Genomic DNA, 113142 nt, shown 5'->3' on the forward strand with positions numbered 1-113142 from the left:
AGCCGAGCGCACCGAGTTCGCCAAGATCTGGAACGCCTCGGTCGCGTCCATCCGCGCCGCCGTCGAACGCACCATCTCCCACCTGAAGAACTGGAAGATCCTCGCCACCGGATACCGCGGCCGCCTGGCCGAACTACCCCGCGTGATCCGCATCGTCACGAACCTCGAGCTCTACCGCCTGGGATGGTGACCGTGAATAGCCCTCTAACATCACCAACTCGGGCACCGTGCGGTTCGCGCGAAGCTGGTTTCGTCGCGCACCTAGCGTTTACGATCGATTTACCACGAAGATGCGGCACGAGAAGAACGGAACACAAATGGATGAGACGTTACCGAGTCCTGGTCGTGACCCATCGATCTTTCGTCAGCTCGAGGCGACCGAGGCCGCGCAAATTCTATTCGGCTCCGACCCAGCAACTGGATTGCGCTCCATCATCGTGATTCACGACGCCACGCTCGGCCCGGCGTTGGGTGGCGTCCGCATGTGGCCGTACTCCGATGAAGCCGAAGCAATCGCCGACGGGCTGAAACTCGCACGAGCAATGACGCTGAAAGCAGCCGCGGCCGGGCTCAATCTCGGCGGGGGCGCGAGCCTTATAATCGGCGATCCGGCAACCGATAAATCTGAGGCTTTGCTTCAGGCGCACGCCCGGTATGTTGCCACTCTCGGCGGTCGTTTCATCCCCGTCAATGACGTAGGAACTGACCAGGCCGACATGGCAATCATCTCGCAAATTGCCTCGCCTGTGTGTGACTCAGGGGACCCGTCTCCATTCACCGCACTCGGTGTCGTTGAGTCGATTCGTGCGTGTCTCCGAATCCAGGGCGAATCGGGAGACCTTGCCGGAAAGCGAGTGGCGGTCCAGGGCGCTGGGAACGTCGGATCGAATCTCACGAGGATGCTTCGAGCAGACAACGCCCAGGTGGTGATTTCGGACGTCGTGCACAGCAGGGCCGTGCGCGTCGCGAGCTTGTACGGGGCTGAGGTGGTTGCGCCGACCGCTTTGATGCGAGAGCACTGTGATGTGTTCGCCCCATGCGCATTGGGAGGCGTCCTCACTGACGCGACGATCCAGGAACTTCGGTGCCGCATAATCGCAGGCGGTGCGAATAACGTCCTCGCTGATCCGTCGCTGGCAAGCACGCTCTCCGAGGCCGGAGTTCTGTACGCCCCCGACTTCTTAGCCAGCGCCGGTGGCCTGATCTTCCTCGAGGAGAAGTTGCTCCAACACGACGACCAGCACGCATTCGCGCGCGTGCGCTCGGTAGGAAAGCTGGTCGAAGACGCTTTAACGCGAGCGTCGCGTGAAGACGTCCCAGTATTGCAGGCGGCGATAGATGCAGCTCAGGCGAGAATCACCGCCAGGCGTGCGTAGCCGCGTTGTGTCGCGATGCTCGCGGCGGGCGACGGCGAGGGGGCGAGCACCGGCGAGCAGATCGACGCCGGGCGGCACCCGGGCCACCTGAGCACCGCGACGATGATGGGTGCCACCGCCGACCACCTGGTCACCGCCAGCGCGACGGCGGGGATCGACGTCGGGCTGCCGCGGGCCGTCCAGGCGCACTACCGCCGTGCGATCGACGACGGTCACGGTGGCGACAGCTGGACGCGCGTCATCGACGGCATCCGGGACCCGCGATGACCGGCCCGACCTCGACGGAGCCGGGGTCGGTCGCGCTGCTCGGGCTCGGCGTCATGGGGCGGGCGCTCGCCGCGACCCTGCTGGACGCCGGCCTCGACGTCACGGTCTGGAACCGGTCACCTGGCCGCGACGCGGAGCTGCTGGAGCGCGGCGCCCGCCGCGCGCCCGGCGCCCGGGAGGCCGTCATCGCGGCGCCGACCGTCGTCGTCTGCCTCGACGACCATGCGTCGGTGCACGAGACGCTCGATCCGCTCGTCGAGCAGCTGCGGGGCCGCGCCGTCGTCAACCTGACCACGACCACCCCGAACGAGGCCCGCGAGCTCGCGCGCTGGGCGTCCGGGCACGACGTGCGGTACCTCGACGGGACCCCGCCGATGATCGGCGGCCCCGGTGCGGAGATCCTGTACAGCGGCGACGAGGGCGTGTTCCTCGAGGCCCGCGGCCTGCTGGACCGGTGGGCCACGAGCGCGTACGAGGGCAACGACCCCGGCCGGGCGTCGCTGCTGGACCTCGCGATGCTGTCCGGCATGTACACGATGTTCGCGGGATTCCTGCACGGTGCCGCGATGGTGGGCGCCGACGGCGTCGATGCCCGGAGCTTCGCGCGCCGGGCGGCGCCGTTCCTCGCCGCGATGACGGGAGCCTTCGCCGTCGACGCCCAGGTGGTGGACGGCGGCGACTACTCCGTGCCCACGCAGACCCTGGACTGGTCGGACCTGGGGCACCTCGTGCGCGCGAGCGAGGAACAGGGCGTCGACCCCGCGCCCATCGCCATGGTGGAGGAGCTGCGCCGCCGCCAGGTCGACGCGGGGCACGGCGCGGAGGACTTCGTACGGATCTACGAGAGCCTCCGCCGCCGCTGACCCGCCGGCTCGGTGGAGGCCGGGGCGCGCGCCGCACGGGGATCGCCCGCCCGTGCGGCGTGCGCGTTTGGCACGGCCGGTCCCAACGGCAAGGATGTGCCCGTGACCCCTTCCCTGGAAACCCGCGCCTCGCGCCGCGCCGCGAGCAGGAGAGCGGCGGGGGCGAGCGAGGAGATCGGCGTCACCGTCCACGACGTCGCCCGCGACCTGCGCCGCGACGTCGCCGCCGTGAAGCTCCCGCTGCCGATCGAGGGCGCCGAGGACGCGGCGGCCTCCCGGGACCGGCTGCTCGCCCAGCTGGACGAGCACCTGCTGCCGCGGCTCAAGGAGCTGTCCTCGCCGGCCGTCGTCGTCGTGGCCGGGTCGACCGGGGCCGGGAAGTCCACCCTGTACAACTCGCTGCTCGGCGAGAGCGTCTCCGAGGCCGGGGTGCTGCGCCCCACGACGCGCGAGCCCGTACTCGCCCACCACCCCCTGGACGCCGACGTGATGTCGACGGGGCCGGTGACGGAGCTGTCGCGCGTGGTGCAGCACGAGGGCGTGCCCCGGGGTACGGCGCTGCTCGACGCCCCCGACCTGGACTCGTTCGTGCAGCGGAACCGATCCACGGCGCACCAGCTCCTGGAGGCCGCCGACCTGTGGCTCTTCGTCACCACCGCCGCGCGCTACGGCGACGCCCTGCCGTGGCAGGCGCTGTCCCAGGCGACCGAGCGTGGCGCGTCCGTGGCCATGGTGCTCAACCGGGTCCCGAAGGACACGCTCACCACGGTGCGCGGCGACCTGCTGCAGCGCCTGCGCGAGCACGGCATGACGGACGTCCCGCTGTTCGTGATCCCCGACGTCGGGCCGCACGAAGGGCTGCTGGACCCGTCGGTCGTGCAGCCGGTGCGGCGCTGGCTGACCATGCTCGCCGGCCCCGACCGGTCGCGGGCCGTCGTCGTGCGGACCCTCAAGGGCGCGCTCGGCGCGCTGCCCGGCTGGGTCACGTCGCTGGCGGACGCGGTCGACGCGCAGCAGGAGGCGGCCGACGTGCTGCGGCGCCGGGCCGAGGAGGAGATCCCGGCGGCCGAGCGGCTGGGCCGCGACGCGGTGGACGCCGGCGTGGTCGCGGGCGCGTCCGTCGAGGCGCGCTGGCGCGAGCTGTCCGGCTCCGCGGGCGTGGATCGCGTGAAGGTCCGCGGTGACCGTGCACGCAGCACCCGGCGGGCCGGCCGGGCCCGCGAGGCGGCCCTGGAAGGGCTGCGGTCGGACGTCCTCGACGCGGCGACGCGCACGCTCGTCGCGTCGGGTGCGCGGGTCGAGGAGCGCCTGCGCGCCGTGCTCGCCGGGCCCGGGGCCCCGGCGGGGGGCGAGGCGGTCGTGCCGGACGGCGCCGCTCGGGCCGCCGCGCGTGAGTCCGGGGTCCCGGGGCGCGTGGCGGACTGGGCGGCGCGGGCCGATGCGCTCGTCGAGGAGCTCACCAGCGGGTCCGGCACCAGCGTCGGCGCGCCGCGCCTGGCGGCCGCGGTCAAGGCCTTCGGCCCTCGCGGGCTCGCGACGCTGCTCCTTGCCTCCGCCGCGGGCAGCGACGATGCCGACCGGCTGCTGGCCCGCGTGCTCGGCGACCAGGCCGACGGGCCCGTCGCCACCCTGCGCGACGACCTCGGCGACCGCGCGGCCGCCGTCGTGGACGCCGAGGTGCAGGCCGTGCTGGACGCCCTGGGGCCGCCCGATTCCGTCGACGACGCGGCCGCGGGGCTGCACGTTCGACTCGCCGAGCTGAGGAGGCTGACATGACGTCCGCAGGGAACGCCGACACCGCGGAGGCAGCGGGGACTGCGGGCGCCACGAACGGCCCGTCCCACGACGCCACCCTTCGCGCGCGCACCGAGGACCTCGCCCAGGCGCTCGAGATCGCCGGCCCCCGGCTCGACGACGCGACGTCGAGCCGCGTCGCGGCCGCCGTCGACGGTGTGCGGCAGCGGCTCGCGCTCGGCGTCGACCACACGGTGGTGGCGTTCGCCGGCGGCACCGGCTCGGGCAAGTCGAGCCTCTTCAACAAGGTCTCCCGGCTGAGCTTCGCGGACGTCGGGGTCAAGCGGCCCACGACGGCACGCGTGACGGCCTGCTCGTGGTCCGACGGCGCCGAGGCGCTGCTGGACTGGGTGGGCGTGGACCGCGAGCGCCGCATCACGCAGGGCGGCGAGCTGGACGGCGACGACGACGAGAAGCTCGCCGGCCTGGTGCTGCTCGACCTGCCGGACCATGACTCCGTCGAGCCGGCGCACCGCGAGGTCGTCGACCGGGTGCTGCCGCTGGTGGACCTCCTCGTGTGGGTGGTGGACCCGCAGAAGTACGCGGACGACGCGCTGCACTCGGGCTACCTGCGGGACTCCGTCGGCTCGGAGTCGTCGATGGTGGTGCTGCTCAACCAGGTGGACACCGTCCCCGACTCGCAACGGGAGAACTTGCTCGCCGACCTGGCCCGGCTGCTGGAGGACGACGGCCTCACCGGCGTGTACGTGCAGGGCGTCTCGGCGCGTACGGGCGAGGGGATCGACCGCGTGCGGGGCCTGCTGGAAGAGGCGTGCGCGCGGCGGTCGGTGGCGGCGGGCCGGGCGGCGGCCGAGCTCGACGCGGCGGCGCGCCTGCTCCTGGCGCAGACCCCGGCGGAGGTGCCGTGGCAGATGGCACCGGCCGTGCAGCGCGAGCTCGACGCGCTCGTCGCCGCGACGGGCCTGGAGGCCGTCGCGAGCCAGGTGGGCAACGCCGTGCGCGACGGTTATGGCCGCCCCGAGGTGCCGCCGCCGGACCGTGACGCGGTCGCGCTGTCGCGGGCCCGCTGGCTCACCCGCGCCGGGGCGTCGCTGCGGCCGGGGTGGCAGCGGTCGCTGGCCGCCTCCGTCGCGGGGGCCGACCAGCTGCGCACCTCCGTGGCCGGGGCGCTGCGCGGCCTCGCGCTCGACACCCGCGGCCCGGCCTCGGCCCGGGTGCTGCGCCGGACGGCGTGGAGCCTGGCCGCCGTGGCCCTGGTGGCGGCGGTGGCGGGGGTGCTCGCGGTCACGGGCGTTCTCGACCTCGCCTCCCCGTGGCCGGCGGTGCTCCTCGGGCTCGCCGGCGCCGCCGCGGTCGCGGCGGTGGTGGTGTGGTTCGTGGGTACGACGGCCCGACGGCGGCTGGCGCGGCGTCGTGAGCAGGCCGTCGCCACCGCGGGCCGGGCGGCCCTCGAGCGGGTGCTCGCCGAGGGGCTCGGCGAGCCGACGCAGAAGCTGCTGCTGGAGCACCGCCGGGTGCGCGAGCTGGCGCAGGCGGCCACCGAGCTCCCGTCGTCGCACCCGCTCACCGGGGTCCTGACGCTGCCCACAGGGCGCAATCTGGCGTCGTCGTCCACAGATTCCTCGAAGGCCTCGCCGGAGAGGGCGTCGCGCGACTGATCCTGGGCCTGTCGCCGGCGCCCCGCCGGCGCGAGCCGAGGAGAAGCGCATGAACGAGGTCAGCATCACCGTGAACGGTTTCGTCGGGACCAAGCCGACGCTGAACCGGTCGCCGAACGACGTCGAGTGGACCACCTTCCGAGTGGCGAGCACGCGGCGCCTGCGCGACCAGCGCAGCGGCGAGTGGTCCGACGGGCAGACCCTGTGGTTCACCGTGAAGTCGTTCCGGTCGGGGGCACGCAACGTCGCGGGGTCCCTCGCGCAGGGCGACCCGGTGGTCGTGACGGGCCGGCTGTCCACCGAAGAGTGGCAGGACCGGGAGGGCAAGGACCGCTGGCAGCTCGTCATCGACGCGAACGCCGTCGGCCCGGACGTCACGCGGGGGCTGGCACGGTTCACGCGCGTCGTGGACCGCGGCGACGGGGCCGGGGCCGACGGCGGGGCGGCCGGCGACGCGACGGGGGGCTCCGACGTCGGGCCCGCGGAGGACCCGTGGGCCGGGACGCCGGCGGGTGCCGACGCCCTCGAGGACGAGCCCGTGCCGGACGAGGAGCCGGTACCGGTCGGTGGCTGAGGCCCGCGTGTCGCGTAGGCTGGTGGACCGGCCGAGATGCCGGTCCTCCAGCCTTCCCGCCGGAGCCGTCAGTCTCGACACATCTCGAACCGAATCTCCGGATTCTCCGTGCGATCGAACGGTGGAAGCAGGGCCAGTGGCTGAGTTCATCTACTCCATGTACAAGGCGCGCAAGGCGCACGGTGACAAGGTCATCCTCGACGACGTGTCGCTGAACTTCTATCCCGGCGCCAAGATCGGCGTCGTCGGCCCCAACGGCGCCGGGAAGTCCACGATCCTCAAGATCATGGCCGGCCTTGAGCAGCCGTCCAACGGCGAGGCCCGGCTGTCTCCGGGCTACACGGTGGGCATCCTCCTGCAGGAGCCGCCGCTGAACGAGGACAAGACCGTGCTCGGGAACGTCGAGGAGGCGGTCGGCCCGATCAAGGCCAAGATCGACCGCTTCAACGAGATCTCCGCCCTCATGGCCGAGCCGGACGCGGACTTCGACACGCTGCTCGCCGAGATGGGCACGCTGCAGGAGGAGATCGACGCCGCGGACGCGTGGGACCTCGATTCCCAGCTCGAGCAGGCGATGGACGCGCTGCGCTGCCCGCCGCCGGACGCCGACGTGACGGTGCTCTCCGGCGGTGAGCGACGGCGTGTCGCGCTGTGCAAGCTGCTGCTGGAGAAGCCCGACCTGCTGCTGCTCGACGAGCCCACCAACCACCTGGACGCGGAGTCGGTGCTGTGGCTCGAGCAGCACCTGTCGGCGTACCCCGGCGCCGTCCTCGCCGTGACGCACGACCGGTACTTCCTCGACCACGTCGCGGAGTGGATCTGCGAGGTCGATCGCGGCCGCCTCTACCCGTACGAGGGCAACTACTCCACCTACCTGGAGAAGAAGCAGGAGCGCCTGCAGGTCCAGGGCAAGAAGGACGCCAAGCGCGCGAGGCGTCTCAAGGAAGAGCTCGAGTGGGTGCGCTCGAACGCCAAGGGCCGCCAGACCAAGTCCAAGGCCCGCCTGGCCCGCTACGAGGAGATGGCGGCCGAGGCGGAGCGGACGCGCAAGCTCGACTTCGAGGAGATCCAGATCCCCGCGGGCCCGCGCCTGGGCAGCCTGGTCCTCGAGGCCACCGGCCTGCAGAAGGGCTTCGACGGCCGCCAGCTGATCGACGGCCTGAGCTTCACGCTGCCGCGCAACGGGATCGTCGGCGTCATCGGCCCCAACGGCGTCGGCAAGACGACCCTGTTCAAGACGATCGTGGGCCTGGAGCCGCTGGACGGCGGCGAGCTCAAGATCGGCGACACGGTGAAGATCTCCTACGTCGACCAGTCGCGCGGCGGCATCGACCCCAAGAAGACGCTGTGGGAGGTCGTCTCCGACGGGCTCGACTTCATCAAGGTCGGCAACGTCGAGATCCCGTCCCGCGCGTACGTCGCGTCGTTCGGCTTCAAGGGTCCGGACCAGCAGAAGCCCGCGGGCGTGCTGTCCGGCGGTGAGCGCAACCGGCTCAACCTGGCGCTCACGCTCAAGCAGGGCGGCAACCTGCTCCTGCTCGACGAGCCGACGAACGACCTCGACGTCGAGACCCTCGGCTCGCTGGAGAACGCACTGCTCGAGTTCCCCGGCTGCGCCGTCGTGGTCTCCCACGACCGGTGGTTCCTCGACCGCGTGGTGACGCACATCCTCGCCTACGAGGGCACGGAGGAGGACCCGGCGAACTGGTACTGGTTCGAGGGCAACTTCGCCTCCTACGAGGAGAACAAGGTCGAGCGACTGGGCGCGGACGCGGCGCGCCCGCACCGCGTGACCTACCGCAAGCTCACGCGCGACTGAGCGCGACTGCGAGCACGCCACCGCGCGCGACGCCCCCGACACCCCCGAGGTGCCGGGGGCGTCGGTCGTCGTGGCGCCTGAGTCGGGGTCTCCGTAGCGCGCGGCGGGGGCGGCCGCACGCTCGCGCAGGGCGGCGCGCGCAACGACGGCGGGGTCAGCGCCTCCGCGTCCGTGCCGAGCTGCCACAGCGCCCACTCGGCGTGACGTGAGTCCTGGAACGTCGCTTCCAGCCGCAGCCAGCCATGGTCGTCAGGTTCCTCGGAGTGGACGGCCAGCGCGGTGCCCACCAGCTCCTCGCGCCGCGCCGGGCTCATCCGAAGCCGCACGCTGACCTGCTCGCCGCCGCCCTGAATCGGGTGCTACGTTCCCGCCAGGCCTGGCCCAGGTCGACCTTGTCGGAACGCTGGGCCGGCTCGGGCAGCAGTTCGGCGGCCAGGATCCGGGACATCCGGTAGGTACGGTCCGCGCCGGACGTCGTGGCCAGCAGGTAGCCCTTGGCGCGCACGGTGACCAGGCCGATCGGGTCCACCGTGCACCTTCTCGGTGACGTGCCGGCGTGAGAGCAGGTCGGTCTCCGGGTCGACGAGGAAGCGCTGGGCGACGTCGAACGCGGTGGTGCGGTGGTTCTGGGGCAGCGCGTCGACCCCCTTGCGCGGGGCCGAGGCAAGCGCCGAGCCGAGGCCGAACACCTGGCCGCCTCCCTTCGACCCGGCGGTCAGCAGGGCCAGTGCCTCGTCGTGGTTCAGCCCGGTCAGCCCGGTCAGGTCGGTCCGGAACCCGGGCGGCCATCGAGCCGGCGGGCGGGCGTGCCCCACGAGTCGAATGGAGCTGATGTGGCGACGGAACGAACGGCGGTCAACCTGGCGACGTGGTCGGTGGAGGGGGGGCAATCAGGGCGAGGCCGTCTCCGGGCACAGCCGGACCCTGTGCATCTCGGGCCAGACGGCCATGGGTGCCGGCGGTGAATCCCGGCACGACGGCGACATGGCGGCGCGGCTGGCGCTGAGCCTCGACAACCTGGAGGCGGTGCTCGACGCGGCCGACATGACCCTCGCGGACCTGGTCCGGCTCAACGTCTACTCCACCGACGTCGACCTGCTCTTCCGGCACTACGGGCACCCATGCCCTGCCCCACCCGTCCGCGGGCCACAAAATGATTGGGGTGAACCGCCCTGGCCGGTGATACTCCCGGGATGAGCGCCACGAGCCCCACCCGGACCCGCCCCGTCTGGCCCGGGCTGCCCGCGCCCGTGCGGGCCGCGATCGAGTCCCGCCTCGGCGCGACCGTCAGGAGCTGGACCAGCCACGACGGCGGCTACTCGCAAGGGCTCGCCTCCACGCTGCGCACCGACGACGGCGCGGTGTTCGTCAAGGCGATCGGGCCCGAGCACCCGTTCACGGTCGGGATGTACCGCGAGGAGGCGCGGCGCGCGGCGCTGCTGCCCGACGGCGTCCCGACGCCGCGGATCCTGTGGTCCACCGAGATCCCGGCGCCCGGCGCTGCGGGTCGGGAGGCGTGGGTCGCACTCGCCTTCGAGACGTTCGACGGCCGCGGACCGACGATGCCCTGGGACGACGGCGACCTCCGGGCCGTCCTCGACCTCGCGGTCGCGGTGAGCGAGCACACCGTCGCCGCGGGCGCGCTCCCCGACCTCGCGTCGGAGCTCCCGACCGAGCAGATGCGACTGCTCGCGGCCGAGACCCCGGCCGGGCTCGCGACCTACGACCCGTGGCTGGCCGACCACCTCGACCGGCTCGCCGACGTCGAGCGGGGAGCCCCGGCCGCGGTCGCCGGAAGCGCGCTGGTGCACGGCGACCTGCGGGGCGACAACGCCCTGCTCGTGGCCGACGGGCCGGGCGGCGGCACGCGGGCGCTCGCCGTCGACTGGCCCAACGCGGCGCGCGGGGCGGCGTTCTGCGACCTCGTGGGGATGCTGCCGGCCGTGCAGGTCGAGGGCGGCCCGGAGCCGGAGGAGGTGCTGCGCCGCCGGCCGCTGCCCGCGGGAACGGACCAGGCCGCCGTCACGGCGTACCTCGTGGCCCTCACCGGGTATTTCGTGCGCTCGTCCCTGCAGCCGCCGCCCCCGGGCATCCCGCACGTCCGCGCCTTCCAGCGTGCCCAGGGCGGGGCCTGCGTGGCCTGGCTGCGCCGCCGCCTCGGACCCTGACCGGACCGGCGCCTTGCCCCGGAACGGCCCCGGACCTGCGGCGATCGTCGGTCGTGGGCACACTGGGCTCATGACGGACCCGGACGCCGCGCCTGCCCCGACCCCTGGGAGCCAGGCGGACGACCGGCCGCAGGACGCGCCGGACCCGCCGGGTCCGTCGACCGACGCGCTCGTGGAGTCCCTCGACGCGCTGCGCGCACGTCTCGCGGCGCTGCGCCTGTCGCTGGAGACGCCGGGAGTGGCCGCCGCGCGGGCCGACCTGCGCCAGGCGGTCGACCAGCTCGACGACTACCTGCTGCCGCGGCTGCGGTCGGAGCGGGCGCCGCTGCTGGTCGTGGTCGGCGGCTCCACCGGGGCGGGCAAGTCGACGCTCGTGAACTCGCTGCTGGGCGAGCCGGTCTCGGCGCCGGGCGTGCTGCGGCCCACGACCCGGGCGCCCGTGCTGGTGCACCACCCGCTCGACGCGCGTTGGTTCACGACCGACCGGGTGCTACCCGGGCTGGCGCGGGTCACCACCTCCGGGACCCTGCCTGGCACGGGGACCGCCCGGACGGACGTGGTGTCCGACAGGTCGTCGGGCACCGCGTCGGGGGAGGGCCCCGCGGCCTTGCGGCTGGTGGCGAGCGACGCGCTGCCGCAGGGGCTCGCCCTGCTGGACGCGCCCGACATCGACTCGGTGGAGACGGCGAACCGCGAGCTGGCCACGCAGCTGCTGGGCGCGGCCGACCTGTGGCTCTTCGTCACCACGGCGGCGCGCTACGCCGACGCCGTGCCGTGGGACCTGCTGGGCCAGGCCGCGCGCCGTCGCGCGCAGGTCGCGATCGTGCTGGACCGGGTGGACCCGGGCGCCGAGGTGGTGGCCGAGGACCTGCGCCGCATGACGGCCGAGCACGGGCTGGGCGACGCGCGCGTCTTCGTGCTCGCCGAGGCGGCGGAGTCGGGACCCGGTGCCCTGGTGGACGGACTGCTGCCCGAGGCCGCGGTGGCCGAGGTCGCGACCTGGCTGTCCGGCCTCGGTGGCGACCCCGAGGCGCGGGCCCGCGTCATCGCGGCCACGCGGGACGGCGTGGTGGACGACCTGGTGCGCCGCGCCGTCGCGCTCGCGGAGACCGCGGACGGGCAGGAGGTGGCCGACGCCCGGCTGCGCGACGCCGTCCGCCGCTACCACGCCGAGGCGCTGGAGCAGGTGGAGGCGGCGACCTCCGACGGGGCGCTGCTGCGCGGCGAGGTGCTCGCGCGCTGGCAGGACTTCGTCGGCACGGGTGAGTTCTTCCGCTCCGTCGAAGCGGGCGTGGGCCGGGCGCGCGACGCCGTGGTGCGCTTCTTCCGGGGCCGGCCCAAGGAGGCCCCGCAGGTGGAGCAGGCCATCGCGCACGGCCTGGAGTCCGTCATCCTCGACGCGGCCGAGCAGGCGGCGGAGCGCACCTACGTGGCCTGGCGCGGCGACTCGGCGGGCGCGGCGCTCCTGGAGGGTCTGGACCTGGCGCGCGTGCCGGCCGCGCTGCGCGGGGAGGTGGCCGAGCAGATCCGCGGCTGGCAGGAGGACGTGCTGGCGCTCGTGCGCGAACAAGGCGCGTCCAAGCGCGGCACCGCCCGCGCCGTCTCGTTCGGGGTCAACGCGCTGGGCGTCAGCCTCATGGTGATCGTCTTCGCCTCGACGGCAGGGCTCACCGGCGCCGAGATCGGCATCGCGGGCGGCACGGCGGTGGTGGCGCAGAAGCTGCTCGAGGCCGTCTTCGGCGACGAGGCCGTGCGGCAGCTCGCCGCCCAGGCGAAGGAGCGGCTGCAGCGGCGCGTCGACGCCGTGCTGCGCGGGCAGGCGGCCCGGTACACCGCCCAGCTCGACGCGCTCGGGACGCAGACCACGGGGGCCGACGGCGTGCGCGCCGCCGCCCACCGCGTCGCCGCGGCCGCCCGCGCCGAGCGCGCCGCCCGGTCCGTCCCCGACGAGGGCGCGACGCGGCCCTGGAGCGGCGGCCTGCTGCGCGGGGCGGGGACACCTCGGGCGCCGCTCGGGCCCGACGGCCGCGAGGTGGGGGATGCCGCCGAGGGTGAGCCCGTCGCGGACGCCCCCGTGCGCCGGGGCGGATGGTGGTCGCGGTGGCGCGGCCGCGACCGGCGCGAGGAGGAGGACGAGTGAGCCGCATCGATCTCGCGGACCGTACCGGGGCGCTGGAGTCGGCGGTGGTGGCGGCGAGCGGCCGGCTGGACCGCGCGCTCCTCGACGAGGCGCGCGGCGTCGTGACGCGGTCGCGGGAGCGCGGCGGGCTGTCGGCGGAGCACACGGTGGTGGCGCTCGCGGGAGCCACCGGGTCGGGCAAGTCCAGCGTGCTCAACGCCGTCACGGGTACTGAGGTCGCGACCGTCGGCGTGCGGCGGCCCACGACGTCGCACGCCGTCGCGGCGGTGTGGGGCGAGGGCGCGGGCCCGCTGCTCGACTGGCTCGAGGTCCGGCGGCGCGTGGAGATGCCGGTGCCGACGACGGACGACGAGCCCGCCGGCCGGAACGGACGGCGCGGCCTGGCCCGCCTGCGCGGGCGGCGTGGCCCGGCGGGCATCTCGACGGGGCTGGTGCTGCTGGACCTGCCGGACCACGACTCGGTGGTCGTGGAGCACCGTGTGCGGGCCGAGCGCCTGGTCGAGCGGGCGGACCTGCTGGTGTGGGTGGTGGACCCGCAGAAGTACGCCGACGCCGCGCTGCACGAGCGGTACCTGCGCCCGCTGGCCGGGCGGGCCGAGGTGGTCGTGGTGGTGCTCAACCAGGTGGACCGGCTCTCCGACGCGGAGACGGACGCCATGCTGGCCGACCTGCGCCGGCTGGTCGCCGCCGACGGGCTCGACGGCTCGCGGGTGCTGGCGGCGTCGGCGGCCACGGGGCAGGGCATGGACCAGCTCAGGGGGCTGCTCGCCGACGCCGCGGCGCGCCGCGAGGCGGCCACCGCGCGCCTCACGGCGGACCTGCGGGCCGCGGCGCAGCGGATCTCCGACGCCTGCGGTGCGAGCCCGTCGCTCCGCCCGGGGGACCGCGCCGCCGCCGCTCTGGTGGCCGCCCTCGAGGACGCGGCGGGGGTTCCCACGGTCGCCCGGGCGGTGGCCGCCGCGCATCGTCGCGACGCGCACCTCGCCACCGGATGGCCGGTGACGCGCTGGATGTCCCGGCTGCGGCGCGACCCGTTGCGCCGCCTCGGCCTGCGCCGCGACGACGAGGGCGAGCCGCAGGACCGGCCGGATCTGGTGCGGAGCTCGCTGCCCACCACCCGGCCCGCCGTGCGCGCCGCCGCGGCCTCGGCCGTGCGGCGCTACGTCGACGAGGTGACCGATGGCGCGCCCGATCCATGGGTGCTGGTGGCGCGCGCCCGCGCCCAGGACGCGATCGACCGGCTGCCGGGCGACCTGGACCAGGCCGTGGTGGGCACGCAGCTCGAGGCGGCCCGCCGCCCGCGGTGGTGGGCGGTGGCCGGCGCCGTGCAGTGGCTGCTGCTCGCCGCCGTGGTCGTGGGGCTGCTGTGGCTCGCGGCCGCCGCCGTGCTGGAGTACTTCCGGCTGCCCGCGCTGATCCTGCCCGTGGTTTCGGTGGACCTCACCGGCGCCGGCGGCGGAGTCCTCGAGGTCCCGTGGCCGACCCTCCTGGCGCTCGGCGGCCTGCTGGCCGGCCTGCTGCTCGCGCTGGTCGCCCGGGCGGCCGCGGCCTGGGGCGCGCGGCGGCGCTCCACGCGGGCCCGCCGCCGCCTGCGGGCGTCCGTGACGGGTGTCGCGGACACGCTGGTCCGCGGCCCGGTCACCGACGAGCTGGGCGCCCTCGCGCGCTGCCGCGCGGCCGCGGCGATAGCGGCCGGCTGACGGGGTGCGGCTCGCGTCGATTCCCGGCCGATTCCTGGCCGATTCCCGTCCGATCCCCGCCGATTCCTGAGCCGCCCGAGCGGCGTGCGACCATGCGACCCATGACCCGTCTGCACGTCCCCGTCCCCCTGCGCTGGTCCGATCTCGACGCGTACCAGCACGTCAACAACGTCGCGATGTTCCGCCTCCTGGAGGACGCGCGCATCACCGCGTTCTGGAGGCACGAGGGTGCCGTGGCCGGCGAGGAGTGGCCCACCGCGATCCTCGACACGGGCCCGCACGCGACGTCGCACACGCTGGTGGCCGGGCAGCAGATCGAGTACCTGCGCCCGCTGGCGTTCTCGCGCACCCCGGTGCGCGTGGAGATGTGGATCGGCTCGCTCGGGGGCGCGAGCCTGGAGGTCTGCTACGAGGTGCACGACGGGGTGCCGGGCGGTTTCCCGCGCTCAGGTCCGGCGTCCGGGGGCAAGGCGTACGTGCGGGCGGTGACGACGATCGTCGTCGTCGACGCCGCGACGGGAGCGCCGCGGCGCCTCACCGGCGACGAGCGCGCGACCTGGGAGCAGTTCGCCGAGGAGCCGGTCGAGTTCCGCCGCCGCCGCTGACGCCAGCGCCCGTCAGGCGGGCAGCCGGAGCATGCCCTCCTGCGCGATGCTCGCGACCAGCTGACCCTCGCGGTCGTACACGCGGGCCAGGCCGAGGCCCCGCCCGCCCTGCGCGCCGGGCGACTCCTGCACGTAGAGCAGCCAGTCGTCCGCGCGCGCGTCGCGGTGGAACCACATCGCATGGTCGAGGCTCGCCATCGGCACCGTGGCGCCCACGTCGGTCCACGACTTGCCGGCCTGGCGCAGCACGGGCTCCAGCATCACCTGGTCGCAGGCGAACGCCAGCAGCGCGCGGTGCAGCAGCCGGTCGTCCGAGTCGATCGCGTGCCGCGCGCGGACCCACACCTGCTGCGTGGGCTTCGGTTCCGGGTCGGGGCCGAGGTAGAGCGACCTGCCCACGTGCCGCAGGTCGAACGCGGACTCGTGGGACCAGAAGCGCGCCGCGGGGTGGTCGAGACCCTGGAGCACCTCGATCGCGGACGGCACGTCCTCCGGCGCGGGGACGCCGTCGGGCCCTGGGGCAAAGGTCTCGTAGCCCGGCTGATCCACCTGGAACGACGCCGTCAGCGACAGGATGGGCCCCCCGGCCTGCAGGGCGTGGGTGCGGCGGGCGCTGAACGACCGCCCGTCGCGCAGCCGCTCCACGGCGAAGTCGATCGGCGCCTCGAGCTTCCCTTCCCGCAGGAAGTATGAGTGCAGGGAGTGCGGCAGCCGGTCGTCGGTGACGGTGCGGCCGCACGCGAGCAGCGCCTGGGCGAGCACCTGCCCGCCGTAGACGCGCCGGCCCGGGCCGGGCACGCTGTCCCCGCGCCACAGGTCGTCCTCGCCGCGCGGGCCCCAGCCTTCGACCTCGCGCAGGTCGAGCGCGGCCAGGAGGCGGTCCAGGGCGTCCGGGATGGCCCCCGGGGCGGGCGTGGTGGTGGTCGTCTCGCTCACGCTCACTCCTCGGTTCACTCGGCGGGTCACTCGTCGAAGGTGTTGATCATGGAGAACGCGGCGCGCTCCAGGTAGTCCCACAGCTGCGACTCGTGCATCGGGGCGAGGTCCAGCGTGTCGATGGCGGCGCGCATGTGGTGCAGCCAGCGGTCGCGGGCGTCGCGGTTCACCCGGAACGGCGCGTGGCGCATGCGCAGGCGCGGGTGCCCCCGCTGCTGGCTGTACGTCGTCGGGCCGCCCCAGTACTGCTCGAGGAACAGGGTGAACCGCACCTTTGCGGGGCCGAGGTCCTCCTCGGGGTACATGGGGCGCAGCACCTCGTCCGTCGCGACGCCCTCGTAGAAGACGTCGACCAGGCGCTCGAACGTCGCGTGCCCCCCGACGGCGTCGTAGAAGGACTCGGGGGAGGGCACGGGTGAAGTCTGGTCCGTCACCGGGCCATCCTCCCAGACACCCGCGGTGCTGCTGCCCCCGACCGCACGCCCGGGGGGTTACGCTGGTCACGGACCTGCAACGACGCACTCCACGGGAGGCCCCTATGACCAACTCGGCGCACAAGGCGGACGACATCCTCGCGGCGCTCGGCGGCAGCCGGAACGTTGTCGAACTCGAGCCCTGCATCACCCGGCTACGGGTCGAGGTGAGCGACCCAGCCCTGGTCGACGAGCCGGGCCTCAAGGCATCGGGCGCGTTCGGCGTGGTCCGGTCGGGTCGCGTCGTGCAGGTCATCGTGGGCCCCGAGGCGGACGACCTTGCCGCGCAGATGGACCCGCTGCTCGTCTACTGACCGCAGGCGCGCTCCCGTCAGTCCTCGGAGTCGACGCCCTGCTCCAGCGCACGTGTCTCGGCGTCCGCACCGGAGCGCAGCACGCCCGCCCCGCGGAGCTCGGCCTGCGCGAGCCGGCGCATCTCGCGCGAGACCGTCCACTGGTCGCCGGGGCGCGTCTGCGCGTGCAGCGTGAAGGTCATCGTGATGTCGTTCACGGCGTCGACCCCGCGCACGGACGGGGCCTCGAGCAGCAGCGGGGACAGCGCGGGGTCCGCCTGGACGGTGCCGGCCGCGCGACCGAGGGCGGCCCGTACCACCTCGACATCGGCGTGCACGGGCACGCGCACCTCCGCGACCGCGCGCGACCACTGCTGGGTGAGGTTGCCCGCCCGCAGGATCTCCCCGTTGCGCACGTACCAGAGGGTGCCGTCGAAGGCCCGCACCTGTGTCACGCGCAGCTGCACCTCCTCGACGGTGCCGACGGCGCCCGAGCCCAGGTCGACCGTGTCGCCCACGCCGAACTGGTCCTCCACCAGCAGCAGGATGCCGGAGATGAAGTCCTTCACCAGGCTCTGCGCGCCGAAGCCCAGCGCGACGCCGGTGATCCCAGCCGCGCCGACCAGCGGACCGACCGGCTGACCGAGCTGCTGCAGGATCATCAACGCCACGATCGTGCCGACCACGATGTTGGCGGTGGACCGCAGCACCGAGCCCACGGTGCGGGCGCGCTGGGCACGCCGCTGGCTGGCCTGGGCGCCCGCCAGCGGGTTGGCGAGCGCGAGCGCGTCCTCGACGAACGTCGTGCGGCGCAGGTAGCCGCGCCAGGTGCCGGGCGACTCGCTCGACGCGGCCACGTCGGTCGTCTTCGTGCCGGCCCCCGTGGCGATGCGCTCGGTCACGTGCCCGATCACGCGGCGCAGCAGCGCAAGCACCAGGCCGCCGATCGCGAGGATGATCAGGATGTGCAGGGGCCAGCTGGTGAACCAGTCCCAGAAGGCGTTGCCCGCCTCGGCGGCCGCCTTGGCGCCCTCCTCGACCATGCCGCCGGTGTCGGAAGGGCTCGGCGTGGGGGTCGGCGCCAGGCTCGTCGACGTCGGGGCATCGGAGTGGATGGTGAGTACGAGGGGGGTCACCCGACCACGGTAACGATCGCGGGCAGCACGATGAAACGGGCGCCCGGCCCGGTCCGGCGCCGCGTGGGCGGACTGCCGGGTACCGCACGGGATGGCAGGATCGTCCCGTGAGCGAGGACCTGCCGACCCCGGACGAGACGCCCGACGACGCGCGCGCGGATGCGCCCGAGGGGCGGCGGACGTGACGCCCGACGATCAGCACGACCAGGCCGGTGACCAGCACGACGACCAGCACGACGACCAGCACGACGACCAGGCCGCGGATCTGGCCGGCGACGAGCTGCGCGAGCTCGCCGCGGCGCACGGCGTGCTCACCGAGCACGACGGGTTCGGCGGCGAGGAGGTGCCGTCGCCCGCGTCGACGCTCGTCGCCGTCCTCGCCGCGCTGGGCGTGCCCGCCGGTTCCCCGCAACAGGTGACCCACAGCCTGCATCGCGCGCACGACGACGAGTGGCGGGCCGTGCTGCCCCCCACGGTCGTGGTGCGCGAGGGCTCGGACACGCAGATCCCGGTGCACGTCACCGACGGCGCGGCCGTGCACGTCTGGCTCGAGGTGGACGGCGCCGAGCCCGCGGCGCGGGAGCACGCCGTGCGGCCCCGCCGCGACCTCGAGCAGCTGGACGTCACCGTCGAGCCCCGGACCGTGGACGGGCGGCGTGTCGGGCGCGCCGCGTTCGCCCTGCCCGGCGACCTGCCGCTGGGTTGGCACGCCCTGCACGCCCTCACGGAGGGGCACGAGACCCGGGCCACCGTCGTCGTCACGCCGCGCCGGCTGGAGCTGCCCTCGGGGCTCGAGGACGACCAGTGGTGGGGCTTTCTGGTGCAGCTCTACTCCGTGCGCTCGCGCACGTCCTGGGGCGTGGGCGACCTCGCCGACCTGACCGACCTCGCCTGGCTCACCGCGCACCGCGCCGGGGCCGACTTCGTCGGGGTGAACCCGCTGTCCGCCACGGAGCCCGTGACGCCGCTGACGGCGTCGCCGTACCTGCCGACGAGCCGGCGCTTCCTCAGCCCCCTGTACGTGCGGGTGGAGGACATCCCGGAGACCGCGTACCTCTCGGCGGCCGACCGCTCCCTCGTGGAGTGGGCCGCGGACCCGGTGCGCGACCTCGAGGCCGACCCGGGTGCGATCGATCGCGACGGCGTCTGGGAGGCGAAGAAGGCGGCCCTCGAGGTGGTGTTCACGGCGCCGCGGCGCGCCGCCCGCGAGGCCGCCTACGAGGAGTTCGTCGCCGAGGAGGGCACCGGCCTGCGCGACTTCGCCACCTGGTGCGCGATCGCCGAGCACCTCGGCAGCCGCCCCCGCCCCGACGAGCTCGGTGACCCGGCGTCGCCCGCCGTCGCCGCCCTGCGCGAGCAGCTCGCCGAGCGGGTCGAGTTCTACACCTGGCTGCAGTGGGTGGCCGACGAGCAGAAGCAGACGGCCCAGCGGGTGGCGCGCGAGGCCGGGATGCGGATCGGCATCATGCACGACCTGGCCGTGGGCGCCCACCCCGAGGGCGCCGACGCGTGGGCCCATCGGGACGTGCTGGCCAGGGGGGTTTCCGTCGGCGCGCCGCCGGACATGTACAACCAGCAGGGCCAGGCCTGGTCGCAGCCGCCGTGGAACCCTCGCGCGCTCGCGCGTGCCGGGTACGCGCCGTACCGCGACATGCTGCGCACGGTGCTGCGGCACGCGGGCGCGCTGCGGGTGGACCACGTGCTGGGCCTCTTCCGGCAGTGGTGGGTGCCCGACGGCATCGAACCGGCCTCTGGGGCATACGTGCGGTACGACCACGAGGCGCTCGTCGGCATCCTCTGCCTGGAAGCCCGGCGCGCCGGGGCGCTCGTGGTGGGGGAGGACCTCGGCGTCTTCGAACCCTGGGTGCGCGACGAGCTCGCCGACCGGGGCGTCCTCGGCACGTCCGTGCTCTGGTTCGAGAAGGAGGACGGCCGCCCGCTCGAGCCCGAGAAGTACCGCCGGTCGTCGCTCGCGACCGTCGGCACGCACGACATGCCGCCGACCGCGGGTTATCTCGCGGGCGAGCACGTGGACCTGCGCGAACGCCTCGGCCTCCTCGCCGACAACGCGCAGGAGCTGCGCAGCGCCGCCCGCGCCGAGCGGGACGCCGCAGTGCTGGCCCTGGCCATGCGGGGCCTGGTGTCCGACCACCCGTCCGAGCGAGAGATCGTCGAGGGGCTGCACCGGTACCTGCGCAAGAGCCCGGCAGCCCTCGTGGGCGTGCAGCTCGTGGACGCCGTCGGGGAACGGCGGGCGCAGAACCAGCCGGGCACCGACCGGGAGTACCCGAACTGGAAGGTGCCGCTCGCCGACGGCTTGGGCAACGTCGTCCTGCTGGACGACCTCTTCGACAACGCCCGGCTGCGCTCCCTCGTCGACGCCGTGCGCACCGCGAGATAGAGACCCCCTCCCGCCGAGATAGAGAACCCCCGGCGACGAGATAGAGAAGCAGTCAGCGCGAGATAGAGAAGCCTGCCCCCAGGAGGGCCTCGGTCAGAGTTGTCCACAGATCGTCGGTCCGACGTCGACGGCACGGCTCGGGATTCAGCATCCTGTCGACCGTGACCTGGACACGTCCCGCGCCGCCGCCGCTGATCCCGCCCGCCTTCCCTCCGCTCCTGACGGCGCGAGGGCTGCCCGAGGTCGAACGACTCGCGGAGGTCGATGCCGAGCTGACGCGTCTGCGCCCCGGCATCTATGCTCCGCCGTCCCCCGACGCGCCGGCTGCGGTCGCGCGGCGAGACCTTGTGCTCGCCCGGGTGTCTGCTGCATGGAGCCAGCTCGACAGCGAGGTCTGGTTCAGTCACGAGACGGCGGCTCTCCTGCACGGGATGTGGACCTATCGACTCTCCGACCGGGTGCACCTCACGCAGCTGTACCCGCCCCAGATCCGCCGCGAGGACGACTCGTGGGACCACCGCTTCCTCGTGACCCGGCACTGGACGAGGCTGCCGTCGCGTGATCGTGACGAGGTCGCGGGGGTGCCGGTGACGAGCCTGGAACGCACGGCGGTCGATTGTGCGCGGGGCCTCCCGTTCGGCTCCGCTCTCGTCGTGATGGACTGCGCCCTGCGACACGGCGCCGACCGCGCGCTCGTACGCCGGATCGTCGAGGAGTCGCGCGGGAAGCGCGGCGTGGTCCAAGCCCGCCAGGTGCTGGCGGTCGCCGACGGCGGGTCGGGGTCTCCGGGGGAGACGCTGACCAGGTGGGGCCTCGTCGAGTCGGGGCTGCCGCAGCCGACCACGCAGATCCCGGTCCTGACGTCCCTCGGCCCGAGGTGGGTGGACCTGGGCTGGCCCGCGGCTCGGGTGGGCATCGAGTTCGACGGCGAGGTGAAGTACACCGTGCTGGCGGACGGGGATCCCGACGAGGTGCGCCGTCGGGAGCGCGCCAGGCAGCGAGCCATCGAGGAGCAGGACTGGCGCATCGTCCGCTCCGACTGGCCGGACATCGATCAGCCGCACGCGTTCCATGTCAGGGTGCGGCGCGCGCTGGCCGGGCGGGCGCACCGCATCCTGTCGGGGGCGAGAGGTGCCGCACAGCGGCAGCCCTGACCGGCGGTACGACGAACGCCCCCGGAGGTCAGGACCTCCGGGGGCGTTCGCTTGCCGGGACCACCTTCTCTATCTCGGCCGGTCGCCTTCTCTATCTCGGCCGGTCGCCTTCTCTATCTCGGCGGGCTCGGTTCTCTATCTCGGCGTCCAGGGTTCTCTATCTCGAGGTGGTGGGTTCTCTATCTCGCGGTCAGGCGTCGGCGGCCTGGGCACCGAGGGCGCGCTCGGTGCCGGCGAGCTGCTCCACGACCAAGCGGCGCAGGGCTGCGGGGGCGTCGGCGTGGGCGTCGAGCCAGCTCCGGACGGCGTCGCGGAGTGCGACGGAGGCGAGCGGCGCCGGGTACAGACCCTCGATGAGCTCCTCCGCGATGTGGTAGCTGCGCGTGGTCCAGATCGGCAGCAGCGCGTCGACGTAGCGGGTGGCGAACGGCTCCAGGACGGCGGCGTCCGTGACGTGCACGAAGCCTGCGGCCGTGGCGCGGATGATCGCGTTGGGCACGTCGGTCCGGTCGACGACGGAGGCGAACGCGGCCTCCTTGCCCTCGACGGTCGGCGCCGCGGCACGCGCGCGGGCGGCCGCCTGCCGGCCGGTGGCCGTGTCGTCCTGCGCGAGGCCGGCGTCGATCTCGGCGGCGCCGGCGGCGCCGAGGAGCACGAGGCTCTCGAGCAGCTCCCAGCTCAGGTCGGTGTCCACGCTGAGGCCGCCCAGGGCGGCCGACCCGTCGAGCAGCCCGCGCAGCGGCACCACGTGCGCGGGCGTCGACGCGAGCGCCGCGAAGAACTTCACGAGCTGCAGCTGCAGGTCGGAGCCGGGCGCCGCGTCCTGCGCGAGGGCCCACAGCGTGTCGCCGATGCGCGCGAGGGTCTCCGCACGCCGCGCGGGCGCCACGTAGGACCGCGCCGCCAGCCCGAGCTGGTTCAGCGTGGTGCGCACCGTCGTCGACTCCGTCTCGGCGGCGATGTTGCCGAGCACCAGGTCCACGTACGCCGAGGCCGGGGTCTCGCCGTCACGCACCGCGTCCCAGACCGAGCCCCACACGAGAGAGCGGGCCAGCGGGTCCGCGATCTGCCCGAGGTGCTCCACGGCGAACGCGAGGGAGGCGTCGTCGAGCCGGATCTTGGCGTAGGCGAGGTCCTCGTCGTTGAGCAGGACGAGCGCGGGGCGCTCCCTGCCCAGGAGCTCCGGCACGTCGGTGCGCTCGCCGTCGACGTCGATCACGACCTGGTGGGTGCGGGTGAGGCTGCCGTCCACGAGGTCGTAGAAGCCGATGCCGAGGCGGTGCGGCCGGATCGTGGGGTAGTCCGCGGGGGCGGACTGGAGCACCGCGAAGCCGGTGATGCGGCCGTCGGCGTCGGCGAGCTCCGGGCGCAGCGTGTTCACGCCCGCGGTCTCGAGCCAGGCCGCCGACCACGCGGTGAGGTCGCGGCCACTGGTGGCCTCGAGCTCGACGAGCAGGTCGCGCAGCTCGGTGTTGGACCACGCGTGCTTCTTGAAGTACGCCGACACGCCCCCGAGGAACTCGTCCCGGCCGACCCACGCCGCGAGCTGCTTGAGCACTGAGGCGCCCTTGGCGTAGGTGATGCCGTCGAAGTTGACCTGAACGTCGTCCAGGTCGCGGATCTCCGCGACGATCGGGTGGGTGGAGGGCAGCTGGTCCTGGCGGTAGGCCCACGTCTTCTCCATGGCGGAGAAGGTGGTCCACGCCGCCTCCCACTCGGTGGCCTCGGCGGTGGCGAGCGTCGACACGTACTCCGCGAACGACTCGTTCAGCCACAGGTCGTTCCACCACTTCATGGTGACCAGGTCGCCGAACCACATGTGCGCCAGCTCGTGCAGGATCGTCACGACGCGGCGCTCGCGGACGGCGTCGGTCACCTGGGAGCGGAAGACGTATGCCTCGGTGAACGTCACGCAGCCGGGGTTCTCCATCGCGCCCATGTTGTACTCAGGCACGAACAGCTGGTCGTACTTGTCGAACGGGTACGGCACGTCGAACGTCGACTCGTAGAAGGTGAAGCCCTTGCGGGTGGTCTCCATGATGTAGTCCGCGTCGAGGTGCTCGGCCAGCGACGAGCGGCAGAAGACGCCGAGGGGGATGGTCCGCCCGTCCGACGACGTCAGCTCGCCGCGCTGCACGGCGTACGGGCCGGCGACGAGGGCCACGAGGTAGGACGAGATGCGCGGGGTCGGCTCGAAGGTCCATGTCGCGGTGTCGGGCTCGGTCGCGTGCGTGGTCGGCGTCGGCGTCGGCTGGTTCGACACGACCTGCCACGCGGCGGGGGCGGTCACCGTCACCTGGAACGGGGCCTTGAGGTCGGGCTGCTCGAAGGTGGCGAAGACACGGCGGGCGTCCGGCACCTCGAACTGGGAGTAGAGGTAGACCTCGCCGTCGACGGGGTCCACGAAGCGGTGCAGGCCCTCGCCGGTGTTGGTGTAGGCGCAGTCGGCGACGACGCGCAGCTCGTTCTCGGCGGCGAGGTCGGCCAGCGCGATGCGCGAGTCGGCGAACACCTCGGCGGGGTCCAGCGAGCGGCCGTTGAGCACGATCTCGCGGACGGACGGGGCGACGAGATCGACGAACGTGTTCCCGCCGGGCGACGCGGAGAACCGGATCACGGTGGTGGACGCGAAGGTCGTGGGTCCGGTGGTGAGGTCGAGATCGATGGCGTACGACTCGACGTCGGTGACGACGCCGGCGCGCTCGATCGCCTCGGCGCGGGTCAGGTTCTCTGCGGGCACGGGTTCTCCCTCGGGGTCGGTGGTCCCGCGCGTGATGGGGCGCGCAGGCTCGCGCACGATGATGCCACCTCGGGCTCCGGTGGACGCACGGCTTTCCCGGGGTCCCCGGGGGCGGACGGCCGCGTCGTCGCGGGTGACCGGGAAGGGCGGGTTCGACCGGTGAGACCCGATCGTGACATCCTGCCCGGTGCGCCGTCGCGGCGAGGTGCCCGGCGCACCGCCCAGCGGCGCAGATCGTGACTGGAGGGAGTCCAGATGTCCGGCACCGTTCCGCCGCCCCCACCGGGCCAGGACGGCAGGCCGCCGTCCGTGGCGCCGTCGACCCCGGCGACCGGGGTGCGCCGTGTCGTGTCCGCGTACCGGCGGCCGATGTCCGTCGACCCGAGCGCGGAGGTCCCGCTGCAGCAGGTGACCGCGCCGTCGGCAGCGGCCCGCCCCGAGCAGCCGTCCCCACAGGTCGCCGCCCCGGGACCCGCTGCGACCGCCGTCCACGCCCCCGTACCGCCTGCCCCCGCGCCATCCGCGCCCGCGCCGACGGCGCACGCGCCGGTGCCGCCGCCGCCCGTCGCCCCGCAGGCGTACTCGCCCGGGTACGCGGCGCAGCCGACGCAGGCGCAGCAGGCCTACGCCGCCGCCACCCAGGTGCAGCAGCCCGTGTACGCGCAGCCGGCCCCGCAGGGCCCCGGCGACGCCTACCCGGTGGCATCGGCCTCGCCCCCGTCGGAGCCGCCCCGCCGCAAGCGCCGGCTCTCCGCCGGCTGGATCGCGTTCATCGTGGTGGACGTGGTGCTCATCGCCGTGGCGGTGTTCTTCGCCGTGCAGATCCTCACGTCGTCGTCGCCGGAGTCTCCGGGTGCGAGCGCGAGCGCGGGCGTGGGCGCGGGCGTGGAGGAGTCGGCCACGCCGACGCCGTCGGCGTCCGAGTCCGCGCCGACGCAGGGCGAGGAGGTGGCCAGCTTCGCGGCCCCGTCGAAGAACATCACCTGCACGATCTACACCGACGGCGCGAGCTGCGGCATCGCCGAGCTGAACCAGCAGCCCGCCCCCACGGAGGGCTGCGACGGCACCACGGGCTACCTCGTGACCGTCGACGGCGAGGGTCAGGTCGCGCAGCCGTGCGTCCCCGCCGACGAGCAGCCGAAGGCCGCCGGCGGCGACACCGACGTCCTCGACTACGGCGACTCGATCACCGAGGGCGACTTCACCTGCACCAGCGACGAGACGGGTATGGCGTGCACCCACGACCCCTCGGGCAAGGGCTTCTCCCTGGCCCGAGCGGGCATCGGGACCAGCTGATCACACTGGTTGAGCCTGTCGAAATCGGGTTTCGACAGGCTCAACCAGCGGTGGCGCTGCTCAACCAGCGGTGGCGCTGCTCAACCAGCGGTAGGACGGTGCGTCACCAGATGCGCACCCGCTCCTCGGGAGCGAGCCACAGCGCGTCGAGCGGCTCCACGCCGTAGGTGGCGTGGAACTCGTCGAGGTTGCGGACCACGCCGTTGCAGCGGAACTCGTTGGGGGAGTGCGGGTCGGTGGCGATGCGCCGCACGATCTCCTCGTCGCGACCCTTGGACTGCCACACCTGCGCCCAGCCGAGGAAGATGCGCTGGAGGCCGGTGAGCCCGTCCACGACCGGCGCCTCGTCGAGCGGCTTGCCGAGCGCGATCCCGTAGGCCTTGATGGCGATCGACAGGCCGCCGAGGTCGCCGATGTTCTCGCCGATGGTCAGGGCGCCGTTGACGTGCGGGCCGTCGGCCGGGAGCTGCGCCGGCCGGAAGCCGTCGTACTGGGCGATGAGCGCCTTCGTCCGCTTCTCGAACTCGGTGCGGTCCGTCTCGGTCCACCAGTCCTCGAGGCGCCCGTCGCCGTCGTACTTCGAGCCCTGGTCGTCGAACCCGTGGCCGATCTCGTGGCCGATGACGCCGCCGATGCCGCCGTAGTTCACGGCGTCGTCGGCGTCCGGGTCGAAGAACGGCGGCTGGAGGATGGCCGCGGGGAAGACGATCTCGTTCATGCCCGGGTTGTAGTAGGCGTTGACCGTCTGCGGCGTCATGAACCACTCGTCGCGGTCGATCGGCCGGCCGATCTTGCCGAGCTCGTAGTCCTGCTCGAAGGCGTGGGCGCGGCGCACGTTGCCGACCAGGTCGGTGGCGTCGACCTCGAGCGCGGCGTAGTCGCGCCACTTCACGGGGTACCCGACCTTGGGCGTGAAGCGCTCGAGCTTCGCGAGGGCCTTGACCTTGGTCTCGGGCGTCATCCAGTCGAGCTGCTCGATCGACTCGCGGTACGCGGCCACGAGGTGCGCCACGAGGGCGTCCATCCGCTCCTTGTGCTCGGGCGGGAAGTGCCGGGCCACGTACTGCTCGCCGACGGCCTCGCCGAGCGCCCTCTCCACGAGCGCGACGCCGCGCTTCCACCGGTCGCGGACCTCCTGGGCGCCCGAGAGGGTGCGGCCGTAGAAGTCGAAGTTGGCCTCGACGGTCGCGGTGTCCAGGTAGGCGGCGCGGGCGGTGATCAGGTGATAGGCCGCCCACAGCTTCCAGTCGGCCAGGGGCTCGGAGGTCCACAGCTCGGCGAAACCCGTGGCGAACGACGGCTCGCGCACCACGAGGGCGTCCAGCGTCCCGGCCGGGGCGCCGAGGGACTCGGCCCATGTGCGCCAGTCGAAGCCAGGGGCCCGCTCGACCAGGTCGGCGAGCGTCATCGGGTTGTAGGTGAGGTCGGCGTCGCGGTCGCGCACCACGTCCCAGTGGTGGGCGGCCAGATTCGTCTCGAGGGCGACGACGCGGGCGGCCGCGTCCTCGGCGCCGACCCCCCAGGAAGAGTCGGCGGCGACGCCGGCGATACCGAGCATGCGGGCCACGTGCGGCGCGTACTTCTCGCGGACCGGCGCGTACTGGTCCTCCCGGTAGTACGCCTCGTCGGGGAGGCCGATCCCGCCCTGGACGAGGTAGGTCACGTAGGTCTCGGGGTCCTTGGCGTCGTTGTCCACGTAGAAGGCGACGGCGCCGCCGCCGCCGGTGCGCTGCAGGGCGCCGAGCACCCTGACGAGGTCGGCGGGCGTCGCTGCGTCGGCGATCTGCGCGAGCTCGCCGGCCAGAGGCCCGGTGCCGAGCTGCTCCACGCGGTCCGTGTCCAGGAAGCCGGCGTACAGGGCTCCGATCTTGGCGGGCGTCGACGCAGGGTCGAGCCCCTCGGTGGCCGCAAGGTCCGTGATGATGGCGCGCACCCGCTCCTCGGAGAGGTCGTGCAGGGCGCGGAACGCGCCGTCCATCGCGCGGTCGGCGGGGATCTCGTGCTGGTCGAGCCAGCGGCCGTTGACGTGGCGGTACAGGTCGTCCTGCGGGCGGACGGCATCGTCGAGTGCGGACAGGTCGATGCCGGACCTCAGCCCGGTGGCGTCGGCAGTCATGGCGACACCCTACGGCTCGCCGCCGACGCGCCGTAGGGGAGAATGTGGGCATGCGTCTGCACATCGCCGCCGATCACGCCGGATACGAGCTCAAGTCCCATCTCGTCGACCACCTCCGGGCCGCTGGCCACGACGTCGTCGACCACGGGGCGTACGCCTACGACCCGCAGGACGACTACCCGGCCTTCTGCATCGCCGCGGGCGAGGCCGTCGTCGCCGAGCCCGGGTCGCTGGGCGTCGTCATCGGTGGGTCGGGGAACGGGGAGCAGATCGCGGCCAACAAGGTCGTCGGCGTGCGCGCCGTGCTGGCCTGGTCGCTGGAGACCGCGACGCTCGGCCGCCAGCACAACGACGCGAACGTCATCGCGGTCGGCGGCCGCATGCACCCGGTCGAGGAGGCGACGGCGTTTGTCGAGGCCTTCGTCGTCGAGCCCTTCAGCGGCGACGCGCGCCACCAGCGCCGCATCGACAAGCTGGCCGCGTACGAGGCGTCGCACGACGTCTCGGCCATTTCCTGACGTGATCGCCTGACGTGCCAGAAGGTCACACCGTCCACCGCCTCGCGCGGGCGGTGGAGGGACTGTTCGGCGGCCGGCCGCTGCGGGTCTCGAGCCCGCAGGGTCGGTTCGAGGCGGGCGCTGCGCTGCTCGACGGCCGCACCCTCGTGGCGGCGGAGGCGTGGGGCAAGCAGCTCTTCTGCGGGTTCGGCCCGGGGGAGGACCTGCGCTGGCTGCGGGTGCACCTGGGCCTGTACGGGGCGTGGACGTTCGACGGCGACTTTTCGGCAGGCTCAGGGGAGTCCGGCGGCAGGATCGTGCACGCGATCGGCGCGCCCCGCCGGCGCATCGGCGAGCGGGAGACGACCCCGACGGGCACCGAGAGCGGCGTCGACGGTCCCGGCGAGTGGGCACCACCCCCGCCGCGCGGCGCCGTGCGGGTGCGGCTGCTGGGCGAGCACGCCGTCGCCGACCTCACGGGGCCGACCGCGTGCGAGGTGCTGACGCCTGCCGAGAAGGCGGGGGTCGAGGCCCGCCTGGGCCCGGACCCGATTCGCGCTGACGGCGGCCGGGGGACGCTGGACGCGGCGCGCGCCGCCTTCGTCGCGCGCGTCCGCCGGTCGCGAGTGACCGTCGGCCAGCAGGTCATGGACCAGGCGGTCGTCGCCGGGGTGGGCAACATCTACCGCGCCGAGGCGCTGTTCCGCGCGGGCCTCGACCCGCTGCGCCCCGGCCGCGACGTCTCTGCCGGGACGCTCGCGTCGATCTGGGACGACCTCGTCGTGCTCATGCGCGACGGCGCCGCGACCGGCGCGATCGTCACGACCCGCCCGGAGCACCGGGTGCCCGACGGTGTGCACGACGCCGGCCGCCGCACCCGGCAGAACACCGACGGCGCGCCCGGCGCCGTGCCCGCCGACGAGGCGTTCTACGTCTACCACCGCGACGGGCTGCCGTGCCGGGTGTGCGGCGCGCCCGTGCTCACCAAGGAGCTCGCGGGCCGCAACCTGTTCTGGTGCGGCGTCTGTCAGGTCTGAGCAGCCAGGTCTGAGCAGCCAGGTCTGAGCAGGTCAGAACACCCAGCCGCACGCGGGGGCCACGGGCCAGCCGAACGCGGCGGCGACGCCGGCGAGCGCGCCGGGCGTCTGCTCGACGACGAGCCCGGCACCCGCGAGGGCCGCGAGCGACGTCCCGCCCAGGTAGGCGGAGCCCAGCTCCCGCACGTCGAGCTCGAGATCGGGCGCGGCGTCCGTGCGCTCGCAGGTCGACTCCCCGAACGCGCCGGCCCGCAGGCGCCACGAGCCGGCGTTGTCGGCCAGGCGGGCGTCGGTGACGCCGAGCACCACGTCGACGTCGGCCTGGTAGCGCCGCCCGGCGAGCGCCGTGGGCACGTCGACGAGGCGCACCCACACGTTGTCCGCCACGCGGGGCGCCGCGGCGCGCGGGTTGACGAGCAGGCTCGCGATCGGGTCGTCGACGGGCAGCAGGAACGGCTCGGTGGCGCTCATGAGGTCCAGGTCGAGGAGCACGCCCCACAGGGCGCGGGCCGCCGGGGCATCGAGGGCCACGACCTCGCCCGCGTGCACGGTGCCGCGGGGGCCGGTCGGCTCCCACCCGAGGGTGCGCCGGAACATCGCGTAACCGCGCGGCTCGCCGTCACGCTCGACGACGACGATGCGCAGGGACTCGCGGCCGCCGGAGCGGAAGGACTTCGGGTCGGACCAGTAGCTCGCCCACAGCTCCTCGGTCTCGCGGGTGGCCCAGCCGGGCCGGTTGAGGCCGGCAGCCCCGGCCCCGGTCGTGAGGCCGGGCGCCCGGTGCAGCCGCGCCACGAGCTCGCCGTGACGCTCCCGGTCGGCGTGCTCGATGCGCACGGTGTGCTCGTCGGCGCCCGGCACGTCGCGCAGGGCGGCGCCGCGGGGGATGCTCAGCCGCAGGTCGTCGGCGGCCTTGCCGTAGCCGAACCGGCCGTAGATGGCGGTCTCAGCGGCGAAGAGCGCGGACAGCGGCTCGCCGCGCTCGCGGCAGCGGGTCAGGTGGTCGTCGATCATGGCGGTGAGCAGGCCGCGACGGCGGTGCTGCGGGTGCACGCCCACCCAGGTCAGCCCCGCCGTGGGCAGCTCGCCGCCGGGCACGGGGAACCGTGGGAAGGGGTACGACGCACGCAGTGCGGCGAGGGGACCGCCGGTCGGGCTCTCGACGCCGACCGTCCGCTCCCAGGTCACGGGCAGGACCATGTCGTCGAAGTCGTCGACCGACTGCGACGCGGGGAACGCCCACGTGTCGAGGTCGAGGAGGGCGCGGCGGTCGGCGGCGGTGAGCTGGCGGGAGCGGTAGCCGGCGGGCAGGGCGGCGGAGGCGGAGGTCACCCCCCGATCGTGGCGCGGCGGGCGGCGACGGGCCAGCCCATTTCGACCACTAGGGTCGGCGTGTGGACGCCGTCGAGGAGTACGCCGCCGCGGTGCTCGACCTGGCCCGCCGTATCCCGTCGGGGCGGGCGATGACGTACGGGTTGATCGCGGAGATCGTCGGCGAGGCGCTGGGCCGCGGCGGGCCGCGGCAGGTCGGGAACGTCATGGCCGGGTCCGGCGACCGGTACGCCCACCTCGTTCCTGAGGACGCCGTCGTGGTGGGCCCGGCGCAGGACAACCATCCCGTGCCCTGGTGGCGCGTGGTCAACGCCGCCGGGTCCCCGCCGGTCCGCCATCTCACGGCCGCGCTGGACGCGCTGCGGGCCGAGGGCTGCCCGCTCACCCGGGACGGCCGTCGCGTGGACCTGCGGCGAGCGGTCTGGTTCCCCGAGGCGGCCCCGGAGGCACCGTGATCGCCCGCCGGGAGCGCGCGGCGAACGGGCCAGCGGGTGCGCTCGTAGTGGGGGCGTGCCTTGCCCCGGTTGCCGCAGCCGGCCCGGTAGCTGCTCTTCGGTGGCCGCCCAGGCGAGGACCATGTCGGCGGCCGGCCGGCCGGGCGTGCGGGGAGTCTCGACCGTCCACCGGAGACCGCGTACCTGCACGGCGTGCCCGACCCGAGCCTGGTCAGCCCCGACACCTGGGAGCACGACGTCGCCCTCGTCTCCCGCGAGGGCAACGACGAGGTCCAGCCGGCACTGTTCCGCGACTACCCGAACAACGCCCGAATTGCCGCTCGCGGGTTACGTGCGCGGCTTCCTGGGTTGGTGCGGGGGTCGGGACAGCTAGGCCTTCTTCGGCGCCACCCGCGCCGCCAGCGAGCCGGCGCCCGCGCGCAGGCGGGCGGCCAGCGGGGTGCCGCCGTCGGCGTCCCGGCGCGCGGCCTGGGCGGCGGCGAGGACGGTGAGCATCGACGACGGGTCGCCCTGCAGCAGCATGGTGGTCAATGCGGTGCCGTCCCAGCGGGCGAGATCGCGGGCCACCTTGGCGGCCGGCCCGACCAGCGCGATCTCCTCGACCAGCTCGGTCGGCACGGCCCGCGCGGCGTCGTCCCGGCGGCCCGCGAGGAAGAGCTCCTGCACCTCGTCCATCGCGGACGCGTACCCGAGGCGGTCGAGCGAGGCCTTGTGGAAGTTCGCCTCCTTGGACCCCATCCCGCCCGCGTACAGGGCGATGTGCGGCCGGATGACGTCCGCGGCGGCCTCGACGTCGTCGCGCACGACGACGGGCACGGTCGCGAGTACCTCGAACTCCGACGACGCCGTGCGCTCGGCGGCACGCTGCGCGAAGCCGGTGGCCAGCAGCTCGCGGTGCTCGGCGTCGGCGCGCGGGGCGTAGAAGCCGGCCATCCACCCGTCGGCGATCTCCGCGGCGAGCGCGACGTTCCGGGGGCCCTGCGCAGCCAGCACGATCGGGATGTCGGTCCGGAGCGGGTGCACGGTGGGCTTGAGCGCCTTGCCGAGTCCGGTGGCGCCGGGCGCGTCCGCCGGCAGCGGGAGGCGGTAGAAGTCTCCGCTCGCGGTGACGGGGCGCTCGCGGGCGAACACCTGCCGCACGACGTCCACGTACTCGCGGGTGCGGGCCAGCGGGCGCCGGTAGGGCTGGCCGTACCAGCCCTCGACGACCTGTGGCCCGGACGCCCCGAGGCCCAGCACGAACCGCCCGCCGGAGAGGTGGTCGAGCGTGATCGCCTGCATCGCCGTGGCCGTGGGGGTGCGGGCGGCCATCTGCGCGATGCCGGTGCCGAGACGGATCCGGCGGGTGCGCGAGCCCCACCAGGCGAGCGGGGTGAAGGCGTCCGACCCGTACGCCTCCGCGGTCCAGACCGAGTCCAGCCCCAGCGCTTCGGCCGCGACCAGCGCGGGCACGATGCCCTTCGGGGGCCGGCGGGACCAGTAGCCGGTCTGGATGCCGATGCGCAGCGTGCTCATGGGGCGGGTGCTCCTCGTGGAGATGAGACCGTCGAGATTTCCGGTACCGGGAGTATGGGGTAACGCAGGTCACACCCTAGCCGACGGCCGGAGGTGCGGTGCGGCGTCGCCGGGCTACGTTCGGACCATGGCCACGATCGACGACGTCGCCCGCGACGCCGAAGCGCTGCCCGACGTCACCGAGACCACGACGTTCCGCCACCGCGCCTGGGCGGTGCGGGGTGCGGTGTTCGCGTGGGAGCGGCCGTTCAGCAAGGCCGACGTGCGTCGCTTCGGCGATGCGCCCGTCCCGGACGGGCCGATCCTCGCCGTCATGGTCGACGACCTCGGTGAGAAGGAGGCGGTGCTCGCCGCGCGGCCCGGGGAGGCCTTCACGATCCCGCACCTGGATGGCGTCCCGGCCGTGCTCGTGCGGCTCGATGCGACGGCGGAGGGCGCCCTGCGCGAGCTTCTCGTGGACGCCTGGCTCGCCAAGGCGCCCCGGGTGCTCGCCGAGGCCCACCGCGAGCTTCTCACCTGACGCCGGTACGTGAGGTGCGCCGGCTCAGCGGGCGCGTTCGGCCATCGTGTTCAGCAGCGCCGCGGCCTCGGCGGCGTCGTCGACGGTGACGGTGAACGACCTGCCGCCCGTGCGCTCGACGACCAGCGCCTCGCCGGAGCGCAGCACCACGCCGACCCGCCCGTCGCGGGCGATTCGCCAGCCCCAGCCTCCGAACTCGCGCAGCGGGCGGACCTGGGCCACCGACGCCCGCAGCACCTCGTCCGCCGGGACGTGCGTGCCCGGCCAGCGGGCCGTGGAGCGCACGGTCAGGCCGGTGGCGTCGATGCGCACCATGAACGCGAACATCGCCACGAAGAGCCCGGTGAGCAGCAGGGGGACGGCCAGCATCGTCCACTCGCCGGTCATGACCGCGACGAGGGTGGTCAGGAGGATGGCGATCATCCCGACGGCGAGGCCCGGCCCGCCGGTCGCGCGGCGCAGCCAGACGGCGCGCTCGCCGGGGAGTAGCGCCGTGCGTGGCGCGTCGTCGGCGACTTGCGCGGCGGCGGGGAGCGCGGGGTCGCCGGGCACGAGGGCGGCCGCGACGGCGGCGGGCACGAGCGGGACCAGGACCGCAACGGCGATCACCCAGCCCGGGATCGTCACCTGCGAGACGTCGGTGAGCCCGCGCTGCGCAGCCAGGGTGGTGAGCAGGACGACCGCGACGAAACCGCCCGACCACACGCTGCCCCCGGCCGCGACGCGTCGCGTCGACGCGTCGGCGCCGGCGACGGTCCCGATGGCGTAGAACAGCGCGAGCAGCCCGACGGCGAGCGCCACGAAGACGCCCACGAGGCCGGCCGTCGTCGAGAACCCGTCGGGCGCGCCGCCTCCGCTCCAGTGCGAGGCGACCTCGCGGGGCAGCTCGCCCCGCCACGACCAGGCCACACCGGCCGCGCCGAGCGCCAGGAGGCCGCCGGCGAGCGAGGCCCAGGCCATGGCCCGGCGGGCTCGGGGGCGCCAGGCCTCGGGTGCGGTGTCGGCCTGCTGGTCGACGGGCGGGGGAGTGGTGGTCATCGGCACATCGCCTCCTTGACGAGGGTGGTGGTGGTCTCCGGGGACAGTCGCGCCGCCCGCGCCGCGGCCACCAGCTCGGTCAGCGCGAGCTCGACGACCGACAGGTCAGCCGCGGACGACGCGACGACGGCGCCGCGGCCACGCCGCAGCTCGACGACGCCGTCGTCGCGCAGCACCTGGTAGGCGCGCAGGACGGTGTGCATGTTGAGGTCGAGCGAGGCGGCCAGCTCGCGTGCGGCGGGCAGCCGTTCGCCGGGCACGAGCCTGCCGTGTGCGACGGCGAGGCGCACCTGTGCGACGAGCTGCGCATATAGCGGCTCGTCGCCGGCGGAGTCGATCGTCCAGAGCACGCGGCGAGCCTACTTGTTCTAGGGGAACTAGAACAAACCAGGCCGGCGCGCTCAGATCACGTACTCGAGCAGCTCCGACGCGTCCTCGACGTGCTGGCCGTGGTCCGGCCGGTGCCCGGGCGTGCGCGCGTGGGCCGGCACGCCGACGGCGACCATGCCCGTGGGCACGTCCCTGACGACCACGGCATTGGCGCCGATCTGCGCGTCGTCACCGATCCACAGCGGCCCGAGCACCTTGGCGCCCGCCCCCACCATGACGCGGTCGCCCAGCGTCGGGTGCCGCTTGCCGCGGGTCATGGAGCGGCCGCCCAGCGTGGAGCCGTGGAACAGGACGCAGTCGTCGCCGACCACCGCCGTCTGCCCGATGACCACGCCCATCCCGTGGTCGATGAAGAGCCGCCGCCCGATGCGCGCCCCGGGATGGATCTCGATCCCGGTGATCCAGCGTGCGACCTGCGACAGGAGCCGCGCGGGCAGCCGCAGGCCCGGCCGGTGCCACATGCGATGGGTGATCCGGTGCGCCCACACGGCGTGCACGCCCGGGTAGCCCAGCGCCACCTCGAACCGGGACCGGGCCGCCGGGTCGTGCGCGTGCGCGGCCTCGAGGTCCTCGGCGAGGATCTCGAGCAGGTGCCGCAGACCCGGGCGGTGCCCGGCCGGCATGGGGTGGTCGACGGCGCCGTCCGTGCCGCCTGGGTCGCGGGGGCCGGGAGGAGTGGTCACGTCAGTCCAGCAGGTCCGAGTACAGGATCGTGGACAGGTAGCGCTCGCCGAAGTCCGGGATGATCACGACGATCAGCTTGTGGGCGTTCTCCGGACGCTTGGCGACCTCCAGGGCCCCGGCGATCGCGGCGCCGGAGGAGATGCCGACCAGCAGGCCCTCCTCCTTCGCCGCACGGCGCGCGAGCTCCACCGACGTCTCGGCGTCGACGTCGATGACCTCGTCGTACACCGAGGTGTCGAGGATCTCGGGCACGAAGTTCGCGCCCAGGCCCTGGATCTTGTGCGGCCCGGGGTTGCCGCCGGTGAGGATCGGCGACTCGGCCGGCTCGACTGCGACGATCTGCACCTCGGGCTTGCGCTCCTTGAGGACCTGCCCGACGCCCGTGATCGTGCCGCCGGTGCCGATGCCCGCCACGACGATGTCGACCTCGCCGTCCGTGTCCACCCAGATCTCCTCGGCGGTGGTCTGGCGGTGGATCCGCGGGTTGGCCTCGTTGGCGAATTGCTGGGCGAGGACGGCGCCGGGGCGCTCGGCCGCGATCTTCTCGGCGGCCGCGAGCGCGCCCTTCATGCCGTCGGCACCCGGGGTGAGCACCAGCTCGGCCCCGTAGGCCCGCAGCAGGGCACGACGCTCCTTCGACATCGTCTCCGGCATGGTGAGGACGACCTTGTAGCCGCGGGCGGCGCCCACCCAGGCGAGCGCGATGCCGGTGTTGCCCGACGTGCCCTCGACGATCGTGCCGCCCGGCTTCAGGGCGCCGGACGACTTGGCCGCATCGACGATCGAGACGCCGATGCGGTCCTTCACAGAGTTGGCAGGGTTGTAGAACTCGAGCTTGGCGACGACGGTGGCGCGGAGCCCTGCGGTGAGGCGGTTGAGCCGGACGAGCGGGGTACGGCCGATGAGCTCGGTGGCGTCGTCGTAGATGCGGGCCATGGTGATCCTTCTCGAAGCGTGCGGGCGGAGGCAGGTCGGTGTGAGCGCCGCACGGTCGCCGGGACCCGTCGAGGGACGGGTCGGGCGTGGCGTGGACGCTCTACCGACAGCATCGCGGCGTCGTCGTCGCGGCGCACGCCGGGGTGCGGGGCATCGACGCCGACACCGTCCCGAACGGGAGCGAGGAGGCCACAAGAGAGGCGACGGGGGCAACGAGGTTCGTCATGCCCTGCCCCCTCACTGTGTCGCTGCCCCGTGGCTGTCTGCCGCGGGACGAGGTGGCGCGTCCGCACCGCCTGCGGCGCCGAGCCTAGCCACGCGTCGACCGATCGACAAGGCGCATCCCATCGATCGACATACTCGATGAATCGGCGCACACCTCGGGCCGCGGGGAACGTGTCGGCGGGGTGTCGAAGGGGGGAGCGGGCGACGGGAATCGAACCCGCGTAGCCAGTTTGGAAGACTGGGGCTCTACCATTGAGCTACGCCCGCACTGCTCGACGCCGGTCCACGGGCGCGGCCCGTCGGCGTCGGAACGCTGGCTCACCCTAGCAAAGGTGCTCGGCCCCGTGAGCCGCCGTTCGCGCACGTCGTGGCGCTTTGGGAGGGGCGGGCGGCGCATTACACTGGCCGGGGCCCCGCGCCGGCCGGCGCGGCGGGCCGCGGGGTGTGGCGCAGCTTGGTAGCGCATCTGCTTTGGGAGCAGAGGGTCGCAGGTTCGAATCCTGTCACCCCGACGCGGCGTGGACGGAGCGGTCCCATGGCGGCCGCCGCCCACGGGCGGGGCCGATCTGGAAGGATCGCGCATCATGATCGCCGAGCGTCGGCGACCGACGCGCGAGGAGAACCAGATGACCACTCCGGACCCCACCACGCCTGGCACCCCCGAGGAGGGCGGCGCGCCGGCCCCCGCAGGTGGTGCCGACCCGCAGCAGGCGCCACCCGCCTACCCCGGCTACCAGCCGCCGGCGGGTCAGCCCGCGCCGGGGCAGCCGTACCCCGGCCAGCCCTACCCCGCCCAGCCTGGCCAGTACTCCCCGACGTACGGTCAGCCCCAGCCCGAGAACCCGGGCAAGACGCTCGGCATCGTCGGCCTGGTGCTCGCGTTCCTCGGCCCGCTCTCGCTGGTCGGCCTGATCCTCTCGATCGTCGGCCTGGCCAAGTCGCGCAAGGTCGGCCAGCCGAACGGCGTCGCGATCGCCGGCATCGTCGTCGGCGCGATCGTGCTGATCGGCACGATCATCCTGGGGGTGGCCATCGGCGTCGCCGCCAACCACTTCATCGAGGTCTGCAACGACCTCGGCCCCGGCGAGCACGTCCAGGGCAACGTCACCTACACCTGCCCCTGACGTCCCAGCCCGTGACGTAGGATGGACGGGTTGCCCGTACGTCCGTCGTACGGTCCCGCATCCCGCGCCGCAGCAACCAGGCCGGCTCGCGCCGGTGAGATGTGCGCGCACGCACCCAAACCGTTGGAGACCATCGAAGTGAAGAGCGCCGTCGAGACCCTGGATCCCACCAAGGTCAAGCTGACCGTCGAGGTGGAGTACGACGAGCTCAAGCCGAGCATCGACCACGCCTACAAGCACATCGCGGAGCAGGTGAACATCCCCGGCTTCCGCAAGGGCAAGGTCCCCCCGCGCATCATCGACCAGCGGGTCGGCTGGGGCGCCGTCGTCGAGCACGCCGTGAACGACGCTCTCTCGGGCTTCTACCGCGACGCCGTGACGGCCGAGTCGCTGCGCCCGCTCGGTCAGCCGGAGGTCGAGGTGACCGAGGTCCCCGCGAACGCCGGCGAGGGCCAGCTCGCGTTCACCGCCGAGGTCGAGGTCCGCCCGGAGATCACCCTGCCGGACCTGTCGACCATCGAGATCGCCGTGGACTCGACCGAGGTCAGCGACGAGGACGTCACGGAGCGCCTCGACGCGCTGCGCGAGCGCTTCGGCACCCTCGTGGGCGTCGACCGGCCCGCCGTCGAGGGCGACTACATCGTCATCGACCTCAAGGCGGTCGTCGGCGACGAGGAGGTCGACTCGGTCTCCGGCGTCTCCTACCAGATCGGCGCCGGCAACATGCTGGACGGTCTGGACGAGGCCCTCACCGGCCTGTCGACGGACGAGACCACGACCTTCGTCACGAAGCTCGCCGGCGGCGAGCACGAGGGCGAGGAGGCGCAGGTCACCGTCACGGCCACCGCCGTCAAGGAGCGGGACCTGCCGACGCCGGACGACGACTTCGCCCAGCTCGCCTCGGAGTTCGACACCCTCGAGGAGCTGACCGCGGACCTGCGCGAGCAGGTCGCGTCGATCAAGACGTCGAACCAGGCCGTCGCCGCGCGCGACCTGCTGCTCGAGAAGCTGCTCGAGACCGTCGAGGTGCCGGTCCCGTCAGGCGCCGTCGAGGCCGAGGTGCACCGCCACCTGGAGTCGGAGGACCGGCTCGAGGACGACGAGCACCGGGCCGAGGTCACCGTGGACGCCACCAAGGCCCTCAAGAACCAGATCCTGCTCGACACGCTCGCCGAGAAGCTCGAGGTGCAGGTGGGCCAGGGCGAGCTCGTCGAGTACCTGGTGCAGGCGTCGCAGCAGTACGGCATGGACCCGAACCAGTTCATCTCCACGCTCGACCAGGGCGGTCAGATCCCCGCCATGGTCGGTGAGGTCGCGCGCTCCAAGGCGCTCGCCGTCGCCCTGCGCGAGATCGAGGTCAAGGACGCCGACGGCAACGTCGTCGACCTGGCCGAGTTCATCGGCACCGACGAGGAGGACGCCGCGACCGCCGAGGTCGAGGCCGCCGCCGAGACGACCGAGGACGCTGCCGTCGAGTCGACCGAGGCCGGCGAGGAGCAGCCCGAGGAGGCCGCGAAGGCCTGATCCAGGCTCGCCCCGCCGGCTCGTCCGGCGCCGTGTCCGACGGCCCGCGCCCCCTCCGGGGTGCGGGCCGTCGGCGTCTGTGGCGCGTCAGCCCGCCCCGACCGCCTGGTCCGCAGCTTGGCCCGCAGCTTGGCCCGCAGCTTGGTCCGCAGCTTGGTTCGCGGAGCGTGGGGACGGGCGTCGTTCGCCGCGGATCACCGCGGCGACGCCGAGGCCGGCGAGCACCAGCCCGGCCGCCGTGGCGGCGGTGAGCGGCTCGCCGAACAGTGCGGCCCCCGCGAGCGTCGTCGTCGGGACCACCAGGAACAGCAGGGCGTTGAGGAGCGTGACGTCCACGCGCCGCAGCAGGTACCAGTAGAGCCCGTAGGCCGCCAACGAGGGCACCAGCGCGAGGAACGTCACGGAGGCCCAGAAGCTCGGGTCGGCGGGCGGGACGGCCGTGCCGGTGGCGAGCGTCAGCACGGCGAGCGCCCCGGCGGCGACCGTCGTGTGCAGCGCCAGCATCGGCGTCGCGGGCAGCATCGCGGGCCGGCGACGCTCGAGGAACGTGGCGGCGACGAGCGAGGCCACCGCGACCAGCGGAAGCGCGTACGCCCAGGCGGGTGCCGTCGTGACGCGCACGTCGGCGGCGACGAGGAGCGTGACGCCGCCCAAGGCCGTCCCCAGCCCGAGCCACTGCGCACCGCGCACGTGCAGCCCCAGGAGCGGGCCGACGAGGGTGGCCACCAGTACCGGCTGCACGGCGTCCACGAGCGACGTCGCGCCCGTGCTCACGCCCAGCCCGATCGCGCCGTAGACGGGCAGCACGTACCCGACTTGGGAGAGCAGCCCGACCGCGATGTGGTGGGCCGCCGCCCGAGGGCGGACGAGGTGGGCCGCCGGGCCCGCGCGCGCCGGGAACCGCGGGCCGGTGCGTCGGCCCCGTGCTCGGCCGGCGAGGGCGAGCGTCGCGCTCAGCACCACGGCGACGACGAGGAACCGCCAGAGCAGCACCGTCTGCGCGGGGGCGCCGGCGGTCCCCACCTTCGCGGCGAGGAAGCCCGAGCTCCAGGACAGCACGAAGGCAGCCGAGGCGCCGACGAGGACGAGGCCCGGAGGTATACCGATCTGTTTAGTCATGCGTGCGACTATACAGACCGGTATAGTCGAACGCATGGCGGAGCAGAGCACCCTCACCCCGGCCGCGCGCAGGATCCTCGAGGCGGCGTCGCGGCTGTTCTACGCCCGCGGGCTGCACGCGGTCGGGGTCGACACGATCGCCGCGGAGGCGGGGGTCACCAAGAAGACGCTCTACGACCGCTTCGGCTCGAAGGAGGCGCTGGAGGTCGCTTACCTGCACGGCCGTGACGCCCGGTGGGAGGAGTTCCTCCGGGCACGCCTGGCCGAGCGTCCCGAGCCCGGGGTCGAGCGCGCGCTCGTGCTGTTCGATGCGGTCGCGGACTGGATGGCCGCGGAGGGCGGGCGGGGGTGCGCGGCGATCAACGCACGCGCGGAGATCGACGACCCGCAGCACCCGGTCGCCCTCGAGGTGTCGCGGCAGAAGGGGTGGGTCCGCGACCTGATGCGGGCCGAGTGCCGCGCCGCCGGCTTCGTCCACCCCGCCGAGCTCGCGGATGCGCTCGTGCTGCTCTACGACGGGGCCCTCGCCGGGTCGGGCACGGGCGTCCCCGCGGACCCGTTCGCCACCGCGCGTCGGGCGGCCCGCGCCCTGTGCGGGGCGCACGGGGGCTGAGCGCGTCCGCCGGCGGCGCCCTGTGTGCGCCCGCAGCGAAAGGCCCGCCGCCGGGACGTTTTGCGTGGCTGCCGCACGTTAGGGTCGATCGACGGCGATGACGAAGGAGATGGACGTGAACGACTTGCTGCGGATGGACGGTGCGGCGCCGGTGGCGCGCGCCGATGGCCCGGGACTCGGCCTCAACGACTCCATCTACAACCGGCTCCTCAAGGAGCGCATCATCTGGCTGGGCTCGGAGGTGCGCGACGAGAACGCGAACGCCATCTGCGCCCAGATGATGCTGCTGGCCGCGGAGGACCCGGACAAGGACATCTGGCTGTACATCAACAGCCCCGGCGGCTCCATCACGGCCGGCATGGCGATCTACGACACGATGCAGTACATCCAGCCCGACGTGGCGACCATCGCGATGGGCATGGCCGCCTCCATGGGGCAGTTCCTGCTCTCCTCGGGCACCAAGGGCAAGCGCTACATCACCCCCCACGCCCGCGTGCTGATGCACCAGCCTTCCGGCGGCGTCGGCGGCACCGCGACCGACGTGCGGATCGGGGCCCAGCTCATCATGCACATGAAGAAGGTCCTCGCCGAGCTGACGGCGGAGCAGACGGGCCAGCCGCTCGAGAAGATCCTCAAGGACAACGACCGCGACAGCTGGTTCACCGCTCCCGAGGCGCTCGAGTACGGCTTCGTCGACAGCCTCGTCACGACGGCCTCCTCGGTCTCCGGCGGTGGTGGCACGGCGGCGTCCTGATGCCGCGCCCACCCCGACCCAGCGAGGAACCCCAGACTTCCACCGAGGAGAGAACACCGTGAGCTACTCCGACGAGTACCAGTTCGCCATGCGGGCGCAGAGCCTGGCCGGCGCCGCCGGCCGCCCCGGCGGCGTCGCGCTGCCGCACGGCGCGCCGTCGTCCCGCTACGTCCTGCCGCAGTTCGAGGAGCGCACCGCCTACGGCTTCAAGCGCCAGGACCCCTACACCAAGCTGTTCGAGGACCGCATCATCTTCCTGGGCGTCCAGGTCGACGACGCGTCCGCGGACGACGTCATGGCGCAGCTGCTGGTCCTGGAGTCTCAGGACCCGGACCGCGACGTCATGATCTACATCAACTCCCCCGGGGGTTCGTTCACCGCCATGACGGCGCTGTACGACACGATGCAGTTCGTCAAGCCGCAGATCCAGACCGTCTGCCTCGGTCAGGCGGCGTCCGCCGCGGCCGTGCTGCTGGCGGCCGGGCAGAAGGGCAAGCGCCTCGCGCTGCCGAACGCGCGGGTGCTCATCCACCAGCCCGCGATGGAGGGCGGCGGCTACGCCCAGGCCTCGGACATCGAGATCCACGCCAACGAGCTGATCCGCATGCGGGAGTGGCTCGAGGAGACCCTCGCCCTGCACACGGGCAAGACCCAGGACCAGGTCCGCGACGACATCGAGCGCGACAAGATCCTCACGGCCGCCCAGGCCAAGGACTACGGGCTCGTCGACGAGGTGCTCGAGAGCCGCAAGCCGGCCGTCCTCACAGCGAGCTGACGTGCGACGGCGCGGGGTCCGCCGCCCCGGATGGGCGAATGTGGCGGACCCCGCGTAGCGACGCACCGAGGGGCGCGGCTGACAAGGCGGCCCCCGTGGTGTGGAATGGACGCAGGACCTGACCAGGCCCCGCAATCAGGACCAGCACTCAGGACATGGAGGCTCCCGGTGGCTCGGATCGGTGACGGTGCAGACCTGCTCAAGTGCTCGTTCTGCGGAAAGTCGCAGAAGCAGGTCAAGAAGCTGATCGCCGGCCCAGGCGTGTACATCTGCGACGAGTGCATCGACCTGTGCAACGAGATCATCGAGGAGGAGCTCGGCGAGGCGGCGGAGCTGGGGCTCACGGAGCTGCCCAAGCCGCGCGAGATCTTCGACTTCCTCGAGCAGTACGTGATCGGCCAGGAGCCCGCCAAGCGGGCCCTCGCGGTGGCGGTGTACAACCACTACAAGCGGGTGCAGGCGGGGGAGACGGCGCGCGACGGCGACGACGCCATCGAGATCGCGAAGTCGAACATCCTGCTCATCGGCCCCACCGGCACCGGCAAGACCTACCTCGCCCAGACGCTGGCCAAGATGCTCAACGTCCCCTTCGCCATCGCGGACGCCACGGCGCTCACGGAGGCCGGGTACGTGGGCGAGGACGTCGAGAACATCCTCCTCAAGCTGATCCAGGCCTCCGACTACGACGTCAAGAAGGCCGAGACCGGCATCATCTACATCGACGAGGTCGACAAGGTGGCCCGCAAGGCCGAGAACCCGTCGATCACGCGAGACGTCTCCGGCGAAGGCGTGCAGCAGGCGCTGCTGAAGATCATCGAGGGCACCACCGCGTCGGTACCCCCGCAGGGCGGGCGCAAGCACCCGCACCAGGAGTTCATCCAGATCGACACCACGAACGTGCTGTTCATCGTGGCCGGCGCATTCGCGGGGCTGGACGACATCGTCGCCTCCCGGTCTCGCAAGCGGGGCATCGGCTTCGGCGCCCCCATGGAGAGCACCGCCGACGAGGACCTGTTCGCGGAGGTCAGGCCCGAGGACCTGCAGAAGTACGGGCTCATCCCGGAGTTCATCGGGCGCCTGCCCGTCATCGCCGCGGTCTCGCCGCTCGACCGGGAGGCCCTGGTGCGCATCCTCACCGAGCCGCGCAACGCCCTCGTGAAGCAGTTCCAGCGGATGTTCGAGATCGACGGTGTCGAGCTGGAGTTCGAGACCGACGCCGTCGAGGCGATCGCCGAGCAGGCGCTGCTGCGGGGGACGGGCGCGCGCGGGCTGCGCGCCATCATGGAGGAGGTCCTCCAGCAGGTGATGTTCGACGTGCCGAGCCGCGACGACGTGGAGCGGGTGGTCGTGACGCGCGACGTCGTGCTGGAGAACGTGAACCCGACGATCGTGCCGCGCACGTCCCCGGTGCGCCGCCGCGCCCCGCGCGAGAAGAGCGCCTGAGCACCATCGCTGGTTGAGCCTGTCGAAACCCGGTTTCGACAGGCTCAACCAGCGTTTCGACAGGCTCAACCAGCGTAGAGGGCGTTGACCTCGCGGGCGAAGTCGCGCAGCACGAGATCCCGCTTCACCTTGAGGGACGGCGTGAGGTACTCGTTCGCCTCCGTGAAGTCACCCTCCAGCACCCGCACCTTGCGGATCGACTCGGCGCGGGACACGGCCGCATTGGCATCCTCGACGGCGGTGTCGAGGGCCGCGAGCACCCGCGGGTCGGTGCGCGCCGCACCCACCGACATGGGCGGGACGCCCTGCGTCGCGAGCCACCCCGGCAGCATCTCGGTGTCCAGGGTCACCAGGGCACCGATGAAGGGTCGGGCGTCGCCGACCACGACCACCTGCGAGACCAGCGAGTGGGCGCGCACCCGGTCCTCCAGGACGGCGGGCGCGACGTTCTTGCCGCCCGCCGTCACGATGATCTCCTTGGTGCGGCCGGTGATCCGCAGCTGCCCGTGGTCGAGCGCCCCGAGGTCGCCGGTGCGGAACCACCCGTCCACCAGGGCCTCGGCCGTCAGGTCGGGCCGTCCCCGGAACCCCCGGAACACGTGCGGGCCGGCGACGTGGACGGCGCCGTCGTCGTCCACCCGCACGGACGTCCCGGGGAAGGGCGGTCCGACGGTGCCGATGCGCAGGTCGGACGGCAGGTTCACCGCGGTGGGTGCGGTCGTCTCGGTGAGCCCGTACCCCTCCAGCACGGTGATCCCAGCACCGCGGAAGAAGTGGCCGAGCCGCTCGCCGAGCGGCGCACCGCCGGAGATCGCGTACCGCAGGCGCCCGCCCATCGCCGCGCGCAGCGCCCGGAAGACGAGGCGGTCGGCGACGGCGTGCCGCGCCCGGAGGGCGGCCGGCACGGTTCCGGCGTCGAGCGCCCGCGAGTACTCGCCCCCCACACGCGCGGCCCAGCCGAACACGCGGCGCCGTGCCCCCGACCCGGAGCGTTGCTCGGCCGAGTTGTAGACCTTCTCGAAGACGCGCGGCACGGCGAGGAGGAACGTGGGCCGGAACGTGCCGAGGTCCATCGTGAGCGTCCGGACGTCCGACAGGTGGCCGAGCACGCTGTTGCTGGCGATCGCGGCGACCTGGATGAGCCGCGCGAAGACGTGCGCGAGGGGAAGGAACAGCACCGTGCGAGCCCCGTCGGCGTCCAGCACCTCGGGGAGCGCCAGGCGGGCGTTCATCGCGAGGTGGGCGAAGTTGCCGTGCGTGAGCTCGGCGCCCTTGGGGCGACCCGTCGACCCGGACGTGTAGACGATCGTCGCGAGGTCGTCGCGCCGCACGGCGTCGCGGCGGGCCACCACGTCGCGCGCCGCCACGGTCGCCGCGGCCTCGCGGAGGTCGGCGACCGCGCCCGTCGAGATCACGAGGACGTCCTCGAGGCCGGGCAGGTCGTCGTGCACGTGCTTGACGGCGTCGGCGTGGGCCGGCGTCTCGACGATCACGAGCCGGGCGCCGGAGTCCGAGAAGATCCAGCGCACCTGGTCCGGGGACGACGTCTCGTAGACCGGCACGACCACCGCGCCCACCGCCCAGAGGGCGAAGTCGAGGAGCGTCCACTCGTAGCGCGTGCGCGACATGATGCCGACCCGGTCGCCCGCCTGGACGCCGTGGGCGACGAGACCGCGCGCGACCGTGAGGACGTCGGCGGCGAACTCCGCCGCCGTGACGGCGACCCACGGGCCGCCGGCCTGCTCCCGCCGCTCGATCAGCGTGCGGTCACCGGCCCGGGCGACGCGCTCCGCCAGCAGCGTGCTGATGCTCGTGCCCGCGGGCACGTCCACCAGGCTCGGCGTCGTCGCGACCGTCATCTGCTCACTCTCCGTGCGGGATGGCCCTTCGGCCGTGCGGTATCGAGGCCTGTCGAGGCCGAAGAGGGACCTTACACGCTCGCCACGCCTCGTAGGATCGACCCATGCACGACACCCCTGACGAGATGCCGCAGGAGATCCTCGGGCTGCGCGCGAGCATCGACAACATCGACGCGGCCCTGGTGCACCTGCTCGCGGAGCGGTTCAAGATGACCCGGCGGGTGGGCGAGCTCAAGGCCGTGGGCGGGCTCCCGCCGGCGGACCCTTCTCGCGACCGGCAGCAGGTGGACCGGCTCAAGGGCCTGGCGGAGGCCGCGGGGTTGGACCCGGAGTTCACCGAGCAGTTCCGCAACTTCATCGTCTCCGAGGTGATCCGGCACCACGAGATCATCGCCGCCGAGCACGCCGCGGGGCAGCTCAAGGGCGAGCTCCCGCCGCTGGACACCTACGCTTGAAGAGGTGAGATCTGACCTCGACCCGCGGGCCGAGGTCACCGGCCGGACGCAGTGGCGCCCGGCGCGGATCCGTCGCACGCTGGATGCCACAGCCGACGACGGAACCCTGGGGGAACCACGGATGAAGATCGACTGGCTCAAGCCCCTCGTCGGCCGTCCGGGACCGTTCGCGACCGTCTACCTGGACGCGACGCGCTCGGCCGAGGCGGGCGACAAGGACGTCGCGAACCGCTGGCGAGCGGTGCGACGCTCCCTCGAGCGGCAGGCAGCACCCGCCGCGGTGCTCGACCAGCTCGAGGAGGTGGCGCTGCGGCCCACGTGGGCCGCCGGCACACACGGCAGAGTCCTGATCGCGGGGGACGACGGCGTGGTCGTCGATCGCGTGCTGCGCAATCCGCCCGCCGTCGCGACCGGGGTGTGGCTGCCCGTCCCCGCCCTGCTGCAGGCGGCCCTCGCCGCCGACGAGGCGGTCGACGCCCTGTGCGTCGCCGTCGACCGCAGCGGCGCCGACTTCTGGCCCTGCGACGCCGGCGGCCGGCCGAACGGCTCCCGCGAGACCTACACGGCCCCGCACGACGAGGTGAGCAAGACCTCGAGCCCGGGGACCAAGCGGGCGACGATCGAGGCGCGGGCGGAGGACTCGTGGGGGCGCAACGCCACGGCGATCGCCGCCGAGATCGACCGCCGCGTGGCCGAGCACCGGCCGGAGGTGCTGCTCCTGACCGGCGACGTGCGCACCGTCAAGCTCGTGCGCGCCGCGCTGGGCCAGGACGCCGACCGCCGGGCCGTCGAGGTCGCGGGCGGCGGGCGTGGCCCCGGGATCCGCGCCGGCGACTTCGCGGCGCACGTCGAGGACGCCCTGGACTCCTACCGGGAGCGCCGCCGGGAGTCGGTGCTGGCGGAGTACCGGCAGGACCAGGGCCGCGAGGAGGGCGCCGTGTCGTCGATCGACGACGTCGTCGCGGTGCTCTCGCGCGGGCAGGTCAAGGCCCTGGTGCTCGCCGAGCAGATCGCCCTGGACGCCGCCTCGGCGCTGGCGGCCTCGGACGCCGCCGCCGGGGGAGCGGGTGGGGTCAACGGCCTGCTGGGCGGCCGCACGCTGTGGATCGGCCCGGACCCGATGCACATCGCGACGTCGCAGGAGGACCTCGCAGACCTCGGCGTCACCGACGGCCTGGAGGAGCTGCCGGCGACGTCGGCGCTGCTGCGGGCGGCGATCGGGCAGGACGCGGGTCTGACGTTCGCGCCCGAGGGGTCCGTCGACCTGATGGACGGCGTCGGCGCCACGCTGCGCTGGCACGACGACGGGACGCCCAAGGAGGTCGCCGCCACCATGAGCGGTGACGGCGACCGGTTCACGACGCCCCGGTAGCTTCCCGCTGGTTGAGCCTGTCGAAACCGAGCTGGGTTTCGACAAGCTCAACCGGCGGCGGCGAGGTCAGGCCTTGGGCTTCTTGGCCGGGGGCTCGCCGAGCTCGGACGCCGTGACGACGATGCCGCCCTGGACGTCGGCGTTGCCCTGGCCCTCGGTGGCCTCGACGAGGTCGAGAGGGCCGGAGGCGCGGCCCGCGCCGCGGACGTCGTCGAGCGCGGACCGCACGCCGTCGAGCAGCGCGGCGGGCACGGCCATCGAGGCGCTGAGGATGGGCGTGCGCATCGAGACCTTGGCCTCGGACTTGATCTTGCGCAGCGCGGCGAGGGCGTGCCCGGCCGCGGTGAGCTGGACGGGGTCGGAGTCCGCGGCGGCGGCGCGCAGCGGCGCTGCCACCGGCCAGGCCGCGTGGTGCACCGAGCCGGCGCGCCACCACGACCAGACCTCCTCGGTGGCGAACGGCAGGAACGGCGCCAGGAGCCGCAGCAGGGTGTCGACGGCGACGGCCAGTGCGGTGCGGGCCGACTCGGTCTCGGCGGTGACCTCGGTGGCCGCGGCGCCCGCGCCGTACGCGCGGTCCTTGACCAGCTCGAGGTAGTCGTCGCAGAAGGCCCAGAAGAACGTCTCGGTGACCTCGAGCGCGCGGGTGTGGTCGTAGGCCTCGAACGCGGCCGTTGCCTGCTCCACGACCTTCGCCAGGCCGGAGAGCATCGCGCGGTCCAGCGGCACGGTGACCCGGGCCGGGTCGAGCACGATCTCCCCGGCGCCCGACTCGGGGTCCACCCCGAACGTGAGCGCGAACTTCGACGCGTTGAGCACCTTGATCGCCAGGCGGCGGCCGATCTTCATCTGGCCGACCTCGAACGCCGCGTCCGTGCCGAGCCGGGCCGCCGCGGCCCAGTAGCGCACGGCGTCGGCCCCGTGCTCCTCGAGCAGGCCCATCGGCGTGACGACGTTGCCCTTGGACTTGGACATCTTCTTGCGGTCCGGGTCGAGGATCCAGCCGCTGATGGCGGCGTGCTTCCAGGGCAGGACGCCGCACTCGAGGTGCGAGCGCACCACCGAGGAGAACAGCCAGGTGCGGATGATGTCCTGGCCCTGCGGGCGCAGGTCCATCGGGTAGACGCGCCCGAAGAGGTCCGGGTCCCGCTCCCAGCCCGACACGATCAGCGGGGACAGGGAGGACGTGGCCCAGGTGTCCATGACGTCGGCGTCGCCGACGAAGCCGCCGGGCTCGCCGCGCTGGGACTCGTCGTAGCCGGCCGGGGCCTGCGACGTCGGGTCGACGGGCAGCTCGGCCTCCGAGGGCACGATCGGGTGCTCGTGGTCGACGTCGCCGGACGCGGTGATCGGGTACCAGAGCGGCACGGCCACGCCGAAGAAGCGCTGGCGGGAGATGAGCCAGTCGCCGTTGAGGCCGTTCACCCAGTTCTCGTAGCGCACGCGCATGAAGTCGGGGTGGAAGTCGAGCTCCTTGCCGCGGGCGAGCAGCTCGGCCTTCAGGTCCCGCGCCTCCCAGTCCCGCCCGCCGTTGCGGATGTACCACTGGCGGGAGGTGACGATCTCGAGGGGCTTGTCGCCCTTCTCGTAGAAGTTCGTCATGCGCTGGGTGGCCGTGGGCTCGCCGTCGAGGTCGCCGGACTCGCGCAGCGCGTCCACCACGGCGGTGCGGGCGGAGAACGCCGTCTTGCCCGCGAGGGCCTCGGCGTACAGCTGCTCACCGGGGCCGCCGGCGATCCAGGCGGGGGTCTCGCGGCTCAGGCGCCCGTCGCGCTGGATGACGGAGCGCGTGGCGAGCTGCAGCTCGCGCCACCACTGCACGTCGGTGAGGTCGCCGAAGGTGCAGCACATGGCGATGCCCGCGCCCTTGTCCCTCGCGGCCGCCGGGTGCGCGAGCACGGGCACCTCGACGCCGAACAGGGGAGAGGTGACGGTGGTGCCGAACAGGCCCTGATACCGCTCGTCGTCAGGGTGGGCGATCAGCGCCACCGCCGCGGGGATCAGCTCCGGGCGGGTGGTCTCGATGTACAGGGGGGTGCCGTCGGGCTGGTGGAAGGCGACCCGGTGGTAGAACCCGGGGTACTCGCGGGCCTCGAGCTCGGCCTGCGCCACCGCCGTCTGGAACGTGACGTCCCACAGGCCCGGCGCCTCGGCCTGGTAGGCCTCGCCGCGCGCAAGGTTGCGCAGGAAGGCGCGCTGGGACGCGGAGCGGGAGGTGGCGTCGATGGTCTGGTAGTTCTGCGCCCAGTCGACCGAGAGGCCCAGGCGGCGCCACAGCTCCTCGAACTGGCGCTCGTCGTCGGCGGTGAGCCGCTCGCACAGCTCGATGAAGTTGCGGCGGCTGACCGGCACCTGGTCGCCGGGCTTGACGTTCTTGCCGTCGGTGCCCTGGTGCGGCGGCTCGAAGCCTTCGACGTAGGGGAGCGACGGGTCGCAGCGCACGCCGAAGTAGTTCTGCACCCGGCGCTCGGTGGGCAGGCCGTTGTCGTCCCAGCCCATCGGGTAGAAGACCTTCTTGCCCCGCATGCGCCAGAAGCGCGCCACCGTGTCCGTGTGCGTGTAGCTGAACACGTGGCCCACGTGCAGGGAGCCCGAGACCGTGGGCGGCGGCGTGTCGATCGAGTACACCTGCTCGCGCGTGGCGGAGCGGTCGAAGGCGTAGGTGCCCTCGGCGGTCCAGCGCTCGTCGAAACGCTGCTCCAGCCCGTCGAGGCTGACCCGGTCCGGTACCTCCCGGACCACCGCGCGCACGACGTCGCCGGCTACGGCGTCGGCGGAGCTGCCGGTGGCCGAGCTCGCTGCGGGGGGCTGCGCGGGCGCGGTCGGCGCCTCGTGGGTCGGGAAGTCGCTCATGGTCGGCCATTCTCCCAGATCCACGGCGGCGCTCGAATCGGCGCGATCTCACGACTCGAACCCGTGTGTCGCTCCATGGACAGACGCCCTGACCTGCGCCGGAAGCGTCGCACCGGTGACGTCGGCGCGGTCTCCGTGCTGTGCATCCTGTCGTCCGCGCCGTCGATCAAACTGGGCCCCGGCCACGAGCCAGAACCTCGCGATCGCCACGCTCGGCCTGGTCGAGCGCCGGCTCACGGCGTGGCAGGCCAACCCTGACGGCAGCACCGAGGCGGTGCCCGACCTCGCCACCGACACCGGCACCGCCGTCACGCTCGGGCGCAACGAGGAGTGGGACCAGGCCACGGACGACGTTCGGACCGCCGGCCCCCACTCGATCGTCTTCGAGCTCGGCCAGGACGAGACCGTCGTGGCGCAGCGGCTCATCGCCGACGCGGGCGACGACCAGTTCGCGTTCGGCGCGACCTTCGTCCCGGCGGCGCAGCTCGCCAGGTGGCCGTCATGCAGGCGGGGCACGTCGTGGAGACCGGGCCGACGGCCCGCGTGCTGGGCGCGCCGCAGGAGGAGTACGCCCGGCTGCTCGTGGGCACCGCACCGGTGGCCGACCCTGAGCTCCCGTCCCTGAGCTCCCGGCCCGACGACGGCGTGAGCGCGGGCGACACGGGTTCCTCTGAGACAGATCTCTGACTAAAGTCAGAGGTATGGCGGACGGGGTGGAGAGCGCGGTCGGGGACGTCGACGGGCAGGTGGCCGTCGTGCGGCGGTTCAACCGCAGCTACACGCAGCGCGTGGGCGCGCTCGAGGACTCGTTCCTCGGCACGGGGATGCCGCTCGGCACCGCGCGGCTGCTGTTCGAGATCGGCACCGAGCCCGGCACCACGCGCGACCTGCGCGCCCGGCTCGGCCTCGACTCGGGGTACCTGAGCCGCCTGCTGCGCCGCCTGGAGGCCGGCGGGCTCGTCGCCGTCGTGCCCGACCCCGACGACCGACGTCGCCGGCGTGTGGACCTCACCCCCGCCGGCCGCCGCGCCTGGGCGGACCTCGAGCGACGCTCCGCCGACCGCGCCCGCGACCTGGTCACGCCGCTCACGCCGCGCCAGCGCGCCCGGCTCGCGGCGGCGCTCGCGGAGGCCGACCTCCTGGTGCGCGCCGCGACCGTCACGCTCGAGCGCGTGGACCCGGCGGCGGCGCCCGCACGCGCCGCCGTCAGGGCCTATGTGACCGAGCTGGACGAGCGCTTCCCCGGCGGCTTCGCCATCGACGACGCCGACGCCGACGCGGACCGGCTGCGCCCGCCGTCGGGGGCGTTCGTCGTGGCGACGAGCGACGGCGAGCCCGTCGCCTGCGGCGGGGTGCAGTCCCTCTCCGACGGGGCAGCCGGCGGCGTGGGGGAGATCAAGCGCATGTGGGTGCACCCCGGCTGGCGCGGCGCCAGCCTCGGCTCCCGGCTGCTGCGGCACCTGGAGGGCGTGGGTCGCGACCTCGGCCACGACCAGGTGCGGCTCGACACCAACGGCACCCTCACCGAGGCCGTCGCCATGTACGAGCGCGCGGGCTACCGGCCGATCCCGCGGTACAACGACAACCCGTACGCCGAGCACTTCTTCGCCAAGCACCTGCGGTGACGGGGATAAGGTCGGTGGATGGCTGCCAACCCCGACCTGACCATCGGCTATGCCGCGATGCTCGAGCAGTTCCATCCCACCGACGTCCTCGACTTCTCCGCCTACGCGGAGGAGCACGGCTTCTCCGGCGTCATGGCCGCCGACCACTTCCAGCCCTGGGTGCCGCAGCAGGGCGAGGCGGCGTTCGTGTGGAACGTGCTGGCCGCCCTCGGCGAGCGCACTCGTGGCGACCTCGGGCCCGGCGTGACCGCCCCGACGTTCCGCTGGCACCCGGCGATGGTGGCCCAGGCCTCCGCCACGCTGGCGGCGATGTACCCCGGGCGGCACTGGCTCGGGCTCGGCTCGGGCGAGGCCCTCAACGAGCACGTCGTGGCCGGCTACTGGCCCGAGGCCCCGGAGCGGATCAACCGCATGTTCGAGGCCATCGACATCATCAAGAAGCTGTTCCAGTCGGGGACCGACGGCAAGGACGTCAAGCACTCGGGGCAGTACTACAAGATGGAGTCCACCCGGCTGTGGACCATGCCGGAGGTGCCGCCGGAGATCCTCGTCGCCACGGCCGGCCCGATCACCGCGAAGCGGGCCGGTAAGCACGCCGACGGGCTCATCACCGTCGGGGCGCCGCTGGAGAAGATCGAGATGCTGTTCGGCAAGTTCGACGACGGGGTGCGCGAGTCGGGTCGTGACCCGCAGGGCATGCCCAAGGTGCTGCAGGTGCACATGTCGTGGGCGGGCACCGACGAGGAAGCGCTCGCGAACGCGATGACGGAGTGGCCGAACGGCGGCATGAAGTTCCCCAAGGCCGACATCCGCTCGCCGCACGACTTCGCGCAGATGGCCAAGCTCGTGCGCCCCGAGGACTTCGAGGGCCGCATGGTCATCTCCTCGGACCCCGACGAGCACCGCGCTGCGATCCAGAAGTACGTGGACCTCGGCTTCGACCGGATCTACCTGCACAACGTGGGTCGCAACCAGCGGGAGTGGATCGAGGTCTTCGGCCGCGAGGTGCTGCCGAAGCTGGTGCGGTGAGCGGCCACTCGCCGGTCGGGCCCGTCGAGACCTCCCCGCCGGGCGCGCGGATCTCGGCGTGGGCCCTCGACGGCTTCCCCGAGGTGCGCCCCGGCGACGACCTCGTCGCGCTCGTGGGCGACCTGCTGGGCGGGGTCTCGACGAGCTCGACCGGCGAGGACGCGCTCGCCGAGGACGCGCTCGCCGAGGGTGACGTCGTCGTGGTGACGTCGAAGATCGTGTCGAAGGCGGAGGGCCGCGTGGTCCGTGCCGACGACCGCGAGCAGGCGATCACCGACGAGACAGTGCGCGTGGTCGCGACGCGGGAACGCCCGGGCGGCCTGGCGCCGCTGCGCATCGTCGAGAACCGGCTGGGGCTGGTCATGGCCGCGGCAGGCGTCGACGCGTCGAACACGCCGGAGGGCACGGTGCTGCTGCTGCCCGAGGACCCGGACGCGTCCGCCCGCGCGCTGCGCGCTGCGCTGCGGAGCCGGTTCGGTCTGGACCGCCTCGGCGTCGTCGTGACGGACACCGCGGGCCGCCCGTGGCGGGACGGCCTGACGGACATCGCGATCGGGGCGGCCGGCGTCGCCGTCGTGGACGACCTGCGCGGTGGCGTCGACGAGCACGGTCGTCCGCTGTCGGCGACCGTGACGGCCGTGGTCGACGAGGTCGCCGCCGCCTCCGAGCTGGTGCGGGGCAAGGCCGACGGCCGGCCCGTGGCGGTGGTGCGAGGGCTCGGGCGGTACGTCCTCGCGGGCGACGGGTTCGACGGCGACGGGCCCGGCGCGCGCACGCTGGTGCGGCCCAGCGTCGACGACCTCTTCCGCGAGGGCAGCGCCGAGGCCTACGCCCGCGGGATCGCCGACGCCCGGGCGCACAGTCCGGCGAGGTAGCGCCCGGAAACCGCTCGCGCCCGGAGCCGGCGCTCGCCTACGGTGCCACCATGCTCCCCGCCGACTGGATCGCCCACCGCCGCCCGGACGACCGCGAGCCCCTGGGCTGGCTCCGCCCCGACGGCGACGCGTGGGTGGCGGTGTCCCTGATCGGGCGCGAGCTGAGCGGGCCGGTCGACTGGACGAGCGCGGAGGAGGCCCTCGAGGAGGTGGGGCTGTCCTGGATGGCCGACGTGTGGATGTTCGAGCGCGCCGACGACGACCCTCTGCGGGTGCGGCTGGTCGAGGTGACCCCGGACCGCGTGGTCGTGCAGACCGACGACTTCGGCGCCATCGACGTCCCCGTCGAGCGGTTCGAGCTGCCGTGGCCGGCACCGGCGGCGCTGCGCCCGCGCCGGGACGGCGACCCGGACGGTCGCATCAGCTGGCGTCGGTGACGCCCTCGTAGAGACCGATCCGGTTGCCGTCGAGGTCCTCGAACACGGCCCACCAGCTCGTCGGGCTGATCTCGGACTTCGCCATGATCACGACGCCGCCCAGCTCGGTCGACTTCGCGAGCGTGTCGTCGATCGAGTCGACCTCGACGTAGCTGCGCGGCTGGGCGAAGCCCTCGCTGCGGGGCGCGAGCCCGCCGCCGCTGATCTCGTTGGGCGCGCGCCACATGGGGTAGTCCTCGAACCCGGGCGGCGCCTCGATCTGCCAGCCGAACAGGCCGGAGTAGAACCCCTTGGCGCGGTCCATGTCCGTCACGGGGATGTCGATGTGCGTGATGTCGCCGTGAGCCATCGTCGTGCTCCCTCGCTGATCGCCGGACCCCCGCCTGCCTCAGGCTAGAGCCGTCCCCGGTCGTCCGCTCGGCGCGTCGGCCGCAGCGTGGAGGACCCGTCGGCGCCGCGTCTGGGAGCCTGCTCCTATGACCGCATCGGGCACCATCGACCTCACGACCCGCCACGGGCAGCGTGCCGCGGAACGTCTCCGCACGGAGGAGGTCGTCTGGCTCACGACGGTCGACCCGGCGGGCATGCCCCAGCCCACGCCGGTGTGGTTCCTCTGGCTCCCCGCCGACCCCCACGACAACGCCGACGGTCCGGCCGAGGGGCCCGGGATCGGCGAGATCACGGTGGTCTCGCGCCCGGGCACGGCGAAGCTGCGCAACCTCAGCGCCCGGCCTCAGGCCGCGCTCCACTTCAACACGGACTCCAGCGGGGACGACGTGGTCGTGCTCCTGGGACGAGCCCAGGTCGACGAGGGCGGACTCGGCGCGGAGCAGGTTGCGGTGTTCGACGCGAAGTACCTGGCGGCGATCCGCCGGCTCGGGAGCACGCCCGAGCGGTTCCACGAGGACTACCGCATGCTCCTGCGAATCGTGCCCGAGCGGCTGCGCGGCTGGTAGCCGGAGCCCGACGCCGAGCTGCTCGGCGCTGGCCTCTTCGACGAGGTCCTCCACGAGGTGCGTGCGGGCCTCGTGGATGGTGATGGGTTCGGCGGCGGTATGAGTGCCGGAGGTAAGGACCGGTCGGCGCGGCGCGTGGCGCTGGCCGCCGTCGCCGTCGCCGCGGCCGGGCTCGTCACGCTCGCCTCGCCCGCCGGTACCCGCCGGTGCCCGCCGACCTCGTCGACGTGACGTGCGGCGTCGCGCAGACCTCGCGCTTCTCGGAGGCGCAGTACCCGGGCGTCGCGCCGCAGCTCGACGCGGTCACCGACGACACGGACCTCGTTACCGGTCCGCGTGCTCCGCGACCGGCGTCGGCGTGCCGTCGGTGAGGTGCACCAGCTCGTCGAACGTCGTCGGGAAGACCGTCTTCGCGTGCCCGGCGGCCGCCCACACGACGTCGTGCTCGCGCAGGGCCTCGTCGACGTAGGTGCGCACCGGGGCCGGGTGCCCGACCGGCGCGACGCCGCCGATCACCTGACCGGTGGCGTCGCGCACGGTCTCCTTGCTCGCCCGCCCGAGCCGGCCGCCGAGGCGCGCGCCGAGAAAGTCGGTGTCCACGCGGTGGACGCCACTGGTCAGCACCAGCACGGGTTCGTCGTCCAGCGTGAAGACCAGCGAGTTCGCGATCGCCCCGACCGGCACGCCGAGGGCGTCGGCCGCACGGGCGGCGGTGGTGGCGGTGTCGTCGAGCCAACGGATCTCGCCGTCGGCCCCGCGGGCGTCGAGCGCCGCGCGGACCCGGTCGACGGCGGGGTGGGACGGCGCCGGACCGGCGGCGGGCGCGGGCGCCGTGGCGGCGCTGGCGACGGCGCTCCCGCGCGCCTCGTCGTCCGGGGTGACGTTGTCGCCCGAGAGCCAGCGCAGCCATACGGTGCGGGGGTCGCCCTCGAGGACGAGCGCCCGCACCAGGAGGGTGAGCGGGATCGCGAGGATCGCGCCGAGCGGGCCGATGACGAAGGTCCAGAAGACCACCGACATGAAGCTGAGGGTGATGCTGAGGCTGACGGCGTCCGAGACGAACTTCGGCTGCACGAGCACCTGAAGCACCACGTTCACCACGCTGTAGACCGCGGCCACCGCGAGGGCGAGGGGCCACCCGCCCACGACGAACGCCATGATCACGGGCGGGATGAGGCCGAGCACGAAGCCGATGTTCGGGACGAAGTTGGTGACGAACGCGAGGATGGCCCACACGACGGGCGCGGGCACGCTGAGCATTGCCAGGGCGAAGCCGTCGATGACGGCGACGACCGCACCGAACGAGGCGTTGACCACGAAGTAGCGCCGCACCCCGGAGCTGAACCGGGCGGCGCGGTCGATCTGCCCGCCGTGCGTGGCTCCGAACAGGCGCGACGCGGTGGAGTACCGCGCGCCGTCGGCCGCCATGAAGATCGCATAGGCGAGCACGAAGAAGAAGGCGGTCGCGACCGACAGCGCCATGCCGCTCACGCTGCCGGCGACCGCCAGGAGCCGCGACGGCTCCAGGAACGACGTCGCGGTGTCGGCGATCTGGGCGTCCAGGCCCAGATCGGACAGCTGGGCCGCGACGCTGTCGAGGGACTGCTCGAGCTTGCCGAGGTAGTCGGTGACGAGGTCGGCGAACTGGAACCCGGCGAACACGAGCATCGCGAGCAGGGCCGCGATGATGAGGTATGCCACGACGATCACCGCCGTGGTCGCCGCCCACCGCGGCCACCCGCGGCGCTCGAGGGGAAGGCGCACCGGGTGGCAGATGATCACGATCACCGCGGCGACGAACAGCGGCGCCAGGATCTCCGCGGCCCAGTGCACGCCGAGGAGGAGGAGCACGGCGGCGCCCAGGGTCAGCAGGGTGCGGGTCGCGGGCGTCAGGCCCGCCGGAGCCGTCGTCGGGGTGCCGGGCGCGGGCGCCGGAGTGGAGTTCACCCCGTGACCCTAGCGACCGGGACGGGCGACGGCGCGCTCGGCTGCGGCGCGGTTCAGATCCATCGCTTCCAGCGAAATACCGCGAAGAGCGCCACGCTCACCGCGAGCATGCCCACGAGCGCGGCCGGGTACCCCCAGGACCAGTGGGTCTCGGGCATGACGTCGAAGTTCATGCCGTAGATCGTCCCGACCAGGGTCGGCGCGAAGAGGATCGCCGCCCACCCGGAGATCTTCTTGACCTCCTCGCCCTGGCGGATGCTCACCTCGGTGAGGTGCGTCATCTCCTCGTTCTGCCGCTGGGCCACGAGCGTGGCGTTGACGGTGAGGATGTCGCGCAGCGCGGCGCGGAACGACTCGACGCGGTCGGCCGCCTCGGTGAGGTGGTCGGCGACGTCGCGCAGGTACGCCTGCATCTCCTCGGTGACGCCGTACTTCTCCGCGCCCTTGGCGAGCGACCCGCAGACCCGTTGAAGGGGCCGCACCGCCCGCTGGAACTCCACGACCTCGCGCGAGAGCTCGTAGATGCGCCGGGACACCGCCGCGTCGCCGCCGAACACCTCGGACTCGATCTCGTCGATGTCGCCGTCCAGGCCGGCGACGACGGGCGCGTAGTCATCGACGACGCGGTCCACGATCGCGTACAGCACCGACTCCGGCCCGCGGGCGAGCATGGCCGGGTGCGCCTCCAGATGGGTGCGCACCGCGGCGAGGTCCGGGCACGCGCCGTGGCGCACGGTGACGACGAAGTCGGGCCCGACGAACACGTGCAGCTCGGAGAACTCGACCTCCTCGGCCTGATCCACGTACCGGGCGGCGTGCAGGACGACGAACAGCGTCTCGCCGTAGCGCTCGATCTTGGGGCGCTGGTGCGCCACGATCGCGTCTTCGACGGCGAGGGGGTGCAGGTCGAACTCGCGCGCGAGCGACGCGAGCTCGTTCTCGTCGGGGCGGTCCAGCCCGATCCAGGCCATCCCGCCCGGGTGGGAGCGGAGCTCGCGGAACGTGTCGGCGAGCCGGGTGAAGCCGGCGACGCGGCGGCCGTCCGCGTCGTACAGGGCGGCCTCGACGACGGACCGGCCGGGCACGTCACGCCGGCCTGCGGGATCGGGATCGCGGCCCTCGGCGTCGGTGCGGCCGAGACGGGCGCCGGCGCCCGCCGCCGGGCCGAGCCGGCGGGGGCGCAACGCGCCGAGGAGAGGGCTGTTGCGCAGCGTGCGGGAGCTGGAGGTGCGGGCAGGCGTGATGGACATGGGGACTCCGAGGGCAGAGACGGACGGCTGCGTGCGTCGGTCCCGCGACTGCGGCTGCGGCGACCCCGATGACGAGGGAGGCGCTGGAGAGATGGACGGCGCGGGGGAGCGGTGCTCGCGCGTGCCGTGACCGCCCGACGGTGCGGGCGGGAGCCGTCAGTCGCGGCTCGGACTACTAGGAGGCTCGCTACGGGTCATGTGCGCGCACCTCCCACGACTCCTGCGGCGGGCTGCCGCTGCTTCTCAGGCCGAGGGACAGTCTAGCGTCGCGGGTCGACGACGAGCATCCCCGCGCGGGGTGATGTGGCCAACCCCGGCAGGAGCCCCGCGCCCTCCTCGAGCCCGACGACCCGCTCGACCAGGTCCTGGGGGCGGAGCCGCCCCGCCTCGACGAGCGCGAGCAGCTCCGGGTAGTCGGCGGTGGCCATGCCGTGGCTGCCCAGCACGTCGAGCTCCCAGCCGATCACCCGGGACATCGGCACGCGGGGGTGCCCCTCGACCGGCGGCAGGAGGCCCACCTGCACGTGCCGGCCCCGGCGCCGCAGGGTCCCGATCGCGTCCGCGCAGGTGTTCTCGCTGCCGACGGCGTCGATGCTGACGTGCGACCCGCCGGTCAGCTCCTGCACGGCGGCGGGCACGTCGACGTCTTCCGCGGCGAGGACGGTGTGCTCGGCGCCGACGCGACGGGCGGCATCGAGCGCGCCCTCGTGCCGGTCGACGGCCACGACCCGGGCGCCGAGGGCGCTCGCGACCATGACGGCGCTGAGCCCGACGCCGCCCGCCCCGACCACGGTGACCCACTCGCCTGGGCGTACCCGGGCGCGCCCCGCGACCGCGCGGTACGCCGTCGCGAACCGGCAGCCGAGGCTCGCGGCCGTGGCGTCGTCGACGTCGTCGGGCAGGGCCACGAGGTTGGCGTCGGCGGCGTGCAGCACGACCAGCTCGGCGAACGAGCCCGCGTGCGTGAACCCGGGCTGCGTCTGGTCCGGGCAGACCTGGGACTGCCCCGAGCGGCACCACTCGCAGTGGCCGCAGCCGCACACGAACGGCGAGGTGACGCGGTCCCCGACGCGCCAGCGCCCGACGCCGTCGCCCACGGCGGCGACGACGCCCGCGAGCTCGTGGCCGGGGATGTGGGGGAGCGTGGTGATGTCCGTGTCGTGCCCCGCCCATGCGTGCCAGTCGCTGAGGCACAGCCCGCTCGCGTGCACGCGCACGACGACGCCACCCGGCGGCGCGGACGGCTCGGGCACGTCGCGGACCGAGACCGGGCCGCGGAACTGGTCGAACGTCATCGCGCGCACGCGACGATCCAACCACCTCGCGCCGACCGCAGGGTGGGCGGTCGTGCGGACGGAGCGGACCGGCCCGCACTCCCGCCGGCTGAACGTCGAGCGACCGTGGGCCTGACCCAAGTCACGATTGGGCCACGGCGACCTGGCGCGGCTAGCGTGCGCGCGTGACCCAGACCCGGTCGCGGGCGACGACGCTCGCGTGCACGCTGTTCCTCCTCGTCCTCGCCGCGCTCGCCGTGTGGTCGGTGCTGCCCCCGTCCCCGCGGGCGGCGGACGCGCCCGCCGACGAGTTCAGCGCCGAGCGCGCCTTCGCGACGGTCGAGGCGATCAGCACCGACGTGCACCCGCACGGCACGGCCGCCGCGGCGGAGGTCCGTGACCTGATCGTGGGCGACCTCGAGGACCTCGGGCTCGCCCCGGAGGTGACCGACGGCGTGGGGATGTCCGGGCGGCTGGGCGACCAGTCGCGGGTGGCCGCGGTGCGCAACGTCGTCGCGACGATCCCCGGCACGGCGTCCACCGGCCCGGTGTTCCTCGTCGCCCACTACGACTCGGCCGAGGTGTCGCACGGCGCCAACGACGATGGCGCCGGCGTCGCGACCCTCCTCGAGACGGCGCGCGCGCTGGCCGAGGGGCCGGCGCTGCGGGGCGACGTCGTGCTCGTGTTCACCGACGCGGAGGAGGCGTGCCTGTGCGGCGCCGAGGCGTTCGCGCACGCCGACCCGCGCGCGGCGGACGGCGGGGTGGTGCTGAACTTCGAGGCCCGTGGTTCGTCCGGCCCGGCGATCATGTTCGAGACGTCCGACGGCAACGCCGCGCTCGTGGACGCGTACGCGCAGGTGCCGTACCCGGTGGGCAGCTCGCTCGCCGTCGAGGTGTACCGGATCCTGCCGAACGACACCGACTTCTCGCCGTTCCTCGACGATCCGGACGGCCGGTTCACCGGCCTCAACTCCGCCTACCTCGACGGCTCCGCGATATACCACGCGCCCCAGGACACGCCGGACCGCATGTCGCACGCCAGCCTGCAGCACCACGGTTCGAACGCCCTCGCCCTCGTCCGGACGCTCGGCGACGCGGACGCGGACGCGGACGCGGGGGCGCTCGCCGAGCCGTCTGCGAACGACGCGACGTACTTTCCCCTGCCCGGCAGCGTGCTCGTCCGGTACCCGGGCTGGCTGGTGTGGCCGCTCGCGATCGCGGCGGTGCTCGCCGTCGGCGCGCTCGCGGTCGTCCTGGCGCGCCGCCGGAAGGTGCTCGGCGATCGGACGTCGGCCGGCCGGCTCGCGCTCGGTTTTGTCTCGGCGCTGATCCCCCTGGTGGGGGCCGTGCTCGGCTCGATGGCGCTGTGGTGGCTGATGGTCACGGTGCGCCCCGGCTACGACGAGATGCTCGACCCGTGGCGGCCCTGGGGCTTCCGGGTCGCGCTGCTCGGCGTCGTCGCCCTGGTCCTGACGGGCTGGTTCGTGGGGCTGCGACGCCGGCTGGGCGCGGCGGCCCTCGCCGTCGGAGCGCTCGGCTGGCTCGCCGTGGGTGGCGTGGTGCTCGCGGCGGCGGCGCCCGGCGGCTCCTACCTGGCGGCGCTGCCGGCGCTCGGGGGCGCGGTGGCGGGGATCGTCGCGACCACCGCGGCCCGCGGAGCCGTGGGCCGGCGCGTGGCCGTGACGCTCGGCGCCGCGGCCGGGGTTCTGGTCCTCGTGCCGATCGTGCTGCTGTTCTTCCCCGCGCTGGGTCTGGCGACGGGAGCCGCGCCCGCGGCCGTCGCCGCGCTGCTCGGCCTGGCTCTGGTGCCCGTGCTCGCGGTGCTGCTGCCGCGCCGGCGGGCCGGCGGGTGGCTCGTCGGCACCTGCGGGGCGCTCACCGTCGTGGCCCTGGTCGCAGGCTTCGTCGTCGACCGGTTCGACGCCGAGCACCCCGAGCCGACGGCGCTCGCCTATTACCTCGATGCCGACAGCGGCGAGGCGCACTGGCTCTCCGACGAGGGCACGCCCAGCGGGTGGACGGGGAAGTTCGTGGACGAGCGGTCGACGGACTTCCCGATCCTTGCCGACGAGGTCTGGGCGGGCGACGCCGAGGCTGCGGACCTGAACCCCGCCGTCGTCGACCTGACCGGCGACGAGACCGTGGGCGAGGAGCGAACCATGTCGTTCACCGTGCGGCCCGGCGGGCAGGTCGGCACCAGCGACGCGCTGCGGTACGTCGAGCTCGACGCCGAGGGCGTGGTGTCGGCCTCCCTCGCGGGCCGCGAGGTGCCCGTGTCGGACGGCGTCCTCGACGCGCGGTTCTACGCGCCGACGGAGCTGGGCGTCGAGGTCGTGGTGACCGTCCCGGCGGGCCAGGACCTGGCGCTGCGGCTCACCGAGGCCGGCGGCGGCCTGGAAGGACTGCCCGGCTTCGTCGAGCGCCCGGAGGGCGTCGCCGCGGCGGGCTCGCACACGTCCGAGCTGGTGCTGGTCGGCGCGTCGGTCACGCTCTGAGGGACGAAGAGGCCGGAATGAGCCGGCGAATGACTGCAGCCCCGGACGGTTCTGGACCGCATCCTTCCGTGGGTCATGTTCATCGTGATCGCCGAGGCGGCGGGGACGCACCGCCAGGAGCATCAACGGTTCGGCGTCCTGGAACCGGGCGACGAGTGTCCAGTGATCGGACTGGGGATCGATCGCTGACATGGCGCCGAAGTAGAAGCTGAGCCACCGACCACCGGCATGGCAGATCAGACGTCGGTCGGACAGGATCAGGCGCGCGACCTGATGCTCGAGGCGCCTGCCGACCCGCTAGGTGGTGAGCAGCAGCTGCATCCCCGCGCTCCGCGCTGCTCGGCGGTCGAACGTCATGACGGCACTGCAACCCGCTTCGGCCGCGGCTCGGGCAATCAGGGCATCGGCGAAGTCGGCGCCTTCGACCGTTCCGCGGACGGCAGCGCGGACGGTGTCCGATCGCTCGACCCGCAACTCCTGCGAGGCCAGGAGAGCCTCCACGAACTCCCGACGCCGGTCGACGGGAACGTCGTAGGCGCGCCCGAGGACCCACCAGCACTCGACCAGCACGATGAGCGGGACGAGCCCGGGTTCGTCGGTGGTGAAACCGTCGATCAGGTCGTCGGCGAGCGCAGTCTGTTCGGCGTCATCCCGGACGACGTACCGGACGAGCACGTTGGTGTCGATACCGATCACCGGTTGCCCTCCCCGACGGACTCGGTGATCGCGCTGTCCATCTCCTCGATGCTCACGGCATGCTCGGGCGGCGTGCCGAAAAAGCCTTTGAGCGAGGCGACGGGCCGCGTGGCGGGAACCAGCTCATAGTTGCCGTCGGGCAGCTCGACGAAGTCCACCCGATCGCCGGCACTCAGGCCGAGCGAGTTCCGCACGGAGGCGGGAATGGTGATCTGTCCCTTGGACGTCACGGTCGCTGTTGCCATGGGTCCACCTTACCGGCCTGAGGATTCCTTACTCAAGGGTAAGGTGCTGGCGGTCTGTGCCGAGGGGCAGCAGGTGAAGCGGGCCGGGCGACCGCGTCGGCCAGCCGCCTCGGCGCCTGGATGCAGTAGGAGTCGGTGAGCAGCTCGGCGAGCTCTTCCCAGTCGGTGCCGTCGTCTAGCAGGACACCGACGACGTTGCTGCCCCAGCCGGCGCGGAAGTACGGCGGGCCGAGGTGCTCGAAGGCCCGCACCTCCTCGGGCTCCGCCCGGAACGTGACGCGGATGCGCTGGTCCTCGCCGCCGAAGACGTGTGCCACGGTGGCGCCGCGGACCCGCCACCGGACGCCTGTCCAGGCATCCTCCTCGGCGCACTCCGGGAAGCCGAGCAGGCCGCGGAGCCGCTCGACGTGCTCGGGTGGGACGTCGGGTCGGTCGGGCATGGTGCGAATCTGTCACGCCCCACCGACACGACGGCGCGCCCGGGAGCCGACCGCCGCTACCGCACGTCCCGGGCGTTCGGCTGCCAGACGTCGCCCTCCAGCCCGAAGGAGATGATGCGGCCCGGGTGGATGCGGATGATCTCCCGGCTGAAGCCGGCCCTGGGCGCGTGCCCACCGATGTCGATCGTGCCCGCGTCCGGGTCGAGGAAGAACCCGACCGGGGCGTTCTGCAGGCCCCCGTCGGGGCGCCGCGTCGCGAGGCGTCCCAGGTGCTGACCCCACAGGTACTCGAGCTCGGCGTCCGTAAAGATGTCCATACAGGCCAGCGTGCGACCTGAACCCTGGTTCAGGTCAGTCAACCGTAGACGGACGTCTGGGCTGGTGGCACGATCGCGGCATGGTGAACAGTGAGCACGGTCCGGCCCTCGAACCGAACGACCTCGGGCGGATGTTCGTCGAGCGGGTGAACGCGGGCGACCTCGACGGCCTCGTCGCCCTGTACGAGCCCGACGCCGTCTTCGCCTTCCCGCCCGGGGAGCAGCAGGTAGGCCGGGAGGCGATCCGGGCGGTACTCGCGCCCGTCCTCGCCGACCGGCCGCAGCTCGGCCCCGGCGTGCCGGCGCCCGCGCTGGTCCAGGGCGACCTGGCGCTGACCTCCACCCGGCTGGACACGGGCGCCGTGACGGCCGAGGTCGCCCGTCGTCAGGCCGACGGGACCTGGCTGTGGGTGCTGGACCAGCCCGCCATCGCCTGACGGTCCCCGCGATCCTCACAGTCAGCCCAGGCGCGCGCTGATCACGAGCTCCTCGCCGACGTCGAGCCGCACGTCCACGAGCCGCACGCCGGGCGGCAGGGCGGCAGCGAGGTCGATGCGCTGGTGGGCGGCGGCCTCGACGCGCCCGCGGACGGCGCCGAGCATGGCGGCGACCAGGGGGTTGCCGCTGGAGATCCGCACGTCCCCGACGGTGAGCACCATCGCGGCGTCGACCGACGCGGAGGCCGTGGCGGACACTCCGGCGGACAGGAAGCCCTTGCGGATCTTCGCCTCGATCCGCAGGCCCGCGGCCCGCGGGCCGTGCGAGTGGATCTGCACGTCGAGGTCGCTCAGCGTGATGCCCTGCGACTGCAGCGACACCGCGAGCATGCCGTGCACGGTCGCGACCAGGCCCGCGCGCGAGACGGCGACGCGGGCGTGGCCGGCGACCGGGTGCGCGTCGTCTGGCTCCACCAGCTCGACGCCGACCTGCCCGTCAGAGCCCTCCACCCAGGCGAACCGCAGGCCCTCGGCCTCGGCGGTCACGTCCGCGGGCAGGTCGACGGCGGTGAGGGGGTGCGCGTCGACGCGCACGCGGCGCACCGTGCCGGGCTCGCGAGCGGTCACGGCCGGCGGGGTCCACGAGGCGCCGGCGCTCTGGTGGCCCGCGCCGAAGGCCATGCCCGTGAGGTCCAGCTCCAGCGACGCGACGTCCGCGCCGTCGAGGTCCGCCGCCACCCGCGCCCGGTCGAGGCCGACGACGCCGGGCCCGGCGGTCCGCTGGGCGAGGTCCCGGAGCCGTGTGACGAGGTCCGCGCCGTCGGCGGGGCGCGGGGCAGGGCCGAGCGACAGGAGCTGCGCAGAGGTCATGGCGGGAGCCTAGCTGGCACGACGCGGGTGCCAGTCGGAGACCAGCAGGCCGACGGTCAGAGCAGCATGACCGCGGCGGTGACGACGCCGGCGATCACGACGAGCACGCGGAAGAGCGTGGGCGGCAGCCGCCGCCCCACCCGCGCGCCGACGTACCCGCCGACGACCGAGCCGGAGGCGAGCAGCAGTATCGCCGTCCATTGGAGGTCGGCCACGACGAGGAAGATCACCGTGGCGACGAGGTTTGACGACATGACCGCGAGCGTCTTCAGGGCGTTGACGAACCGCAGCTCGAGGTCGGTGCCGAGGCCGAGGACAGCGACCATCATCACGCCGGACCCCGCGCCGAAGTAGCCGCCGTAGACGCCGGTCAGCGTGGAGAACACGGACGTGACCGCGGACATCCGATGCCGGGGACCCTCCGCGCCCTTGCGGCGACGGGCGAGCCACCGGGAGATCGTGGGCTGCGCGCCCACCAGGAGGCAGGTGAACAGGATCAGCCACGGCACGACGCCCTCGAAGACGGCCGGTGGGAGCGCGAGGAGCAGGACGGCGCCGCCTACTGCGCCGACGGCGCAGGTGACGATGACGGTGGCCGCGATGCGCGGATGGGCGCGGAGCTCGGCGCGGTAGCCGAACGAGCCGGAGACGCCCGCCGGCAGGAGGCCCACGGTGTTCGACGCGTTCGCGACGACCGGCGGGAGGCCGACGGCCAGCAGCACGGGGAAGCTCAGGAGCGAGGCGACCCCGACGGTCGAGGTCAGCACCCCGGCCCCCAGCCCGGCGGCCAGCACGGCGAGGTGCTCCAGGCCGCTCACGTGCCGCTCACCGCTCGGGCTCGTCGGTGAGCTCGTCGGTGGGCTGGTCGGCGAGCATCGCGACGTCGGAGACCAGCTCGACGTGCGCGTGCATGGCCTGGGCCGCGCCGGCGGGGTCGCCGGTCCGGATCGCGTCGGCGATGACGCGGTGCCCGGCGAGGGAGTTGCGAGGACGCCCGGGCTGCGAGAGGGACTCGATCCGGGTCTCGCGGATGAGCTCGCCGATCTCGCCCATGAGTCGCGAGAGGAGTGGGGAGTGCGCGGCCGCCGTCACCGCGGCGTGGAACTCCTCGTCGCCGTCGACGCCCCGGTCACCGTCCTCGATGGCGTGGGCCATCGCGTCCAGGGCCGTGTCGATGCGCCGCAGGTCCTCCTCGGTGTGTCGCTGTGCGGCGAGCGCCGCGATCTTCGTCTCCAGGGCGTCGCGGGTGTCGATCACCTCGGGGAGCCGGTCGGCGTGGGCGCGTACGGCGTCGACGACGCGGTCGGTGGTGACGCCCGTGACGACCGTGCCGTCGCCGTGCCGGACGGCGACGGCGCCCACGACCTCGAGGGCGACGAGCGCCTGGGCGAGGGTCGCGCGGGAGACGCCGAGCTGGGTCGCGAGCTCGCGCTCGGGCGGCAGCTTGTCGCCGGCGGCGAGGCCGTTGGTGCGGATCCATGTCGTGATCTGCTCCGCGACCTGTTCGTAGAGGCGGGTGCGGGGCGGGCGCGGAGGGAACGGCGGCGACGACGGTGGCACGCTCCGAGCCTACTTGACAGGAGACCGAGCTGGCCTATTGGCTAGGCCACTGGTCCACGGGTGTGATGTCGGTCATAGGCGACCGGCGGCCGGTGGCGAAGGGGTTGAGACTGAGATGGGACCAGAACTGGTGGCGATCGTCGCCCTGGTGGCGTTGTTCGTCGTGGGCACGCTGCTACCGATCAACATGGGCGCGCTGGCGTACGTGGCCGCGTGGTTCGTCGGCATGTACGCGCTCGGCATGGACGAGAAGGAGATCCTCGGCGGGATCAGCGGTGATCTCGTCCTGACGCTCATCGGCGTCACCTACCTCTTCGCGATCGCGAAGAACAACGGCACGGTGGACCTCATCGTCCGCAAGTCCGTCCAGGCGGTCGGTGGTCGAGTGGCCCTGATCCCGTGGGTGATGTTCGCGGTCACCGCGGTGCTCACGGCGATCGGCGCCGCCAGCCCGGCGGCCTGCGCGATCATCGGGCCGGTCGCCCTCGGCTTCGCCGGCCGCTACAAGATCAATGCGCTGATGATGGGCATGTTCGTGGTGCACGGCGCGCAGGCAGGCGGCTTCTCCCCGATCAGCATCTACGGCACGATCACCAACTCCGTGATGCGCGACGCCGGCTACGGCAACACCGAGGTGACCGTCTTCGTCTCCAGCCTTCTCGTCAACCTGGCACTGGCTGTCGTCCTCTTCCTCGCGCTCGGCGGCCGGCGCCTCATGAGCCAGCGCGTCGACCCTCTGGACACGGGCGAGGTGACGGAGTCGCTGCACACCGGTGGAGCGGCCGTCTCCGGACGCGGCCTCGGCGCGACCATCCCGACGATGACCCGCGGCGTGGGCGTCCGCCGGGACCAGGCGATCACGCTCGTCGCGTTCGCGGCCGTGGCGGTCGTGGCGCTCGCCTTCGACCAGAACATCGGGTTCACCGCGATCACCGCCGCCGTGCTGCTGGCGATCCTGTCGCCCAAGGAGCACAAGGACGCCGTGCGGCAGATCGCCTGGCCGACCGTGCTGCTCGTCGCCGGCGTCACGACGTACGCCACGATCCTCACCGAGGCCGGCTCGCCGGAGTACGTCGGCACCTGGGCCGCCGGGTTGGGGGTCGTGGCGATCGGCGCCCTTGTCCTCTGCTACGTCGGCGGCGTCGTCTCGGCCTTCGCGTCCTCGACCGCGCTGCTGCCCGTCCTCATCCCGATCGCCCTGCCGCTGGTCGCCACGGGGAACCTCAGCCCCGCGTTCCTCGCCGCTGCGCTCGCCGTCTCCTCGACCATCGTCGACGTCAGCCCGTTCTCCACGAACGGCGCCCTGATGGTGGCGAACCGGCCGGACACCATCGGCGAGCAGACCTTCTACAAGCAGGTGCTCACGTACGCGGTGATCGTGACGCTCGTCGGCCCGTTGCTCGTGTGGGCCGCCCTCGTCCTGCCGGGGTGGTGATCCGGTGACCGCATCGACCTCTGACCCGACCTCCGGGACCACCGGCCCCCTGGACGACGTCCTCGTCGTCGACCTCTCGCGTGCCCTCGCCGGTCCGCACGCCACGATGATGCTCGGCGACCTCGGCGCCCGGGTCATCAAGGTGGAGGCGCCGGGACACGGCGACGACACCCGCGGCTGGGGCCCGCCCTTCGTCGGCGAGGGCGACGGCGTGCAGTCGACGTACTTCCTGTCCGCGAACCGGAACAAGGAGTCGATCACCCTCGACCTCAAGGCCGAGGTCGACGTCCGGACCCTCCTCGAGCTCGTCGACCGGGCGGACGTGCTCGTGGAGAACTTCCGCCCCGGCGTGCTCGACCGCCTCGGGCTCGGCCTCGAGTCGATGCAGGCCCGCAACCCCCGGCTCGTCGTCCTGTCGATCACCGGCTTCGGCCACGACGGGCCCGAGGGCGGACGCGCCGGCTACGACCAGATCGCCCAGGGCGAGGCCGGGCTGATGTCGCTCACCGGCTCCGGCCCCGACGACCCGCAACGGGTGGGCGTGCCGATCGGCGACCTGCTCGCGGGGATGTACGGCGCCTACGGCGTGCTGGCCGCCCTGCACGAGCGGGAGCGCACGGGGGCGGGACAGGTCGTGCGCACGTCGCTGCTGGCCGCGGCCGTCGGGGTGCACGCGTTCCAGGGGACGCGGTGGACCGTGGCCGGGGAGGTCGGCCGCGCGCAGGGCAACCACCACCCGTCCATCGCCCCGTACGGCCTCTTCCGGTGCCGGGACTCCGCGGTGCAGATCGCCGTCGGCTCCGAGAGCCTGTGGCGGCGGTTCTGCGCCGAGTTCGGGCTCGACCCCGACGCGCCGGGGAGGGGCAGCAACGGAGAGCGGGTCGCCCACCGCGACGACGTCGTCGAGGCGGTGGAGAAGGTGTTCGCCGACCTGGACGCCGAGCCCCTGCTCGCCCGGCTCGAGGGCGCCGGGATCCCGGCCGGGCGGGTCCGGTCCCTCGACGAGGTCTACGACTGGGGCCAGACGGCGAGCCAGGGGCTGCTGGTCGACGTCGAGCACCCGACCCTGGGCACGATCACGCTCCCGGGGCCTCCGCTGCGCTTCTTCGGCGCCGACGGCTCCGAGAGCACCCGCCGCGACCACGCCGCCCCGCCCACCCTCGACGAGGACGGCGACGCGATCCGCCGCTGGCTGGGCGAGCAGACGTGAGCCGGCCGGTGCGCCGGGGCGCGCACGAGATCCTCGGCCTCGTCCTCGACGCGGGCTCCTTCGAGTCGTGGGACGAGCCGATCGACGTGGCGGGCCACGAGGAGGCGTACCGGGAGGCGTTGCGCTCGGCCGCGGCCGATGCCGGGACCGACGAGGCGGTGATCACCGGGCGCGGCCTCGTCCGCGGGCGGCCGGTGGTCGTCGTGGCGAACGAGTTCCGCTTCCTGGGCGGCTCGATCGGGGTGGCCGCGGCCCGGCGCATCGCGGCGGCCGTGCGGCGCGCGACCCGGCTGGGTCTGCCCCTGCTGGCCACCACGGCGTCGGGCGGGACGCGGATGCAGGAGGGCACCCCGGCGTTCCTGCAGATGATCGAGATCGGCCGTGCCGTGATGGCGCACCGGGCGGCCGGGCTGCCGTACCTCGTGTACCTACGCCACCCCACCACCGGCGGGGCGTTCGCGTCGTGGGGCTCGCTGGCGCACCTCACCGTGGCCGAGCCGGGCGCCCTGGTCGGCTTCCTCGGGCCCAAGGTCATCGAGGCGCTCACGGGCCGGGCGCTGCCCGAGGGGGTCCAGCGGTCGGAGAACCTCGCGGCGAAAGGTGTCATCGACGGGGTCGTGTCCCCGGAGAACCTGTCCGGCCTGCTGGACCGGGCGCTCGCGGTGCTCGTCGACCCGCCGGTGCCGCCCCGTCTCCCGCGTCGCGAGGGCGAGGTGGCGGCCGGCGGCTCTGCGTGGGCCTCGATCCTCCGCACCCGCGAGGAGGGCCGTGCGGGCGTGCGCGACCTGCTGCGCTACGGGGCGACCGGGACGGTGCGGCTCAGCGGCACCGACGAGGGAGAACGGGACGAGTCGATGCTCGTGGCCCTGACCAGGATCGACGGCCGGCCGTGCGTCGTGCTCGGGCAGGACCGCAGCCGGCAGAGCGCGACGTCGCCCATGGGGCCGGCCGCCCTGCGGGTGGCGCGCCGGGCGATGCTGCTCGCCGAGGAGCTGCGGCTCCCGCTCGTGGCCGTGGTCGACACGCCGGGTGCCGAGCTGTCCCAGGAGGCCGAGGAGGGGGCGATCGCCGGGGAGATCGCGCGGTGCATGGCGCTCCTGACCGGGCTGACCGTGCCGACGCTCTCGGTGATCCTGGGCCAGGGCTGCGGCGGTGGCGCGCTCGCCCTGCTGCCGGCCAGACGCGTGATCGCCACGGAGCACGCCTGGCTCGCGCCGCTGCCGCCCGAGGGCGCGAGCGTCATCGTGCACGGCGACGTGTCGCACGCGGCCGAGATGGCCGAGGCGCAGCACGTGCGCGCGGCGGACCTGCGCGCCGAAGGGGCCGTGCAGCACGTCGTGCCGGAGCGGGATGACGACGGCCCGCGCGAGCTCGCCGTCGCCGTCGCCGCCGAGTGCGCGCGTCAGCTGCGGGAGCTGACGGACGAGTCGACGGGCAGACCGGCGGGCAGACCGACGGGCGCAGCCTGACCCGGCGCCGCGCGCAAGAAGCGGCCCCGCAGCCCACCGACGGCGAGGGTCGTCGTCGCGGCGAGGAAGACGAGCTGCATGAGCGTGCGCGGCAGCAGGTGGTCCCACCAGGACAGGTCGGCGCCCGTCAGGGCGAGGTGCGCGTTGGCGGGGAACATCGCGAGGAGGAGCAGGGACAGGCCCGCGGCGGCGTACGGCCAGAGCCGGGGGGAGGCCATCGCGACCGCGGCGGCGAGCTCCAGGACGCCCGTCACGGTGACGATCAGGTCGGGGGCCGGAAGCCAGGCCGGCACCATCGCGACGAGCTCGGCGCGCATGCCGACGAAGTGCGCGACGCCGGTCATGACGAACATGACGCCGACGCCGCCGCGCAGCGCGGTCGGCCAGCCGCCGAGGGCGGGCCACCGGCGTCCCGCGACGAGGAGGGCGGCGGTGACGAGGACGAGGGCGATCAGCGGTTCCATGACGCTCCGATCTTGACGATGGCAAGTTCATGATCTCAGACGAACTTGACGTTGACAAGATTCGTTTCCTCAGCCGATGTGTCTGTCGGCTGAGTCTGCGGTTCCGTTCCGGGCGAGTACCTCGTTCCTCGGTCCTCACCCTGCGCTGCACCTCCGCCTCAGCCGAAGTGCTGCTGCAGCATCGGGCGCGCGGCATCGGTCGCCGACTCGCCGTCGTGCGTCATGGCCCCGGCGTTCCAGAGCGTCGCGAAGCCGTGGGCGAACGACCAGGCTGCGCGCGCCGCGACCAGGTCGCCGCCGGGGCGCGCCGCCGCGGGGAGCGCCGTGACGCCGGCGAGCAGCGCGTCCCACGCGGCCTGCTGCGCGGCGCGCAGGCCGGCGTCCTCCGTGTCGAGCAGGTCGGGGCGGAACATCACCGCGAAGTCCGCCCGGCGCGTGGTCGCCACCTCGACGTACGCGAGCCCGAGGTCGACCATCGCGCCCGGGGAGGCCTCGGCCAGCCGGGCGGCCAGCGCCGCGAACCCGTCGGTGGCGAGCGCCGTCATCAGGCCGCGCTTGTCCCCGAAGTGGTGCGTGGGCGCCGCGTGGGACACCCCGACGCGGCGGGCCAGGTCGCGCAGGCTCACCGCGGCCGGGCCGCCCTCGTCGATGGCGGCCCGCGCCGCATCGAGCAGCGCGCCCCGCAGGTTGCCGTGGTGGTAGGGCCGTGCGCCGGTCTCAACGTTCACGGCTCCATCCTGCCTGCAGGGCGCAGGGACGTCCTCGCGGGTAGCTCTGCGCAGACTCCGCATGTTCATGCTTGTCATGCGCAATAACCTTCGCCATACTCGCGGAGTCTGATCACGTGGAGTCGTCAACGCCGATGGCTCACGTCCAAGGAAGGACAACCGTGGATCCTCAGCTCCTGGTGGCCCTGCTGCTCGGCATCGCCACGATCATCGTCGTCGTGCTGCGGACGCGTCTGGACGCGTTCGTCGCCCTGATCCTCGCCTCGCTGGTCACCGGGATCGTCGCCGGCCAGCCCCTGCTGGAGACCGTCGACTCGATCACCACCGGGTTCGGCGACACCCTCGCCACGATCGGCATCGTCATCGGTCTCGGGGTCGGGATCGGCAAGATCCTCGAGGTCTCCGGCGCTGCCGACGCCCTCGCCCGCGCGTTCCTCAAGGCCTTCGGCAAGGGCCGCGAGGAGTGGGCCATGGGCAGTGTCGGCGCCCTGGTGTCGATCCCGGTGTTCTGCGACTCCGGCTACGTCATCATGAACCCCCTCGCCCGGTCCATCGCCCGCGTCAAGCGTGGCGGGTACGTCGCGCTCGCGCTCGCGCTGGGCTGCGGCATGACGCTCACACACCACATGGTGCCGCCCACGCCCGGTCCGCTCGGGGTCGCCGGCATCCTCAATGTCGACCTCGGCATGCTCATCGTCACCGGTCTCGCCTTCACGGTGATCCTGCTGCCGGTCGTCGTGCTCTACGCCAAGTGGGTCGGCCCGCAGCTGGAGGACAGGGTCATCCCGTCCGTGCGGGAGGCGGTGTATGGCCGGATTCCGGTCGCCACGTTCGCCGGGGGTGCGAGCGCCGGCACCGGCACGGGCGTCGACGACTATGACGGCCCGGCGCCGACCGACGACGACGCCGCGCCGGCGCACGACCTCGGCGAGCCGCCGGAGGGCGCAGGACCGCACCGCGTCGGTGCCGTCCTCGGCTCTCTTCCGCTGGTCGTCCCGCTGCTGCTCATCGTGCTCAACACGGTCACCGCGGCGATCGACCGCGACCAGCAGGGTGTGCTGCAGGGTGACTACACGCCGTCGTCGTGGGTGGTGCCGTTCGCCTTCCTCGGCAACCCCGTCGTGGCTCTCGTGATCGGGATGGCCCTCGCCGTCTACGTGCTGCTGCCGCGCTGGACCCCGCGTGGCAAGGTGCACACCTGGCTCGCTGACGCCGCATCCTCGGCCGGGCTCATCCTGCTCATCACCGGCGCGGGGGGCGGGTTCGGCCTGGTGCTGCGCGAGTCCGGGGTGGGTGACGCCCTGGCCGAGGCCATCGCGTCGATCAACCTCCCTGTGTTCCTCGTGCCGTTCCTCATCGCGACGCTCGTGCGCATCGCGCAGGGCTCGGGCACCGTCGCGATGATCACGGCTGCCTCCGTGACCGCACCGCTCGTCGAGCCGCTGGGCATCGACCCGCTGCTGGCCGCGATGGCGTGCACCGCCGGGTCCATGGTGTTCAGCTACTTCAACGACTCATACTTCTGGGTCGTCACACGGTTCACCGGTCTCGAGGGCACCGACGCGCTGCGGGCCTGGTCCGGCATCACCACCGCCGTGTGGGCAGGCTCTATCCCGCTCCTGTTCGTGCTCAGCCTGATCGTTTGACCGTGGCTGACATCCTCGTCGTCGCCGACGACCTTACGGGCGCCAACGCCGCCGCCGCCGGATTTGCCCGGGCTGGTCGGCGGTCCGTGACCGTCGGGCACGACGGACGGTGGGAGGCGATCGCGGAATTCCACAGCCGGTTCGACGTCGTCGTCGCGACCACGGACACCCGGCATGCGCGGCCCGAGGTCGCCGCCGACACGGTGGCCCGAGCCGTGCGAGCCGGGTGGCCGGTGCGGCTGCTCAGCTCGCGGATCGACACGACGCTGCGCGGCAACGTGGGGGTGGCCGCGGAGGCGCTGCTGCACACGGCGCGCGAGCTGGCCGGCCGGCGGGTCGTCGGGCTGTGCGTGCCGGCGCATCCGGACGCCGGGCGGTTCACCGTCGAGGGCACGCAGCTGCTCGACGGCGTCCGGTTGGAGGAGACCGAGCTCGCCCGGGACGTGCGGTCGCCGGTCACCACGTCGTCCGTGGCCGAGATTCTCGGCCGCGGCACGTCGCTGCGCACCGCCGGGGTGCCGCTGTCCGCCGTCACCGACGGCGAGGCCGGGCTGCGCGCGGCCGTGCGCGACGCCGTGGGCTCCGGGGCCGATGTCGTGCTGGGCGACGCCCTGACCAACGACCACCTGGCCCGGCTCGCCCGCGCGGCGGCGGCCGTCGCCGGCGAGGACCCCGACCTGCTGTGGGTGGGCATCGACCCCGGGCCGGGGTCCGTGGCGCTGGCCGAGGCCTTGCTCCCCAGTGCCGTCGGCGGTGCTCCGTTGCTCGCCGTCTGCGGGTCGGCGACCGCGCTCACCCGCACCCAGCTGCAGCGGCTGCTTGCCGAGCGTGACGTCGTCGTGGTGCGGCCGGAGGGCGGGTGCGTGCCCGACGTCGACGCCACGGCCGCGCGCCTGACCGACGCGCTCGCGTCGGCCTGTCCGGGCTCCGTCGTCCTGCTCGCCACCGTGCTCGAGCCCGCCGACGTCCAGCCACTGGCCGCGCAGCAGTCGGCCGACCTGCCGCGTGCGCTCGGTCGGGTGGTACGCCGCGCGCTCGAGTCGTGCGCCGTCGACGGCCTCTACACCACGGGCGGCGACATCACCACCGCCGTTCTGGCTGCACTCGGTGGGCGGGGCATCGCCGTCACCGACGAGGTGGTGCCGCTCGCCACCGCCGGTGAGATCGTGGGTGGGCCGTGGGACGGCCTGCCGATAGCCACCAAGGGCGGGCTCGTCGGGGCCGCCGACGCCGCGGTCGCGTGCCTGGACCACGTCGCTCGCGCGGCAGCGCAGCGCGCCCGGTGGGTGCGCGCCGCGATGCCGCGCGAGGAGATCTGAACGCCGAAGGAAGGACACCGCACCATGACTCGTCCCGTGCTCGCGCTCACCGTCGGGGATCCCGTCGGCATCGGACCGGAGATCACCCTCGCCACCCTCGCCGAGCACGCCGGCGACGTCGCCCACCACGGGATCGCTGTCGGTGACCTCGGGGCGCTCGAGCGGGCGCGCGGCGCGCTCGGGCTCGACGTCGAGCTGCGGGCTGTGAGCTCGTGGGACGCCGAGCCGGCGGGCGAGGGCGTCGTCGACGTCTTCGACATCGGGGTGCTCGGCACCGATCTGCCGGGCTGGGGAGAGGTCGACCCCCGGGCCGGGCGCGCTGCCGTCACCGCGATCGAGGTCGCCGCCCGCGCCGCGTTGGACGGGTCCGTGGCCGGGGTCGTGACCGGGCCGGTCAACAAGGAGGCCATCTGGGCCGCCGGCAGCGAGCACCTCGGCCACACCGAGATGCTCGGCGAGCTCACCGGTGTCACGAAGCAGGACACCATGTTCGTGGTGCGCAGCACGCACGTCCCCGGGCACCACCTGCGCATCTTCTTCGCCACCCGGCACCTGGCACTGCGCAAGGCGCTGGACGCGATCACGCGGGAGACCCAGCTCGACTCCATACGGCGCGCCGCCCGGGCGCTCGAGGTCTTCGGCGTGCCGGCGCCGCGGCTCGCCGTCGCGGCCATCAACCCGCACGGCGGGGAGAACGGGGCGTTCGGCGACGAGGAGATCGTGCACCTGGCTCCCGCCGTGGGCGACGCCCGCCGGGCCGGACTCGACGTCTCCGGGCCGATCCCCGCCGACTCGGTCTTCCATCACGGGCTGACAGGGCGCTACGACGGGATCCTGTCCCAGTACCACGACCAGGGACACGTCGCGGCGAAGACCTTCGACTTCGACGGCACGATCTCTGTGACCGTGGGCCTGCCGATCCTGCGCACGTCGGTCGACCACGGCACCGCGTTCGACATCGCCGGCAGCGGCACGGCCGAACCCGGGACGATGCGCTCGGCGTACCTCGCCGCGGTGGAGTACTCGCCGTTCGTGGACCGCATCCGCGCCGCCTACGTGCCGGGCTCGGGCGCATGAGCGAGGCTGAGCTGCGCCGCGGCACCCGGGAACGGCACGAGCAGCTGGTCACCCTGGTGCGCGGCGGCACCACGCGCGTGGAGGACCTCGCGGCGGGGCTCGGCATCTCCGAGTCGACGGTGCGGCGCGACCTGGCACACCTGGGGGCGCGCGGCCTGCTGACCCGCACCTACGGCGGCGCCACCGCCGAGGCTTCCTTCCACGAGCGGGCCCTGGCCGAGCGGATGCGGGTGAACCTGCCGGCGAAGGCCGCGATCGGGCGGCGCGCCGCGGAGCTCGTCCCCGACGAGGGCACGGTCTTCCTCGACGCGGGCTCGACGACGGCGCAGCTCGCCGAGCACCTGACCGGGCGCACCGGGCTGACGGTGCTGACCCGCGGGCTGGAGAACGCGCTGATGCTCGCCGGCGTGCCGGGCCTCGACGTCGTGGTGCTCGGCGGGTCCGTGACCACGAAGAGCCACGGTCTGGTGGGGCCGCTGACCACCCTCGGGCTCGAGCGGTTCATGGTCGACGTCGCGTTCCTGGCCGTCGACGCGCTCGACCCGGTCGATGGCGTGGGCGAGGTGACCGCGCTCGAGGCCCAGACCAAGGAGGTCGCGGCCCACCGTGCCCGGCGCACCGTCGTGCTGGCCGATGCGACCAAGCTCGAGCGTGGCGCGGTACCGGCGTGGGCGCCGCTGCCGGACGGTTGGACCTTGGTCACCGACGCTGCCGACGCCGAGGTGATCGGCCGGTACCGCGACGCCGGGGTCGAGGTGCTGGTCGCGGGGTGAGGCGCCCGCGCCGCCCGGACCCGCGCCGCCTCATCCTGCTGCGCGGGTCCGCAGGTGGGACGTCACGGCGAGCTCCACCAGAGTCCGGTTGCGCCGCGCCCACGACGTCGGCGGCCTCCGCCGCCCGGGCGAGGTCGGAGGTCGTGACGCGGACCGGTCGGGCGGGATCCTCGCGGCGCGCCAGCCGCCGCCCGAGCTCCGCGGCGACCCGGTCGGCGTCGGCCCGGCCCCGGGGCGTGAGCCGCGAGTCGTACCAGCCGCCGACCAGGTCGCGAGCCGTGTGCTCCGCGTGCGGGTGCGCGACGACGAAAAGGTGGCGGGTCATGCCCGCCATCCTGCCCGCCGGGACGGACGGAGGGCCACGCGATCAGTGGGCGAGGCAGGTCAGTGGGCGAGGAGATCGCCGTCGATCGAGGCCGCCGCCAGCTGGCCCGCCGCCATCGCCGCCGTCACCGAGCTCACGGGCATCGGGAAGTCCGCCGTGTGCGCCAGGTCGCCCGCGGCGAAGACGCCGGCCAGGCTCGTGCGGCCCATCGGGTCGACGGCGACAGAACCCGAGTCGCGCAGCTCCAGGCCGAGCTGCGCCGCGAACGGCGCCGCCTGGTGCAGGGTCGGCGCGACCATGATGCCCCCGAGCTCCAGGGTGCCCCCGTCGGCAAGGACGGCGCGGGCTCCGTCGCGGCCACCGGCCAGCGTCGCCGCCTCGAGCCGCTCCACCTTGTCCGCGCGGACCTCGACGCCCCCGGCGTCCAGCGCCGCGCGGACCTCGGGGTCCACGTCTGCCCCGTCGGCCAGGACGACGATCCGGCTCGCGATCCGCGCCATGAGCCCCGCGACCCGCGGCGCGTGGGGGCCGGCCCCGAGGATCGCGACGGGGGTGCCGGAGAACTCGTGGCCGTGGCAGTACGGGCAGTGCGCGGCGACGGTGCCGAACAGTTCGGCGAGGCCTGGGGTTGCCGGCAGCTCGTCGCGCACGCCGGTCGCGAGCAGCAGGCGTCGTGCGGTCACGTCGCCGGCGTCGGTGTGCACGACGAACCCGTCCGTGGGCGAGCTCGCGTCGAGGGGCGCGACCTCGCGCGCGGTGGCGCGGCGCAGCTCCACCGTGTCGTACGCGGCCAGGGTGCGGTGCGCGGCGGCGCGGAACTCGGCGGGCGGCGTGCCGTCGAAGCCGAGCACGTTGTGCATCGCGTCGGTGGGGTCGTTGCGGTAGACGCCGGAGTCGAGCACGACGACGTCGCGGTGTGTGCGCCCGAGCATGAGGGCGGCGGCCAGGCCCGCCGGGCCTGCGCCGAGGACGACCGCGTCGTGCATCGAGGGGGTGGGGGCGCTGCTCATGGGTGCTCCTTGATGATGGGGAAGCGGTCCGGGGTTGCGTGCTGACCCCAGCGTGTGACTTCATGTCAACATGAAGTCAAGCGCTGTGTCGGAGGAATCGCTGTCGTCCCCGACGTGGAGCGTGGGCGAGCTCGCGGAACGGTTCGGCCTCGAGACCCACGTGCTGCGGTACTGGGAGGAGGTCGGCCTGCTCGCCCCGACCCGCGACGGCGCGGGACGGCGCCGCTACGGCCAGGACGACGTCGTGCGCGTCGCGACGATCCTCAGCTCCAAGGTGGCGGGGATGAGCCTGGAGCAGATCCAGGTGCTGCTCGACGCCGGGGGTCACGACACCGGCAGCGCGGAGCGGCATCGGGTGCTCACCACCCACCTGGCCGAGCTCGACCGACGGCAGGAGGAGATCGACCGTTCGCGGCACATGACGGAGCACGCGCTGGCGTGCCGGGCCCACGACATCGCCACCTGCCCCCACTTCCGCGAGCACGTCCAGGACCTCGTGGACGGCACCCGCACCTGGCGCGACGTGCACCCGGCCCACCTGGTCCCCGTGCGGGCGCCGGCATGAGCCCAGTCGGTCCTGTCGCACCCGCCCGGGCCACGCCGCGCGAGCTCGGCATCGTCGTCGGCGCGCTGCCCACGGGCGAGGCCAACGCGATCACCGACGTGGCGGGCGTGCGGGTGGGGCACGCGACCCTGCACGAGGGCGAGCGCCTGCACACCGGCGTGACCGCCGTCGTACCGGACGTGCTCGGCGCCGGTCCGGGGCAGCGGCCCACGCTGCCGTGCGGGCTGTTCGTGGGCAACGGCTTCGGCAAGCTGATCGGCGCGACGCAGGTGGAACAGCTCGGCGCGATCGAGACGCCGATCCTGCTCACCGCGACCCTCTCCGCGTTCCGCGCGGCCGACGCGCTGGTGACGCACATGCTCGCGCGCCCCGGCTACGAGGACGTGCGGACGCTCAACCCGGTGGTGGGGGAGACGAACGACGGGTACCTGTCGGACATCCGCTCCCGGCCGATCACCGAGGCGCACGTGCTCGCTGCGATCGACGGCGCCGCGCCCGGCCCGGTGCCGCAGGGTTGTGTCGGCGCGGGTGCCGGCACCGCCGCGCTGGGCTACAAGGGCGGCATCGGCACGTCGTCGCGCGTGGTCGCAGCGGGCGGTGGGGGCAGCGTCGGCGAGGAGTGGACGGTCGGCGCGCTCGTGCAGTCGAACTTCTCGGGCATGCTGACGGTGCGCGGCGTCCCCCTGCCCGCGGAGGACCTGCTGGCCGCTTCGCTGGTCGGGCCCGACGAAACCTCGACCGCCGGGGACGACGGCAACTCCTGCATGATCGTCGTCGCGACGGACGCGCCGCTGGACGCGCGCCGGCTGGAGCGGGTGGCGCGCCGGGCGGTGTTCGCCATGTCCCGCGTGGGCTCGGACTTCGCGCAGGGGAGCGGCGACTACGGCCTCGCCTTCACGACGGCGGACCCGGCCGCCGCGCTCCTGGCCGACGACGCGCTGAACCCCCTGTTCGCGGCCGCCATGGACGCCGTCGAGGAGGCGCTGCTCGCCTCGGTGTTCACCGCCACCACGACGGCGGGCCACCGGGGAACGCTACGCGGCGTCCCGCACGACGTGGCACTCGCGCGGCTCTCGGCCGCCGGCGTGGTAACCCCGCCAGCCTGACCCGGGGCACGCCCTCCGGATCGCGTGCACCTCTTGTGACGCCACGTCGAACGTGGTTGCAGCGCTTCCGAACGATCGCTGTCATCGATTACCGGCACAGGCTTCCACGCCCGTGCCGGAGCAATCCACCCTGACCGACGACGGGCCTCGACGGCGGTCGCGCTGTGCGGGGGTGCACCGCGCGCGACGCCGTCACCGGAGCCCGGCCGTGCCGCCCGGTCAGCCCTTCGCGCCCTGCTTCGCCGCCTTGGCCTCGGCCTTCTGCGCCTTCTTGAACGCCCGCACCTCCACGAGCGTCCCGGCGTCGGTGACGTCGGCGATCGAGCGACGCGAGCCCTCGTCCCCGTAGTGCCCGGCGGCCTCCTGCCAGCCCGCGGGCCGCACGCCGCGCTGCTTTCCCAGCAGGGCGAGGAAGATCTTGGCCTTCTGCTCGCCGAACCCGGGCAGCGCGCGCAGCCGCGCCAGCACGTCGCCCCCGGTCGCCGGCCCGTCGGCGCCCGGCCGGGTCCAGATCGCGGTGACGTCGCCGTCGTACTCGTCCACCACGACGCGCGCCAGCGCCTGGACGCGGCCCGCCATCGAGCGCCCGTAGCGGTGGATCGCCGGGGGAGTGGTCGCCAGGGTGACGAACTCGTCCGGGTCGGCGTCCGCCACCGCGCGCGGGTCGATGCTGCCCAGCCGGTCGCGGATCTTGCGCGGCCCGGCGAACGCGTGCTCCATCGGGTACTGCTGGTCGAGCAGCATCCCGATCAGCAGCGCGAACGCGTCGTCGCTCAGCAGCTGGTCCGTTTCCGTGTCGCCGGTGATCCACAAGTCGGTAGCCATGAGGACCATCTTGCCGGAGGCAGTCGTCGCCGGCGTCGTCGCATCTGCGCATGGATGAGCGGAGTTTCGCCTTGGGCCACGAGGTGCGACTCCCCGACGGGCGCCGTCTGGCGGGGATGAGCTTCGGCCCTCCCGATGGGGGTTCGTCGACGGGGAGGATGTGTCCGGCCCCGGGGATCAGCCTGGGGTCGAGGTCGTCGACGAACGGGTGGCCGCGCCGTCCGTGGGCAGCCGGCGCAGTCGCCCGGCGAGGAAGTGCTCGACGCCGACGAGCTTCGAGCTCGCGCCGACGAAGCCGCCCAGCATCCCGCGCGCCTCCTCGGCGCCGATGACACGCAGGTCGTCCACCCGGTAGTCGGTACCCTTGCGGGTCAAGGTGTAGGAGCCGGCCGCGCGGACGTTGCGACACCAGTCGACGTCCGGTCCCCAGGGCAACGGGGTCAGGACCAGTACGTCGCGGTGCTCGGCGATCTCGACGGGCGCGCCCGGGCGCGCGACCGACGCCGGGTCGATCGGGGCGCGGGCGGCGAACGCGACCACGGGCGTGCGGTACGGGCGCCCGCTCTTGCGGCCGACGTGGTGCACCGTGGCCCACGGTGGGATCCGGGACGAGAGCTTCAGTGCGTACGGGTTGAATGTCTGGGTGGCCTTGACGGCGGCGGATGGCATCGGCATGTCGTCCATCCTGATGCGGTCCGCCCTGCCCCGCTGGTTGACTGGGTGCCATGAATCTCTGGGAGGTGCTCGTCGTGCTGAGCGCGCTGGCTACGGGACTTGCGGGCGGGGTGTTCGCCGCGTTCTCCACGTTCGTGACGGCGGGCCTGCGCAGGCTCGCCCCGGCGGACGCGGCCGCGGCGATGGCCGCGATCAACGAGGACGCGGTTCGCCCGCCCTTCATGACCCTGTTCGGCGCGGCGGTGCTCGTGCCCGCGGCCGCGGCCGCGGTCGGTCTCGTCGGCGGGTACGACGGGGCGTGGCTCCTCGTGGCCGCCACCGTGCTGTCCGTGGTGGGCATGCTCGTCGTCACGGCGGCCGGCAACGTGCCGCTCAACGACCGGCTCATGGCGCATCGCGACGCCGCCGGCTGGGCGGCCTTCGACCGCCCGTGGAGCCGGTGGAACCACGTGCGGACCGTCGCGTGCGCCGCGTCCTGCGTGCTCACCGTCCTGGCGCTGGTGGTCGCATGAGGATCCGGGACCCGCGGGACTGGAACAGGCCGGTGCGGCCGAAGGTTGCACCGGGCATGGCCACGGAGAAGAGCACCGAGGCGAGCACCGAGGCGAGCACGGACACGAGTGCCGAAACGGGCGGTGACACCGCCGCGGCTACCGAGGCCGTCGTCGACCGCGTCCTCGACGACACGACGACGTGGGCCGTCGTCGGCCTGTCGACGAACACTGAGCGCGCGGCCTACGGCGTGTCCCGCATCCTGCAGCGTGCCGGCAAGCGGATCGTGCCGGTGCATCCGAGCGCCGCCACGGTGCACGGCGAGCAGGGCTACGCGACCCTCGCCGACATCCCGTTCCCCGTCGACGTCGTGGACGTGTTCGTGCGCTCCGAGCTCGCGGGAGACATCGCCGACCAGGCGATCGCGATCGGCGCGAAGGCGGTGTGGTTCCAGCTCGACGTGATCGACGAGGAGGCCGCCGCGCGCGTGCGCGCCGCCGGCCTCGACATGGTCATGGACCGCTGCCCGGCCATCGAGCTGGGTCGGCGGTAGGCAGGTCAGCGCGGGCTGAACGCCAGCACCGGCCGCCCGGTGCGTGGGTGCGTGAGCACCTCGGTGCGGACGCCGTAGACGGGATCGAGGACGTCGGGCACGAGGACGTCGCGCACGGCCCCGGCGGCGACGACCCTTCCGCCCGAGAGCAGCACGACGTGGTCGCAGTGCTGCGCGGCGAGGTTGAGGTCGTGCAGGGCGGCCAGCACCGCGACGCCCCGGTCGGCGAGGTCGCGCAGCACGCGCAGCGCGTCGAGCTGGGCGGCGATGTCGAGGTGGTTCGTCGGCTCGTCGAGCAGGATCAGCGCGGGCTCCTGGGCGAGGGCGCGCGCCATGTGCACGCGCTGGCGCTCGCCCCCGGAGAGGGTCGCGACCTCGCGGTCCGCGAAGTTCGCCATCCCCACCGCGGCGAGGGCCGCGCGCGCCGCCGCGCGGTCGCCCGGGGAGTCGCCCGCGAGGAGCGGCCGGTGCGGGATGCGGCCGAGCAGCGCGGCGTCGAGCACCGTCACGGGGAGGTCCGTGGTCGCCTCCTGCTCGACGAGCGCGAGCACCCGGGCCCGGCGTCGGCGAGGGAGCGCGAGGAGGTCGCTGCCCGCGAACGTCACGCGGGCGTGGGTGTCGATGTCCGAGCTGCCGATGTCCGAGCTGCCGGCGTCCGACGGCGGCAGCACGCCCGCGAGCACGCGCAGCAGCGTGGACTTGCCCGACCCGTTGGGGCCGAGCAGGCCGCCGACGGCCCCCGTCGGGGCGGCGACGTCCACGCCGTCGAGGATGAGCCGGCCGCTCGTGGACCACGAGAGCCGCGCGGCGTCAAGGCCGGCGCCCGAGGCGCGCGCGTCGTCGCGGGTCGTCCCGCCGGTGTTCGTGCGGCCGTCTGTGTCGAGATCCGTGCTCATGCGATCCTCCGTCCGCGCCACAGCAGGAAGGCGAACACCGGCGCGCCGATGGCCGCGGTGACGATGCCGACCGGGACCTCCCGGGGCGCGAAGACCGTGCGGGCGAGGGTGTCGGCCCACACGAGGAACGACGCGCCGCACAGGGCCGACAGCGGCAGGAGCAGGCGGTGCCGCGCGCCGGTGAGCATCCGCACGGCGTGGGGCAGGATCAGGCCGACGAAGCCGATCGAGCCCGACTGGGACACCAGCGCCCCGGTGAGCAGCGCGACGCCGACCAGCAGCAGCCACCGCACCCGCGCGACGGGCACGCCGAGCGCGGCGGCGGCCGTGTCGCCGAACGTGAACGCGTCCAGGATGGAGCCGGTCGACGCGAGCAGCGTCCCGAGCACGAGCACCGCGATCCCGGCGATCGCCACCGAGCTCCAGGTCGCGCCCGCGACCGACCCCATGAGCCACGACAGGATCTCGCGGTAGGAGTCGCCCGTCGCGGACCAGAAGATGACGAAGCTGGTCGCCGCCGCGGCGAGCTGGCTCACCGCGAGCCCGGCCAGGACCGTCCGGGTCGGGGTGATCGCGCCGATGGCGCCGGCCAGGCCGAGGGCGGCCACGAGGGCGGCGACCGCCCCGGCAAAGGCGGCGATGGGCAGCAGCACCGTCAGCCCCGCGACAAGCACCAGCACCGCGCCGAGCGACGCCCCGGACGACAGGCCCAGCAGGTACGGGTCGGCGAGCGGGTTGCGCGTGAGGGACTGCATGACGACGCCGCAGATCGCGAGCCCGGCGCCGACCGCCGCGGCGGTGAGCACGCGCGGCAGGCGCAGCTCCCACACCATGCCGTCGGGCAGGGTGCCGATCGGGTCCAGTCCGAGCGCGCCGCCGAGGCCGAGGTGCGTCGCGACGGACCGCCAGACGTCCGCGACGGACAGGTCCGCCGGGCCGATCGTCACCGACACCAGCACGGTCGCGACCAGCACCACGACGGACGCGGGCAGCCACCAGGCAGCACCCTGGCGTGTCGTCGGCCGCGGCGTGGTCTCGACAGGCTCGACCGACGGCGCTGCGGGGGGAGAGGTCCGCGTCGTCACAGGTCGAGGCCCTCGAGCTGTCCGGCGAGGTCGACGACGGCGTCGACGTTGCGCACGCCCGCCTCCGAGGCCGGGAACGGGACGGTGAGGTAGCGGCCCTCGCGCACGGCCGTCATCCGCGCCGTCGCCGGGTGGGACTCCAGGCGCTCGATCTTCTGCTCGGCGCTGTTCCAGGTCGCGTCGACGAGGACGATGACGTCGGGGTCGGCCTCGATGGCCTCCTCCCAGGCGTACGACGTCCAGGTGTCCTGCACGTCGCGCGCGACGTTCTCGAGCCCGACGGCGTCCATGATCATCTGCGGCGCGCCGATGCCGGCGCCCACGTAGGGGATGTCGTCGCCGGAGGAGTACCAGAGCGCCGTGAGGCCGCGCTCGTCAGGTGTCACCGACCCGAGGGACTCCCGCTGCTCGTCGACGAGGGACTCCGCGGCGTCGGCGGCGTCGAAGACCTCGCCGGCCTCCTCGATCTCGGCGAAGACGTCATCGAACGTCAGCGGGTCGGGCATGTACTCGGGGGCCTTGCAGGCGGCGGGGGAGACGTACGTCGCGACGCCGAGCTTGGCCAGCGTCTCGCGGTCGCCCGCGCCCTCCGCGGTGAGGTTGGACTCCCAGCCCGTGTAGACGAGGTCGGGCTCCAGGCCGAGGACAGCCTCGGCCCCGGGCGCCTGGTCGGCCATGGGCTCGGCGACGGCGGGCACGTCGGCGGCGGCGTCGGCGAGGGAGTCGGGCACCGGGCCGTCGAGGAACGCCGACCCGACGATGCGGTCGCCCAGGCCCAGCGCGAGCAGCATCTCGGTGGTGCTCGACTTGACGGTCACGACGCGCTGCGGCGCGGCGTCGACGGTGGTCTCGAACCCGCAGTTGTCGACGGTCAGCGGATAGCTGGTGCCGCCGGCGCCGGACGTTGGCGAGCCCGCGGCGCCGGGCGCGGCGTCGGTGCCGGGGGAGCAGCCGGCGAGCGCGACGACGGACAGGACGACGGGCAGCGTGAGCAGGGCAGGGACGGTGGTGCGGGTGCGGCGGGGCACGCGGGATCTCCCGGGATCGTGGCGGGTCGGGGTGACGCCTCGATCACGTCTCACGACGCCCCGAGGACGACGGCGCGCCATCTCGCACCGGTGGAACCGCGGCCCACAGCCCGGGTCGCGCCGACGGGCCAGAACCGGGCCCGTGATCCGCCGTCGAGCCTAGTACGCGTCGGCGGCGTGTGGTTGCCTGGCGCCCGTGACCCTCCCGACGGACGCCGTTCCCCTCGACGCCAACAACGCTGCCGACCCGAGGGCGGTGCGCTGGGGCGGCCTGCCGAACGCCCGCGACCTCGGCGGCCTGCCCACCGCCGACGGCGGACGCACCCGGGCCGGGCGCTACTTCCGCACCTCGCGGCTCGACGCCGCCGGTCCCTTCGGGCTGGCGGCGATGGCCGCCGCCGGCGTCCGCACCGTCGTCGACCTGCGCAACGCCGCCGAGGTCGAGCCGCTCGAGCTGCCGCCGACGGTGACGCGACACGCCGTCCCGGTCGAGGACCCCGACGACGAGGAGTTCATGCGGGCATGGCGCCCGCACCTCGACACCCCGCGCTACTACCCGAGCGTGCTCGCGACGTGGCCGGATCTGGTCGCCGACGTGTTCCGCACGTTCGCTGCGGCACCCGAGGGCGCCGTCGTCTACCACTGCGCGGCGGGCCGGGATCGCACCGGCATGATCACCGCGATGCTCCTGACCCTGGCCGGTGTGGAGCGTCGCGCGGTCGTCGAGGACTACCTCCTGGCCGTCCACGCCATGAACGCGCATGCGGCCGCCCGGTCCGACGCGCCGGCCGTGGCGACCGAGCGCCACCGCGACCCCGACGAGCTCGCCGCCTGGTCCGACGAGCTGGCCGTGGCGCTCGAGGACTTCCTCGACGGCGTGGACGTCGAGGCGTACCTGGGCGTGCACGGCGTGACGGACCCGGAGCTCGACCGGGTCCGTCGTCGCCTGCTCGGCTGACTCACGCCCGGCTGACCGATACCGACTGACTACGCCCGGGTCGCGCGTGCCAGGAGGTACTCCCATGTCATCGCGCCGTCACTCAGGTGCCGGTCGCCCAGGTCGGCGAGGGCGGCGTCGAGCTCCGCGGCGCGGGCGGCGTCGTCCCCGAGGAACCGGTACGTCGCGATGGTCGGGCCGTAGGTCGCCTTGAAGAAGTCCCGGAACTCGACGCCCGAGGAGAACCGGTCCACGACGAGACCGCGCTTCTCGGTCCGGAGGTCGGTGACGCGGTCGCCGAGGAGCGCGCGCACGTGCTCGTCCTCGCCCCAGAGCGGCGGCGGCAGGGCCCCGGGCGGCGGCGGGGGCGCGTACGGCTTGAGCGTCGCGAACATCTCGCCGATGAAGCCGCCGGGCGTCCAGGCGATGTTCCCGATCGTGCCGCCCGACCGGGTGACCCGCGCGAGCTCGCCGGCCGCGAGCTGGTGGAACGGCGCGAACATCACGCCGACGCACGACATCACGACGTCGAACTCGCCGTCGTCGAACGGCAGGGCGTGCGCGTCGGCGACCTCCCAGCGCAGGACGGCGCCGCGCTCTTCGGCCCGGCGACGCCCGGCCTCCAGGAGCTCGGGGGAAAGGTCGGAGGCGACGACGTCGGCGCCCGCGAGAGCCGCGGGGATCGCCGCGTTGCCCGAGCCGGCGCCCACGTCGAGCACCCGGTCGCCGGGCCCGACGTCGCACGCCTCGACCAGGACGGCGCCCAGAGACGGGATGACCTGGTCCGCGACCGCGGGGTAGTCGCCCGACGCCCAGAGGGCGCGGTGCTTGGTGTGGACCGTGTCCAGCAGCTCGGCCGGCACCGGGCCGGTGTTCGTGACGCTCATGAGATGCTCCTTCGCTCCTGCTCGCTCCGAGCAGGGTGCTCGGTGCTGACCACTCCACGGTCCGGCGGGCGCGCGCGGTGATCCAGTGCCGGATCTGGACCGGCTGAAGTCCTGGATCTGTACTGGCGGGCGCCCGCCCCGCGGGCGTTCACTGGACCCATGGCGGGCTACGGCCAGTTCTGTCCTGTCGCCAAGGCGATGGAGGTGCTCGACGAGCGGTGGACGCTGCTCGTCGTGCGCGAGCTGCTCGCGGGCAGCACCCGGTTCAACGAGCTGCGGCGGGGCAACCCGAAGATGTCGCCGACGCTGCTGTCCAAGCGGCTGCACACCCTCGAGCGGGCCGGCGTCGTGCGCCGTACCGGCGCCGAGGGGCACGCCCGCTACCACCTGACGTCGGCAGGCGAGGAGCTGCGGCCGGTGGTCGAGGCACTCGGCGCCTGGGGCACGCGCTGGGTGGGCGGGCTCGGGGAGGTCGACCTCGACCCGCACCTCCTGCTGTGGGACATGCGCCGCACCATCGACGTCGCCGCCTGGCCACGGGAGCGCACGGTCGTGGCCTTCGTCCTGACCGACGTCGCCCCGCGCGTGTCGCGGTGGTGGATCGTGGTGCGCGACGGCCAGGTCGAGGTGTGCGACTACGACCCCGGGTTCGAGGCGCGGGTGGTCGTGACCACGCCGCTGCGCACCCTCACCCGGCTGTGGCGGGGCGACATCTCCTGGTCCGGTGTCCTGCGCGCGGGTGAGGTCATGCTCCACGGCCCCGAGGACGCCCGCCGCCAGGTGCCACGCTGGCTGGGCCAGTCCGTCTTCGCGGTGGTGCCACGACCGGGCGAGGTCCCCGCGAAGGCGTGACGTCGATGGCCGGTCGGTCCTACGCTACGGCGGCATGAGGCCCCGGGTCCAGGACACGATCACGTGGCGGCGACCCCGCCGGCGGCGTCCCAGCGTGCGTGGGAGCGCGGTCGCGATCGCGGGGGTGGTCGTGGCCGCAGTGGACGTTGCGCTGGCGATCGCGGGAGGTACCGCCGCGACGAGCGACATCTCCGACTTCGCGGCGGGCCGCCCTCGGGTGCCGCGTGACCCCGCAGAGAGGGTCGCCGACCTCCCGTGTGTCGTCGTCGGCGGCACCGCCGCCTGGATGCCGGCTACCTGGGCGGACCGCCCCCATCTGTGGGCCTCGGCCGAGCGTGTGTGGGTCGTGCTCCCGGGAATGCGCGGCGATGCCGAGCTGGGACCGTCGTCCCTCGAGCTGAGCTACCTCCGCGTCGCGCCGGGAGTGCGGGGTGCGCCGTCGCTCGATACCCGGTGCGACGCGACGCTCGCCGGGCCAGACCTCGAGATCGTGGTCCAGGGCACCTGGCTGGCGATCGCCTGGCTCGGGCACGTCGCCGGCTGGCCCGACCCCGGTCCGCCGTCCACGAACCAGCCTGGCGCCTGACGCACCTACCGACCGAGTGGGACGCTGGGGTGATGGGCAGCACGGGGACGACGGAGCCCGCACCGTCACCGATGAGGCGCCGCACGCATGACGGGTGGTGGGCGGCGCTCGCGGGCGCGGTCGCGACGGCGGCCGGGCTCGCGGTGGCCGAGCTGGTCGCGGCGGTCGTCGACCCGTCGTCGAGCCCGGTCCTCGCCGCGGGGGCGACCGTCGTCGACGGCGTGCCGGGCTGGCTCAAGGAGCTCGCGGTCTCCTGGTTCGGCACGGCCGACAAGGCCGTGCTGCTCGCCGTGATGGGCGTCGTGGCGCTGGTGGGGGCGGCGCTCGCCGGGCTCCTGGAGCGCCGCCGCCCGCCCTGGGGCGTCGTGCTGCTGCTCGCTGTTGGCGTCGTAGCGGCGGTCCTCGCCGCCGGCCGGCCCGGGGCGAACATCGCCTGGGCGCTGCCCGGCCTCGTCGGTGTCGGGGCCGCCGTCGCGCTGCTCCGGGCGTTGCTGCAGGCGCTGCCGGCACCGGAGGTCGACCTCACGGAGCCGCGTGCCGCGGGGGAGCCCCTCGACCGGCGACGCTTCCTCACCTGGACCGCGCTGACCGCCGTGGGGGCGGTCGTGGGCGTCGCGGCGTCGCGCGCGGTGTCGGCGGGCGGCCGGGCCGTGCAGGCGGCGCGCGACGCGATCCGGCTGCCCCGCCCGTCGGTGCCCGCACCCGCCGTGCCGGCCGGCGCGGACCTCGGCGTGGCGGGCGCGGCCCCCTACGTCACGCCGAACCCGGAGTTCTACCGGATCGACACCGCGCTGGTCGTGCCGCAGGTGGACCCCGGCGACTGGACGCTGACGGTGTCGGGCCTGGTGGACGAGCCGTTCACGCTCACCTGGGACGACCTGCTGGCACTGCCCCTCGAAGAGCACCACGTCACGCTCGCGTGCGTCTCCAACCAGGTGGGCGGCGACCTCATCGGCAACGCGCTGTGGCTCGGGTACCCCGTCCGCGAGCTCCTCGCCCGGGCGAAGCCGCAGGTCGGCGCCGACATGGTGCTGTCGCGCAGCACGGACGGTTTCACCGCCGGCACGCCCCTGGAGGTGCTGCAGGAGGCCGGCCGCGACTGCCTGCTCGCGATCGGCATGAACGGCGAGCCGCTGCCGGCCGAGCACGGCTTCCCCGCGCGGCTCGTCGTGCCGGGGCTGTACGGGTACGTGTCGGCGACCAAGTGGGTCACCGAGCTCAAGGTCACCCGGTTTACCGACGACCAGGCGTACTGGACGCCGCGCGGCTGGTCGGCGCTCGGGCCGATCAAGCTCTCGTCGCGCATCGACGTCCCGCGCCCGGGCGACGACCTGCCCGCCGGGACCGTGACCCTCGCCGGCGTCGCGTGGGCGCAGCACACCGGCGTCGCGGGCGTCGAGGTGCGGGTGGACGACGGCGCGTGGGTCGCGGCCGAGATCGCCGACACGGTCAGCCCCGACACCTGGCGACAGTGGCGCCTCGACTGGGACGCCACGCCGGGCGACCACCTCGTCGCGGTCCGCATGACGGACGCGGACGGGACCGTCCAGACCGAGGAGCAGGCGCCGCCCGCCCCCGACGGCGCCAGCGGCTGGCACACCATCGAGCTCACGATCCAGTGAGGGACGGACGACCGAGGGCCGCTGACGTCAGGTCCTGGCGGTCGCGGCCAGGCGGGCGCCGAAGAGGACGAGCGCGCCGCCGGTGACGCGGTCGACCCAGCGCACGGCGGACGACCGGCGCAGACGCGGCCCGAGGTACCCGGCGCCGAGCGCGACCAGGGACAGCCATGCCGATCCCAGCACGCAGTGCACCAGCGCGAGGGCACGCGCCCATGAGCAGCGGGTTCACGCCCTCGGGCACGAACTGCGGGATCGTCGCGACGGAGAACACGCCGACCCTGGGGTTCATCAGGTTGGTGCCCAGGCCCATCGTGAAGTCGCGCCGTCGGTCGCCCGTGGGGAGCGGCACGTCCGGCTCGGCGTCGTCCCCGCGGGCGCGGCGGAACGACCCTCGGATCATCGACACGCCCAACCAGACCAGGTAGGCGGCGCCGGCGACGGTGAGCACGCGGTAGGCGGTCTGGCTGGCGGCGAGCAGCGCGGCCGCGCCGCCGGCGGCGGCGGCGACGCCCCAGGTCAGCGTGCCGAACTGGATCCCGAGCAACGCCGCGAACCCTTGCGAGCGCGAGCGGGCGACGGTGCTGCGCCGCACGAGTGCGGTGTCGAGCCCGGGGACGATCGTCAGCAGCCCGGCGACGAGCGCGAACGCGAGCAGGCCGTCAGGGATGGTCAGGGCGTCGCGTTACGGCCGGGCGCGTCAGAACGGCGGCGGGCGGTCGTCGGGCAGGAAGGGCTGCGGCGGTGCCCTGTGCCGGGTGGTCTCGGGTCGGGTGGGCTCCGTGAGGTGGACCCGCCCCGTCGGCGACGTCCACTCGAGCGTGCCGTCGGGCGGGTCGCTCCTCGTGGCTGTGCCGGCGACCTGGCAGACCGTCCACCGCGTGCTGTGCTTCGTCACGTGATGTCGGCGGCACAGATGGGCCAGGTTGTCCGCCCGCGTCTGTCCGCCGTCGGCCCACGCCACCGTGTGGTCGACGTCGCTGCGGGCGGCGGGGCGGGTGCAGCCGGGGAAGCGGCAGGTCGCGTCCCGCTCGGCCAGGAGCGCCCGCAGGTCCGCGGGGACGACGTAGGAGCTGCGCCCCACGGACAGCACGACGCCCGTCTCGGGGTGCGTGAGGATGCGCCGGAAGGACGGCGCGTGGGCGCACAGGGACCGGGCGGTCTCGGCGTCGATCGGGACGTGCCCGTCCAGGATCGCCGGGGCGTCCGTGATCCCGAGCAGGCTCAGGACGGGGACGGTGACGTTCACGCGCGGACGGACGGCGCGGGCCAGGGGCGCGAGCGATCCGGGGGCGCCGGTGCCGGGCGGGAGATCGAGGGTGCCGTCGTCGAGGAGGAGGTCCGTCAGCGCGTCGGCGCGCAGCTCCCCGCGACAGCGGGGGTCGCCGTCGTCGTGGAGGCGGTCGGCGAGCACGTCGAGCCGATCGGCGACGGCGTGGGCGTGCACGGCGGGCAGGTGCGCGGTGAGCCACGCCATGCCGTCGCGGCCGGGGTCGACCCACACGCCGCGGTGGCGGCGGGCGTCCGCGTGCCGGACGTCCAGGGGTGTGGGGTGTGCCAGGTCGCGGGCGCGGCGGACGGCGCGGACGAACTGGGCGGGGGTGCTCGTGGTCGCGGCGTGCAGGACGCCGGTCTCCACGGAGCGAGCGGCGGCGGGATCGAGATCGCCGACCTGGCCCGCGAGGATGCTCGCGTGCCGCCAGGAGGTGCGTCCCTCGGCGAGGAGGGCGAGCATCCGCGGGGCGTGGTCAGTGAGGGTGCACGCGTGGTCGAGCAGGGTGCCGGCGGCGGTCTCGCCGAGGTGCAGGGCGGTGGCCAGGTCCGCGACCACGGCTCGGTACGCCAGCTCGTCCCGGCGGGCGGTGTCCGCGCGGGCGGTCATCGGGTCCGACTCGTCGAGGAGCGCGCTCTCGCACTCCGCGGCCTGGGCCGCGAGGCGCGCCGCCAGTGCCGCGCGCTCGGCCTCGAGGCGCGCGATCTGCGCCTGCACCGCCTCCAGCCTCGCCATGGTGTCGTCGAGGCTCGGCAGGCGCGCGACCGTGGAGCTGCTGGAACCGTCCCCGCGTCCGGCGCTGGGTCCCGGTGGGACGAACGCGTCGATGGCGTCGTCAGCGAAACGGCCGCGGGGATCCTCGCCGGCGAGGACCGCCCGTGCGCGATCGACCTCGGCGGCCTGGGCGACGGGCAGGGGGCCCAGATCCAACCCGAGCAGCCGGTCGAGCTCGGCGCGCCACGCACCCGCGGCGGCGGGTGTGCCGGCCTGCTCGGGATGCGTCGTCGTCATGGATCAACGATACCGGAAATCGAACGTATGTTCTAGCCCTCAGGCCGACGTGAGGCTGCCGAAATGCCGGGCGCGGGGCGCGGTGTGGCACCTGCCGCCGCACGAGCACGCCGCCATGTACCGCAGGGATGCGAACCGGGTTGCGCGCCTCGCTACCATGGACCCACAGGCATCGACCCGGCCATCACCGGTGAGCCTCCGGAAGAACCGGCCGCACCTCAGCCTTAGTAGAACCGGACGGGTAGGCCCGTCACAGCCGTGAACGAGCGGCGGGTGTCAGCACCATCGACGTCCGCAAGCGGGGTGGTACCGCGGGACCCGCGCCTTCGGGCGGGGGCATCGTCCTCGCACGGCAGCAGCGACGTCGACCCGTACCACCGCCAGCTCGTTCGCACAGGAGCCCCCCCATGGCCTACCCCCAGCACCGCTCGTCCGACCCGCAGCCCGACCAGACGGCCGATCAGCAGGGCGCAGCCTTCGGCATCGCCGGCGTCCCCGCGTCCCCGGACCTGCCGGCTATCGAGCGGGAGATCCTGGACTTCTGGGCCGCCGACGACACGTTCCGCGCGTCGGTCGCGAAGAACCCGGCGGGCCAGGACGGCAGCAACGAGTTCGTCTTCTACGACGGCCCGCCGTTCGCCAACGGCCTGCCGCACTACGGCCACCTGCTCACCGGGTACGCGAAGGACGTCGTGCCGCGCTACCAGACCATGCGCGGCAAGCACGTGGAGCGCCGGTTCGGCTGGGACACGCACGGCCTGCCGGCCGAGCTCGAGGCGATGAGCCAGCTCGGCATCAAGACCAAGGACGAGATCGTCGAGCTGGGCATCGAGAAGTTCAACGCCGCCTGCCGCGCGTCGGTGCTGCGCTACACCTCGGACTGGCGCGACTACGTGACCCGCCAGGCGCGCTGGGTCGACTTCGACCACGACTACAAGACGCTCAACGCCACGTACATGGAGTCCGTGCTCTGGGGCTTCAAGACCCTGTACGACAAGGGCCTCGTCTACGAGGACTTCCGCGTGCTGCCGTACTGCTGGAACGACCAGACGCCGCTCAGCAACCACGAGCTGCGCATGGACGACGACGTCTACCAGACCCGGCAGGACCCGGCGGTCACGGTGGGCTTCGACGTGGTCTCGACCCTTCGACAGGCTCAGGACGGCGCGGGCTCGACCGGCAAGGACGGCGGCGGGGTCCGCCCCGGCGACAAGCTGCTCATCTGGACGACGACGCCCTGGACGCTGCCGTCCAACCTGCTGGTCATGGTGGGGCTGGACATCGACTACGTCGTCGTCGAGTCGTCGTTCACGGGCACGCCGCAGCGCTACGTGCTCGCCGCGGCGCGTGTCGACGGCTACGCCCGAGAGCTCACGGACGAGGGCGAGGACGCGCCGCGCGTCGTCGGGCAGCTCACCGGCCGCGACCTGCTCGGTGTGTCGTACGCCCCGCCGTTCAGCTACTACGAGGGGCGCGAGCGTGCGCACCGCGTGGTGGAGGCGGACTTCGTCACGACGACGGACGGCACCGGCCTGGTGCACAGCGCCGGCGCGTTCGGCGAGGACGACAAGATCGTCTGCGACCGCGAGGGCGTCGCGTCCGTGATGCCCGTGGGCGCGGACGGCAAGTTCACGCACCCCGTCGACGAGTACGCGGGGCTGCAGGTCTTCGACGCGAACCTGCCGATCATCGACCACCTCAAGGCACGCACCCGCGGGGAGGCGGAGGCCGGCTCCACGACGTCCGGCACGGTGCTGCTGCGCCGCGAGTCGTACGCGCACTCCTACCCGCACTGCTGGCGCTGCCGGCAGCCGCTCATCTACATGGGCGTGTCGTCGTGGTTCGTCGAGGTCACCAAGATCAAGGAGCGCATGCTCGAGCTGGCCGAGCAGATCTCCTGGACGCCCGAGCACATCAAGCACGGCCAGTTCGGCAAGTGGCTGGAGAACGCCCGCGACTGGTCGATCACCCGCAACCGGTTCTGGGGATCGCCCGTGCCGGTGTGGAAGTCGGACGACCCGGCGTACCCGCGCATCGACGTCTACGGGTCGCTCGGGCAGATCGAGGCCGACTTCGGCCGACTGCCCCTGGGCCCGGACGGCGAGCCGGACCTGCACCGCCCCTTCGTCGACGACCTGGTGCGCCCCAACCCCGACGACCCGACCGGGAAGTCCACGATGCGCCGCGTCGAGGACGTCATGGACGTGTGGGTGGACTCCGGCTCGATGCCGTACGCCCAGGTGCATTACCCGTTCGAGAACGCCGACTGGTTCGAGCACCACTACCCGGGCGACTTCATCGTCGAGTACATCGGCCAGACCCGCGGCTGGTTCTACACGCTGCATGTGCTCGCCACCGCGCTGTTCGACCGCCCCGCGTTCCGCAGCGCCGTCTCGCACGGCATCGTGCTGGGCTCCGACGGCCGCAAGATGAGCAAGTCGCTGCGCAACTACCCCGACGTCTCCGAGGTCTTCGATCGCGACGGCTCGGACGCGATGCGCTGGTTCCTCATGGCGAGCCCCATCCTGCGCGGCGGCAACCTCGTCGTCACGGAGGACGGCATCCGCGACGCCGTGCGGCAGGTGCTGCTGCCGCTGTGGAGCACGTACTACTTCTTCACCCTGTACGCGAACAGCGCGGGCGGTTCCGAGGGCGGCGGCACGGGCTACACCGCGAAGCCCGTCACGCCGGAGCGCGCGGCCGGCCTGCCGGCCCTCGACCGGTACCTGCTGGCGCGCACGCACGACCTCGTCGCGACGGTCACGGCGCAGCTCGACGCCTACGACATCGCCGGCGCCTGCGAGTCGGTGCGCGAGCACCTGGACGCCCTCACCAACTGGTACGTGCGCACCCAGCGCGACCGCTTCTGGGAGGAGGACGCCGACGCGTTCGACACCCTGTACACCGCGCTCGAGGCCCTGACCCGCGTCATGGCCCCGCTCGCCCCGCTCCTGACCGAGGAGGTCTGGCGCGGGCTCACCGGCGGGCGCTCGGTGCACCTCACGGACTGGCCGGCGACGTCGGAGGGTGCGGCGGGGGTCGTGGAGCCGGCCCTGGTGCGCGACGACGAGCTGGTCGCGGCCATGGACGAGGTGCGGGCCGTCGTCTCCAGCGCGCTCGCGCTGCGCAAGGCGAACCAGCTGCGCGTGCGCCAGCCGCTGGCCCGGCTGACCGTGGCCGTGCCGGACCCGGAGGCGCTCGCGGACTACGTGGGTCTGCTGACCTCCGAGCTCAACGTCAAGGCCGTGGACCTCGTCGAGGCCGACGCCGAGGCCTCCGAGCGGTTCGGCATCACCGAGCGGCTCGCGGTGAACGCCCGCGCCGCCGGGCCGCGCCTGGGCCGCGGCGTGCAGGCGGTCATCAGGGCCGCGAAGGCCGGGGCGTGGACGCGTGACGAGAACGGCGCGGTGGTCGTGACCACGGAGGCGGGCCTCGAGCCGCTGCTGGAGTCCGAGTACGACCTCACGACCGTGGTGGGCACCGGGTCGTCGGTCGAGCCTGTCGAGACCCGTGCCGCCTCCGTCCTGCCCGGTGGCGGGTTCGTCGTCCTCGACCTCGCGCTCGACGACGCGCTGCGCGCCGAGGGCTACGCCCGCGACGTCATCCGCGACGTGCAGGACGCCCGCAAGGCCGCCGGCCTCGAGGTGAGCGACCGCATCGAGCTCGCCCTCGTCGTGCCCGCCGACCACGTGCCCGCCGTCGAGGCGTACCGGGAGCTCATCGCGCGCGAGACGCTCGCGGTGTCGCTCACGGTGACGGCCGGGTCGACGGGCGAGGACGGCGAGCGGACGGTGCGGGTGAACCGCGCCGGCTGACGTTCCGCCGGACGGGGCGTGGTGGCACCCTAGGGCTGACGGCACGGACCGTACCGGAGGACGCCATGGACGCGAGCCCCACCACCCCCGACCAGGACTCCGACGCGGGGCGCCCCTGGCTGCCCCCGCGCTGGTTCGTCCGGTCGGCGTGGAAGCTCCAGCGCGGGATGTACCACCTCGCGGGGGGCCGCTTCCTGCTGCGGAGGCCGAGGCCGGGCGGCTTCGGCCTCCTGCGGCTGCGGGTGGTCGGCCGCCGGTCGGGCCAGGAGCGCGCGGTCATCCTCGGTTACGTCGAGGACGGCGGTCGCTACGTCACCCTGGCCATGAACGGCTGGGGCGACCCGCCGCCGGCGTGGTGGCTCAACCTGCGTGCGCACCCGCAGGCCGACGTCGACACCGTCGACGGCCCCAGACCGGTCCGCGGCAGCGAGGCGGCCGGCGAGGAGCGGCAGCGCCTCTGGGCGCTGTGCGGTGCCTCCCGGGGCTGGGGCGAGATCGACCGGTTCGCCGCGCACCGCGCCCGCGAGACGCCCGTCGTCGTGCTCGAGCCGCGCTGAGACCGGGGACGCCGAGCGCCTATCCTCGGGGGGTGACCCCCGACGCTGAGAACAAGCCCTCGTCCGCCGCGCGCAAGGCCGGTGCCGAGGAGCGCAAGGCCGCCCGCCACGCAGCGGAGGACGCCGTCGCGCAGGAGCTGCTGCGCGAGGTCTACGCCGAGATCATGTCGCGCGCGCCGGAGCACGACATCGACCCGACCCTGGGACGAGTCCAGCGCGTGCTGGAGCTGCTGGGCGACCCGCAGCTCTCGTTCCGCGCCGTCCACCTGACGGGCACGAACGGCAAGTCCTCGACGGCGCGCATGACGGAGCGCCTGGTGCGCGAGCACGGGCTGCGCACCGGCCTCTTCACGTCGCCGCACCTGACGAGCGTCACCGAGCGGATCCAGGTGGACGGGGAGCCGCTCAGCGCGGCCCGGTTCGTCGAGGTGTGGGAGGACGTCGCCCCCTACATCGGGGTGGCCGACCGCGAGTCCCAGGAGACCGACGGCCCGCGCCTGAGCTTCTTCGAGGTGCTCACGGTGATGGCGATCGCGGCCTTCGCGGACGCGCCCGTGGACGTCGCCGTGATCGAGGTCGGCATGGGCGGGCGCTGGGACTCGACCAACGTCGTGGACGGCGAGGTCGCCGTGCTGACCCCGGTGGGCATCGACCACGAGCGCTGGCTCGGCTCGACCCTGGCCGCGATCGCGACGGAGAAGGTCGGCATCATCAAGGAGCGGGCCACGGTGGTCAGCGCCGAGCAGCAGCCCGTGGTCGACGAGATCCTGCGCGAGCGCGCCGCCGAGGTATCGGCGCACCTGCTGCGCGAGGGCGTGGACCTCGCCGTGGCCGCGCGGCACGTCGCGGTGGGCGGCCAGCTCGTGGACCTGCAGACGCCGGCCGGGTTGTACACCGAGGTGCTCGTGCCGCTGCACGGAGAGCACCAGGCCCACAACGCGCTGCTGGCGCTCGTTGCCGTCGAGGCCCTGCTGGGCGGCCGCGCCCTGGACGGCGGCGTCGTGGAGGTGGCGTTCGCGGACGTCACGGTGCCGGGACGGCTCGAGGTCGTCCGGTCCAGCCCCACCGTGATCGTCGACGCCGCGCACAACCCGCACGGCGCGCAGGCGCTGGTGGAGGCGCTCGAGGAGGCGTTCGAGCTCTCGCAGCTCGTCGGGGTGGTGGCGGTCATGGCGGACAAGGACGCGGAGGGCATGCTGTCCACGCTCGAGCCGACGCTCGCCGAGATCGTGCTGACGCGGAACTCCTCGGACCGGTCGGCCGACCCCGAGGAGCTGGCCGAGCTGGCACGCGAGATCTTCGGCGAGGACCGGGTACACACGACGACGCGCCTCGACGAGGCGCTGCAGGTGGCCGCCGACCTGGCCGAGCGCGGCGACCGGGTGGGCGTGGGCGCGGGTCGCGGGGTGCTGGTCACGGGTTCGGTCATCACGGTGGCCGACACCCGGATTCTCCTCGGGCGCGGCTGACGCTTCGCGCCCGGACGATCGCCCGGTCGGAGCGCCGCCGGATGCTGCAGGGCGCCGGCGGCGGGTGTTGGATGGGGGCACGCCACGGGAGCGTCGCCGCGACGCGCCGAGGCGACCCGCGACGCGCTGCGACCGAGGAGGCACCGCCATGAAGAAGCTGCTCGACGATCCCGCCGATGCGGTGACCGACTCGATCACGGGGTTCGGGCTGGCGCACGCCGACCTGGTGCAGGTGCACAGGGCGCCCCTGTACGTGTCCCGTGCGGGCGGCCCCGTGCCGGGCAAGGTCGGACTCGTCAGCGGTGGCGGATCGGGACACGAGCCGCTGCACGCGGGGTTCGTCGGCGACGGGATGCTCGATGCCGCCGTGCCCGGCGCGGTCTTCACGTCGCCCACCCCGGACCAGATCGTGCCCGCGGTCCTGGCCTCGGACACCGGCGCCGGCGTGCTCGCGATCGTGAAGAACTACACGGGCGACGTGCTCAACTTCGAGACCGCGGTGGAGCTGGTCGAGGCGGAGGGCTCGCAGGTCACGTCCATCCTGGTCAACGACGACGTCGCGGTCGAGGACTCGCTGTACACGGCGGGCCGGCGCGGTGTGGCCGGCACCGTATGTGTCGAGAAGATCGCGGGGGCCGCCGCAGCCCGCGGCGACGACCTCGGCGCGGTGACGGAGGTGGCCGGCCGGGTGGTGGCGAACGTGCGCACCATGGGGGTCGCGCTCTCCGCGTGCACCGTGCCCCACGTGGGCAAGCCCTCCTTCGACCTGCCGGACAACGAGGTCGAGATCGGCATCGGCATCCACGGCGAGCCGGGTCGCCGCCGGGTCCCGTTCACCGGCGTCGCCGATATCACGCGGAGCCTGCTCGACCCGGTGGGCGACGACCTCGGGCTCGCGGGCGGCGAGGACGTGCTGCTGTTCGTCAACGGGATGGGCGGGACTCCGCTGTCGGAGCTGTACGTCGTCTATGGTCGAGCGCGCGGGCTGCTCGCGGAGCGCGGTGTCACCGTCTCCCGGTCGCTCGTCGGCAATTACGTGACGTCGCTGGAGATGCAGGGCGCGTCGATCACGCTGCTGCGGCTGGACGACGAGCTGCGGGAGCTGTGGGACGCGCCGGTGCGCACGGCGGCGTTGCGCTGGTGACGGGCGTCCTGGGGGCGCCCCGACTCGAGGAGGCAGGCGGTCATGGGGCTCGACGTGGCATGGGCGGAGCGTTGGGTACGGCGTACCGCCGACGTCGTCGCGGAGGCGAAGGGCGAGCTGACCGAGCTCGACCGGCAGATCGGGGACGGTGATCACGGGGAGAACCTGCACCGCGGCTTCCAGGCCGTCCTCGTCAAGCTCGACGAGCCGACGGCCGCGGAACGCTCCAACGTGGGCGACGTGCTCATGCTCGTCGCCACCACCTTGATGTCCAAGGTCGGCGGCGCGTCGGGTCCGCTCTACGGGACGGCGTTCCTGCGGGCGGCGAAGCGCTCGGCTCGCCCGACCATCGACGAGTCCGGGGTCGTCGTCCTGCTCGACGCCGCGCTCGAGGGCGTGACCTCCCGCGGCAAGGCCGTGGTCGGGGAGAAGACGATGGTCGACGCGCTCGCGCCCGCGGTCGAGGCGGCGACTGCCGCCGCCGACGCGGGCAGCGGCCCCGTCGAGGTGCTACGGGTAGCGGCCGAGGCGGCGGACGCCGGAGCGACGGGCACGATCCCGATGGTGGCGACCAAGGGCCGGGCGTCCTACCTGGGGGAGCGGAGCGCGGGCCACGAGGACCCGGGCGCGCGGTCGACGGCGCTGCTTCTCAGGGCGGCGCTGGACGCCGCCCTCGACGCTGGTGACGCGCCCGACGCTGGTGACGCGCCCGACGAATCGGCCGAGAAGCCGGGAGCGGGTTCGGCGTGAGCGTCGGGCTGCTGCTGGTCTCCCACTCGGAGAAGCTCGCTGAGGGGGCGGCCGAGCTGGCCGGCGAGATGGCCCCCGACGTCCTCGTGGTCTGCGGGGCCGGCGACGGGGACGGCGGCCTGGGCACCTCGCTGGAGGTGGTGCAGGAGGCGCTCGGCCGCGTGCTGCCCGGGTCCGACGGCGTGGTGGTGCTGGCCGACCTGGGGTCCGCAGTGCTGACCGTCGAGACGGCGCTGGAGCTGGACGACGATCTGGCCGCCCGGGTGCGGCTGGCGTCCGCGCCGTTCGTCGAGGGCGCGGTGGCGGCCGCCGTCGCTGCGCAGCAGGGGGAGGGCCTGGGCGCCGTGCTGGCCGCGGCCGAGGGGGCGGGCGCGCCGGCGGTGTCGCCCGCCGCCGCCGCGGCCCCAGCAGGTGGCGGTAACGGTGGCGGTGACGCGGTGACGGCGCGGGTCGTGATCCGCAACCCGCTCGGCCTGCACGCGCGGCCCGCGGCGGTGGTGGCCCGCGCCGCGGCGGCGTTCCAAGGCCCCGTGACGCTCCAGGGCGTGGACGCCACCAGCGTGCTGCGGCTGATGTCCCTGGGTACCGCGGCCGGCACAGAGGTCGAGGTGGCGGCGCGTGGCGCCGACGCGCGGGACGCGGTCGCGACGATCGTCGGTCTGATCGAGGGCGGGTTCGGCGAGATGTGATCACCCTCACAGTATTTTGCACTTGGTGCAAAATTGCAGCTGATGCATCATTATCTCGTGACTCCCCCCTCTGGTGCCGGCGATCTCGGCCTGCGTGAGCGCAAGAAGCGCGCTCGCACCGACGCGATCGTCGACGCCGCCCAGCGCTTCGTGCTCGAACGGGGCCTCGACGCGGTGACGGTGGAGGAGATCGCGGAAGCCGCACAGATCTCCCCGCGCACGTTCTTCAACTACTTCGAGTCGAAGGACGACGCGGTGCTCGGCCAGGGGTCGTTCGAGCTCACCCCCGAGGTCCGTGAGGCCTTCGCGGCGGGCGGCCCCTCCGGCCGTCTCGTGGCGGACCTCGAGGTGCTGGTGCGCTCGCTGCTCGAGGCCTTCGCCGGACCGGGACAGCACCACGGTGAGCAGGTGCTCGAGATCCTGCAGCTCGAACCGCGTCTGCTCGGCCGGCACTTCGCCTGGTTCGAGCGGCACAAGACCCAGATCGTCGCCCTGTTCGAGCGGCGGCACGAGGCGGTTCCTCTGCCGGCCGACCCCGAGATGTGCGCCATGGTCGTCTTCGTCCTCACGCGAGCCGCGATGGACGACTGGGGCCGCGCAGGTCACGACGGCGACGTGGGCGACCACGTGCCGCACGTCGTCGGCCAGCTGGCCGCCATCCTCACGGCGTGACGCCCGGGTGCTACCAGGCACCCGCGTCGCACGCCCCCAGCCCGTCAGTCCCCGGCGCCCCGAGCGCCACCGATCCGAGGTGTCCTCATGAGCCATGCCGCTCCTGCCGCGCCGGACAAGCCGCTCGTCGTCCTGACGCAGCGCACCGTCTGGTTGATCTTCGGCGCCCTGATGGCGTCGATGTTCCTGTCCTCCCTCGACCAGACGATCGTCGGCACCGCGATGCCCACGATCGTCGGCGAGCTCAACGGCGTCGAGCACCAGGGGTGGGTCATCACGGCCTACATCCTCGCCGTCGCCATCGGCATGCCGTTGTACGGCAAGTTCGGTGACCTGTACGGGCGGCGCTGGCCGTTCCTCGTCGCGATCGGCCTGTTCACGCTGGCCTCGCTGGGGGCCGGTTTCGCGCAGAGCATGCCCGAGCTCGTCATCTGGCGCGCCGTGCAGGGCCTCGGCGGCGGCGGGCTGATGATCCTGTCGCAGTCGATCATCGCCGACATCGTGCCCGCGTCCGAGCGCGGCAAGTACATGGGGCCGCTCGGTGCGCTCTTCGGCATCTCCGCCGTGCTCGGCCCGCTGCTCGGCGGCTGGCTCACCGAGGGTCCGGGCTGGCGCTGGACCTTCTGGCTCAACATCCCGATCGGCATCGCCGCGTTCGCGATCGCATGGTTCGCCCTCAAGCTCCCGTCGCACCGCTCGTCGCGCCCCGTGGACTGGCCCGGCATCGTCACCATGGCGGTCGCGACCATGGGCATCGTGCTGCTCACGAGCTGGGAGTCGCTCTCCTCGAGCGGCTACGACTGGGGGAACTGGCGCCTGAGCGGGCTCGCCGTCCTGACGCTGGTCGCCGTCGTGGCCTTCATCATGGCCGAGACACGAGCCGCCGAGCCGCTGATCCCGCTGCGCCTGTTCAAGAACCGCACCTTCACCATCACCACGCTCATCGGCCTGGTGCTCGGCATGGGCATGTTCTCGGCCATGGCGATGATCCCCACGTTCCTGCAGATGTCCACGGGCGCCGGCGTCACCGAGTCCGGCTGGCTGATGCTGCCGATGATGGCGGGCATGATGCTCACCTCCATCGTGTCGGGTATCGCGATCTCCAAGACCGGCCGGTACAAGATGTACCCGGTCGCGGGCCTGGTCGTCGTGGGCCTGGCGATGGTCTGGCTGACGACCCTGTCGGGCGACATGTCCATGTGGCTGTTCGGCGCGATGATCTTCACCCTCGGCGCCGGCATGGGCCTGGTGATGCAGACCATCGTGCTCGCCGTGCAGAACGCCGTGGACCCGCACGAGCTCGGCACCGCGACCAGCGCGAACAACTTCTTCCGTGAGATCGGTGCGGCGGTGGGCTCCGCCCTGTTCACCACGATCTTCACCACGCGTCTCACGGACAACCTGCAGGGCGTCTTCGCCGGGGCACCCGGTGGGGGAGCCGGGTCCGAGGCCAGCCTCACGCCGGCCGCGGTGCAGCAGCTGCCCGAGCCCTTCAAGTCGGGCGTGATCGACGCGTACGCCGACTCGCTGGCGCCGTCGTTCTGGTACCTGGTGCCGCTCGTGGCGGTCGGCCTGGCGCTCGCGATCTTCCTGCCCGTGATCAAGCTGTCCGACGTCGCCGGCATGGTGGCGCGCGGCGAGGCGGTCGAGGACCCGGCGAAGGCGCGCGGCGAGGCCGACGGCGCCGCCGCGAGCCCGGCCGAGGCGGTGCCGGCGGAGGCCGTGGGTGACGACGACGGTCCCGGCACCCGCGAGCGCGCGGATATCGTGGGGTCGTGAGCAAGGACGACCGTCCCCGCCAGGGGGACCGCATCAAGCCCCGCAAGCCCGCCAAGGTGCAGTTCACGTCGATGATGCTGCAGCTGGAGGCCTTCGTGGTGCTGTTCGCCGGCGTCGCCCTCTACGGGCTGCGGAACTCCGGCTACGAGCGCGGTCCCCTGGTCATCGAGTCCCCGGTAGCCCTGTGGACCGTCATCGGCGTGCTGTTCGTGGTGCTGCTGGTGATGTCCCGGATCGTCGGCACGTCGGTGGGCTACTACGCGGGGACGGTCGTGCAGGTCCCGGTGCTCGCCATGGGGCTCCTGCTGCCGATGATGTTCGTCGTCGGTGTGATCTTCGTCGTCATGTGGGTGATCTCGATGCGCCTCGGCGGGCGGATCGACCGGGAGCGCGCCGAGTACGACGCGCAGCACCCGGAGACGGCCCCGAACCTCTGAGGTCCCGTCGGGCCGTGGGGCGGGGCACGGGTCGCGCGCCGATAGGCTTCCTGCCATGACCGACGTCGCAGACACCGCCCTGCCCGCCGAGCCCACCACCCCCGAACGGACCGACGCCGTCGAGCGCACCCTGGTGCTCGTCAAGCCCGACGGCGTGCGCCGCGGGCTGTCCGGCGAGGTGCTGCGGCGCATCGAGGCCAAGGGGTACACGCTCGTCGCCGTGGAGCTCAAGCAGGCCACCACCGAGCTCCTGGCCGCGCACTACGCCGAGCACGAGGGCAAGCCCTTCTACCAGCCGCTCGTCGACTTCATGCTCTCCGGCCCGACGCTCGCCGTCGTCGCCGAGGGGCAGGGCGTCATCCCCGGCTTTCGCTCCCTCGCGGGCGCGACCAACCCGACGGACGCCGCTCCGGGCACCATCCGAGGCGACCTCGGTCGCGACTGGGGGCTGAGGGTGCAGCAGAACCTGGTGCACGGCTCCGACGCGCCCGAGTCGGCCACCCGCGAGATCGGGCTCTGGTTCCCCGGACTCTGATCCGGGCGGGACCGGCGGAGTTCCGCGGATTGCGGCCCCCCGGCGGTTACGCTCGCCGGGTGCACCTCAAGACCCTCACGCTCCGAGGCTTCAAGTCGTTCGCCTCGGCGACGACGCTGAACCTCGAGCCGGGCATCACCTGCGTGGTCGGGCCCAACGGGTCGGGCAAGTCGAACGTCGTCGACGCGCTCGCGTGGGTGATGGGCGAGCAGGGGGTCAAGTCGCTGCGCGGCGGCAAGATGGAGGACGTCATCTTCGCGGGCACCTCCGGCCGCCCGCCGCTCGGCCGGGCCGAGGTGGCGCTCACGATCGACAACACCGACGGCGCGCTGCCCATCGAGTACACCGAGGTCACGATCTCCCGCACGTTGTTCCGCAGCGGTGGCTCCGAGTACGCGATCAACGGCAGCTCCTGCCGGTTGCTGGACATCCAGGAGCTGCTGAGCGACTCCGGCATCGGCCGCGAGATGCACGTCGTCGTCGGGCAGGGCCAGCTCGACGCGGTGCTGCGCGCCACCCCCGATGACCGACGCGGCTTCATCGAGGAGGCCGCCGGCGTCCTCAAGCACCGCAAGCGCAAGGAGAAGGCGCTCCGCAAGCTCGAGGCGATGCAGGGCAACCTGGCCCGTCTCACCGACCTGACCGCGGAGCTGCGCCGCCAGCTCGGCCCGCTGGGCCGGCAGGCCGAGGCGGCCCGCAAGGCGCGCACGGTCCAGGTGGACCTGCGCGACGCGCGGTCCCGCCTGCTGGCCGACGACCTGGCCCGGCTCACGGCGCAGATGAGCCAGGAGCGGGCGGACGAGGCTGTGCTGCGCGAGCGGCAGCAGGAGACGGAGCAGGCGCTGACCCGCGCGCGGGAGCACGTCGTGCGCCTCGAGGTCGCGGCGTCCGGTGCGGTGGCGGAGGCGAGCCGCTCGTCGGACGCCTTCCACGCGCTGAGCGCGCTGCGCGAGCGGCTGCGCGGCCTGGCGACCCTGGCCGACGAGCGGGTGCGCCTGCTCGGCGCGGCCGAGCCGGAGCACCGCGGGCAGGACCCGGCGGATCTCGACGCGCAGGCGGAGCGGGCGCGTGTCACGGAGGCGGAGCTCCACCGTGAGGTCGCGCGCGCGGGGGCCACGCTGGAGCGGGCGGTGGGCGCCCGCACGGACGCGGAGAAGGCCGCCGACGCCGCGGAGCGCGAGCTCGCGACGCTGCATCGCGGCGCCGCCGACCGGCGCGAGGGGCTGGCCCGGCTGTTCGGGCAGGTGGCCGCGCGCCGGAGCCGGGTCGAGGCCGCCGACGCGGAGCTGGAGCGGGCGCAGGCCGTCCTCCAGGAGGCCGAGCGCCGGGCAGGGGAGGCCGCGCGCGAGTTCGGCGCGCTGGAGGTTCAGGTCGTGGGCGCCGAGGAGGGCGAGGAGGACCTGGACGCCCGGCACGAGTCGGCGACGGCGGCCGTCGCGGAGGCGCAGGAGGCCGTGCAGGACCTCGACGCACGTGCCGCCGAGGCCGAGCGCGACCGTGCCACCTGGAGCGCCCGCGTGGAGGCGCTGGAGCTCAGCCTCGACCGCAAGGACGGCGCCGGCGCGCTGCTCGCCGGCGATCTGCCCGGAGTGCTCGGCTCGGTGGCGGCGCTGGTCGGTGTCGAGGCGGGCTTCGAGGACGCCGTCACGGCGGCGCTCGGCCCGGTCGCGGACGCCGTCGCGGTGCGCGACCTGGACGCGGCCGTCGACGCGCTGCGCCGGTTGCGGGACGAGGACGCCGGGCGCGCGGGTCTCGTCGTGGGCGCGGCGTCGTCGGTCGAGCCCGTCGAGACCACCGCGGTCGTCGACCTGCCCGACGGCGCACGCCGGGCGGTCGACGTCGTGAGCGTGGCCGGCCCCGCCGCTGCGCCGCTGCGCGCGCTCCTGCGGGACGTGGTCGTCGTCGACGACCTCGCCCAGGCGCGCGCCCTCGTGCACGACGTACCCGCCGTGGTGGCCGTGACGCGGGCCGGCGACCTGCTCGGCACGTCGCGGGCGTGGGGAGGCTCCGCGGCGGCTCCGAGCGTGCTGCACCTCACCTCCGCCCTCGACGAGGCGCGAACCGGCCTCGACGACGCGACGGCGCGCGGCGAGCGCTGCCGCTTCGAGCTGGTCGGGGCGCGCGAGCGCCTCGAGTCCGCCCAGGCCGCGTACGACGGGACCCTCGCGCAGCTGCACGAGTCCGACGCGGCGCTGGCCGCGGTGGCGGAGCAGCTCGGCACCCTCGGCGCAGCGCACCGCTCCGCGCTGGCGGAGGCGGGGCGGCACCGGGCGACCCTTGCCCAGGCGGCGGAGCGCCGGGAGGCCGACGAGGCGGAGCTGGCCGAGCTGACCCGTCGCCTCGAGGTCGCGGAGGCCGAGCCGGCCCAGTCCGAGGAGCAGGTGACCACGGCGCAGGCCGCGCGGGACGAGGCGCAGGCGGCGGCCACCGCGGCGCGGGGGACGGAGACCGAGGCCCGGCTGGAGCTGCGCACCAGCGAGGAGCGGGCGCGGGCCGTCTCGGGCCGCGCCCAGGGCCTCGCGCGCGCAGCCGAGCAGGAGCGGGCCGCGCGCGAGAAGGCCGAGCGGCGGGCGGTGCGGCGCGCGGCCGAGGCGCGGACAGCGGCGACCGTGCGCGACGACGCCGGCGAGGCGCTCGCCGTCCTCGCCCGCTCGATCGAGCGGGCGCAGGCGGAGCGGGCCGCCGCCGACGAGGCGCGCTCGGCGTGCCAGCAGGAGCTGGACACCGTAAGGGCCGACGCCGACCGGCTCGCGGGAGCGCTACGCGACCTCACCGACGTCGCGCACCGCGACGAGGTGGCGCGAGCCCAGCAGCAGGCGCGGCTGGAGCAGCTGCGGGCGAGGGCCGTCGACGAGGTGGGCAGCGACCCGGACACGCTCGTCGAGGAGTTCGGCCCGCACCGCATGATTCCGCTGGTTGAGCCCGTCGCCCTTCGACAGGATCAGGAACCGGGGTCGTCGGTTGAGCCTGTCGAAACCACCAGCGAGATCCCCTATGTGCGTGCCGAGCAGGAGAAGCGGCTGCGGACGGCGGAGCGGGCACTGGCCCGGATCGGGGCGGTGAACCCGCTCGCGCTGGAGGAGTTCGCGGCGCTCGAGGAGCGGCACCAGTTCCTCACCACGCAGCTTGCCGACCTGAAGAAGTCGCGCCAGGACCTGCTGCACATCGTCGAGGAGATCGACGAGCGCGTGCAGCAGGTGTTCGCCGAGGCGTTCCGCGACACGGCGGAGCAGTTCGAGCGGGTCTTCGGCCGGCTCTTCCCGGGCGGCGAGGGGCGGCTCGTGCTCACCGAGCCGGCCGACCTGCTCACCACCGGCATCGAGGTCGAGGCCCGGCCCGCGGGCAAGAAGGTCAAGCGGCTGTCCCTGCTGTCGGGCGGGGAGCGCTCGCTGACGGCGGTCGCGTTCCTCGTGTCGATCTTCAAGGCGCGCCCGAGCCCGTTCTACGTGATGGACGAGGTCGAGGCCGCCCTGGACGACGTCAACCTGGGGCGGCTGCTCGAGATCTTCCGCGAGCTCCAGGTGGACTCCCAGCTCATCGTCATCACCCACCAGAAGCGCACGATGGAGGTCGCGGACGCGCTGTACGGCGTAACGATGCGCGGCGACGGTGTGACGACCGTCATCTCCCAGCGGATGCGCGAGACCGCCGACGCGCTGGGAGACTAAGGCCATGCTCACGTTCGTCCTCTGGGTCCTCGGGTCCCTCGTGCTCGCCGCGGTGGTGTTTCTCGTGGCCAACGTCATGGAGCGTCGTGAGGGTCAGGACGACGAGGCGCCTGGCCTCGGCCGCTTCCTGCGCGACTTCCGTTCCGGGCTACGGGGTCGCGGCAGACGCGCCCGGACGCCGGCCCCCATGGAGACCGGCATGGACGAGTTCTTCGCCGCGACCATCGAGGACGCGCCCGGCTACGTGGACCCCGAGGAGCTCACGGACGCCCTGCACCGCGCCCGCCTGCAGGCGCGGAGCTCCTGGCACGTGGGTACGGTCCGCAAGCCGGAGTGACGTGCGGGCGGTCGGGGGCAGGTCGCTCGGTTCTGGGAGACTGTGCGCGTGAATGATCTGCTCTGGCTCTGGATCCTGCTCGGCGTCATCGTCGTCGTGGGCGGCGGCGCCGCCCTGCTCGTCCCGCGGTCGCGCCGGCGCCGCGGCGCCGGCGCCGCGGCGCCGCCCGAGGCGAAGACCGTCGACGTGGCCGCCGGTGAGGCCGGCGCCCCGCCCGTCGCCGAGCCGTCCGCGCCGCCCGCCCCGCCCGCGCTCGAGACCCCCGAGCCGGTGTCCGGCCGCATGGTGCGCCTGCGCGACCGGCTCGCCCGCTCCGGGTCGCCGCTCGGGGCGCGGCTGCTCAGCGTGCTCTCGCGCGACCACCTCACCGAGGACGACTGGGAGGAGCTCGAGGAGACGCTGCTGCTCGCCGACATCGGCGCCGGCCCGGCCGAGGAGCTCCTCGACGCCCTGCGCACCCGCGTGCGCGTGCTCGGGGTGCGTGACCCGAAGGCGGTGCGCGACCTCCTGCGCGAGGAGCTGCTCAAGGTCGTCGACCCGTCCTTCGACCGCGAGCTGGCCACGACCGGCCCGGTCGGCGAGGACGGCACGCGCCTCCCGGCGGTGGTGCTCGTCGTGGGCGTCAACGGCACGGGCAAGACGACGACGGTGGGCAAGCTGGCGCGCGTGCTCGTCGCGGAGCACAAGACCGTGGTGCTCGGCGCCGCCGACACGTTCCGCGCGGCGGCCGCCGACCAGCTGCAGACGTGGGGCGCCCGCGTGGGCGTCGAGACCGTCCGCGCCGACCGTGACGGGGCCGACCCGGCCGCCGTCGCGTTCGACGCCGTGAAGCGGGGCAGCGCCGAGGGGACCGACGTCGTGCTCGTCGACACCGCCGGCCGCCTGCAGAACAAGGCGGGGCTCATGGACGAGCTCGGCAAGATCACGCGCGTCATCACGCGCGAGGCGCCGCTCGCCGAGGTGCTCCTCGTGCTCGACGCCACCACCGGGCAGAACGGGCTCAACCAGGCGCGCGTCTTCGGCGAGGTCGCGGGCGTCACCGGCATCGTGCTGACCAAGCTCGACGGCACCGCCAAGGGCGGCATCGTCGTCGCAGTGCAGCGCGAGCTGGGCGTCCCCGTGAAGCTCGTCGGCCTGGGGGAGGGCCCGGACGACCTGGCGCCGTTCGACCCGGAGGAGTTCGTCGACGGCCTGCTCGGCTGAGGCGGAGGTGCAGCGCAGGGTGGGGCCGAGGTACGAGGCGCCCGCCCGAAGCGGAACCGCAGGCTCGGCCGACAGATGGATCGGCTGCGGCGGAGGTGCAGCGCAGGGTGGGGCCGAGGTACGAGGCGCCCGCCCCAAGCGGAACCGCAGGCTCGGCCGACAGATGGATCGGCTGAGGCTCTTCGCAAGGCCCGTCGACCGGCCCCCGTCACGCAACGTTTACGCGTGGCGGGGGTTTGTCACACCCGCGTCACACGAGAACGGTCCAGGGGAAATCCCGTTCGCCCACGGTAGTGCCCGACCCGGCCGCCCGGCTGGTGAGGGAGGAACAACTCATGGAGCTGGACACCGGAGCAACCGCGTGGATGCTGATGTCGGCATCTCTCGTGCTCCTGATGACCCCTGGACTCGCGCTCTTCTACGGCGGCATGGTGCGCGGCAAGTCCGTCCTGAACATGATGATGATGTCGTTCGGTGCGCTCGCCGTCGTCGGCGTGATCTACGTGCTGTGGGGCTGGTCGATGTCCTACGGTGCCGACGTCGGCGGGATCTTCGGCGACCCGTTCGACCAGTTCGCGCTCCAGGGCGCGGTCTACGACGGGTCCGGTGAGTTCCTCATCGACGACTTCGGTGTGCCGGGCATCGTCGGCGTGGGCTTCCAGGCCACGTTCGCCATCATCACCGTCGCGCTGATCTCCGGCGCGATCGCCGACCGCGCCAGGTTCGGCACCTGGATGATCTTCGTGGCCCTTTGGGTGACGCTCTGCTACTTCCCGATGGCCCACATGGTGTGGGGCGGCGGCCTGCTCTCGGGCGACGGTCCGTTCGCGTCGATCGCCACGCCGATCGACTTCGCCGGCGGCACGGTGGTGCACATCAACGCGGGTGTGGCCGCGCTGGTGCTCGCTCTCGTGGTGGGCAAGCGCAAGGGCTTCGGCTCCGAGCCGATGCGTCCGCACAACCTGCCGCTCGTCATGCTCGGCGCGGCCCTGCTCTGGTTCGGCTGGTTCGGCTTCAACGGCGGCTCGGCGTTCACCGCGGACGGGTTCGCCGGCCTGGCGTGGGTCAACACCACGGTCGCGACGGCCGCAGCCGTCCTTGGCTGGCTGCTCGTGGAGAAGTTCCGCGACGGCTCGGCGACCTCGCTCGGCGCCGCGTCCGGCGTCGTCGCCGGTCTGGTGGCGATCACCCCGGCCGCAGGCTCGGTCAGCCCGTTCGGCTCGATCTTCGTCGGCGCGATCGCGGGCGTGCTCTCCGCCTTCGCCGTCGGCCTGAAGTACAAGCTCGGCTACGACGACTCGCTCGACGTCGTGGGCGTCCACCTGGTGGCCGGCCTGTGGGGCACCATCTCGATCGGCGTCCTGGCCACCGAGACGGGCCTGTTCTACGGCGGCGGTGCCGGGCAGCTGGCCGTCCAGGTGATCATCGCGGTCATCGCGGTCGTCTTCTCCCTCGTGATGACGACGATCATCGCGTTGATCCTCAAGGCGACCATGGGCTGGCGGATCTCCGAGGATGCCGAGGTCGGGGGCGTCGACCTGGCGGTGCACAGCGAGACCGCGTACGAGACGATCCAGCAGGGTTCCCTCGCTCAGGAGATTCGCGCATGAAGCTCGTCACCGGTGTCATCCAGCCCCATCGCCTGGACGACGTGAAGTCCGCCCTCGAGGCTGCCGGCATCCGCGGCATGACGGTCAGCGAGGCCAGCGGCTACGGCCGACAGAAGGGCCACACCGAGGTCTACCGCGGCGCGGAGTACACCGTGGACCTGGTCCCCAAGGTGCGCGTGGAGGTACTCGTCGCGGAGAGGGACGCGGCCACCGTCGTGGACGTCGTCGTCAAGGCGGCCCAGACCGGCCGCATCGGCGACGGCAAGGTGTGGACCACCGCGCTCGACGACGTGGTGCGCGTGCGCACCGGCGAGCACGGCGACGCGGCGCTCTAGCCGTGCCGCACCCGGCACCGGACGAACTCGAGCCCGGCACCCCGGCCACGGGGGCGCGGGGCCGGCGCGGCACCGTCGGTGCGCTGCGGGCCGACCTACTCGTCGCGGCGGACGGCCTGACCGGCCCCGGCCGGTCGGGCCTCGCCCGGCGCACGACCCTGCAGCAGATCGTCACGGAACGCATCACGCCGCTGTTCGACGCCGCCACGGCCGACGTCGACCCCGCGGGCATCGCGCTGGCCGCCGTCGGCAGCCTCGGCCGCGCCGCCGAGCTCGGGCCGCTGTCCGACCTCGACCTCGTGCTGGTGCACGACGGCCGCACGCACGAGCCCGAGGAGCTCGCCCGCGTGGCCGACGCCCTCTGGTATCCGCTGTGGGACTCGGGCGTCGACATCGACCACGCCGTGCGCTCCCTGAGCCAGACGCGCCGGCTCGCCTCCACCGACCTGCCCGCCGCCGTCGGGTGGCTGGACGTGCGGCCCCTGGCGGGCGACGCGGTCGTGGTGCACCGCGCGGCGTCCGCCATCCTCACGGACTGGCGCTCGGCCTCCCGGCGACGCCTGCCGGAGCTGCTGAACAGTGCCCGCAGCCGCGCCGAGCGCGCCGGTGAGCTCGCGTACCTCGTCGAGCCAGACCTCAAGGAGTCGCGCGGCGGCATCCGCGACGCGGTGCTGCTGTCCGCGCTGGCGGCGACCTGGCTGACCGACCGCCCGCACGGGCGGGTGGACCGGGCGTACGCGCACCTGCTGGACGTGCGCGACGCGGTGCACGTCGTGACGCGGCGCCGTTCCACGAAGCTGCACCTCGCCGACCTGGACGAGGTCGCCGCGCGGTGCGGCCACGACGATCCCGACGAGCTGCTGGCGAGCCTCGCGGAGGCCGGGCGGGAGATCTCCTACGCGCTGGACTCGACCGTGCGCCGGGCCCGCCAGGCGCTGCAACGGCCGGCGCTGCGCCGGCCCGTCGTCGTGCGGGGGCGGCGGTCTGCGCCGCGGCTGCGCTCGGTGGGCGACGGGCTGGTGGAGCACGACGGCGAGCTCGTGCTGGCGGTGGGCGCGCAGCCGACCGAGGACCCGCTGCTATCGCTGCGGGCGGCGGCGACCGCCGCCCGGACGGGCCTGGTGCTCTCGCCGGTGACCGTGCACTCGCTGGCGCAGTGCACGCCGCCGCCCGAGCCGTGGCCGCAGGCCGCCCGCACCGCCCTGCTGACGCTGCTGGGCGCGGGCCCTGCGCAGGTGCCGGTCTGGGAGGCGCTGGACCTGGCGGGCATCGTGACCAGCTGGGTCCCGGAGTGGGCGGGGGTGCGCAACCGCCCGCAGCGTGCGGCGATCCACCGGCACACCGTGGACAGGCACCTCGTCGAGACGGCGTCCCGCGCCGGCCGGGTACGCCGGCAGGTGGCCGCCGACGCCGGCGTCGCCCCCGCGCCGTCCGAGGTGCTGCTGCTCAGCGCGCTGCTGCACGACATCGGCAAGCGCCGCGGCGCGCAGAGCACTGACCACTCCGTCGAGGGCGCACGCCTCGCGCCGGGCATCGCGGCGCGGGCCGGGTTCGGCGCCGCCGTCGCGCACGACGTCGGCGTGGTGGTGCGCCACCACCTGACCCTCGCCCGGCTGGCGACCACCGCCGACCTCGAGGACCCGGACACGACGGGCGAGCTGCTCGACGCCGTGGAGCACCGGCCGGACCTGCTCGAGACACTGCGAGCGGTGACGGAGGCGGACGCGTCGTCGCTCGGGCCGGTCGGCTGGACGGCGTGGCGGGCGAGCCTCGTGGACGACCTCACCGCACGGGCCCGCACGGTGCTCGCAGGGGACCCGATGAGCGACCGGTGAGCGACCGGTAAGGTA

Annotated in this window: 107 protein-coding genes, 2 tRNA genes and 2 pseudogenes; 70 read left to right on the forward strand and 41 right to left on the reverse strand. The window is 73.8% G+C overall.

The features are described from left to right. The 8 genes from AC1C2V_RS13590 to ettA all read left to right on the forward strand — a co-directional run. Positions 1 to 190: transposase family protein (locus AC1C2V_RS13590; protein ID WP_495390163.1), on the forward strand; the 190-nt coding region annotated here is incomplete at its 5' end. 100 nt (positions 191 to 290) lie between these two features. After that, a complete protein-coding gene (locus tag AC1C2V_RS13595) occupies positions 291 to 1376 on the forward strand; it encodes a Glu/Leu/Phe/Val family dehydrogenase (RefSeq protein WP_495390164.1) in 1086 nt (361 codons plus the stop codon). Between the two features lie 15 nt (positions 1377 to 1391). Further along, entirely contained in the window at positions 1392 to 1643 is a 252-nt protein-coding gene (locus AC1C2V_RS13600) for an imine reductase family protein (protein ID WP_495390165.1), read from the forward strand. Then, positions 1640 to 2506, forward strand: coding sequence for an NAD(P)-dependent oxidoreductase (locus AC1C2V_RS13605; protein ID WP_495390166.1), 867 nt, complete (start codon positions 1640 to 1642; stop codon positions 2504 to 2506). The genes AC1C2V_RS13600 and AC1C2V_RS13605 overlap by 4 nt, the downstream gene beginning before the upstream one ends. A gap of 102 nt (positions 2507 to 2608) precedes the next feature. Next, the gene (locus AC1C2V_RS13610) at positions 2609 to 4282 is read left to right on the forward strand and encodes a GTPase (protein ID WP_495390167.1); all 1674 of its coding nucleotides are present in this window, start codon (positions 2609 to 2611) and stop codon (positions 4280 to 4282) included. Further along, positions 4279 to 5919 carry a GTPase gene (locus AC1C2V_RS13615; protein WP_495390168.1) on the forward strand — a complete coding sequence of 547 codons (1641 nt, stop codon included), beginning with the start codon at positions 4279 to 4281 and terminating at the stop codon, positions 5917 to 5919. Before AC1C2V_RS13610 ends, AC1C2V_RS13615 begins: the two co-directional genes overlap by 4 nt. A 49-nt stretch (positions 5920 to 5968) precedes the next feature. Further along, the gene (locus AC1C2V_RS13620) at positions 5969 to 6493 is read left to right on the forward strand and encodes a single-stranded DNA-binding protein (RefSeq protein WP_495390169.1); all 525 of its coding nucleotides are present in this window, start codon (positions 5969 to 5971) and stop codon (positions 6491 to 6493) included. 136 nt (positions 6494 to 6629) lie between these two features. After that, positions 6630 to 8312, forward strand: a complete 1683-nt coding sequence (gene ettA / locus AC1C2V_RS13625; protein WP_495390170.1) for an energy-dependent translational throttle protein EttA — start codon at positions 6630 to 6632, stop codon at positions 8310 to 8312. Here the strand turns inward: ettA and AC1C2V_RS13630 are convergent. Together AC1C2V_RS13630 and AC1C2V_RS13635 are read right to left on the reverse strand one after the other, a co-directional pair. Continuing rightward, a complete protein-coding gene (locus AC1C2V_RS13630) occupies positions 8288 to 8626 on the reverse strand; it encodes a WCX domain-containing protein (RefSeq protein WP_495390428.1) in 339 nt (112 codons plus the stop codon). The two genes, ettA and AC1C2V_RS13630, sit on opposite strands and share 25 nt — an antisense overlap. After that, positions 8623 to 8841, reverse strand: coding sequence for a WYL domain-containing protein (locus tag AC1C2V_RS13635; protein WP_495390171.1), 219 nt, complete (start codon positions 8839 to 8841; stop codon positions 8623 to 8625). Before AC1C2V_RS13635 ends, AC1C2V_RS13630 begins: the two co-directional genes overlap by 4 nt. Before the next feature lie 304 nt (positions 8842 to 9145). Between AC1C2V_RS13635 and AC1C2V_RS13640 the strand changes: the two are divergent. The 5 genes and pseudogenes from AC1C2V_RS13640 to AC1C2V_RS13660 form a co-directional block, all read left to right on the forward strand. Further along, positions 9146 to 9428, forward strand: a pseudogene (locus tag AC1C2V_RS13640) (RidA family protein); the annotation flags it as partial. Positions 9429 to 9505: 77 nt separating this feature from the next. After that, positions 9506 to 10480, forward strand: coding sequence for a phosphotransferase family protein (locus tag AC1C2V_RS13645; RefSeq protein ID WP_495390172.1), 975 nt, complete (start codon positions 9506 to 9508; stop codon positions 10478 to 10480). Between the two features lie 70 nt (positions 10481 to 10550). Continuing rightward, the gene (locus AC1C2V_RS13650; RefSeq protein WP_495390173.1) at positions 10551 to 12620 is read left to right on the forward strand and encodes a dynamin family protein; all 2070 of its coding nucleotides are present in this window, start codon (positions 10551 to 10553) and stop codon (positions 12618 to 12620) included. Then, positions 12617 to 14320, forward strand: coding sequence for a GTPase (locus tag AC1C2V_RS13655; RefSeq protein ID WP_495390174.1), 1704 nt, complete (start codon positions 12617 to 12619; stop codon positions 14318 to 14320). The genes AC1C2V_RS13650 and AC1C2V_RS13655 overlap by 4 nt, the downstream gene beginning before the upstream one ends. 101 nt (positions 14321 to 14421) lie before the next feature. Next, on the forward strand, positions 14422 to 14925 hold the full coding sequence (locus tag AC1C2V_RS13660) for an acyl-CoA thioesterase (RefSeq protein ID WP_495390175.1): 504 nt from the start codon (positions 14422 to 14424) through the stop codon (positions 14923 to 14925). A gap of 12 nt (positions 14926 to 14937) precedes the next feature. On the opposite strand, the gene AC1C2V_RS13665 is transcribed toward AC1C2V_RS13660, so the two are convergent. Further along, positions 14938 to 15861 (reverse strand): acyl-CoA thioesterase, encoded by a 924-nt coding sequence (locus AC1C2V_RS13665; RefSeq protein ID WP_495390176.1) that lies wholly within the window; start codon positions 15859 to 15861, stop codon positions 14938 to 14940. A gap of 26 nt (positions 15862 to 15887) precedes the next feature. Then, positions 15888 to 16295 carry a globin gene (locus AC1C2V_RS13670; protein ID WP_495390177.1) on the reverse strand — a complete coding sequence of 136 codons (408 nt, stop codon included), beginning with the start codon at positions 16293 to 16295 and terminating at the stop codon, positions 15888 to 15890. A 104-nt stretch (positions 16296 to 16399) separates the two neighbouring features. Between AC1C2V_RS13670 and AC1C2V_RS13675 the strand changes: the two genes are divergently transcribed. Further along, positions 16400 to 16648, forward strand: a complete 249-nt coding sequence (locus AC1C2V_RS13675; protein ID WP_495390178.1) for a PTS sugar transporter subunit IIB — start codon at positions 16400 to 16402, stop codon at positions 16646 to 16648. Positions 16649 to 16665: 17 nt separating this feature from the next. Here the strand turns inward: AC1C2V_RS13675 and AC1C2V_RS13680 are convergent, their stop codons facing one another. Further along, positions 16666 to 17763 (reverse strand): mechanosensitive ion channel family protein, encoded by a 1098-nt coding sequence (locus tag AC1C2V_RS13680; protein WP_495390179.1) that lies wholly within the window; start codon positions 17761 to 17763, stop codon positions 16666 to 16668. A gap of 265 nt (positions 17764 to 18028) precedes the next feature. On the opposite strand from AC1C2V_RS13680, the gene malQ reads away from it, so the two are divergent. Continuing rightward, the gene (gene malQ, locus AC1C2V_RS13685; protein ID WP_495390429.1) at positions 18029 to 20164 is read left to right on the forward strand and encodes a 4-alpha-glucanotransferase; all 2136 of its coding nucleotides are present in this window, start codon (positions 18029 to 18031) and stop codon (positions 20162 to 20164) included. Between the two features lie 161 nt (positions 20165 to 20325). Then, complete coding sequence (locus AC1C2V_RS13690; RefSeq protein WP_495390180.1) at positions 20326 to 21318, forward strand: type IV toxin-antitoxin system AbiEi family antitoxin; 993 nt, start codon at positions 20326 to 20328, stop codon at positions 21316 to 21318. A gap of 190 nt (positions 21319 to 21508) precedes the next feature. Here AC1C2V_RS13690 and pepN read toward each other — a convergent pair whose 3' ends face one another. Then, positions 21509 to 24058 (reverse strand): aminopeptidase N, encoded by a 2550-nt coding sequence (gene pepN / locus AC1C2V_RS13695; RefSeq protein WP_495390181.1) that lies wholly within the window; start codon positions 24056 to 24058, stop codon positions 21509 to 21511. Positions 24059 to 24313: 255 nt separating this feature from the next. On the opposite strand from pepN, the gene AC1C2V_RS13700 reads away from it, so the two are divergent. Next, the gene (locus tag AC1C2V_RS13700; RefSeq protein ID WP_495390182.1) at positions 24314 to 25354 is read left to right on the forward strand and encodes a hypothetical protein; all 1041 of its coding nucleotides are present in this window, start codon (positions 24314 to 24316) and stop codon (positions 25352 to 25354) included. A 103-nt stretch (positions 25355 to 25457) separates the two neighbouring features. On the opposite strand, the gene AC1C2V_RS13705 is transcribed toward AC1C2V_RS13700, so the two are convergent. Next, positions 25458 to 27470 carry a M13 family metallopeptidase gene (locus AC1C2V_RS13705; protein WP_495390183.1) on the reverse strand — a complete coding sequence of 671 codons (2013 nt, stop codon included), beginning with the start codon at positions 27468 to 27470 and terminating at the stop codon, positions 25458 to 25460. 50 nt (positions 27471 to 27520) lie between these two features. Between AC1C2V_RS13705 and AC1C2V_RS13710 the strand changes: the two genes are divergently transcribed. After that, entirely contained in the window at positions 27521 to 27988 is a 468-nt protein-coding gene (locus AC1C2V_RS13710) for a ribose-5-phosphate isomerase (protein WP_495390184.1), read from the forward strand. Between the two features lie 14 nt (positions 27989 to 28002). Further along, entirely contained in the window at positions 28003 to 29004 is a 1002-nt protein-coding gene (locus AC1C2V_RS13715) for an Fpg/Nei family DNA glycosylase (RefSeq protein ID WP_495390185.1), read from the forward strand. A gap of 33 nt (positions 29005 to 29037) precedes the next feature. On the opposite strand, the gene AC1C2V_RS13720 is transcribed toward AC1C2V_RS13715, so the two are convergent. After that, complete coding sequence (locus tag AC1C2V_RS13720) at positions 29038 to 30336, reverse strand: GNAT family N-acetyltransferase (RefSeq protein WP_495390186.1); 1299 nt, start codon at positions 30334 to 30336, stop codon at positions 29038 to 29040. A gap of 62 nt (positions 30337 to 30398) precedes the next feature. On the opposite strand from AC1C2V_RS13720, the gene AC1C2V_RS13725 reads away from it, so the two are divergent. Then, the gene (locus tag AC1C2V_RS13725; protein ID WP_495390187.1) at positions 30399 to 30791 is read left to right on the forward strand and encodes an MGMT family protein; all 393 of its coding nucleotides are present in this window, start codon (positions 30399 to 30401) and stop codon (positions 30789 to 30791) included. A 369-nt stretch (positions 30792 to 31160) separates the two neighbouring features. Here AC1C2V_RS13725 and AC1C2V_RS13730 read toward each other — a convergent pair whose 3' ends face one another. Next, positions 31161 to 32297, reverse strand: a complete 1137-nt coding sequence (locus tag AC1C2V_RS13730) for an LLM class F420-dependent oxidoreductase (RefSeq protein ID WP_495390430.1) — start codon at positions 32295 to 32297, stop codon at positions 31161 to 31163. A 136-nt stretch (positions 32298 to 32433) separates the two neighbouring features. Here AC1C2V_RS13730 and AC1C2V_RS13735 point away from each other — a divergent pair, with 136 nt between their 5' ends. Beyond that, entirely contained in the window at positions 32434 to 32826 is a 393-nt protein-coding gene (locus AC1C2V_RS13735) for an MmcQ/YjbR family DNA-binding protein (RefSeq protein WP_495390188.1), read from the forward strand. A 24-nt stretch (positions 32827 to 32850) separates the two neighbouring features. Here the strand turns inward: AC1C2V_RS13735 and AC1C2V_RS13740 are convergent, their stop codons facing one another. From AC1C2V_RS13740 to AC1C2V_RS13760, 5 genes are all read right to left on the reverse strand, one after another. Then, a complete protein-coding gene (locus tag AC1C2V_RS13740) occupies positions 32851 to 33864 on the reverse strand; it encodes a DUF1648 domain-containing protein (protein ID WP_495390189.1) in 1014 nt (337 codons plus the stop codon). Next, positions 33861 to 34214 carry a GntR family transcriptional regulator gene (locus AC1C2V_RS13745; protein ID WP_495390190.1) on the reverse strand — a complete coding sequence of 118 codons (354 nt, stop codon included), beginning with the start codon at positions 34212 to 34214 and terminating at the stop codon, positions 33861 to 33863. Before AC1C2V_RS13745 ends, AC1C2V_RS13740 begins: the two co-directional genes overlap by 4 nt. Positions 34215 to 34265: 51 nt before the next feature. Beyond that, on the reverse strand, positions 34266 to 34877 hold the full coding sequence (gene epsC, locus AC1C2V_RS13750) for a serine O-acetyltransferase EpsC (RefSeq protein ID WP_495390431.1): 612 nt from the start codon (positions 34875 to 34877) through the stop codon (positions 34266 to 34268). A 61-nt stretch (positions 34878 to 34938) separates the two neighbouring features. Beyond that, positions 34939 to 35874, reverse strand: coding sequence for a cysteine synthase A (gene cysK / locus AC1C2V_RS13755; RefSeq protein WP_495390191.1), 936 nt, complete (start codon positions 35872 to 35874; stop codon positions 34939 to 34941). Positions 35875 to 36295: 421 nt separating this feature from the next. Beyond that, positions 36296 to 36366: transfer RNA gene (locus AC1C2V_RS13760), tRNA-Gly, on the reverse strand. A gap of 171 nt (positions 36367 to 36537) precedes the next feature. Between AC1C2V_RS13760 and AC1C2V_RS13765 the strand changes: the two genes are divergently transcribed. The 3 genes from AC1C2V_RS13765 (at position 36538) to tig (ending at position 38747) form a co-directional block, all read left to right on the forward strand. Further along, positions 36538 to 36611, forward strand: a tRNA-Pro gene (locus tag AC1C2V_RS13765). Between the two features lie 114 nt (positions 36612 to 36725). Continuing rightward, positions 36726 to 37223 (forward strand): DUF4190 domain-containing protein, encoded by a 498-nt coding sequence (locus AC1C2V_RS13770; protein WP_495390192.1) that lies wholly within the window; start codon positions 36726 to 36728, stop codon positions 37221 to 37223. A 138-nt stretch (positions 37224 to 37361) separates the two neighbouring features. Then, positions 37362 to 38747 carry a trigger factor gene (tig, locus tag AC1C2V_RS13775; protein ID WP_495390193.1) on the forward strand — a complete coding sequence of 462 codons (1386 nt, stop codon included), beginning with the start codon at positions 37362 to 37364 and terminating at the stop codon, positions 38745 to 38747. Positions 38748 to 38834: 87 nt separating this feature from the next. Here the strand turns inward: tig and AC1C2V_RS13780 are convergent, their stop codons facing one another. After that, positions 38835 to 39866, reverse strand: a complete 1032-nt coding sequence (locus tag AC1C2V_RS13780; protein ID WP_495390194.1) for a DMT family transporter — start codon at positions 39864 to 39866, stop codon at positions 38835 to 38837. A 34-nt stretch (positions 39867 to 39900) separates the two neighbouring features. Here AC1C2V_RS13780 and AC1C2V_RS13785 point away from each other — a divergent pair, with 34 nt between their 5' ends. From AC1C2V_RS13785 to clpX, 4 genes are all read left to right on the forward strand, one after another. Then, entirely contained in the window at positions 39901 to 40479 is a 579-nt protein-coding gene (locus AC1C2V_RS13785; protein WP_495390195.1) for a TetR/AcrR family transcriptional regulator, read from the forward strand. Positions 40480 to 40588: 109 nt separating this feature from the next. Further along, a complete protein-coding gene (locus AC1C2V_RS13790) occupies positions 40589 to 41233 on the forward strand; it encodes an ATP-dependent Clp protease proteolytic subunit (RefSeq protein ID WP_495390432.1) in 645 nt (214 codons plus the stop codon). Positions 41234 to 41321: 88 nt separating this feature from the next. Next, the gene (locus tag AC1C2V_RS13795; RefSeq protein ID WP_495390433.1) at positions 41322 to 42008 is read left to right on the forward strand and encodes an ATP-dependent Clp protease proteolytic subunit; all 687 of its coding nucleotides are present in this window, start codon (positions 41322 to 41324) and stop codon (positions 42006 to 42008) included. Positions 42009 to 42176: 168 nt separating this feature from the next. After that, positions 42177 to 43451, forward strand: coding sequence for an ATP-dependent Clp protease ATP-binding subunit ClpX (clpX, locus tag AC1C2V_RS13800; RefSeq protein WP_495390196.1), 1275 nt, complete (start codon positions 42177 to 42179; stop codon positions 43449 to 43451). 65 nt (positions 43452 to 43516) lie between these two features. On the opposite strand, the gene AC1C2V_RS13805 is transcribed toward clpX, so the two are convergent. Continuing rightward, positions 43517 to 45310: an AMP-dependent synthetase/ligase gene (locus AC1C2V_RS13805; RefSeq protein ID WP_495390197.1), complete on the reverse strand. Its 1794-nt coding sequence runs from the start codon at positions 45308 to 45310 to the stop codon at positions 43517 to 43519. A 104-nt stretch (positions 45311 to 45414) separates the two neighbouring features. Between AC1C2V_RS13805 and AC1C2V_RS13810 the strand changes: the two genes are divergently transcribed. Then, a complete protein-coding gene (locus AC1C2V_RS13810) occupies positions 45415 to 45765 on the forward strand; it encodes a chorismate mutase (protein ID WP_495390198.1) in 351 nt (116 codons plus the stop codon). Between the two features lie 4 nt (positions 45766 to 45769). Further along, positions 45770 to 47137 carry a baeRF2 domain-containing protein gene (locus AC1C2V_RS13815; RefSeq protein WP_495390199.1) on the forward strand — a complete coding sequence of 456 codons (1368 nt, stop codon included), beginning with the start codon at positions 45770 to 45772 and terminating at the stop codon, positions 47135 to 47137. A gap of 66 nt (positions 47138 to 47203) precedes the next feature. Here the strand turns inward: AC1C2V_RS13815 and valS are convergent, their stop codons facing one another. Beyond that, positions 47204 to 49990, reverse strand: coding sequence for a valine--tRNA ligase (valS, locus tag AC1C2V_RS13820; protein WP_495390200.1), 2787 nt, complete (start codon positions 49988 to 49990; stop codon positions 47204 to 47206). 115 nt (positions 49991 to 50105) lie between these two features. On the opposite strand from valS, the gene AC1C2V_RS13825 reads away from it, so the two are divergent. From AC1C2V_RS13825 to AC1C2V_RS13845, 5 genes are all read left to right on the forward strand, one after another. Further along, entirely contained in the window at positions 50106 to 50615 is a 510-nt protein-coding gene (locus AC1C2V_RS13825) for a hypothetical protein (RefSeq protein WP_495390201.1), read from the forward strand. A 76-nt stretch (positions 50616 to 50691) separates the two neighbouring features. Then, complete coding sequence (locus AC1C2V_RS13830) at positions 50692 to 51615, forward strand: bifunctional helix-turn-helix transcriptional regulator/GNAT family N-acetyltransferase (protein WP_495390202.1); 924 nt, start codon at positions 50692 to 50694, stop codon at positions 51613 to 51615. Positions 51616 to 51633: 18 nt separating this feature from the next. Continuing rightward, complete coding sequence (locus AC1C2V_RS13835) at positions 51634 to 52644, forward strand: TIGR03557 family F420-dependent LLM class oxidoreductase (RefSeq protein WP_495390203.1); 1011 nt, start codon at positions 51634 to 51636, stop codon at positions 52642 to 52644. Beyond that, complete coding sequence (gene cofE / locus AC1C2V_RS13840; protein WP_495390204.1) at positions 52641 to 53519, forward strand: coenzyme F420-0:L-glutamate ligase; 879 nt, start codon at positions 52641 to 52643, stop codon at positions 53517 to 53519. Before AC1C2V_RS13835 ends, cofE begins: the two co-directional genes overlap by 4 nt. Before the next feature lie 50 nt (positions 53520 to 53569). Continuing rightward, a complete protein-coding gene (locus AC1C2V_RS13845; protein ID WP_495390205.1) occupies positions 53570 to 53956 on the forward strand; it encodes a hypothetical protein in 387 nt (128 codons plus the stop codon). Here AC1C2V_RS13845 and AC1C2V_RS13850 read toward each other — a convergent pair. Continuing rightward, positions 53940 to 54305 carry a VOC family protein gene (locus tag AC1C2V_RS13850; RefSeq protein ID WP_495390206.1) on the reverse strand — a complete coding sequence of 122 codons (366 nt, stop codon included), beginning with the start codon at positions 54303 to 54305 and terminating at the stop codon, positions 53940 to 53942. The two genes, AC1C2V_RS13845 and AC1C2V_RS13850, sit on opposite strands and share 17 nt — an antisense overlap. A gap of 127 nt (positions 54306 to 54432) precedes the next feature. Between AC1C2V_RS13850 and AC1C2V_RS13855 the strand changes: the two genes are divergently transcribed. Both AC1C2V_RS13855 and AC1C2V_RS13860 read left to right on the forward strand, forming a co-directional pair. Next, positions 54433 to 54912: a pyridoxamine 5'-phosphate oxidase family protein gene (locus tag AC1C2V_RS13855; RefSeq protein WP_495390207.1), complete on the forward strand. Its 480-nt coding sequence runs from the start codon at positions 54433 to 54435 to the stop codon at positions 54910 to 54912. A gap of 99 nt (positions 54913 to 55011) precedes the next feature. Beyond that, positions 55012 to 55143 carry a hypothetical protein gene (locus AC1C2V_RS13860; RefSeq protein WP_495390208.1) on the forward strand — a complete coding sequence of 44 codons (132 nt, stop codon included), beginning with the start codon at positions 55012 to 55014 and terminating at the stop codon, positions 55141 to 55143. 93 nt (positions 55144 to 55236) lie between these two features. On the opposite strand, the gene AC1C2V_RS13865 is transcribed toward AC1C2V_RS13860, so the two are convergent. The 4 genes and pseudogenes from AC1C2V_RS13865 to AC1C2V_RS13880 form a co-directional block, all read right to left on the reverse strand. Then, positions 55237 to 55818: a YbaK/EbsC family protein gene (locus AC1C2V_RS13865; RefSeq protein WP_495390434.1), complete on the reverse strand. Its 582-nt coding sequence runs from the start codon at positions 55816 to 55818 to the stop codon at positions 55237 to 55239. A gap of 87 nt (positions 55819 to 55905) precedes the next feature. Beyond that, positions 55906 to 56859: pseudogene (locus AC1C2V_RS13870) on the reverse strand (AI-2E family transporter); the annotation flags it as partial. A gap of 53 nt (positions 56860 to 56912) precedes the next feature. Continuing rightward, the gene (locus AC1C2V_RS13875; RefSeq protein WP_495390209.1) at positions 56913 to 58109 is read right to left on the reverse strand and encodes a magnesium and cobalt transport protein CorA; all 1197 of its coding nucleotides are present in this window, start codon (positions 58107 to 58109) and stop codon (positions 56913 to 56915) included. 260 nt (positions 58110 to 58369) lie between these two features. After that, positions 58370 to 59413, reverse strand: a complete 1044-nt coding sequence (locus AC1C2V_RS13880; RefSeq protein WP_495390210.1) for an alcohol dehydrogenase catalytic domain-containing protein — start codon at positions 59411 to 59413, stop codon at positions 58370 to 58372. Between the two features lie 155 nt (positions 59414 to 59568). On the opposite strand from AC1C2V_RS13880, the gene AC1C2V_RS13885 reads away from it, so the two are divergent. After that, on the forward strand, positions 59569 to 61881 hold the full coding sequence (locus AC1C2V_RS13885; protein ID WP_495390211.1) for a M28 family peptidase: 2313 nt from the start codon (positions 59569 to 59571) through the stop codon (positions 61879 to 61881). A gap of 297 nt (positions 61882 to 62178) precedes the next feature. Here AC1C2V_RS13885 and AC1C2V_RS13890 read toward each other — a convergent pair whose 3' ends face one another. From AC1C2V_RS13890 to AC1C2V_RS13905, 4 genes are read right to left on the reverse strand one after another with little or no spacing between them, the layout of a single operon-like run. Further along, positions 62179 to 62556 (reverse strand): type II toxin-antitoxin system VapC family toxin, encoded by a 378-nt coding sequence (locus tag AC1C2V_RS13890; RefSeq protein WP_495390212.1) that lies wholly within the window; start codon positions 62554 to 62556, stop codon positions 62179 to 62181. Positions 62557 to 62573: 17 nt separating this feature from the next. Then, entirely contained in the window at positions 62574 to 62822 is a 249-nt protein-coding gene (locus AC1C2V_RS13895) for an AbrB/MazE/SpoVT family DNA-binding domain-containing protein (RefSeq protein ID WP_495390213.1), read from the reverse strand. A 32-nt stretch (positions 62823 to 62854) separates the two neighbouring features. Then, positions 62855 to 63262 carry an MmcQ/YjbR family DNA-binding protein gene (locus AC1C2V_RS13900; protein WP_495390214.1) on the reverse strand — a complete coding sequence of 136 codons (408 nt, stop codon included), beginning with the start codon at positions 63260 to 63262 and terminating at the stop codon, positions 62855 to 62857. Positions 63263 to 63318: 56 nt separating this feature from the next. Next, the gene (locus AC1C2V_RS13905) at positions 63319 to 63579 is read right to left on the reverse strand and encodes a PNPOx family protein (RefSeq protein ID WP_495390215.1); all 261 of its coding nucleotides are present in this window, start codon (positions 63577 to 63579) and stop codon (positions 63319 to 63321) included. 80 nt (positions 63580 to 63659) lie between these two features. Here AC1C2V_RS13905 and AC1C2V_RS13910 point away from each other — a divergent pair, with 80 nt between their 5' ends. After that, positions 63660 to 64016, forward strand: a complete 357-nt coding sequence (locus AC1C2V_RS13910; protein WP_495390216.1) for a YybH family protein — start codon at positions 63660 to 63662, stop codon at positions 64014 to 64016. A 21-nt stretch (positions 64017 to 64037) separates the two neighbouring features. Here AC1C2V_RS13910 and AC1C2V_RS13915 read toward each other — a convergent pair whose 3' ends face one another. Genes AC1C2V_RS13915 through AC1C2V_RS13925 form a run of 3 tightly spaced genes read right to left on the reverse strand, consistent with a single transcriptional unit; the run spans position 64038 to position 66446 of the window. Beyond that, positions 64038 to 64886: a hypothetical protein gene (locus tag AC1C2V_RS13915; protein ID WP_495390217.1), complete on the reverse strand. Its 849-nt coding sequence runs from the start codon at positions 64884 to 64886 to the stop codon at positions 64038 to 64040. A gap of 56 nt (positions 64887 to 64942) precedes the next feature. Beyond that, entirely contained in the window at positions 64943 to 65704 is a 762-nt protein-coding gene (locus AC1C2V_RS13920) for a sulfite exporter TauE/SafE family protein (RefSeq protein ID WP_495390218.1), read from the reverse strand. A 7-nt stretch (positions 65705 to 65711) separates the two neighbouring features. Continuing rightward, positions 65712 to 66446, reverse strand: coding sequence for a FadR/GntR family transcriptional regulator (locus AC1C2V_RS13925; RefSeq protein WP_495390219.1), 735 nt, complete (start codon positions 66444 to 66446; stop codon positions 65712 to 65714). Between the two features lie 115 nt (positions 66447 to 66561). Here AC1C2V_RS13925 and AC1C2V_RS13930 point away from each other — a divergent pair, with 115 nt between their 5' ends. The 3 genes from AC1C2V_RS13930 to AC1C2V_RS13940 are packed head-to-tail and all read left to right on the forward strand — an operon-like array spanning position 66562 to position 70560. Further along, a complete protein-coding gene (locus AC1C2V_RS13930; protein WP_495390220.1) occupies positions 66562 to 67881 on the forward strand; it encodes an SLC13 family permease in 1320 nt (439 codons plus the stop codon). 4 nt (positions 67882 to 67885) lie between these two features. Further along, the gene (locus AC1C2V_RS13935; protein WP_495390221.1) at positions 67886 to 69091 is read left to right on the forward strand and encodes a CaiB/BaiF CoA transferase family protein; all 1206 of its coding nucleotides are present in this window, start codon (positions 67886 to 67888) and stop codon (positions 69089 to 69091) included. Further along, positions 69088 to 70560: a carboxyl transferase domain-containing protein gene (locus AC1C2V_RS13940; protein WP_495390222.1), complete on the forward strand. Its 1473-nt coding sequence runs from the start codon at positions 69088 to 69090 to the stop codon at positions 70558 to 70560. The genes AC1C2V_RS13935 and AC1C2V_RS13940 overlap by 4 nt, the downstream gene beginning before the upstream one ends. Here the strand turns inward: AC1C2V_RS13940 and AC1C2V_RS13945 are convergent. Continuing rightward, a complete protein-coding gene (locus tag AC1C2V_RS13945) occupies positions 70494 to 71024 on the reverse strand; it encodes a DoxX family protein (RefSeq protein ID WP_495390223.1) in 531 nt (176 codons plus the stop codon). The genes AC1C2V_RS13940 and AC1C2V_RS13945 overlap by 67 nt on opposite strands. A 158-nt stretch (positions 71025 to 71182) precedes the next feature. After that, a complete protein-coding gene (locus AC1C2V_RS13950; RefSeq protein WP_495390224.1) occupies positions 71183 to 71752 on the reverse strand; it encodes a TetR/AcrR family transcriptional regulator in 570 nt (189 codons plus the stop codon). Between the two features lie 161 nt (positions 71753 to 71913). Between AC1C2V_RS13950 and AC1C2V_RS13955 the strand changes: the two genes are divergently transcribed. The 4 genes from AC1C2V_RS13955 to AC1C2V_RS13970 are packed head-to-tail and all read left to right on the forward strand — an operon-like array spanning position 71914 to position 76567. Continuing rightward, complete coding sequence (locus AC1C2V_RS13955; protein WP_495390225.1) at positions 71914 to 73398, forward strand: GntP family permease; 1485 nt, start codon at positions 71914 to 71916, stop codon at positions 73396 to 73398. 2 nt (positions 73399 to 73400) lie between these two features. Continuing rightward, on the forward strand, positions 73401 to 74717 hold the full coding sequence (locus tag AC1C2V_RS13960) for a four-carbon acid sugar kinase family protein (RefSeq protein ID WP_495390226.1): 1317 nt from the start codon (positions 73401 to 73403) through the stop codon (positions 74715 to 74717). Between the two features lie 24 nt (positions 74718 to 74741). Beyond that, the gene (pdxA, locus tag AC1C2V_RS13965) at positions 74742 to 75794 is read left to right on the forward strand and encodes a 4-hydroxythreonine-4-phosphate dehydrogenase PdxA (protein WP_495390227.1); all 1053 of its coding nucleotides are present in this window, start codon (positions 74742 to 74744) and stop codon (positions 75792 to 75794) included. Then, positions 75791 to 76567 carry a DeoR/GlpR family DNA-binding transcription regulator gene (locus tag AC1C2V_RS13970; RefSeq protein ID WP_495390228.1) on the forward strand — a complete coding sequence of 259 codons (777 nt, stop codon included), beginning with the start codon at positions 75791 to 75793 and terminating at the stop codon, positions 76565 to 76567. Before pdxA ends, AC1C2V_RS13970 begins: the two co-directional genes overlap by 4 nt. Here the strand turns inward: AC1C2V_RS13970 and AC1C2V_RS13975 are convergent. Both AC1C2V_RS13975 and AC1C2V_RS13980 read right to left on the reverse strand, forming a co-directional pair. Continuing rightward, on the reverse strand, positions 76494 to 76901 hold the full coding sequence (locus AC1C2V_RS13975; RefSeq protein WP_495390229.1) for a phosphoglycerate mutase family protein: 408 nt from the start codon (positions 76899 to 76901) through the stop codon (positions 76494 to 76496). The two genes, AC1C2V_RS13970 and AC1C2V_RS13975, sit on opposite strands and share 74 nt — an antisense overlap. A 50-nt stretch (positions 76902 to 76951) precedes the next feature. Then, positions 76952 to 77902 (reverse strand): NAD(P)/FAD-dependent oxidoreductase, encoded by a 951-nt coding sequence (locus tag AC1C2V_RS13980; protein WP_495390230.1) that lies wholly within the window; start codon positions 77900 to 77902, stop codon positions 76952 to 76954. Between the two features lie 70 nt (positions 77903 to 77972). On the opposite strand from AC1C2V_RS13980, the gene AC1C2V_RS13985 reads away from it, so the two are divergent. Beyond that, a complete protein-coding gene (locus AC1C2V_RS13985; RefSeq protein WP_495390231.1) occupies positions 77973 to 78467 on the forward strand; it encodes a MerR family transcriptional regulator in 495 nt (164 codons plus the stop codon). Continuing rightward, a complete protein-coding gene (locus AC1C2V_RS13990; RefSeq protein WP_495390232.1) occupies positions 78464 to 79573 on the forward strand; it encodes a P1 family peptidase in 1110 nt (369 codons plus the stop codon). The genes AC1C2V_RS13985 and AC1C2V_RS13990 overlap by 4 nt, the downstream gene beginning before the upstream one ends. 219 nt (positions 79574 to 79792) lie before the next feature. Here the strand turns inward: AC1C2V_RS13990 and AC1C2V_RS13995 are convergent, their stop codons facing one another. Together AC1C2V_RS13995 and AC1C2V_RS14000 are read right to left on the reverse strand one after the other, a co-directional pair. Continuing rightward, entirely contained in the window at positions 79793 to 80398 is a 606-nt protein-coding gene (locus tag AC1C2V_RS13995) for an HhH-GPD-type base excision DNA repair protein (protein WP_495390233.1), read from the reverse strand. Between the two features lie 177 nt (positions 80399 to 80575). Continuing rightward, positions 80576 to 81073: a PNPOx family protein gene (locus AC1C2V_RS14000; RefSeq protein WP_495390234.1), complete on the reverse strand. Its 498-nt coding sequence runs from the start codon at positions 81071 to 81073 to the stop codon at positions 80576 to 80578. Between the two features lie 50 nt (positions 81074 to 81123). Here AC1C2V_RS14000 and AC1C2V_RS14005 point away from each other — a divergent pair, with 50 nt between their 5' ends. After that, the gene (locus AC1C2V_RS14005) at positions 81124 to 81585 is read left to right on the forward strand and encodes an anthrone oxygenase family protein (RefSeq protein ID WP_495390235.1); all 462 of its coding nucleotides are present in this window, start codon (positions 81124 to 81126) and stop codon (positions 81583 to 81585) included. A 56-nt stretch (positions 81586 to 81641) separates the two neighbouring features. Continuing rightward, positions 81642 to 82118: a CoA-binding protein gene (locus AC1C2V_RS14010; protein ID WP_495390236.1), complete on the forward strand. Its 477-nt coding sequence runs from the start codon at positions 81642 to 81644 to the stop codon at positions 82116 to 82118. 5 nt (positions 82119 to 82123) lie between these two features. Here the strand turns inward: AC1C2V_RS14010 and AC1C2V_RS14015 are convergent, their stop codons facing one another. The 3 genes from AC1C2V_RS14015 to AC1C2V_RS14025 all read right to left on the reverse strand — a co-directional run bounded on the left by AC1C2V_RS14015 (position 82124) and on the right by AC1C2V_RS14025 (position 85127). Beyond that, entirely contained in the window at positions 82124 to 83014 is an 891-nt protein-coding gene (locus AC1C2V_RS14015) for an ATP-binding cassette domain-containing protein (RefSeq protein ID WP_495390237.1), read from the reverse strand. Further along, the gene (locus AC1C2V_RS14020; RefSeq protein ID WP_495390435.1) at positions 83011 to 84006 is read right to left on the reverse strand and encodes a putative F420-0 ABC transporter permease subunit; all 996 of its coding nucleotides are present in this window, start codon (positions 84004 to 84006) and stop codon (positions 83011 to 83013) included. Before AC1C2V_RS14020 ends, AC1C2V_RS14015 begins: the two co-directional genes overlap by 4 nt. Before the next feature lie 89 nt (positions 84007 to 84095). After that, the gene (locus AC1C2V_RS14025) at positions 84096 to 85127 is read right to left on the reverse strand and encodes a putative F420-0 ABC transporter substrate-binding protein (protein WP_495390238.1); all 1032 of its coding nucleotides are present in this window, start codon (positions 85125 to 85127) and stop codon (positions 84096 to 84098) included. A gap of 196 nt (positions 85128 to 85323) precedes the next feature. Here AC1C2V_RS14025 and AC1C2V_RS14030 point away from each other — a divergent pair, with 196 nt between their 5' ends. Continuing rightward, a complete protein-coding gene (locus tag AC1C2V_RS14030; protein ID WP_495390239.1) occupies positions 85324 to 86085 on the forward strand; it encodes a tyrosine-protein phosphatase in 762 nt (253 codons plus the stop codon). 29 nt (positions 86086 to 86114) lie between these two features. On the opposite strand, the gene AC1C2V_RS14035 is transcribed toward AC1C2V_RS14030, so the two are convergent. Continuing rightward, on the reverse strand, positions 86115 to 86951 hold the full coding sequence (locus AC1C2V_RS14035; RefSeq protein ID WP_495390240.1) for a class I SAM-dependent methyltransferase: 837 nt from the start codon (positions 86949 to 86951) through the stop codon (positions 86115 to 86117). Between the two features lie 159 nt (positions 86952 to 87110). Here AC1C2V_RS14035 and AC1C2V_RS14040 point away from each other — a divergent pair, with 159 nt between their 5' ends. The 3 genes from AC1C2V_RS14040 (at position 87111) to AC1C2V_RS14050 (ending at position 90011) form a co-directional block, all read left to right on the forward strand. Next, positions 87111 to 87803, forward strand: coding sequence for a winged helix-turn-helix transcriptional regulator (locus tag AC1C2V_RS14040; RefSeq protein WP_495390241.1), 693 nt, complete (start codon positions 87111 to 87113; stop codon positions 87801 to 87803). A gap of 34 nt (positions 87804 to 87837) precedes the next feature. Then, positions 87838 to 88389 (forward strand): hypothetical protein, encoded by a 552-nt coding sequence (locus AC1C2V_RS14045; RefSeq protein ID WP_495390242.1) that lies wholly within the window; start codon positions 87838 to 87840, stop codon positions 88387 to 88389. A 71-nt stretch (positions 88390 to 88460) separates the two neighbouring features. Beyond that, positions 88461 to 90011: a molybdopterin-dependent oxidoreductase gene (locus tag AC1C2V_RS14050; RefSeq protein WP_495390243.1), complete on the forward strand. Its 1551-nt coding sequence runs from the start codon at positions 88461 to 88463 to the stop codon at positions 90009 to 90011. Here AC1C2V_RS14050 and AC1C2V_RS14055 read toward each other — a convergent pair. Further along, positions 89998 to 90603 carry a LysE family translocator gene (locus AC1C2V_RS14055; RefSeq protein WP_495390244.1) on the reverse strand — a complete coding sequence of 202 codons (606 nt, stop codon included), beginning with the start codon at positions 90601 to 90603 and terminating at the stop codon, positions 89998 to 90000. The two genes, AC1C2V_RS14050 and AC1C2V_RS14055, sit on opposite strands and share 14 nt — an antisense overlap. Positions 90604 to 90708: 105 nt before the next feature. Beyond that, positions 90709 to 92292 (reverse strand): HNH endonuclease signature motif containing protein, encoded by a 1584-nt coding sequence (locus tag AC1C2V_RS14060; protein ID WP_495390245.1) that lies wholly within the window; start codon positions 92290 to 92292, stop codon positions 90709 to 90711. Positions 92293 to 92699: 407 nt separating this feature from the next. On the opposite strand from AC1C2V_RS14060, the gene ileS reads away from it, so the two are divergent. The 16 genes from ileS to AC1C2V_RS14140 all read left to right on the forward strand — a co-directional run bounded on the left by ileS (position 92700) and on the right by AC1C2V_RS14140 (position 113127). Continuing rightward, complete coding sequence (ileS, locus tag AC1C2V_RS14065) at positions 92700 to 96107, forward strand: isoleucine--tRNA ligase (RefSeq protein WP_495390246.1); 3408 nt, start codon at positions 92700 to 92702, stop codon at positions 96105 to 96107. A gap of 65 nt (positions 96108 to 96172) precedes the next feature. Beyond that, on the forward strand, positions 96173 to 96664 hold the full coding sequence (locus AC1C2V_RS14070) for a nitroreductase/quinone reductase family protein (protein WP_495390247.1): 492 nt from the start codon (positions 96173 to 96175) through the stop codon (positions 96662 to 96664). A gap of 32 nt (positions 96665 to 96696) precedes the next feature. After that, complete coding sequence (locus tag AC1C2V_RS14075) at positions 96697 to 98133, forward strand: bifunctional folylpolyglutamate synthase/dihydrofolate synthase (RefSeq protein WP_495390248.1); 1437 nt, start codon at positions 96697 to 96699, stop codon at positions 98131 to 98133. A 148-nt stretch (positions 98134 to 98281) separates the two neighbouring features. Continuing rightward, a complete protein-coding gene (gene dhaK, locus AC1C2V_RS14080; RefSeq protein WP_495390249.1) occupies positions 98282 to 99277 on the forward strand; it encodes a dihydroxyacetone kinase subunit DhaK in 996 nt (331 codons plus the stop codon). A 42-nt stretch (positions 99278 to 99319) separates the two neighbouring features. Further along, a complete protein-coding gene (dhaL, locus tag AC1C2V_RS14085; RefSeq protein WP_495390250.1) occupies positions 99320 to 100027 on the forward strand; it encodes a dihydroxyacetone kinase subunit DhaL in 708 nt (235 codons plus the stop codon). After that, the gene (dhaM, locus tag AC1C2V_RS14090; protein WP_495390251.1) at positions 100024 to 100716 is read left to right on the forward strand and encodes a dihydroxyacetone kinase phosphoryl donor subunit DhaM; all 693 of its coding nucleotides are present in this window, start codon (positions 100024 to 100026) and stop codon (positions 100714 to 100716) included. Before dhaL ends, dhaM begins: the two co-directional genes overlap by 4 nt. A 57-nt stretch (positions 100717 to 100773) precedes the next feature. Then, complete coding sequence (locus AC1C2V_RS14095) at positions 100774 to 101388, forward strand: TetR/AcrR family transcriptional regulator (RefSeq protein WP_495390252.1); 615 nt, start codon at positions 100774 to 100776, stop codon at positions 101386 to 101388. An 87-nt stretch (positions 101389 to 101475) separates the two neighbouring features. Next, entirely contained in the window at positions 101476 to 103167 is a 1692-nt protein-coding gene (locus AC1C2V_RS14100; protein WP_495390253.1) for an MDR family MFS transporter, read from the forward strand. After that, positions 103164 to 103604 (forward strand): DUF4233 domain-containing protein, encoded by a 441-nt coding sequence (locus AC1C2V_RS14105; protein WP_495390254.1) that lies wholly within the window; start codon positions 103164 to 103166, stop codon positions 103602 to 103604. The genes AC1C2V_RS14100 and AC1C2V_RS14105 overlap by 4 nt, the downstream gene beginning before the upstream one ends. 55 nt (positions 103605 to 103659) lie before the next feature. After that, positions 103660 to 104139 (forward strand): nucleoside-diphosphate kinase, encoded by a 480-nt coding sequence (ndk, locus tag AC1C2V_RS14110; RefSeq protein WP_495390255.1) that lies wholly within the window; start codon positions 103660 to 103662, stop codon positions 104137 to 104139. 59 nt (positions 104140 to 104198) lie between these two features. Then, the gene (smc, locus tag AC1C2V_RS14115; RefSeq protein WP_495390256.1) at positions 104199 to 107807 is read left to right on the forward strand and encodes a chromosome segregation protein SMC; all 3609 of its coding nucleotides are present in this window, start codon (positions 104199 to 104201) and stop codon (positions 107805 to 107807) included. Positions 107808 to 107811: 4 nt separating this feature from the next. Further along, a complete protein-coding gene (locus tag AC1C2V_RS14120) occupies positions 107812 to 108144 on the forward strand; it encodes a hypothetical protein (RefSeq protein WP_495390257.1) in 333 nt (110 codons plus the stop codon). Between the two features lie 48 nt (positions 108145 to 108192). Continuing rightward, positions 108193 to 109347 carry a signal recognition particle-docking protein FtsY gene (gene ftsY, locus AC1C2V_RS14125; protein ID WP_495390258.1) on the forward strand — a complete coding sequence of 385 codons (1155 nt, stop codon included), beginning with the start codon at positions 108193 to 108195 and terminating at the stop codon, positions 109345 to 109347. A gap of 335 nt (positions 109348 to 109682) precedes the next feature. After that, entirely contained in the window at positions 109683 to 110957 is a 1275-nt protein-coding gene (locus AC1C2V_RS14130; protein WP_495390259.1) for an ammonium transporter, read from the forward strand. Beyond that, positions 110954 to 111292: a P-II family nitrogen regulator gene (locus AC1C2V_RS14135; protein WP_495390260.1), complete on the forward strand. Its 339-nt coding sequence runs from the start codon at positions 110954 to 110956 to the stop codon at positions 111290 to 111292. The genes AC1C2V_RS14130 and AC1C2V_RS14135 overlap by 4 nt, the downstream gene beginning before the upstream one ends. 2 nt (positions 111293 to 111294) lie before the next feature. After that, positions 111295 to 113127: a [protein-PII] uridylyltransferase family protein gene (locus AC1C2V_RS14140; RefSeq protein WP_495390261.1), complete on the forward strand. Its 1833-nt coding sequence runs from the start codon at positions 111295 to 111297 to the stop codon at positions 113125 to 113127. Positions 113128 to 113142: the final 15 nt, after the last annotated feature.

The sequence above is a fragment of the Isoptericola sp. Y541 genome (assembly GCF_059445465.1).

Coding starts and splice junctions, on each gene's coding strand:
- AC1C2V_RS13915 (WP_495390217.1), bottom strand. CDS start 64,886: ATGACCTCTGCGCAGCTCCTGTCGCTCGGCCCTGCCCCGCGCCCCGCC.
- ndk (WP_495390255.1), top strand. CDS start 103,660: ATGACCGACGTCGCAGACACCGCCCTGCCCGCCGAGCCCACCACCCCC.
- AC1C2V_RS13770 (WP_495390192.1), top strand. CDS start 36,726: ATGACCACTCCGGACCCCACCACGCCTGGCACCCCCGAGGAGGGCGGC.
- AC1C2V_RS13805 (WP_495390197.1), bottom strand. CDS start 45,310: ATGACGGTCGCGACGACGCCGAGCCTGGTGGACGTGCCCGCGGGCACG.
- AC1C2V_RS13645 (WP_495390172.1), top strand. CDS start 9,506: ATGAGCGCCACGAGCCCCACCCGGACCCGCCCCGTCTGGCCCGGGCTG.
- AC1C2V_RS14045 (WP_495390242.1), top strand. CDS start 87,838: ATGAGGCCCCGGGTCCAGGACACGATCACGTGGCGGCGACCCCGCCGG.
- AC1C2V_RS13835 (WP_495390203.1), top strand. CDS start 51,634: ATGGCTGCCAACCCCGACCTGACCATCGGCTATGCCGCGATGCTCGAG.
- dhaK (WP_495390249.1), top strand. CDS start 98,282: ATGAAGAAGCTGCTCGACGATCCCGCCGATGCGGTGACCGACTCGATC.
- AC1C2V_RS14060 (WP_495390245.1), bottom strand. CDS start 92,292: ATGACGACGACGCATCCCGAGCAGGCCGGCACACCCGCCGCCGCGGGT.
- AC1C2V_RS13705 (WP_495390183.1), bottom strand. CDS start 27,470: ATGACTGCCGACGCCACCGGGCTGAGGTCCGGCATCGACCTGTCCGCA.
- AC1C2V_RS13945 (WP_495390223.1), bottom strand. CDS start 71,024: ATGGAACCGCTGATCGCCCTCGTCCTCGTCACCGCCGCCCTCCTCGTC.
- AC1C2V_RS13735 (WP_495390188.1), top strand. CDS start 32,434: ATGGCCACGATCGACGACGTCGCCCGCGACGCCGAAGCGCTGCCCGAC.
- pdxA (WP_495390227.1), top strand. CDS start 74,742: ATGACTCGTCCCGTGCTCGCGCTCACCGTCGGGGATCCCGTCGGCATC.
- AC1C2V_RS13875 (WP_495390209.1), bottom strand. CDS start 58,109: ATGTCCATCACGCCTGCCCGCACCTCCAGCTCCCGCACGCTGCGCAAC.
- AC1C2V_RS13630 (WP_495390428.1), bottom strand. CDS start 8,626: ATGAGCCCGGCGCGGCGCGAGGAGCTGGTGGGCACCGCGCTGGCCGTC.
- AC1C2V_RS14035 (WP_495390240.1), bottom strand. CDS start 86,951: ATGAGCGTCACGAACACCGGCCCGGTGCCGGCCGAGCTGCTGGACACG.
- cysK (WP_495390191.1), bottom strand. CDS start 35,874: ATGGCCCGCATCTACGACGACGCCACCGAGCTCATCGGCCGTACCCCG.
- AC1C2V_RS13595 (WP_495390164.1), top strand. CDS start 291: ATGCGGCACGAGAAGAACGGAACACAAATGGATGAGACGTTACCGAGT.
- AC1C2V_RS13855 (WP_495390207.1), top strand. CDS start 54,433: ATGACCGCATCGGGCACCATCGACCTCACGACCCGCCACGGGCAGCGT.
- AC1C2V_RS13740 (WP_495390189.1), bottom strand. CDS start 33,864: ATGACCACCACTCCCCCGCCCGTCGACCAGCAGGCCGACACCGCACCC.
- AC1C2V_RS13860 (WP_495390208.1), top strand. CDS start 55,012: ATGAGTGCCGGAGGTAAGGACCGGTCGGCGCGGCGCGTGGCGCTGGCC.
- AC1C2V_RS13615 (WP_495390168.1), top strand. CDS start 4,279: ATGACGTCCGCAGGGAACGCCGACACCGCGGAGGCAGCGGGGACTGCG.
- AC1C2V_RS13910 (WP_495390216.1), top strand. CDS start 63,660: ATGGTGAACAGTGAGCACGGTCCGGCCCTCGAACCGAACGACCTCGGG.
- AC1C2V_RS13780 (WP_495390194.1), bottom strand. CDS start 39,866: ATGACTAAACAGATCGGTATACCTCCGGGCCTCGTCCTCGTCGGCGCC.
- AC1C2V_RS13605 (WP_495390166.1), top strand. CDS start 1,640: ATGACCGGCCCGACCTCGACGGAGCCGGGGTCGGTCGCGCTGCTCGGG.
- AC1C2V_RS14015 (WP_495390237.1), bottom strand. CDS start 83,014: ATGAGCACGGATCTCGACACAGACGGCCGCACGAACACCGGCGGGACG.
- AC1C2V_RS13830 (WP_495390202.1), top strand. CDS start 50,692: ATGGCGGACGGGGTGGAGAGCGCGGTCGGGGACGTCGACGGGCAGGTG.
- AC1C2V_RS13995 (WP_495390233.1), bottom strand. CDS start 80,398: ATGGCTACCGACTTGTGGATCACCGGCGACACGGAAACGGACCAGCTG.
- AC1C2V_RS14120 (WP_495390257.1), top strand. CDS start 107,812: ATGCTCACGTTCGTCCTCTGGGTCCTCGGGTCCCTCGTGCTCGCCGCG.
- AC1C2V_RS13620 (WP_495390169.1), top strand. CDS start 5,969: ATGAACGAGGTCAGCATCACCGTGAACGGTTTCGTCGGGACCAAGCCG.
- valS (WP_495390200.1), bottom strand. CDS start 49,990: ATGAGCGACTTCCCGACCCACGAGGCGCCGACCGCGCCCGCGCAGCCC.
- AC1C2V_RS13660 (WP_495390175.1), top strand. CDS start 14,422: ATGACCCGTCTGCACGTCCCCGTCCCCCTGCGCTGGTCCGATCTCGAC.
- AC1C2V_RS13970 (WP_495390228.1), top strand. CDS start 75,791: ATGAGCGAGGCTGAGCTGCGCCGCGGCACCCGGGAACGGCACGAGCAG.
- AC1C2V_RS13795 (WP_495390433.1), top strand. CDS start 41,322: ATGCGGGCGCAGAGCCTGGCCGGCGCCGCCGGCCGCCCCGGCGGCGTC.
- dhaL (WP_495390250.1), top strand. CDS start 99,320: ATGGGGCTCGACGTGGCATGGGCGGAGCGTTGGGTACGGCGTACCGCC.
- AC1C2V_RS13700 (WP_495390182.1), top strand. CDS start 24,314: ATGTCCGGCACCGTTCCGCCGCCCCCACCGGGCCAGGACGGCAGGCCG.
- AC1C2V_RS14070 (WP_495390247.1), top strand. CDS start 96,173: ATGGACGCGAGCCCCACCACCCCCGACCAGGACTCCGACGCGGGGCGC.
- AC1C2V_RS14050 (WP_495390243.1), top strand. CDS start 88,461: ATGAGGCGCCGCACGCATGACGGGTGGTGGGCGGCGCTCGCGGGCGCG.
- AC1C2V_RS14010 (WP_495390236.1), top strand. CDS start 81,642: ATGGCCACGGAGAAGAGCACCGAGGCGAGCACCGAGGCGAGCACGGAC.
- AC1C2V_RS13710 (WP_495390184.1), top strand. CDS start 27,521: ATGCGTCTGCACATCGCCGCCGATCACGCCGGATACGAGCTCAAGTCC.
- AC1C2V_RS13650 (WP_495390173.1), top strand. CDS start 10,551: ATGACGGACCCGGACGCCGCGCCTGCCCCGACCCCTGGGAGCCAGGCG.
- AC1C2V_RS14130 (WP_495390259.1), top strand. CDS start 109,683: ATGGAGCTGGACACCGGAGCAACCGCGTGGATGCTGATGTCGGCATCT.
- AC1C2V_RS14005 (WP_495390235.1), top strand. CDS start 81,124: ATGAATCTCTGGGAGGTGCTCGTCGTGCTGAGCGCGCTGGCTACGGGA.
- AC1C2V_RS13930 (WP_495390220.1), top strand. CDS start 66,562: ATGGGACCAGAACTGGTGGCGATCGTCGCCCTGGTGGCGTTGTTCGTC.
- AC1C2V_RS13975 (WP_495390229.1), bottom strand. CDS start 76,901: ATGGCGGGCATGACCCGCCACCTTTTCGTCGTCGCGCACCCGCACGCG.
- AC1C2V_RS13850 (WP_495390206.1), bottom strand. CDS start 54,305: ATGGCTCACGGCGACATCACGCACATCGACATCCCCGTGACGGACATG.
- AC1C2V_RS13790 (WP_495390432.1), top strand. CDS start 40,589: ATGGACGTGAACGACTTGCTGCGGATGGACGGTGCGGCGCCGGTGGCG.
- AC1C2V_RS13980 (WP_495390230.1), bottom strand. CDS start 77,902: ATGAGCAGCGCCCCCACCCCCTCGATGCACGACGCGGTCGTCCTCGGC.
- AC1C2V_RS13600 (WP_495390165.1), top strand. CDS start 1,392: ATGCTCGCGGCGGGCGACGGCGAGGGGGCGAGCACCGGCGAGCAGATC.
- AC1C2V_RS13990 (WP_495390232.1), top strand. CDS start 78,464: ATGAGCCCAGTCGGTCCTGTCGCACCCGCCCGGGCCACGCCGCGCGAG.
- epsC (WP_495390431.1), bottom strand. CDS start 34,877: ATGCCGGCCGGGCACCGCCCGGGTCTGCGGCACCTGCTCGAGATCCTC.
- AC1C2V_RS13985 (WP_495390231.1), top strand. CDS start 77,973: ATGAAGTCAAGCGCTGTGTCGGAGGAATCGCTGTCGTCCCCGACGTGG.
- AC1C2V_RS13675 (WP_495390178.1), top strand. CDS start 16,400: ATGACCAACTCGGCGCACAAGGCGGACGACATCCTCGCGGCGCTCGGC.
- AC1C2V_RS13810 (WP_495390198.1), top strand. CDS start 45,415: ATGCACGACACCCCTGACGAGATGCCGCAGGAGATCCTCGGGCTGCGC.
- AC1C2V_RS13905 (WP_495390215.1), bottom strand. CDS start 63,579: ATGGACATCTTTACGGACGCCGAGCTCGAGTACCTGTGGGGTCAGCAC.
- AC1C2V_RS14000 (WP_495390234.1), bottom strand. CDS start 81,073: ATGCCGATGCCATCCGCCGCCGTCAAGGCCACCCAGACATTCAACCCG.
- AC1C2V_RS14040 (WP_495390241.1), top strand. CDS start 87,111: ATGGCGGGCTACGGCCAGTTCTGTCCTGTCGCCAAGGCGATGGAGGTG.
- AC1C2V_RS13785 (WP_495390195.1), top strand. CDS start 39,901: ATGGCGGAGCAGAGCACCCTCACCCCGGCCGCGCGCAGGATCCTCGAG.
- AC1C2V_RS13845 (WP_495390205.1), top strand. CDS start 53,570: ATGCTCCCCGCCGACTGGATCGCCCACCGCCGCCCGGACGACCGCGAG.
- AC1C2V_RS14135 (WP_495390260.1), top strand. CDS start 110,954: ATGAAGCTCGTCACCGGTGTCATCCAGCCCCATCGCCTGGACGACGTG.
- ileS (WP_495390246.1), top strand. CDS start 92,700: ATGGCCTACCCCCAGCACCGCTCGTCCGACCCGCAGCCCGACCAGACG.
- AC1C2V_RS13900 (WP_495390214.1), bottom strand. CDS start 63,262: ATGCCCGACCGACCCGACGTCCCACCCGAGCACGTCGAGCGGCTCCGC.
- AC1C2V_RS13895 (WP_495390213.1), bottom strand. CDS start 62,822: ATGGCAACAGCGACCGTGACGTCCAAGGGACAGATCACCATTCCCGCC.
- AC1C2V_RS14100 (WP_495390253.1), top strand. CDS start 101,476: ATGAGCCATGCCGCTCCTGCCGCGCCGGACAAGCCGCTCGTCGTCCTG.